Source organism: Flavobacterium anhuiense, from assembly GCF_900101855.1.
Classification (GTDB): Bacteria; Bacteroidota; Bacteroidia; order Flavobacteriales; family Flavobacteriaceae; genus Flavobacterium; species Flavobacterium anhuiense.
Genome location: NZ_FMVC01000003.1, coordinates 1 through 101,320 on the forward strand (window position 1 = coordinate 1; position 101,320 = coordinate 101,320).

A 101,320-nucleotide genomic window follows, 5' to 3' on the forward strand; every position below is an offset into this window, starting at 1 on the left:
CACGTTGATAGGCTGCAGATGTAAAGGCAGTAATGTCACAGTCGAGCAGTACTAATAATCCGTAAGCTTATGCACACCCTTTTCCTCCCGAGCAATCGGGAGGAGAGAACTTTCTAAAAAAACTCTTTGTTTCTTTATCCCAGTATGTTAAGATATTGTCTGATTGATAATTTACAATTGATAATTAACAGTCGGAAGCTGCTTGCAGCGAATAGCCTTAAGGTGGTTATTGCGGCGGGGCTCACCTCTTCCCATCCCGAACAGAGAAGTTAAGCCCGCCAGCGCAGATGGTACTGCAGTCATGTGGGAGAGTATGTCGTCGCCTTTCTTTTATAAAACCCTGTTTTACAACGGGGTTTTTTATTCTAATCTTCATTTATAGGAATATAAGTGAAAATGGTACCTTAGCTCAGATGGTAGAGCAATGGACTGAAAATCCATGTGTCCCTGGTTCGATCCCTGGAGGTACCACATATTATTGCTCGGATGGTGAAATTGGTAGACACGCTGGACTTAAAATCCAGTGAACAGCAATGTTCGTGCGGGTTCAAGTCCCGCTCTGAGTACTAAAACTTCAATTAGCTTTGCTAGTTGGAGTTTTTTTTTGCATTAAATTGAGTTAACAGGTTAATTTTTATATTTTTACTTTGCCAAATTAAATTTGCAAGCTATGCAAAATGTTTTTCTTAAGGATGATTGCGATCAATTTATAAGTAGAGTTAATCTGCTTACGCCTCATACACAGCCACTTTGGGGTAAGATGTCTGTTGATCAAATGTTAGCTCACTGTAATGTTACGTATGAAATGGTTTATGATGATATTCATCCTAAACCAAATGTTTTTATGAAACTTTTACTAAAACTGTTGGCTAAAAGTAAAGTAGTGAGTGAATCTCCTTATCCAAAAAACCTTAGTACAGCTCCGCAATTTATAATTAAAGGTGATCGCGATTTTGAATTGGAAAAAAGCAGGTTGGTTTCTTATATCCAAAAAACACAAGAATTAGGAGAAAAAGAATTTGAAGGTAAGGAATCTCTTTCTTTTGGAAAATTGTCTTCTAAAGAATGGAACAATATGTTTGCAAAACATTTAGATCATCATTTCTCTCAATTTGGCGTTTAAACTATATTATAGCGATGAAAAGTTACACTATTATCTTTTTTCTTCTTTTAGGACTATCATGTAATGCTCAGAAACAAGAAGTTCAAAAATGCATTGAATCTTTTTTTGAAGGGTTTCATCAGAGGGATTCATCAAAGATTAAATTAGTTTGTGCTGATAAAATGATATTGCAATCCATTAGCGAAAGCACAACTAAAGGGAATAAACTGTCTAATGAAAGCACAAAAGAATTTTATAAATCTATTGCATCGATTCCTCTAAACATGAAATTTCAAGAAAAAATATTAAGTTACAATATTCAGATTGATGGATCAATGGCTCACGTCTGGGCTCCTTATGAATTTTATTTAAATGAAAAATTCAGCCATTCTGGAGTAAATACTTTTACTTTATTTAAAGAAAAAGACGAATGGAAAATTATCTACTTGATTGATACAAGAAGAAGATAATTAGTTTTTGATTACCACAGTATTATAGTACAAGCAAATATCGGTTAAGACACATTCAGGACATTTAGGTTTTGGTCTGCAAATTTCTCGGCCATGAAACGAAATTGCCATTCCGATTTCTGACCAAATATTCTCTGGAAGGACTTGCATTAAGTCTTTTTCTACTTTATTTCCGTCTTTGCTTTCCTTTATAATTCCGATTCTGGGAGCAACGCGTATAACATGTAAGTCGGCAATAATGCCTTCCGCAGGTTTATTGGCTTCTCTTAAAATGACATTCGCAGATTTTCTCCCAATTCCTTTTAAAGCAGTAAGATCGGACATATTTAAAGGAATATCGGTATCATTTTTAATGATTTTAGCAATTTCTAAAATCCATTTTGCTTTTGTAGAATGATTACGGACTTTAGTTACATAAGATGTAAAAGTTTCTAGGTCGGTTTGAGATATACTTTTTAATGTTGGATATTTTTCGAATAATTTTGGCGCTATAGTATTTATATTGGCATCAGAATCTTGCGCAGAGAGAATAACCATGACAAGCAATTGATAAATGCTATGATATTCCAGAGGATGTTTCTTTCCTTTATATTTTTTTAAAATGGGCTTTAATTTAATTTCCCAATCTGCATTTTCTCCAAATAAATCCATTTTTGATTCTCTTTAATGTTGAAATTGATATAGTTAATTATAAAGTTAACTGATTTTAATGAATTCAAGAATTTTTTTAATAACATTTTGATTGCCGAGTATTTTTCGATGACCAAGGCCTTCAGTTAAAAATAAAGAACCATTTTCAAGGTTTTCATTGATATGTATTCCAGCTTTCACAGAAACTTCAGGATCATCTTTATCATGTATGACTAGAACAGGAGTTTTTATTTTTTTGGCAGCTTTATATGCTGAAAAATCATCCATTTTAACCTGATACATATTTTCAAAATAATCTCTTAAATGAATGCTGATTTCTTTCTTCAATCCTAATTTAAAGGTAAATTCATCTAAAATATCCTGAACAATATCGCCGCTTCCTATAATTATTGCTTTTTCAACTTTAAGCCCATCTTTAATAGAATTAAGAACTGACATACCCCCTAAAGAATGTCCGATCGCAATTTCAAAAGGGCCAAATTGTTTTTCTATTTCTAATATAGAAGCTATAAATTCAGACATTATTGTGGTCTTGCCTTTTGATTTTCCATGTGCTGGTGCGTCAAAACTAACTGTAGAATATCCATTTGCTAAAAGTTCATCAGCAATCTTAAATAGTTGAGTTCCTCTTCCAGACCAGCCGTGAACCAATAATACTTTGCTCGGACTTTGCCCATAGGTGTACGTAACTACGCTTTTATCGATTTCAGGAATGTAAATTAATTTTTGAATGCTTTTAGCATCCATTTCTAATTCCCGTTTGGGAACTTTATGTTTTATAGGTGTTGTAAAGATTTTTGCTGCAAATTTTGTAACTAAATTTGTCGAAATAAATGCGCAAATTTTCGCAGAAATTATAATAATCTTAGGAATTTTTAATGATTTAGTAGGATTAGTTGCCTTTTTTGCCATTTCAATAAAACTTATTTAAACTAAGGGTTTTTGCTTGTTTTTTGCTAAATTTAGAAAACATAAAAGTAGTATTTAAATGATTGCTTCTTATCTATAATCATAAATTAATTTCTTAAATGGAAATATTTCATATTAGTGCAGAATGCTATCCTGTGGCAAAAGTTGGAGGCTTGGGAGATGTAGTTGGTGCATTGCCAAAATATCAGCAGTCTGCTGGACATGAAGTTAGAGTTGTAATTCCTTGTTACGACACAAAGTTTAGGCACGAAAATGATTTTGAATGTGTCCATTGGGGTACAGTTCAATTAGGAGATTTTAATTTTCCGTTCAGCGTTTTAAAGGAAACAACAGATAAATTAGGTTATGAACTGTATTTGATAGAAATTAATGAATTATTCAATCGTCCGAATGTTTATGGCTATGAAGATGATATAGAAAGATTTTTGTCTTTTCAGATTGCTACACTCGATTGGATTATAGCACGAAATAAAATTCCAGATATTATTAATTGTCATGATCATCATACTGGAGTTATTCCGTTTTTGCTGCAATTTGCTTATAAATATAAGAATTTGAAGAATGTAAAAACTGCCATAACAATTCATAATGGTTTGTATCAAGGATGGTTTGGTTTTGATAAGTCATATTATTTGCCAGAATTTGATTTAAAACATGTTGGATTTTTAGAATGGAGTAATTCAATTAACTCTCTAGCTGTAGGAATTAAATGCGCAAATGCTGTGACTACAGTTTCTCCAAGTTATTTAGATGAAATTAATATTTCGGCAAATGGTTTAGAATCATTGTTTAATTCTGTTAGAAACAAATCCAAAGGAATTCTAAACGGAATCGATATTGAAGTTTGGAATCCGATAAAAGATAAAATGATTGCAGAAAATTATTCGATTGAAGATTTTGAAATAGGAAAACAGAAAAATAAAGAAAAACTGTGTGAAGAATTTGATTTAGATCCTTCAAAGCCACTCTTTAGCTTTATTGGAAGATTGTTTGAAGAAAAAGGAGGCGATTTGCTTCCGCATGCTTCCGCTTTGGCTTTGTCAGAACATTTCGAAGAAATTAATATTTTGATTCTGGGGTCAGGAAATGCTTCAATTGAATCCCAGCTGACTCAGTTGCGAAATGATTATAAAGGAAATTATAATGTTTTTATAGGTTATAATGAAGAATTGGCACATTTGATTTATGCAGGTTCAGATTATATTTTAATGCCTTCTAGAGTTGAACCATGCGGGTTAAATCAGATGTATGCGATGCGTTACGGGACAATTCCGATTGTTAGAAGAACTGGAGGATTGAGAGATACGGTTATTGATTTTGGTGATGAAGGAAATGGAGTTTGTCATGATCAAGCTTCTGTGGCTGATATATGCTATTCAATAAATCGTGCTGTTAGGTTGTATGAGGATAAAATAAATTTCAATAAGGTTTTAAAAAGAGGAATGTTAGCAGATCATTCCTGGGAAAGAGTTTGCCAAGAATATATCGAAATATACAACTTAATAATTCAGCAAGATGAAATTTAAAAAGAAAAATGTAGTCGCCATTATTTTAGGAGGTGGACAAGGTTCACGTTTATTTCCATTGACAGAAACAAGATCAAAACCGGCGGTTCCGATTGGAGGAAAATATCGTTTGGTTGATATTCCGATTTCTAATTGTATCAATTCTGATATTTTTAAAATATTCGTTTTAACACAATTCAACTCTGCGTCTTTAAATGCTCACATTAAAAACACTTTTAATTTTAGCATTTTTAGCCAGTCTTTTGTTGATATATTGGCTGCTGAACAAACTCCAGACAATCCAACTTGGTTTCAGGGAACGGCTGATGCTGTGAGACAATGTATGTCGCATTTTTTGAAACACGATTTTGATCACGCTTTAATTCTTTCTGGCGATCAATTATATCAAATGGATTTTAACGAAATGCTCGAAGCTCATATTGCAGCTGATGCTGAAATTTCAATTGCCACTTTACCCGTAAACGCTAAAGATGCTCCTGAATTTGGAATTCTTAAAACCGATCACGAAAACAATATTCATGCGTTTATAGAAAAACCTCATGCTTCTTTATTGCCAGAATGGGAATCTGAAGTGAGCGAGCAAATGCAGGAGAAAGGCAAAAAGTATCTGGCTTCGATGGGGATTTATATTTTCAATAAGTCATTGCTTGTAGAATTAATGGCTGACCAAGAAACAAAAGATTTTGGTAAAGAAATTATTCCGCAGTCGGTTGGTAAACACAAAATCTTAAGTTATCAATATGAAGGATATTGGACTGATATTGGAAATATTGAATCGTTTTTTGAAGCGAATATTGGTCTAACAGCAGATATTCCAGAGTTTAATTTGTTCGATAATGAGAATAAAATCTTTACGAGACCAAGATTACTGCCACCATCTAAATTTAGAAATTCAATTATCAATCAATCTTTAATTTCGGAAGGTTGTATTATTAATGCTAAAGAGATCAAAAGCTCTGTAATTGGAATTCGTTCCAGAATTGGAGAGGGGACCGTTTTGGAGAACTGTTACGTCATGGGAAATGATTTCTATCAAGATCTTGACGAAATGAACCATGAAAGCAGTATTAATAAAATTCACGTTGGAATTGGCGAAAACTGCTTTATTAAAAATGCTTTAATCGACAAAAATGTGCGTATTGGAAACAATGTTCACATTAGCGGAGGAAAACATTTAGACAATTTTACTAATGAATTGTATAGTATAAAAGATGGTATTGTCGTTGTCAAAAAAGGTGTAACGCTTTCAGATAACTTTAGAATTGAGTAAAACCTGAATACAATATAAAAATTCCAAATTCCAAATTCCAATCGCCATAAAAACCAAACATGACTAAAGTAATAGCACACTCTCTTTTTACCGATTTTGATATAGATTTATTCAAAGCTGGAAAACACTTCAGATTATATGAAAAATTAGGAGCTCATTTAACTGAGGTGAACGGAGTTAAAGGTGTTTACTTTGCAATTTGGGCCCCAACTGCGCAGTCGGTTTCTGTTGTTGGCGATTTTAATTATTGGATTCAAGGCGAACATAATCTAAATGTGCGTTGGGATTCTTCTGGAATATGGGAAGGATTTATTCCTGATATTTCAAAAGGAACGCTTTATAAATATAAAATCCAATCTAATATAAATGGTGTAATTACCGAAAAAGCAGATCCCTTTGCGCTTTACTGCGAAAAACCGCCTCATACTGCTTCTGTTGTCTGGGATTTGGATTATAAGTGGAAGGATGAAGATTGGATGCAGAAACGTCAGGATTGTAATGCATTGGATAAACCCTATTCGGTTTATGAAGTGCATTTGGGGTCGTGGAGAAGAGCAGAACATAATCGGTTTTTGACTTATCTCGAACTTGCAGATGATTTAGTAAAATATGTAAAAGAAACAGGCTTTACGCATGTTGAGTTTATGCCAATTATGGAATATCCTTATGACCCTTCTTGGGGCTATCAACTTACAGGATATTTTGCACCGACTTCGCGTTTTGGTAAACCGCAGGATTTTATGGTTTTGGTCGATAGATTGCATCAGGAAGGAATTGGAGTCATTTTAGACTGGGTTCCATCGCACTTTCCTGATGATGCTCATGGTTTAGGCTTTTTTGATGGTTCGCATTTATATGAACATCCAGATCGCAGAAAAGGGTATCATCCAGATTGGAAAAGTTTGGTTTTCAATTATGGAAGAAATGAGGTTCGGGCCTTTCTAATTAGTAACGCTGTTTTTTGGCTTCAAAATTATCACATCGACGGACTTAGAGTTGATGCTGTAGCGTCTATGCTTTATTTGGATTATTCTAGAAAAGATGGAGAATGGGAAGCTAATATTTTTGGAGGAAGAGAAAATCTTGATTGCATTAGCTTTCTTAAAGAATTCAATGAAGTAATCTATTCTAATTTTGATGGAATTCAAACTATTGCAGAAGAAAGCACTTCTTTTCCGATGGTTTCCAGACCCACTTCTATAGGAGGTTTAGGTTTTGGAATGAAATGGATGATGGGCTGGATGCACGATACTTTAAAATATTTTCAAAAAGAAACCATCTACAGAAAATATCATCAGAATGAATTGACTTTTTCGATGACGTATGCTTTTACTGAAAATTTTATGCTTCCATTTTCGCATGACGAAGTGGTATACGGCAAAAATTCCCTTATTTATAAAATGCCTGGTGAGGAATGGCAACGTTTTGCAAATTTAAGATTGCTGTATGGTTATATGTTTACGCATCCTGGCACAAAACTTCTGTTTATGGGAGCTGAACTTGGTCAAACTTCTGAATGGAATTTCGAACAAAGTTTAGACTGGCATTTGCTGCAATATGGTTTTCATTCTGGAATAAAAAAATTGATTACAGATTTGAATCAATTGTATAAATCGCAGCCTGCGTTGTACGAAAAGCAATTTAGTGGCGATGGTTTTGAATGGATTAATTATTCAGATCACCAAAATGCGATTTTATCTTACATACGAAAAGGGAATAATCCTAATGAGAATTTGATTGTGGTGTGCAATTTTACTGAAGTTGTTCGAGAAAATTATAGAATTGGTATTCCTAAAAAAGGCAAATTGAAAGAGATTTTTAATAGCGATGCCACAATTTACGGTGGAAGCGGTGTTGAAAATTCTAACGCATTAAAAATAGAAACAGTTGCTTATGATGGGAGAGATTTTTCTGTCGCATTAATTTTACCTCCTTTAAGTGTTACTGTGTATTCTTTGATTGAATAAAAAATCTGCAACTAAGATTTTGTCATTATATCGTTTCAAAATTATCAAATTGCTGTTTTTTTGTTTTGTAATTTGAAACTCATTCAGAAAAAACGTTTTCGTGAATAAACCTTTTATTCATAGGGCATTACGAACTTTTTTTGTATGTTTGAATAGAAGGAAAATGTTAAATTAATTCATTTGAGATATGATTACAAACACATCATTAGAATACAAAGGCGATTTATACCCATCAAAAATTGTCTCTTATGAACATGAAGGAGATTCTATTTTCTTTAATACCGACAACAAAGTAATTTTAAAAGTTACTGTTCTTCGTGATAGTTTAATCCGATTCCGTTTTACTACAAAAGGTTATTTCAGCAATGACTTCTCATATGCTATCGATAAAAGCCAGCTTCACGGTTATAATTTTTTAGAACTTACGGAAGAAGAAACCTATTTCCAGATTAGGACTAGCAAAGTAAAATGTAAAATCCAAAAAGCAGATCTTCGTCTTTCCATTTATGATTTAAACGATTTTCTTATTCTAGAGGATGAACTTGGTTTTCATTGGGAAGAAAGTTATGAATATGGCGGAAACATTGTAAAAATGAGTAAATATTCTAAAGATGGTGAATGTTATTACGGTCTTGGAGATAAAGCGACTCAAATGAATCTTAAAGGCAAAAGAGTAGAAAATTTTGCTACAGATCAATATGCTTACCAAAAAGATCAGGAACCTTTATATAAAGTTGTTCCGTTTTACATTGGCTTGCACAACAAACAATCGTACGGAATATTTTTTGATAATACCTTTAGAACTTTCTTCGATTTCTGTCAAGAAAGAAGAAATATTACCAGCTTTTGGGCAGAAGGTGGCGAAATGAACTATTATTTCATTTATGGCCCTCAAATGCAGGACGTTGTAACCACTTACACCGATTTAACGGGTAAACCAGAATTGCCGCCACTTTGGGTTTTAGGCTACCATCAATGCAAGTGGAGTTATTATCCTGAAAGTAAAGTAAAAGAAATCACATCAAAATTTAGGGAACTTCAAATTCCGTGTGATGCCATTTATTTGGACATTGATTATATGGATGGTTTTAGATGTTTTACTTGGAACAAAAACTATTTTCCAGATCCAAAGAAAATGGTCGCTGAATTAGCCGAAGATGGTTTTAAAACTGTTGTAATTATAGATCCCGGAATTAAAATTGACAAAGATTATTGGGTTTATAAAGAAGCTTTAGAAAAGGATTATTTCTGCAAAAGAGCCGACGGTCCTTATATGAAGGGAAAAGTCTGGCCAGGCGAATGTAATTTTCCTGATTATACAAATCCCGCAGTTAGAGAATGGTGGGCAGGTTTATTTAAAGAATTAGTTTCGGAAATAGGCGTAAAGGGAGTTTGGAACGACATGAATGAACCTGCAGTAATGGAAGTTCCAAATAAAACATTTCCGATGGATGTGCGTCATTTTTATGATGGAAATCCGTGCAGTCATAGAAAAGCACATAATATTTACGGAACACAAATGGCAAGAGCAACTTATCATGGAGTTAAACGATTTGCTTATCCGAAACGTCCGTTTGTAATTACAAGATCGGCTTATTCTGGAGCACAGCGATATACTTCTTCTTGGACAGGAGATAATGTGGCCACTTGGGAACATTTATGGATTGCAAATATACAAGTGCAGAGAATGTCCATTTCGGGAATGGGATTTACTGGTTCTGATATCGGAGGATTTGCAGAACAGCCTTCAGGCGAGTTGTATGCCCGTTGGATTCAATTAGGTGTTTTTCACCCTTTTTGTAGAACGCACTCTTCAGGAGATCACGGAAATCAAGAACCATGGTCATTTGACGAAGAAGTGATTAATATCACTAGAAAATTTGTTAGTCTTCGCTATCAATTGCTTCCTTATTTATATACCATGTTTTGGCAGTATATTGAAGAAGGAGTTCCGATGTTAAAACCACTCGTTTACTTTGATCAGGACGATACGCAGACGCATTATCGAAACGATGAATTTATTTTTGGAAATCAAATTTTAGTTTGTCCAATACTTGAACCTAACGCTGTAGGTAGACGTATGTATATTCCTAGAGGTGAATGGTATAACTACTGGACAAATGAGCTTTTTATTGGCGGAAGAGAGATTTGGATTGATAGTAAATTTGATGAAATTCCTGTTTTTGTAAAAGCAGGTGCCATTATTCCTAAATATCCAGTTCAGCAATATGTGGGCGAGTTAGAATTTGATGAATTGATACTTGACGTTTATTATAAAAATGGTAAAGAGCAGTCGGCAGTTTACGAAGATGCTCAAGATGGTTATGATTATAAAAAAGGACGTTATAGCTATTTGTCATTTAGAAATATAGGGAAAGAAAAGGAACTTATTATTCAGGTTCACAAAGAAGGGAAATACGAAACACCATACTCGAAATATAAAATCAATTTAATTGGACTTCCATTTAAAGTTACGGAAATTGAAATTGACAATGAAAAAATTGAGTTTGACGAAATTAGTTTCGAGCAGAATAATTTCTTATTGGTTGATAAAGAGTTTAATGAGCTTCACATTATTGGTGAATAGTCAAATTTTGATAATTTTTTGATTTATCGTATAAAACATTTTATATTTTTTAATCGTATTTTTGTTATAAAAATAGCTCGAATTATGAAAAAATATGTGTTTTTAGGGGTTTTTGGAGCACTTATTATGGGTTGCGCAACAAATCCAATTACGGGAAAACAAAATTTGAATTTTGTTTCGAATAGCGAATTATTTCCATCTTCTTTTCAGCAATACAGCCAGTTTTTAAATGAAAACAAAGTTATTACTGGAACTGCAGATGCAAAACTTGTTGAAACTGTAGGGTTTAAAATAAAGGCAGCTGCGGAGAGATACTTAAATTATTTAGGTCAGACACAATACTTAAAAGATTATCGTTGGGAATATAAATTGGTTGATAATAAAGAAGTAAATGCATGGTGCCTTCCAGGAGGCAAAATTGTGGTTTATTCTGGAATTCTGCCAATTACACAAAACGAATCAGGTTTGGCAACGGTAATGGGGCATGAAGTTTCTCACGCATTAGCAAATCACGGTGCGCAAAGAATGTCTGCGGCACAACTACAGCAAATAGGAGGTGCAGCTTTAGGAGCAGCAACTAGCGGAAAATCTGAAGCGACCCAGCAGATATTTGCACAAGCATACGGAATTGGTTCTGAGGTAGGAGTTATGCTTCCATTTAGCAGAAGCAACGAAAGTGAAGCTGATAAAATTGGTTTGACTTTGATGGCAATTGCAGGTTACAATCCAGATGATGCTGTAGCTTTTTGGAGCAGAATGGCGGCGAAATCAGGTGGTTCAGGAACTCCAGAATTCATGAGCACTCACCCTTCTGATGCTACAAGAATTGCAAATATTAAAGCTTTAATTCCCGAAGCAAAAGCAATTGCATTAAAAGTAGGGACTATTAAATAAAATATATTTTTAGGATAATTCAGAAAAGCTATTCATTACGAATGGCTTTTTTGTTTATAATTTATTAATGAACGAATTAGATAATTTGTATTTGATTATCATAAAAAATAGATAAATTCGTAGCCTATTTAACAAACCATTTCTATGAAAAACCTACCAAAAGGAGATAAGAAGCTTTTAAATGCTTGGGCATTTTATGATTGGGCAAATTCAGTTTACACACTTACAATCGCTTCGGCAGTGTTTCCAATTTTTTATGAAGCGTTATTCAGTGATCGTGATCATTACATTGATGTTTTTGGTCTTCACCTAAAAAATTCAGCATTAATTAGTTTTATCACAGCAGCGGCCTTTTTGGTTGTATCTTTTATTTCTCCTTTATTATCGGGTATTGCCGATTATGTTGGTAACAAAAAATCCTTCATGAAATTTTTCTGTTATGTGGGAGCTTTGTCATGCATGGGGTTGTATTGGTTTGATCTTGAAAATATTTATGTTGGACTAGCATTTTATTTCCTTGGATTATTAGGATACTGGGGAAGTTTGGTTTTTTATAATTCATATTTGCCAGATATCGCTTTTGAAGAACAGCAAGATAGAATTAGTGCAAAAGGATATTCTTTAGGTTACATTGGAAGTGTTCTTTTGTTGGCTATCAATTTATGGATGATAATGGGAGCTGAAAATGATGCTGCAAGAATGGAAGCTATGCGTTATTCTTTTGTAATGGTAGGAGTATGGTGGATTTTATTTAGCCAGTACACTTATTATTATTTGCCAAAAGGAAGTAAAGAAACAGGACAGAAACTAACAAAAGCTGTTGTGTTTAATGGTTTTAAAGAATTAAAAAAGGTTTGGGCATTATTACAGGAAAATATTCCTTTAAAGCGTTACTTAGGAGGTTTCTTTGTTTCCAGTATGGCGGTTCAAACTGTAATGCTTGTAGCGACCTATTTTGGAGCGCAGGAAATTCAGTGGTCTTCAAAAGAAGAAAGTACAATAGGTTTAATAATTTGCATTTTATTAATTCAGATTGTAGCTGTTTTTGGAGCACTTTTAACTTCTTATGCTTCTTCTAAACGGGGTAATATTCCAACTTTGATTTTTATTAATGCGATTTGGGCAGTTTTCTGTGCTTTAGCTTACTTTATAACATTGCCGACACACTTTTATGTTATGGCAACGGTTGTAGGATTTGTAATGGGTGGAATTCAAGCTTTATCACGATCTACATATTCTAAATTATTGCCAGAAACAGAAGATACAGCATCATTCTTTAGTTTTTATGACGTGGCTGAAAAGGTCGGAATTGTAATTGGAATGTGTGTTTACGGAATTATTGATCAGATTACAGGAAGTCCGCGCGCGGCTATTGTGATTTTGGCGATATTCTTTGTAACATCAATTTTCCTTTTAAGAAGAGTACATAAAAAAGACGTTTCAAATTAATTGAAACGTCTTTTGCAACAACCAATATCACGAATTGCAAGAATAGTTTGACTGATGATTTCTTTTGTATTCGTGATATTTATAATAATCAACCTTTTGTAATAGTTCCAGATCCAGAAACTTTTACATCTCTTTTTTCAGGATTTCCAATATATTTTATATTTCCAGAACCAGCAACTCTAGCTGTTATGCTTTCATCACAAGTTACTTTGCTGTTTCCTGAACCAGAAACGTTAGCTTCTACAATTTTAGATTTTAAGCTCGAAGCGTCAATATCACCAGAACCAGAAAGTTTGGTTGTAAGCTTAGTTGCAGTCCCTTTTAAATGAATATTTCCGGAGCCGCTTACATGCAATTCTAAGTTATTAGTATCAACTGGAAGAGTTAAATTTCCTGAACCTGCTAATTTTAGTGCTAGATTATCATTTTTAATGACATCTTTCGACTGAATATCTCCTGAGCCAGCTAAACTCAATTCTGAAATTTTCTCAAATGGAACGGTAACTTGAATTTTATTGCCTGAGCTTGTACGTATTTGAGTTCCTTTTTCAATATAAATTTTTAACGATTTATCTTCAACTTCTACTTTGATTGCAGATAATAAATTTTCTTCTCCTTTTATGGTGATTTTCCCTTCTTTGCCAGACACCAAGTCTACATCAAAGAAACCTGCTATTTTAACTCCATCATAATCTCCTGTGCTTCTAGTTTCAGAAACTACTTTTCCGTTTCCTTGAAGTTTGATTTTGTCTTGCGCATTTATATTGCTAATTGTGCAAAGTATAAATGCTAATAATAAAATTGATTTTTTCATTGTTTTGATTTTTAGATGATTATTTTTTTGTTAGCGAAATATTCCCGTAGTTGGAAGTAATATTGATTTTGTTCTGGCCTTTTTTCTTGTAGAAGCCTGCAATTCTCTTGCTGTTGCTTTTAATTTCAGTAACAGAAAGTTCTAAAGAATTATCATGTTTGATGTTTGTATATTTTCCTGATATGTCAAAGTCAAAAGCGTAGTTTGGAACATAGCCAATTGTAACGTCAGTATATCCGGAGTTTATCGTAATATTTCCAGCTTTTTCGGTCACAGTTCCTATGCTGATTTTACTGTAATTGGTATCATAACTAAAATTGCTTGAGATTTCCCCAATAATAAAAGTCAAATAATTTCCAGAACCATTTAAAGAATTGATTTTTTGAAATTTAAGTGTTCCGTAGTTGCAATCTGCTTTAATGTTTTGGCCGTCATTTAAATTGACATCAGTATAGCTTGCATTTAGATTCAGGTTTCCAGAATCATTAATTTTAAGATTTGAATATCTCGCATCGATATTTCCTGCTTTTATATAGTCTATACTCGAATTTTGGCAGTACTGAATCGATATTTGATTATTAGATCCGCTTAATTTTCCTAAAGTAACTTTCCCGTATTTACAGTCTATATCTGTAGAAGATTCTGCATTCGGAATAGAAATATTACCGTATTTATTTGCTAGTTTAATCGTTCCGTTTTTTGGAATTTTAATAACATAGTTAATTTCAAAACTGTTATTACTTCCTTTGCTTTTAATATTTGAACTTCCAAGCGTAGTTACTGCGGTTACCATACTTTTAAGAGCTGTGATATCCACATCTATGCTGTTTAAGCGCTCGTTTACCCAATTTTCGTTTGGGCCATTTACTTTTATGGTAATATCAAGATCAATTTTATCTTCATCCCAAGTAGTTACAGTAATATTACCATATTTATTGTCTACATCAATTCCTGCATTTGAGTTTACGATATACGTTTTTTTAATTGTTTTTTGTTTGGTGACAAAAGCGTCATCATTTGAAAATCCTAAAAGAGGAATCAAAAGAAATAAGATGAGTAAGTTATAATGTTTTTTCATTAGAGGTGTTTTTTAGTTTTTCGTTGTCTTCAATTCTTTTCAGAACGGTTTGCAAAAAAGAAATACGCGTTTGAAGATTACTAATCATCGCATAAATAATTTGTTTGTTCTCGCCATTTTTTTGCAATTCATTTATGATTTTTTGATAATCAGCGTCAAAAGTTTTCATCTGCTTCATAGCGTCATTAATAATCTGCTGATTTTCTGGCGAATTTTTCTCTTTCAGTTTAACCAGTTCGTTGTCAATTAGAATGTTGAAAATAGAATCGGTGCGTTTAGTCTCTTTAGAAGCAAATTTGAATTCTTTTGGTTTTTCATTTTTATAAAAAATAGATATTCCAAGCATCAATACGATCGAAGCGGCAATAGCAGTCACGAACCAATATCTTTTCTTAGGCTCTTTTTTGTTTAATTTTTGAAGAAAATCCATTTGGTGATCCGGATTTAATTTCTGAATATCCCATTGGTTTTCAAATCTGTTGAATAATTCGTCTAAGTTGTCTTTTTCATTTTTCATAATTCCAATTCATTTTATATCTCTTCCAATTTTTTTCTCAAACTATCTTTTGCTCTGCTCAAGGTTGTTCTGCAATTTGCGTATGTGATGTTTAAAATTTCGCAGATTTCTTCTTGATCATAACCTTCTATATAAAAAAGCGTCAGCACCATTCTGTAATTATCTTTCAGCTGCAGAATTGTATCTAAGACTTGTTTTACTTTCAGAGAGTTTAAGTCAATATTATCAGAAATAATTCCGTCGTTTTCTTCAATTTTATAAAGCTGTTTACTTAAATCTTCTACTTGAAAAGAGTTATTTTTCTTGTAAAAATCGATGCTATAATTGATGATTATTTTTTTTAACCATGCTCCAAAAGCCACTTCTTGTTTATAGTCATTGATTTTTGTAAAAGCTTTTAAGAAACCTTCTTGCATGACGTCTTGTGCAAAATGTTCGTCTTTTACAATACGAAAAGCCACATTATACATCGCCTTACAATAGCGATTGTATATTTCAAACTGCGCTTTTTGGTTATTGTTTTTACAAAGCGCAATTAGTTCTTCGATATTTTGGTTGTTTATATTCAAGTAGTGGCTTTTGGTTTTTAATATAGACTTGGCTTTTTTTTGTTTGTTACAGTTTTGATAAAAAAATAAAAAATATTTTTTGATTTTACGTAATGCCGTAAGGTATAATACATTCGTTGCTATAATTTCACATAAAATTTTAATACCAAAAACAAATTCAATTATGAGAAAACTAAAAAAATGCTTTGCAATCCTGTTTGTTATGACAGGACTTATGTTCAATTCATGTAGCAGTGATTCTGAAGAAACTGCCGGAGAATCAACAGGAGATTATTGGCCTTCAAAAGTGGGAAATCAATGGGTCTTTGACCAAGATGGATCAGAAAGCACGGTAAAAATTGAAAGTTCATCTAATAAAGACGGCAATACGTATTATAAATTTAATCAGCTATTCGGGGCTACCGAAGAAGTTTCTGGAACCGCTGGTGCTTCACTAAAAAAAGTAAGGGGAGATTACTATGTAAGTATAGACGAAGTTACTTACAATGCAGAGGGAATAACTGGTAAAATGACAGGTTACGAATTTATCATTTTTAAAGATTATTTAGAAGTGAATCAAACTTGGGAAGGTAGCTATTCACAAGAAACAACTTTTAATATACCTAATTTTCCATCTATTAAAATGAATGTAAAATATACAGGAACTATCTTAGAAAAAGGAAGCATAAAAGTGAAAGAGGTAACTTATAATAATGTTGTTAAATTTAAATTTCATTTAGAAGCTTCAACGCAAGGGCAAACTTCTTCATATGATACTTACTATTGGATTGCTAAAGATGTCGGAATTGTAAAATTAGAGTCATCAGGAACTACTTCAGAACTCGTTTCGTACTCTTTGAAATAATAGCAGAAATAATATGTTAAAAAACCCGAAAAAAGATTTTCGGGTTTTTTATTTTCTAAACTGTACAATCGATTGTATTTTGAAATTGCTTAATTGGAATTATTTGTACTTTAAGTTTGTTTTGGCATAATGATTGTCTATTTTTATGCCCTATCTTGTAATTGAAAAACGAAACCTGTTTTCAGTAAAAACTTCAATAAGCTATACTCTTTTTACGGATAGTATTAAAAATTTAATGACAAAACGACTTATATTTTATTATGTCAAACCATAAAATACTTACTATTGACAATCTGTCACTTCAAGAATTTGACTCAGAGGCAGAATTAATTCCATTGTTGACACCAGAAGACGAGGAGGAAATGAATAATGAAGAACTTCCTATTTCGCTTCCAATTTTACCTTTACGAAATACGGTATTGTTTCCTGGGGTTGTTATCCCAATTTCTGCCGGAAGAGATAAGTCTATCAAATTAATTAATGATGCTAACGCAGGCGGAAAAATTATTGGTGTTGTATCTCAAATTAATGAGGAAGATGAAGATCCATCAAAAGATGATATTCATAAAGTAGGAACTGTAGCGCGTATTTTACGTGTACTTAAAATGCCTGACGGGAACGTTACGGTTATTCTTCAAGGGAAAAAACGCTTCGAAATTGACGAAATTGTTTTAGAAGAGCCTTACATGACAGCAACAATCAAAGAAGTTGCAGAAGAACGTCCAGACGAAAATGATACTGAATTTACAGCGATTTTAGACTCTGTAAAAGAATTGGCAATCCAGATTATTAAGGAAAGTCCAAATATTCCTTCTGAAGCTACTTTTGCAATTAAAAATATTGAAAGCCAATCGTTTTTGATAAACTTTGTTTCTTCAAACATGAATTTGTCTGTAAAAGAAAAACAAGGGCTTTTATCGATAAACGGATTAAAAGAACGAGCTTTAGAAACTTTACGTTATATGAATGTTGAGCTTCAAAAATTAGAATTGAAGAATGATATTCAGTCAAAAGTTCGTTTTGATTTAGATCAGCAGCAAAGAGAATATTTCCTTCACCAGCAAATGAAAACCATTCAAGAAGAATTGGGAGGTGTTTCGCAGGAAGAAGAAATGGACGAAATGGGGCAGAAAGCGAAAACCAAAAAATGGGACGAAAAAACGCAGAAACATTTCGAAAAAGAATTGTCTAAAATGCGCCGTATGAATCCGCAGTCTCCAGATTTCGGAATTCAGCGTAATTATTTAGAGCTGTTTTTAGAATTGCCTTGGGGCGAATATTCTAAAGATAAATTTGATTTAAAACATGCACAGAAAGTTTTAGATAAAGATCATTTTGGTCTTGATGAAGTAAAGAAAAGAATGATTGAGCATTTGGCAGTTTTGAAATTGCGAAATGACATGAAATCGCCAATTATATGTTTAACAGGGCCTCCAGGAGTTGGTAAAACTTCTATCGGGCGTTCTGTGGCAGAAGCTTTGGGAAGAGAGTATGTGCGTATTTCTTTAGGCGGTTTACGTGACGAAGCGGAAATTCGCGGTCATAGAAAAACGTATATTGGAGCGATGCCAGGACGTATCATTCAGAGCTTAAAAAAGGCAGGTACATCAAACCCTGTATTTATTTTGGACGAGATTGACAAACTATCAAGCGGCAATAGCGGCGATCCATCTTCAGCTTTATTGGAGGTTTTGGATCCTGAGCAAAACAATGCATTCTATGACAATTTCCTTGAAATGGGATATGATTTGTCTAAAGTCATGTTTATTGCTACTTCAAATAATATGTCTGCTATTCAGCCTGCTTTGCGTGACAGAATGGAAGTAATCAAAATGTCAGGCTACACCATAGAGGAAAAGGTTGAAATTGCTAAGAGACATTTGTTTCCAAAACAATTAGAAGCTCACGGTTTAACTGCAAAAGATTTAACTATTGGCAAAAAACAATTAGAAAAAATCATTGAGGGCTATACTAGAGAATCTGGCGTTCGTAACTTAGAAACTAAAATTGCTCAAGTTATCAGAAATGCGGCAAAATCGGTTGCAATGGAAGAGGAGTACAACAAAAAAGTTACAGATGAAGATATTGTAGCAATTTTGGGAGTGCCAAGATTGGAACGTGATAAATACGAAAATAATGATGTAGCAGGTGTAGTAACAGGTTTAGCTTGGACAAGTGTTGGAGGAGATATTTTGTTTATCGAATCTTTAATTTCTGAGGGGAAAGGTTCATTGAGTATTACAGGAAACCTTGGAACTGTAATGAAAGAATCTGCTACAATTGCATTAGAATACATTAAAGCAAATGCCAAGAAATTAGGTATTAGTACAGAGCTTTTCCAGAAATACAATATTCACTTGCACGTTCCAGAAGGAGCAACTCCAAAAGACGGACCAAGTGCTGGTATTGCAATGCTTACTTCATTAGTTTCTCTTTTAACTCAGAAAAAAGTAAAGAAAAGCTTGGCCATGACAGGTGAAATCACTCTTCGTGGAAAAGTGCTTCCAGTTGGTGGAATTAAAGAGAAAATCTTGGCTGCCAAAAGAGCTGGAATTAAAGAAATCATTCTTTGCCACGAAAACAAAAGCGATATCGATGAAATAAAAGCTGAATACTTAGAGGGATTGACTTTTCATTATGTTAAAGAAATGAGCGAAGTTTTAGCAGTTGCTTTGACTGATCAAAAAGTTAAAAATGCTAAGGATTTGAAATAAAAAAGTTTATAAAGTGAAATATTTGAAATTCCAAATTCCATCTGAAAATTTTCAGCTTTGGAATTTGGAATTTTTATTAAATACAGAATTAGATGAAAGTAGTTCCTCAGCTTTTGTATCAACATAAAAATGTTAAAAAAATTATGGTTAATGGATTGTCGTGTATTGTTCATAAAACCATAGACACAATTGATACTAATACAGATCATTTTGTTGCCTCACATGTTTTATCGGTAGTGCTAAAAGGGAAGCTAAGCATAAAAACATATTATGATGAAGAACAATATTATGTGACTCAAAACCAAATGGTGTTTATTCCTAAAGGAAGGTATATGATTTCAGATGTTCTTGCTAAAGATGGGGAATTTGAAGGACTCTTTTATTTTTTTGAAGAAGAGATTATAAATGACTTTTTACGTGAAATAGATGTAATTACATTATCAAACAATAAACCTTCTTTGGTTTTGGAATATTCTGATCGTGTGAAAGATTTTACAGAATCAATTTTAAAAATTTACACAGAAAATGCAGGTAAAAATGTAGTTAAATTGAAACTTTTAGAATTATTGTATCTTATTTATAACTCATCTCAGCAAGAACATTTAATTCATGTTTTAACTTCTTTAAATAGTAGACAGAAAAGAAATCTAGAAGATTTGATGCTAGAAAATTTTTCAAAAGCACTGAATGTAAATGATTATGCTTTTTTAGCTGGAAGAAGTGTTTCATCATTCAATAGAGATTTTCAAAGGAGGTTTAAGATTCCGCCTAAAAAATGGATAACGAATAAACGTTTAGAGAAGGCTACTGGTCTATTAAATGATTCTAATATGAGTATAGAACAAATTGCTTTAGAAGTTGGGTATGAAAACGTCTCCTATTTTATTTATTTGTTTGGAAAACATTTTGGAGTTTCTCCGAAACAATTTCTTATTCAAAAAAGAACTAACAAAATTTTGAACTAAAATTGATACTTCTGAGAATTATCAAAATTTAGTTTTTTCTAATCATTTTAGTTTTGCTTAAATTATTAAAAATAATATGAAAATGGAAAAAACAAAAGTTAGGGTAAGTTCTAAAGGAATTGTTGCTCTTGAAAGAGAAATTGTTTGGCAGAAGCTGATAAACTTTGGCGGCACTGAAAAATTTGTGCCTAAAGTTATTGAAAAAGTTACTGTGCATGGAAGTGGAATTGGTGCAGTAAGAAATATACAGTTAATTGGAGGAGGTGAAATTATAGAAAAATTGACATCAGTTAATAATGACTTATTTGAAATGAAATTTATAATTATGTCAACACCGATGCAGGTTTTTGATTATGAAGGAATTTTAAAAATAGATTTTGTGGATAGTAAAAGCTGTGAAGTAAGTTTTGAATCAATTTATGAAGTAATCCCCAATAACGAAAAGGAAATATTTAAGATTATTAAAGATTTTCAAGAAGTTTTCATATCAAATTTGACGATATAGTTTTATATTATCTTATTAATTATAAAGATCCAGCTTGAATTAGGCTGGATTTTTTTATTTGACTTTATTTTAAGTGTTATATAATTTTATATTTGCAGTTGCGTTATGCCATATAGGTGCGCCAAAAACAAATGCTTAAAAAAGTTGTTTTATTTTTTGTATTCTTAATTTGTTCGCATTCTTTCGGACAAGTTGGGGGCCGTTACACCTATCAATTTTTAAATCTAACCACTTCGCCAAGACAAGCTGCATTAGGAGGAGATGTTATTACGATATATGACGAAGATGTTAATCAAGCCATGTCAAATCCTGCACTTATAAATGCAGACATGGACAATCATTTAGCATTGAATTACGGAAGTTACTACGGCGAAGCTTCATACGGAACAGCATCGTACGCATATACATATGACAGACATGTTCAGACTTTTTATGCTGGAGTTACTTATGTAAACTACGGTACATTTGAAGGTTATGACGAAAATGGCCAGGCTACTTCAAATTTTACAGGAAGTGAAGGTGCTTTATCGCTTGGATATGCATACAATGTCCCTTTTACAGACTTTTATATAGGAGCAAGTGCTAAACTGATAACTTCATCTCTTGAAAGCTATAATTCGATTGGTGGCGCTGTTGATTTGGGGTTTCTCTATGTAAATCAAATGAATGACCTGAATTTTGCTCTTGTGTTTAGAAATATGGGAACACAGTTTACTACTTACTCCGGAATTAAAGAAAATCTTCCATTTGAAATCGTAGCAGGAGTTTCGCAGGAATTAGAACATTTACCAATTCGTTGGCATCTTTCTTTAGAAAATTTGCAGCAATGGAATATCTCTTTTTCGAATCCTAATCGAGGAGAAACCAATATCGACGGATCTACAAGTGCTGAGAAAGTTTCTTTTGTGAATAATGCTTTGAGACACGTAGCTTTTGGTGTGGAACTTTTTCCTAAAAAAGCATTTAATTTTCGTATAGGATATAATTTTAGAAGAGGCGAAGAGTTACGAGTTGAAGAACAACGTAATTTTTCGGGTGTCTCATTAGGTTTTGGTTTAAGAATGAATAAGTTGAAATTTAATTATTCATATTCCAGATATACATTGGCGGCTAATACAAGTCTTTTTGGTTTGACCTTAAATTTTCAATAATTGCACGAACTGTATTGTCTGGTCTTTTTTATTGTTGTATAATAAAGTTTTTTATTTTATAATTGGTTTGATAAACAAATAATTTAGATGCTTTATATGAAAATAAAGATGGCTACATTTGCATTAGTTTTGGCTGTTTGTGACTTGAAGCAGTCTATAATAGAATAAAAATTTAAAAATATAAAATTGAAAAAAATTACCATTGCCATCGACGGATTTTCATCTACAGGCAAAAGTACTCTTGCCAAACAATTAGCAAAAGAGCTGGAATATGTCTATGTAGATACAGGAGCGATGTATCGTGCTGTTGCTTATTTTGCCATGCAGCATAATCTGATTGGAGCTGATTTTTTTAAGAAAGAAGCTTTGATTGAAGCATTAGCTGATATTAAACTTGAATTTAGATTTAATGCTGATTTAGGTTTTGCAGAAATGTATTTAAATGGTGAAAATGTAGAAAAGCAGATTAGAACTATTGAAGTTTCTAACTTTGTGAGTAAAGTAGCTGCCGTTTCGGAGGTTCGCGCCAAGTTAGTAGAACAGCAGCAGGAGATGGGTACAAATAAAGCTATTGTTATGGATGGTCGCGATATTGGAACTGTTGTTTTTCCTAATGCGGAACTTAAAATATTTATGACTGCAAGCGCTGAAACTCGTGCTCAGAGACGTTTTGATGAGTTACAGCAAAAAGGTGACAATGTCTCTTACGAAGAAGTTTTAAAAAATGTTGTAGAAAGAGATTATATGGATACGCATCGCGAAGATTCTCCTTTGGTAATTGCTGATGATGCGATAGAAATTGATAATTCTTACTTAAATAAAGAAGAGCAATTTGCAGCTGTTTTGGAATTAGTGAATGATGTTGTTAAAACGATTTAATTTTTTGTAGATATTATTTTTAATGGTAGTTTTACCGCTTCATTTTTTACTTTAAAGACAATTTCACTATATGGGAATTAAAAACAGGTTAATCTTTATGAGCTTTCTTCAATTTTTTGTTTGGGGAGCCTGGCTTATCACAATTGGAAATTATTGGTTTGGAACCAAAAATTGGGAAGGAACACAATTTGGTTTAGTATTTGGAACCATGGGAATTGCTTCTTTATTCATGCCTACTTTAACCGGAATTATTGCCGACAGATGGGTAAACGCTGAAAAGCTATATGGAATTCTCCATATTTTATACGCAGCTGTTTTATTTGGAATTGCACAAGTTACAACACCAGATACTTTTATTGTAGTAATGCTTTTGGCAATGTGCTGCTATATGCCTACGATTGCTTTGAGCAACTCTATTTCGTACACTTCACTTAAATTAAACAATAAAAACATCGTTAAAGATTTTCCGCCAATACGTGTTTGGGGAACAATTGGTTTTATTGTAGCGATGTGGATTACCAATTTAAGCGGGAGTAAAGCGACTGAATATCAGTTTTATATTGCTGGTGTAGGCGCTTTAATTTTAGGATTGTACGCTTTTACTCTGCCAAAATGTGAACCGCAGCGTTTAATTAAAGAAAATGCAACTTGGATTGAAACTTTTGGTTTAGAATCATTTAAACTTTTTGCTAACTACAAAATGGCATTGTTTTTCGTTTTTTCTATGTTTTTAGGAGGAGCGCTTCAATTAACAAATGCTTATGGAGATGTGTTTTTGGATGAATTCAAACATTTTCCAAAATATGCAGATTCTTTTGTAATTCAATATTCGACTATTATTATGTCAATTTCTCAAGTTTCTGAAACCTTATTTATTTTGGCAATTCCGTTTTTCTTAAGACGTTTCGGAATCAAACAGGTTATGCTGATCAGTATGTTGGCTTGGGTTTTACGTTTCGGATTATTTGCTTTTGGGGATCCTGTAAATGGCTTATGGATGATTATCCTTTCTTGTATCGTTTACGGAATGGCTTTTGATTTCTTTAATATTTCAGGCTCTTTGTTTGTAGAAAGCAATACTGATTCTAAAATCCGTTCTTCTGCGCAAGGATTGTTTATGATGATGACCAATGGAGTAGGAGCGGTTTTAGGAAGTTTGACTTCCGGTTGGGCAATTGATCGTTTCTTTACAAAATCGTTTGCTAATACTACAGAATTAGCAGGATTTTTACAAACAGATGCTTCTAATGAAAAGATGATAGAATTTGTAAAGAGTCAAGGAAATTCAATTTCTGCAGATGGTATTTTTTCAAATCCAGTTTTAATGAAAGATTGGCATACTATCTGGCTTTCGTTTGCACTTTATGCTTTGGTAATTGCAATTGCTTTTGCTGTTTTGTTTAAACACAAACATGATCCAAAAGAGATTGAGAATTTGAGTCATTAATATTAGAAATAATCTTTGTTGAATTTTAAAACTACAACAAAGATAGTTGCACATAGTAAGCCCGACAGGTTTTTAAAACCTGTCGGGTTTCGTTTTTAAGGTTCTTATGAAAACGAGACTTTCTAATCTAGCCCCGATAGAAGTGGAAATCCCTTTGTGTTTTGTTTCTTTAACGAGACACAAAAGATTGCAACGGATAGCGGGACTAAACGTCATAAAAACATCAAATCTTGTGCTTCTTTAAATAAATGGCTGATAATCATATCGGTTTTGTTTTGTTAATTCAGAAAAATGTATTAATTTTGCAGTCCTTTTGGCAGAGAAGAGTTTCCATTAGGAATCAACCATTTATGTAAAACAACTTCTGTATTTTCTATCGCATTGAGAAACTCGAGAAAAACAGAATACAAATTTTTTTATCAGCATGTCTGAACAAACAAAATCACAAGAAGAGTTTTTAGCAAATTTTAACTGGCACAACTTCCAAGAAGGAATCGATGCAGTAGATGAGAAAAACTTGCAAGAGTTTGAAGAACTAGTATCAAAAACTTTCATCGCTACAGATCAAGAAGAAGTAGTTGAAGGAGTTGTAGTTAGAATTACAGATAGAGACGTTATCGTTGATATCAATGCTAAGTCTGAAGGTGTTATTTCTTTAAACGAATTTCGTTACAACCCAAACTTAAAAGTAGGTGACAAAGTAGAAGTATTAATCGACATCCGTGAGGATAAAACAGGTCAATTAGTATTATCTCACAGAAAAGCACGTACTATCAAATCTTGGGATAGAGTTATTGCAGCTAATGAAACTGGAGAAATCGTTAACGGTTTTGTTAAATGTAGAACTAAAGGAGGTATGATTGTTGACGTATTCGGAATCGAAGCGTTCTTACCTGGATCTCAAATTGACGTTAAGCCAATTAGAGACTACGATGTATATGTAAACAAAATGATGGAATTCAAAGTGGTAAAAATCAACCACGAATTCAAAAACGTAGTTGTATCTCATAAAGCTCTTATCGAGGCTGATATTGAAGTGCAGAAAAAAGAGATCATCGGTCAATTACAAAAAGGACAAGTATTAGAAGGTGTTGTTAAAAACATTACTTCTTATGGTGTGTTCATTGACTTAGGTGGTGTTGACGGATTAATTCACATTACTGACCTTTCTTGGAGCAGAATCAACCACCCAAGTGAAGTTCTTGAATTAGACCAAAAATTAAACGTTGTAATCCTTGATTTCGATGATGAGAAAACAAGAATTCAATTAGGATTGAAACAATTAAACGCTCACCCATGGGATGCTTTAGATGCTAACTTAACTGTTGGTGACAAAGTTAAAGGTAAAGTAGTTGTAATCGCTGATTACGGTGCATTTATCGAAGTTGCTGAAGGTGTTGAAGGTTTAATCCACGTTTCTGAAATGTCATGGTCAACTCACTTACGTTCTGCTCAGGACTTCGTGAAAGTTGGAGATGTTGTTGAAGCAGTTATCTTAACTCTAGACAGAGAAGATCGTAAGATGTCATTAGGTATCAAACAATTGACTCAAGATCCATGGACTGACATTACTTCTAAATACCCAGTAGGTTCTAAACATACAGGTATCGTTAGAAACTTTACAAACTTTGGTATTTTCGTAGAATTAGAAGAAGGAATTGATGGATTAATCTACATCTCTGACTTATCTTGGACTAAGAAAATTAAACACCCATCTGAGTTTGTAAACGTTGGAGAAAAACTTGATGTTGTAGTATTAGAATTAGATGTTGAAGGACGTAAATTATCTTTAGGTCACAAACAAACTACTGCTAATCCTTGGGATCAATACGAAGATTCTTTCGCTGTAGGAACTATCCACACAGGTGAGATTTCTGAAATCGTTGACAAAGGAGCTACTGTAGAATTCGGAGATGATATCGTTGCTTTCATTCCTACTCGTCACCTTGAAAAAGAAGACGGAAAGAAATTGAAAAAAGGTGATACAGCTGATTTCAAAGTAATCGAGTTCAACAAAGAATTTAAAAGAGTAGTTGCTTCTCACACTGCTATCTTCAGAGAAGAAGAAGAGAAAAACGTGAAAGCTGCTGCTGAAACTACTGCATCTGCATCTACAAACGCACCAGCTGCGACTTTAGGTGACAACAATGATGTATTAGCTGCTTTAAAAGCTAAAATGGAAAAAACTGAGAAAAAATAATTCTTAGCTTTTTTATAAATAGAAAGTCCCACAGCAATGTGGGACTTTTTTTGTTTCAGTTGTTTGTCGATTGTCAGTTCGAGCGGAGTCGAGAACTTTTTTGAAAACAATACTTATTATTAATTTGAAGCTATTAATTTTGATTCTTCTGGGGTAAATTCTGGAACAATAAAATATGATGTTATTCCATTTATTTTCATTTCATCCAAAATATCTACCAAATTACCATAATTTGATTTTTTAGTAGGTTTAATAATGACTACTAGATCTCGTTTTAATTTATTAGAATCAAAAGTATAACTTTTTAAAGACTCGATTCTAGCGTTAAGTTCTTTTCGAATTCCATTTTTACCATATGCAACAGTTTTAGGCTTTTTAATTGGATTCGCTATAATTCCGATATAATAAATTAATTTGTTGTTTTCGCCTAGTATTACTGTAATCGATCTATCTTCACCATCATGACGAGACGGACAGTCGCAACAACCTCTATCTTGTCCTGTATCGTATTTCATTTCTTTAGGTTTTGACAATTCCCCTACAACCATAAAAAATATAATCAGTAAAAAAGAAACACTGACCATTGCTGTTAAATCAACTTTTGAATTTAACTTTCTGCTTCTGACTTTTTGAGGTAGATTTTTCATAGACTTTATGTTTGTTTAATTAGAGGCTAGTAATTTGGATTCTTCTGCTGTAAAATCATCAACTATTGAATAGGTTTCAATATTGGCAATTTTCATTTCATTCACTATATTTACTAAACTGCCATAGTTTGAATACTTGCTTGGTTTTATAATAACGACAACACCACTCATTGGCTTTCCTTCAGAAATCATATAATCTTTAATTTCTTTCTTTTTGCGAAAAACTTCTCGTCTTATATCATTTTTTTGAAATTTAAACTCTTTTGGTTTCTCCAATGGAAATTCCAATAGACCAGAATAAGTAATCATTTTACCATTTTTATCTAATAATATTGTAAACATTTGATCAGCTTTGACACATCCAATATTTTCTAGACAAGCATATTTCTCTGGTAAATAAAAATTCATTTTTGAAGGTTTTGATAATTCGTTAACAACCATAAAAAATGAAATAAGTAAAAAAGAAATGCTGACCATCGCTGTTAAATCAACTCCTGAATTTAATTTTCTATCTCTGAATTTTTGAGCCAAATTTTTCATAATTGATGATTTTTGTTTTTAAATTTAACAATAAAATAAATGTAAAAATCAAATATTTTTAATTTTTTTAAGGAAATATTAAATTAAGTTATTGCCTTATTTTGCTGGTAATTTAAAAGAGAAGCTACACTTTTTTGCATAAGATTAGTTTCATGTGAAAACCAAAATAAGTTTATAACCGTAAATGAGCTTATAACTTAAAATCATTTCAATATGAAAACTAGAAAATTTTTAGCCCTTGCAGTTTTAGCTTTAGGATTTGCATTTACATCAAATGCACAAAAATCAGTGATGGTTGGTGGTGCAGCTATGTATCCAAACAAAAATATTATTGAAAACGCTGTAAATTCACAAGACCACACAACATTGGTCGCTGCAGTAAAAGCCGCCGATTTAGTTGAGACTTTAAAAGGAAATGGTCCTTTTACTGTTTTTGCTCCTACAAACGAAGCTTTTGATAAATTGCCAAAAGGAACCGTAGAAACATTATTAAAACCAGAGAATAAAAAGCAACTTCAAAACATTTTGACTTATCATGTTGCTGCTGGAAAATGGAATGCTTCTGATATTGCAAAAGCAATAAAAGAAGGTAAAGGAAAAGCAACTATAAAAGCGGTAAATGGTGGAACGCTGACAGCTTGGATGAAAGGGAAAGACTTATACATTACGGATGAAAATGGTAATAAAGCAAAAGTTACTATCGCAGATGTAAATCAATCAAATGGAGTAATTCACGTTGTTGATGCAGTACTGCTTCCTAAAAAATAATAGGTTCAAATTCCAACTTAAAAATTTCAAATCCCAAGTATATTGGGATTTGGAATTTTTACTTTAAGATTTTTTAAAATTATTTTTTAGCAGTCAAAGTGCTTCCTGCCGAAGCGATTACAACACAAATTACAGCTAGAATTTCATAAAGATTCAAACTTTCATTAAGAAAAATAAAAGCACAGATAGAAGCGGCAGCTGGTTCTAAACTCATCAAAATGCTAAAAGTGCGTGGAGGAAGTTTTCCTAAAGCTTTCATTTCTAAGGTAAACGGAATTGCGCTTGATAATAGGGCTAGAGCAACACCCATTCCGAATAATTTTGGTGTTAGATTACTTAGCCCGCTGTCTAAAAATCCAAAGGGTAAAACTAAAAGCGCTGCAAACAGCATTCCTGTCGTTACTGCATAACCGTCGTTCATTATTCTTGAAATTCTGCCTCCTAAAACAATATATCCGCTCCAAAAAGCTCCTGCCAAGAGAGCACATATAATTCCGATAGGATCTAACCGATCATTTGTCCAAGGCGCAATTAACAAGATACCAATTGCCGCAAGTAAAACCCAACAATAATCTACTAGACGTTTTGAACCTGCAATTGCAAGTAATAATGGTCCAACAAATTCTAAAGTTACCGCTAGACCAATTGGAATTCTTTCTATTGCAATGTAAAAAATTAAATTCATAGCGCCTAGAGACAAGCCATATGGAATTACAATTTTCCACTGTTGTGAGGTTATTGCTTTTAGATTGGGTCTGTATGCCAATAATAAAATTAATGCCGAAACGCCAATACGTATAGATGCCGTACCAGCTGCGCCAATTGTTGGGAAAAGTGTTTTTGCAATTGCTGCGCCACATTGCACACTGATAATCGCTAATAATACTGCTGGAACAGGAGGAAGGCTGATTTCTCTGTTTTTCATAAAAAGTGTGACAGAAATTAAAAAAGCTATTTCTGTCTTATAAATAAAACGTATTCTAAATTAATTGCCTAATGCTCTTTTGGTAACATAGGCGCGATAACCAATAATTGCCATTTGCCATTTCTTTGCTTTCGAAATATCCAGACCTTGTTTGGTAAAGCTTGGCAAAAGTAGTTTATTTAGTTTGGCTAATAATTTATACATAGTAGATTTGTTTCGCCAAAGATATAAAAAAAGACTTTGTGTTTGAAGCAAAGTCTTTTGGCAGTAAAATGAAATGAGTATTTAAAATCTGAGAATCAGGTTCATCTCTATGAGTTCTGAAGTTTTTATTGGAATTTTAATAAAGAAAAACCAATGCTTTGAAACACTGGTTTTTTCTTATTTTAAAATGAGCGACTAGGCTTTTTTGTTTTGTTTTTCCATTTCTTTCATGTTCTTTTCATGCTGTTTCATCTCTTTTTCATGTTGCTTCATGTTTTTAGCATGCTGCTTCATATTTTCTTTATGCTGTTTCATATCAAGCTCATACTGTTTCATGTCTTGTTCATATTGCTTCATACTATTTTCGTAGTCTTTAGAATCGTCTCCAAAGCTAAATTTAAAATCATAGTTGAATTTTTCCATTTGAGCATTGAACTTTTCCATTGCAATCTCATATTTAGCCATTTCTTTCTCATAAATTGCTTCGCGTTTAGACATGATTTCGCTGACAGCATCTCCGTAAGCAGACATAGCATCAATGTTTGGTTGGAAATTCTCCATTTTCTTTTCAAATTCTTCCATTTCTTTTTCAAACTTCTGCATCGCTACTTTGTCTTTTGGATTTCTAGGAGCAACCGGAGGTTTTGGCATTTTTGACATGTCAACTGCAGGCGCAGGAGGCAGTGGTCCAGAAGGAAATGCTGGAGGTGTTGGAGGTGTTGGAGGTACTGGAGCAGCGATATCTGACTCTCCGTGATTTCTAACAATAATTCTTTCATTTCTTATTGTTATTGGCATTCTAAGGTTTCTATCTGTATTAATATTGATTGATTTTGCTCCATTTTCATCTGTTCCAATTGCTAATTCGCAATCTTTTATAGCTTCATCTCCGTCAATTTTGATGGTTTGTTTTTTACCAGAATCTGATTTTACTTTGATTTGAATCGCAGTTAGTTCTTCTTTGGTATTTCTTTTTACATCTGAAATTTCAACGTCAAGATTATGGTTTGCTTTTAACTTTCCAGGAAGCTCGTTTAATTCCTTGTCAGTTGTATTTTTTGTTATTTTGATAGTTTCATCAGAATCTTTAACAGTATCTCTTTTCACAACTGCAACTTCATCTTGTTTCTTTTCTTGGGCAATAGTTCTTATTTGAAATAAAAGAACAAATGCTCCAAGGGCGGGAATTACTGCTGAATATTTCCAATAATTCCTTTTTTTTGATTGATTTTTGTTTAACATGACAATTCGTTTTTTGATTAATGATTGATAAAAATGATTGGTGATTGCAACACAAGTATCGTGTGTTGTTATTTTTAAAAGCGTGTACTGATAAGCTTTTTTGTCTGCAATTTTTTTAGAAGCTTCGCTGTCTGCAATAAATTCAAGATTTTGTAAAATTGCTTTTTTATAAAGCCAAACAATTGGATTAAACCAAAATAGCATACAGAAAATTCTAGAGATCAAAACATCAACAGTATGTTTTTGATCGCTGTGCACTTTTTCATGTTCTAGAATATTCTCTAATTCTGCAGCTGTATATAGTGATGAGTTATATACAATGTAGTCAAAATAGGAGAAGGGAGCAATATTTTCATCCACATCAATGAATTTAAAATCATTTTGCTGTTCTATTTTTCTTCCTTTCAAAACAGAGTGTAAACTATAAAAATCAAGAGCAAATTTGATTAGAAATGCCAAGAAGCCAATCCCGTAAACTACAGCTAAGATTAAACTCCAGTTGATTTCAAAATCTTCCTCCTCAACAACTGTAACGGTTGTCGGTTTGTATTGAGGTGTGTAAACAATAGCATCTTGACTTGAAGTTGGAATATTTTTTACAGCATTTTCAGTAGTTGTAATAATTGGAGTGGGAGCAATCGCAGGCGGTGCTTCAACCCAAATCACTTTGGTGTATACTACAAAAGGCAGTACAACAGAGGTAATCAAACCAGCAATTAAAAACCAGCGGCTACTGTTGAAAAAAGTCTCTTTGCGAAGTAAAAAAATATAAGCAAAATAAAACATTGCTAATAAACCGCTTGACTTAAGGATAAAAATGAAAAGTGCTTCCATACTATTTTGATTATTTACCTTCTTTTGGATTTTCGATCATATCTAAGATTTCACGCAGTTCATCTGCTGAAATTTTTTCTTCTTTGGCAAAAAATGAAACCATGCTTTTATAAGAACTATTGAAATAATTGTCAATAGCAGTACTCATAAAACCTTTTCTATAATCTTCAATGCTTACAGCTGGATAATACTGATGTGTATTTCCAAAAGCATTGTGTGCGACATAGCCTTTTTCTTCCAAATTACGGACAATGGTAGATAAAGTGTTGTAATGCGGCTGATCTTCTAAAATCTCTGCTTGAATTTCTTTTACAAAAGCCTTTTTCAGCTTCCATAAAATATGCATGATTTCTTCTTCTTTATTGGTTAATTTTTGCATTTCTTTTCTATTTAAAACGTTTTATTTTTTAGTTTCGATTTCGATTACTCCATTTGAACCTTTATCACCATATTCGACAACTGCTTCTGTTCCTTTAAAAACATGTATAGACAAAATATCATTAGATTTAATGCTATTATAATCAAAGTCCGAAGGCATTTCTTCTCCGTCAACAATTATAAGCGGACTAGATGTTTTAGCATTCTTTTTTGTACCGTTTGAAACGGCAACTGCCGTACCTGTGTTAGTCGTAATAACTTTAGTGCCGTTGTCTTTGTTTATTATTACAGTAGTGCTAATATTTGTATTAGTATCACTGTTAGTTTTTGTACTAGTAATAGAATTAGTGTTAACATGGGTTTCTGTATTAGTAGTTATAGTTTTAATTTCCGGATTTTTACTGGCTTTGCCATTCATAGAAACTTTTTTGCTGACAGTAATTTTTTCATCAGTAGTCTGAATGCCTGCTTTTTTCTTTCCATTTTTGTCTGTTATGACAATTATCCCGAAATCTTTGATAGTTTTATCTCCTCCAGTTTGTATAGATTGAGATTTCTCACTTCCATTAATTATGTCAACTTTAATTGAGGTTAATTCGTTTTCTGAGTTTCTTTTGATTTGAGAAACTTCAAAATTAATGTTGTGTAATTTTTTTAATTTTTCTTTTATCTCTGTTAGTTGTGCATCTGTTGAGTTTTTTAAGATTTTGTACACATCTACAGACTCAATTTCTGTTGAAGCTACTTTTGCGTTCGGTTGCCTTTCTTTTGCAACTACCTCAATCTGAAATAATAATACAAATGCAACAAGAGCAGGAATTACAGCGTAATACTTCCAATAATTCCTTCTTTTTGATTGATTTTTGTTTAACATGACGATTCGTTTTTTGATTAATGATTGATAAAAATGATTGGTGATTGCAACACAATTTTCGTGTGTTGTTATTTTTAAAAGTGTGTACTGATATGCTTTTTTATCTTGAAGATTTTTTGCCGCTTCGCTATCGGCGATAAACTCCAGATTTTGCAGTATTGCTTTTTTATAAAGCCAGACAATCGGATTGAACCAGAAAATAATGCTGAATATTCTTGAAATTAGCACATCTAAAGTGTGATTTTGATCGCTGTGCACTTTTTCATGTTCAAGAATGCTCTCTAATTCTGAAGGTGTGTACAATGATGAGTTGTACACGATATATTCAAAATAGGAGAAAGGAGCAATGTTTTCGTTTATATCTATGAACTTGAAATCGGCCTGCTGTTGGATTTTTTTTCCTTTAATAATCGAATTTAAACTGTAAAAGTCAATTGCTAATTTTATTAAGAATATCAAAAGACCAATGGCATAAAGGCAAAGTATGAAATAATTCCAGTTAAAATTTGAAGATTCTTCTTGATATGCGTTTGATACAATATTCTGAAAATCGGTATTAAACTTGGGAACAGCATTTATCCATATCACCTTCGTATAAGTCAATAATGGTAGAATTGCCGATACAATTAAACCTGACAAAAGAAACCATCTGTTGCTGTTAAAGAACGTTTCTTTGCGCAATAAAAAAAAGTAAGCGCAATAAAACAAAAGCATTAAACCACTTGATTTGATAATGTAGATGAAAAGTGCTTCCATAATCTGAATTATTTATCTTCTTTTTTATTTTCGATCATCGATAAAATTTCACGCAATTCATCAGCTGAAATTTTCTCTTCTTTAGCAAAAAAGGATACCATGCTTTTATAAGAACTATTAAAGTAATTATCGATTGCGGTTTTCATAAATCCTTTTCTGTAATCTTCAATCGGCACTATTGGAAAGTACTGATGTGTATTTCCAAAAGCATTGTGGCCAACATATCCTTTTTCTTCTAGATTACGCACAATAGTAGATAATGTGTTGTAATGAGGCTGATCTTCTGTGATTTCAGCTTGAATTTCTTTTACAAAAGCTTTTTTCAGCTTCCATAAAATCATCATAATCTCTTCTTCTTTGTTTGTTAGCTTCTGCATCTTCTCTAATTTTAATTCAAACGTACAACTATTTTTTTAGTTACACAACTATAAAAATAGTTATTTAACTAAAAATTAAGTTTGATTTCGATTTGGGCGCAGAAAAGCTATTCAAATTTAATGGTAATAAATTGAATTCTAAGGTTTTAAAAAGTTAAAAATGTTTACGAAGCTTTTTCGTTGATCAGAGCATTTTTAATCCAAATGCAGCAGCCAGTTGCAACAACTCCAATGCAGGCCATAAAAAGCCAGTTGATTTGGTAGCCAAATCGGGTAATAATCTCAAAGCCAAGTTTAGAACTTACAATATGAGCAAGACTAAAACTCATGGTATAAAGCGCCATATAGCGTCCTTCTTGTCCTCGTGGCGCACGGCTTAACGCGAATGCATTGGAAAACGGAAAAGTAAGCACTTCACCAATAGAAATGCAAATCATGCTGACAACCAATATTCCTGCCCAGAAATTAATAAGAAGCAAAAAGAAACTGGATGCCATTACAAAAGATCCCACTATTATAATTCGGATTTTAGGAAAAGCTTTTCGTTCTAAAAATCCAACAGTTGGCATTTCAAGAGAGAAGATTAAAAGTCCATTTAAAGTCATTAAAAGACCTGTTTGGAATTCGCTTAAGCCAAATTTTTCATTATGATATAAAGGAAGAGTTGTAAAAAGCTGGAAGAAAATCATAGCCGTAATAAAACTTACGAATAAGAAAACCCAGAAAATTTTATCATGAAAAACCGATTTTACATCAGAAGCACTTTCTGTTTTATCGTCATGAGTGGCTTTTTTCTTTTCTTTTACCAATAAAGCAAAAATGGAGATTGAAATGATACATGAAGCTCCGTCAACCCAAAACAAACCGGAATATCCCATTCCCATGATAATTAAACCGCCAAGAGCTGGCCCTGCGGCAAAACCTAAATTAACGGCAAGACGCACCAATGTTAAGGCACGAGTTCTATTTTCTGGTTTGGCATAGGCTCCTAAAGACACAAACATGGCAGGACGAAACATATCTGCAATGGTCATAAGAACAAACATTGCAACACAAAGCGCCCAGAAAGTAGTAATATATTGTACAAAGAAAAGAGAAACTCCACTGGTAAATAAACTAAAAATCATGATTTTATAGAATCCTATTTTATCTGATAGTTTACCTCCCAACCAAGAACCAAGCATTGACCCAAAACCAAATGCGACCATAATCCATCCGACTTGATTGTATGTAAAATGAAGATCTTCTTTTAAATATTTTGATAAAAAAGGAAGAACCATTGTCCCAGCGCGATTGATAAAAGTAATGATGGCAAGAATCCAAACTTCTCTGGTAAAACCTCGAAAGTTGTTGATGTAGTGGGTTAGGGCGTTTTTAAGCATTTTGTGTGATAGATTATCGTCACAAAGTTAGCAAACTTTGTCTCGTTAAGTGGTTGTTGTTTTGTTACTTTTGAACTATTTTTGCAGAAAATTTCTAAGATGAAAACTATAAATGCCCTAGCTTTATTGTTGGTTTTTAATTTTGGCTTTGCACAAAAAAAGTTTAGTAAAGCTGATGTTGAAAAGTTTCAAAAGAAAATCAACTCCGAATATGCTGATCCTAAGACAAGTCCGTTGATGGCTGAAGATCTAAAAACTTTTAAAAGCTTAGATTTTTTTCCTATTTCTGAAACTTATTTTGTGAATGCAACTTTGGTAAAAGCCAAAGGAGGAAAAGTTTTTGAAATGAAAACTTCTGGAACTCGTACTCCTAAATATATAAAATATGGAACTTTAAACTTTAAAATCAATGGCAAACCGTTTCAGCTTGCTGTTTATCAAAGTTTAGATCTTATTGTACAGGAAAAATATAAAAATCATTTGTTTTTGCCTTTTTCAGATTTAACAACGGGCAAAGAAAGTTACATCGGCGGACGTTATATTGATTTAGAAATTCCGAAAGGAAATACTATAGCGGTCGATTTCAATCAAGCTTATAATCCGTATTGCGCTTATAACTACAAGTATTCTTGTCCGCTTGTGCCACAGGAGAATGATTTAAAAATTGCAATCAAAGCGGGGGTAAAGACTTTTCATTAATGAAATATTTTAATCTTCATACGCATCAATTTACCAATCAATCGGATGTTTTAGAATTGGTTAATCAATATCCAAAAGATTTTGATGCGTCAATTCCATTTTACTCAATAGGAATTCATCCGTGGTATATTGAGGAAGCTCGACTTCATGAAGATTTGAAGATTATTGAAGAAAAACTGCAAACCCAAAATTGTCTGGCAATTGGAGAATGCGGTTTAGATAAAAGAATTGCAGTACCGTTTGATTTGCAGATTTCTGTTTTTGAAAAGCAATTGGAATTAGCAGAAAAATTTAAAAAGCCTGTAGTAATTCATTGCGTGGCCGCTTTTCAGGAAGTAATGGAAATCAAGAAGAAAATGAAGATAAATGTTCCAATGATTATTCATGGTTTTTCAAAAAATAATCAATTGGCAAAACAATTAATCGGCGCTGGATTTTATCTTTCATTTGGAAAATATTTATTGAAAAATCCAGATTTGAAATCGGTTTTTCAAAATGTTTCAAATGATCGTTTTTTCTTAGAAACAGATACTATTGAAGAATCAATTAAGCAAGTTTACGAATTAGCATCCAATTATAAAGAATTAAAATTGAAAGAATTAGAAAGTGTTATTTCAAGTAATTATAGAAATGTATTTGAATAATGAAATGTGAAATGTCAGGCTGAGCGGAGTCGAAGCCTCATTCCAATTGGAACGCCCTTCGACTCCGCTCAGGGTGACAACAGTAAAAAACTTGAAACATTAAACTTGAAACAAAAAGAATAAAAACAACAAAAAAGAATATATGGCAGAATGGACAGAAAGAGCTGAGCTTTTGTTTACTAAAGAAGGATTAGAAAATTTACAAAAATCTAATGTTTTAGTCGTAGGACTAGGAGGAGTTGGATCTTTTGCAGCTGAATTTTTAGCAAGAGCAGGAGTAGGAAACATGACAATTGTAGACGGAGACGTTGTGGATATTACCAATATTAACCGTCAATTACCCGCTTTACATTCAACAGTTGGTCAGCCAAAAATTAAAATTGTAGGAGATCGTTTAATGGATATTAATCCAGAATTAAATCTAACACGTGTTCAGGAATTTCTTTCTCCAGAACGTGCTTTTGAAATTGTTTCTCCAGAATTTGATTATGTTTTAGACTGTATCGATAGTATTACTCCAAAATTAAATCTGATAATTGCTGCAAAACGCAAAAGAGTAAAAATCATTAGCAGTATGGGAGCTGGCGGAAAAATGTTAGCTTCAAAAGTGAAAGTGAGTGATATTTCAAAAACGATCAATTGCTACTTTTCAAAAACAATTCGTAAACGTTTGAAAGAAGCAAAAATCAATAAATTGAAAGTAGTTTTCTCTTCTGAAATCCAAGACGAAAAAAGTTTAAAATTAACAGACGGTAAAAACTTCAAAAAATCGTTTTACGGAACAAATAGCTATATGCCAGGATTATTTGGCTTGCACGCTGCAGAAACAGTGATTAGACATTTGCTTAAAAAGTAAGGTTCTAAGATACTGAGATTCTAGGGTGCTAAGTTTTTCTACTGAAACGCTGAATCTTAATTCTTTTGAACTTATGAATAAAACGTAAAGTGACTTTGTCAAAGTTTTAAACTTTGACAAAGTTAAACACACAACGAGAGAAACCTTAGAATCTTAGCGTCTCAGAATCTCAGAAACTTAAAAAAAGAATGATTAAAACAGTAATTTTTGATATGGACGGCGTAATCGTTGACACAGAACCCGTTCATCGTTATGCCTATTATTTGCAATTTTCAGAACTGAATATCGAAGTTCCTGAAGAAATGTATACCACATTTACAGGATTTTCAACTCGAAACACATTTCAAACTCTAAAAAGCTATTTCCCGACAGTAGAACAAGAAGTCGAAGATTTGATTCAGAGAAAAAGAACTATCTTTAATGATGCTTTTGATACTAAGGAAGATCTGCATCTTCTGGATGGTGTAGAAGATTTGATTAAAGATTTGTACAACAACGGAATACAGTTAATTTTAGCTTCTTCGGCTTCGAAAGTTACTATCGATCGCGTTTTTACTAGATTTAATCTTCATCAATATTTTACACATATTGTAAGCGGTGAAGATTTTCCACAATCAAAACCAGATCCAGCGATATTTATTCACGCAGCTTCATTGTCGATTGCTCCAAAAGAAGAATGCATTATTATTGAAGATAGTACAAACGGAGTAAAAGCGGCAAAAGGTGCAGGGATTTATTGTGTAGGCTACAAAAGCGAACATTCACATCTTCAGGATTTATCTGAAGCAGATTTGGTTATAGATCATTTTAACGAATTAAATGCTGAAAAAATATCACAGCTTAAAGCTTGAATTATATAAAATTTAACATTTCTTAGCTGATTGAATTTGTAAATTTGAATAAAATAAAAACTTAAAATAATGAAGAAACTACTTATTGCTTTAGCCCTGATTATCGCTCCATTAGCATCAGGAGCACAAGTAAAAACTCCGCAGGCAAGCCCAAAAGGATATATTAAACAAACTGTTGGTTTAACCGATGTTGAAGTTACGTATTCAAGACCGGGAGCAAGAGGGAGAGCCGTGTTCGGGAATTTAGTTCCGTTTGGGAAACTGTGGAGAACAGGAGCAAACGAAAATACAATCATAAACTTTAGCGATGATGTTGTAATTGACGGAAAAACGCTAAAGAAAGGAAAATATGCAATTTATACAGTTCCTAGAATCGAAAGCTGGGATATCATTTTTTATCTTTCAACAGATAACTGGGGATTGCCAGAAAATTGGAGTGATGCTTATGTAGCTTTGAAAACTACAGTAAAAGAAGAGGCGTTGCCAACTCCTGTTGAAACATTTACAATCGGAATTAACGGTTTAGATCCAAATTTTGGTTATTTAGATATTTCTTGGGAAAACTCTCATGTGGCTTTAAAATTTGAAGTTCCAACTGCAAAAATCGCTACAGCAAGTATAGACAAAGCTTTGGCTGGTCCAACTTGGAATGATTACTTTGCCGCTTCTCAATATTTATTCCAGTCAAACGGAAATATCGAAACAGCTAGAACTTATGTTGACAAAGCGCTTGATATGAGTTCGGATAAACCATATTATGTGTCAAGATTAAAATCATTGATTCAAGCAAAACAAGGTGATAAAAAAGGCGCAATCGAAACTGCAAAGGCTTCTTTGGCATCTGCTGAAGCTGCAAACAATGCAGATTACGTTAAATTGAACAAAGATAGTATCGCTGAGTGGAGCAGATAATAATTCTTCCGAATTATTAAATTCCAATTATAAAAATTACAAATTCCAAAGCTTTCGGGTTTTGGAATTTTTTTTAAAATAAATATAGACAGACTTGTCTGTTTATTTGAATTTTTATTACATTTGTAACTGTTTAGTATTAGTCTAGACTGATATATATAGAAATAATACATTTTAAGATGCAACCTAAAGAACGAATTTTAGAAAAAACTTTTACTTTATTTCATAAGCAAGGCTATAATGCTACAGGAATAAATCAAATAATTGAAGATGCAAAAGTGGCTAAAGCCAGTTTTTATCAGCACTTTAAATCTAAAGAAGATTTGTGCGTAGCTTTTCTGGAGCAGCGCCATTCTTTTTGGTTTAACGAATTGTTGAAATTTACTTCAAATGTTGAAGATTCTAACTTGAAGGTTATTGCATCATTTGATTTTTTGATCTACATGAATAAAAAGGAAAATTTTAGAGGATGCAGTTTTCTAAATATACTATCAGAGATTCCTTCTGATAATATTAAGATACTCAACGTTATTCAAAGCCATAAGAGTGATTTGCGAGTTTATTTTAAAGATATTTTAAAAGATGATTTGTTAGCAGATCACATCTATTTATTATTTGAAAGCTGTATAATCGAAAGTCAGTTGTTTAAATCAAATCAGTTAATCGAACAATCAAAAAAGATAATTCAAACTTTAATTTTAAAATAATGGAACAGAAATTACCATTGCCTCCTTTCTCTTTAGAAACGGCAATAGAAAAAATTCAATTAGCAGAAGATGCATGGAACAGCCAAGATCCTGAAAGAGTTTCAAAAGCGTACACGGTAGACAGCGAATGGAGAAACAGGGACAAATTTGTAAATGGTCGTGATGAAATCATTCTTTTTTTGACTGAAAAATGGAAAAAAGAAAGAAACTACAAATTGAAAAAGGAATATTGGGCTCATACCGAAAACAGAATTGCAGTGCGATTTGAGTACGAATACCAAGATATTGATGGAAATTGGTTTAGAGCTTACGGAAATGAAAACTGGGAGTTTGATGCAAACGGTTTAATGCAGAAAAGATTTGCTAGTATAAACGACCTTCAGATTTCTGAACAAGACAGAAAGTTTAAATAATACGAAACTAAATTAATTCATACTAGGCGGTTCAGGAATTTTAATTTTCTGCTTGATTTTCTTTACAATCAAAAGATAAAAAGTAATGCCGCCTAAAATGATCAATAAAGCAATTTGAAGTTGGCCTAAACTATTATTTCTGCTGTACATCGCATTCGCAGCTGCAAGTTTAGCTTTTCCTTCTTCGATCTGAATTTGAGAAAGGGATTCAAGCGTTTTTAGAGCTTCTGCGCTGGAAATGGCAATTTTATTCCAGTTTTTGCTTTCAACTTGCTTATTTATTTCTTTGCAGGAAAGCAAAAAGGCATCAAAATATTGTTTTTCTTTATTTGTTAAAACGGTTTTAGCATACAAATTGTCAATATCATGAATAATATCAAGTGTGTGAATAATTTCATCTTTCTTGATATTGTCACTCAAATTCAATTTTTCGGCTTCAGCTTTTATAAAATGAAGTTCTTTTGAATATTGAAAAATATAATGCGCTACAACCAAACGATCTTTGTAAATCGCATTGATATTGTCGTTTACATTTTTGGAGTTTCGCAGCGTATTAAAGTTACCAAGCAGAATGATAAGCATTACGACTAGTAAAATAAAAGCTGCTTTAGTTTTATTGCTGTATCTTCTGTGATCTTTCATAGCTTTTGGGAAACTAAAATTTTAATCAATCATTTTGTTTTCTACGAGTGCAATGTTTTTTATGGATGACAAAGGAGTTATTTTTATTTTTTTGTCTCCTTTAATGAGATAGAAATAATACAAGCTATTATTTCCGATTATAAAAACATTCTTAGATTCACCTTCATTAAAATCCAACTGATAGCTGTAATCCAGTCTATTTTCCTTTAGTTTTTTCTTAGTGAAATAGCCTCCAGCTAATCCGTAACCTAAAAAAAAGGACAATAAAAAAATGACAAGCGATTTTATGGCAATACCATTATAGTAGCTTTTAGCTTCTTGTGGTGATAATCCGTCAGTTGATTTCAGTTCAAAAGATTTTTTTACAAACGGCAAATCTTTATTCTTGGCCAAGAAGGAAGGAAGATAAAAATGAAGCAAAAAAAGTAAAATAATTGCTCCTAAAATCACTGGGTTTGAAGTAAATTCAGCAATCGGACTAATTAATATATCCATTATTGTAGAATACCGCAATATGTTAATTCCAAATTGGTAGTAAAATATACTATCCTTTAATATTCCCATTAAAATTAGAAATAGATATCCAAAAGGCAATAGCTTTTCTAAATCGTCTGAAATCTTCATGAAACTAATTTTTATCTAAAATAGTGTTTTAGTTTAAATTTTCAAGAAGTTTTATAAAGGAGTATAGAAATATTTTTTAGAGTAAAGAAAATGATCATTTCTTGTTTTACAAAGTTTTTTGAAATTTATCTCCAATATAAATAAAAAACAAACCAAAAAGCAATAAAAAGAGTGCTATTGTTTGAAATCTAGATCGTTTATCTTTATAATTATACTCATTTCTTCCGTCAATATCAATTTTAAAAATTTCAGGATTAACTTCTTTTTTGTCCAATGCTTTTATCCAAACAGTTATATTCTTTGAGCCTTCTAAATATGAAGAAATCTTATCATTTTCTGTATTGCCATTGTATAACGGACTAGAAGCCCCACTTTCTAAAATAAAAGTTTTGTTATATTCATTTAAAGTAAAAATTAAGGTTGAGTTTCTACTCAATCTTTTATTGCCAAATCTTTCTTTGTATGAAACTATTTTAGAAGAAGAACTAGTTGATTTAATAGTACCTTCAAGAGGTATTAGCATATCATCAAATGTAAAAGCTAATGGTAAAAATAAAAATAAAGCAACTAAAATCATTCCTGTTCCTAATGATGAAACTTTATTTTGGTATAATAATTTTAGTTTGGAAAAAAATACCATTTATTATTCCAAAATTAACTCATTATCATCCGATTTTCCTTTGAAAAACAAAAACTGCAATAAAAGTGCTAATACAATTGTCAAAATTGCTCCAATAAAATTCAGCCATAAATAGCCTAATTTTTCCTGACGGTAAATCATGAAATAATAAATGACAAAAATGGTAAGCTGACTAATAATGGCACTAATAAACATAGGCTTTGCCTGAACCTTTTTGGTGTAAAAGCCAACAAGAAAAATTCCTAAAACAGTTCCATAGAAAATTGAACCAATAATATTTACAAGCTGGATCAAGTTTTCGAACAGCGTTCCAACGCAGGCAAAAAGTATCGCTACAATTCCCCAGAAAAGAGTGAAAAACTTCGTAACATGCAAATAATGCTTCTCTGATTTTTCTTCTGTCTGATTCCTTTTGTAAATATCAATTGCTGTTGTAGAAGCCAAAGCGGTTAACCCAGAAGCGGTAGAAGACATAGCAGCCGAAAGAATTACGGCCAATAACAATCCGATTAAACCTTTTGGCAAATAATGCAGAATGAAATGGAAGAATACGTAATCCTTGTCATTTGTCTCCGAATTACTGTCAGCTCTCGAAATGATTTCTTTAGCTTTATCACGAAGATCTTTTTCTTTATTGGATAATGCTATCAATTCTTTACGCAAAATTGGATTATCATAATCTTGGTTGAGCTGGTCGATATACAATAAGTTAATCACCTTTTTGTCTTCTGAAAGTTTTACCAGTTTTTCTTCTAAAACATGATATTCTTGCTTAAAAGCTGATTTTTCGATAGCAATTTTATTATTCGGATTAAAATTTAACGGCACAGGATTGAATTGAAAAAAGACAAAAACCATAACTCCCGTAAGAAGTATAAAGAATTGCATTGGCACTTTCAACAATCCATTCATGATTAATCCCATCTGACTCTCGCGAACCGATTTCCCAGATAAATAGCGCCCAACCTGCGATTGGTCTGTCCCAAAATAAGCAAGAGCCAGGAAGAAACCTCCTGTAATACCGCTCCAAAAAGTATATTTTTCTTCGGGATCAAAAGAAAAATCAACAATGTTCATTTTGTCATTTGCGCCTGCAATATGTAGTGCGCTGTTAAAAGTCATATCGTTTGGAAGATAATGCAGAATTAGAAAAAATGTAATAAACATTCCAGACATTATGACAAACATCTGCTGTTTTTGTGTTACGTTTACTGCTTTTGTACCTCCAGAAAAAGTATAGATTATTACCATAACTCCAATAATGATGTTCATTACAGTCAAGTTCCATCCTAAAAGAGCTGATAAAATAATGGCTGGCGCATAGATGGTTAAACCAGTTCCTAAACCTCTTTGAACCAAAAACAAAATAGCAGCAAGTGAACGTGTTTTAACATCAAATCGGCGTTCTAAAAACTCATATGCGGTAAAAACTTTACTTTTATGATAGAGTGGAATAAAGGTCAAACAAATAACAATCATGGCAATTGGCAATCCAAAATAGAACTGAACGAATCCCATTCCGTCGTGATACGCTTGTCCTGGTGTGGATAAGAAGGTAATTGCGCTGGCTTGTGTAGCCATAACCGAAAGTCCGACAGTATACCAAGGCGTTTCGTTATTTCCTAAAATGAAATCCTCTACATTTTTACTGCCTCGAGTTTTCCAAGAGCCGTATCCAACAATAAATAATAATGTGACAATAAGTACGATCCAGTCAAATAGCTGCATAGGTTATGAGTATAATTGCATGATTAAAAGAAAAATAGCTATGTAGATCGCATTAACTACCAATACATAAGTGTAGCTTTTTTTCCATTTTTTTGTTTTTTTGGCTTCCATATTTTATTGCTTTAAATCTTGTTTTGGAGCTTCAATGGGCTGTTTCAGAGAAATGATATTCGATAATAATCGATATGCTCCAGAAACACCTTCTGGCAATTCTCTAAAGAAACTCAAACCGGTGTAAATATAGTATCCTTTTCCGTACGGTGCTACAAGTAAAGCTCCATCTTTTGCAGATTCTCCTTTGTCATGTGATGAAATAATAGGAGTGAAGGCAGGATCGTATTCGTTTGGATAATATAAACCTTGCTCTTGTGTCCAGCCTTGAAAATCTTTTTCAGAGATTTTATTTGGCGTATTTAAAACAGGATGATTTGGCGCTAAGAATGTAATTTTAGCATTTTCTTCTGTCACGCGATCGTTTGATAATTTTAACGGATATGGCGCTATTTTATCAGTAACCAATTTACCATTTGTATTGTACTGTACAATCATGTTTTTACCGCTTTTTACAAAATTGAAAAGTATATTTTGTTTGTTTGCCAAAGCATTTACGGTATTGTAAGCACGAACTCCTGTAATCACAGTATTAAAAGAATCTAGTTTTTGAGGCGTAATTTCTTCTGGTTTTAAAATAGAAACTTTGTATCCCATTTGGGTTAAACTTTCTGGAACTTCGTCACCCGCTCCCATAATATAGGCGATGGCATCTCCAGAAATTTTCAAATCAATTCTGATGCATTTTGATTCTGCTGGTTTCAGAACCATTTGTTTAGTAATGTGAGGGAAATCAATAATGGTTTGGTCTTTATCAAAACGTTTATTGTCAACAATAGCAACACTTTTTGCTACAACTTCTTCTGGATTTACTGGAGGGGTTACTTCAAAGTAAAAGATTTGTTCTGTGCCTTTTTTGTCTAAAGCAAATGGAATTTCTTTTGGAGAAACATTCCAACTTTTTGGCAATTCTAATTGCAGATTTCCTTTTACATCGTCTTTTCCAGCACGAACTTTTACTGGAACCATTTTGCTTTTGGTGCTTCCAAAAATCAAAACTCTTTCTAATATCGAAGTAGTAACTTCTGGCACAATATCAAGGAAATTATACATTTCGCCTTTTACGCCATCATTGTATTTGTAAACAACAGTTCGCTCAAAAGGAATTTCAACATCGTTGATTTTTACATTAAAAACTACTTTTGTGTCTCGTATAATATCAGGAATACCAATGTCTTCTTGATTCGAAACGGTATACATTCCAACTGTAGCTTTTTCTTTTAGCCAATAAGGCTGAGTGTACTCAATATTGTTTGGAAGATGTAACTGCAAATTGATTTTCTGATCGTTATTGTTTTTTAAAACGATATTTTGGGCTATTGTCTGATTATCTGGAAGAGTTGTTACGCTAACTAACTGCATTCCAACAGAACATCTGTTAATCGCTTCAAGAGTTAGTTTAATAGTGCTTCCTGGAGTGGCTTCTTGTTCATTAGCAACAGCTTCAAGATATAATCCTGAACAAGATGCAATAATGTTTTTAATGGCTGCCAATTTAATTTCTTTCCAATGTGTATCGTCTAAAGCTTGAATCATGGCATAAGCTTTAACTAAATTTGGAATGCTTGCAGAAGGATTGCTGAAATCGTATTTTGAAATGATTGAAGAAATTAAGTCGCCAATCGGTTTTCCGTTTTTAACACGGTTCCAACTTGTGTCAATTCCATCAAATAAATTATCACGCTCTTTTGGAGTTTCGCCATTTATAAGTTCTAAATATTCGGTTTCTTCACCGCGAACTCCTGTGCTACCAAAACCTTGCGATTGATGGCGGCTACGGCTCAAAGCAGCGATTTCCTGATTTGATTTACCTATTCCTGTGTAGTAAACGCCTGTTTCTAATTTTGTGAATTTAGATTTGTTAGCAGCATCAAATTTTTCTTGGCTTCCGTAAAACCACCAAGACGGATTAAAGAATTGGCGTTTTACCTGCCAAGGCGTAACGTATTTTAATTGTTCAGGATAAACTTTTGGGTCGTTTGTTAATTTGAAACTTTCAACGCTCAACATCGCAGAAGAAGTATGATGTCCGTGTGTTGTACCTGGCGAACGGTGGTCAAAGCGATTGATGATAATATCTGGCTGGAATTTTCTGATTGTCCACACTACATCGGCAAGGACCTTATTTTTGTCCCAAATATCTAAAGTTTCGTCAGGATTTTTAGAAAAACCGAAATCATTTGCTCTTGAGAAAAACTGTTCTCCACCGTCGATTTTTCTAGCTTCAATTAATTCCTGAGTTCTAATAACGCCAAGCAATTCACGTAATTGAGGTCCGATTAAGTTTTGCCCTCCATCACCGCGTGTTAATGATAAATAACCAGTTCTGGCGTTCATTTCATTGGCTAAATACGAAATCATTCTAGTATTTTCATCGTCAGGATGTGCGGCAACATACAATACAGAACCTAAAAAGTTTAGCTTTTTGATTTGATTGTAAATTTCAACTGAATTTGGTTTTTGCGGCTGCTGTGCAAATGAAACCTGAAAACCGATAAAAAATAAAAGAAAGATCTGAATCTGTATTTTTCGCATGGTGAATGTTAGATGTTTTTTGAAATCATTTCAAAAATAGTAATTATTTTATGTAAGATTATTTAAATGAATTGTTAACGCTCAATAATTATACCTTTCTTTAATTTGATAAAATAAAAAAAGCTGTTAGAAACTAATCTAACAACTTTGATATAAGTGTTTTGAAATTTATTTCAATTTGTTGTTACTATTCTTATTAGGCCTATTAATGTTCGTATTGATTTCTTTGGCATCTTTTTTTTATAGCATCCAGACTAAAATGCTATAAAAAAGAGAGTATCATTTTTTGATACTCTCTTGTATTAATTACTAATAATTTAGCAGTTATCTTCTTCCGTGTCCGTGGCCATGGTCGTGATCATCATCGTGATCGTGACGGTCATGTTTTCCATGGTGTTTATCGTAGTGTTTGTCATAACGTTTGTAATCTCTTCTGTCATCATAGCCATATACAGGTCTTGGTTTGTATGGTCTTTGTGGTGCTCCATGGTAACCTCTATAGTATTTTACTTTATGACGGTCAAAGTATACATAAGGAGTTCTGCCGTGATAATCTGTTAAAACAACTTTATAACCTCCATACAAGTCGTAGTTTCTATATTGTCTTGGCAAGTAGGTTGTTCTTACCCATCTTCCTCCTCCGAAATAGATAAATTGAGCAGCACGAACATCGTAGTAAGCTTCAATATCTGGAAGATAATAATATTCCATTTCTGAATATCCTACAGGTCCCCAAGCTGGTGGAGTACCTATATTTACATTTACTGATACTTGGGCTTGTGTGGCGTTTGCAACCATAAGAAATAATCCGGCGATTGCTAATTTTATCGTTTTCATCTTTTTTGTTTTTTTAAATGTTAATCTTGAATAGGGATATTCATATACTGTGCCAAAAAAAATAAACAGATGTATTTTATCGGATAAAAATGTATTTCGTCGAATGAGCTATAATTAAAAATAGCTTTAATGTATTGATTTATAAGAGTTTTGTCGTATTTGAAAAATTCAAAAAAAAATTTAAAAAAATTATCTATAATCGACGACTCTAGGCTTTGCAAGTTCAAAACTTTGAAGTCCAAAATCGGTTGTTTCAAAAGTATTTGTTTTGAAAACATTGTCTCCTTGTTGCGGAATACTTGGATAATAAGAGAGTGAAAGCTGGAATGAACTGAAAACTAAGTAGTCATTACTAATTAATAACCCCACAGTAAGTTTAGAATAAGGTTTGCTTTTAGTCATTGCCATTTCTGGACTTCCCAATACTGCAATTGAATAATTGAAAAATGGGTTTAAACGAAATCCTAATAAAGCATGAGGAGAATAGGTCTGAGTTTGAAGCGATAAAACGGCTTTGCTCGTTCCATACAAATAACTGTTAAATCCGGCAAGTCCATTTTGTTCATTTATATTTAGTTGATCTCCAATAATATCATCTCGATTTATACCAATTACCACTTTTGGATTTACGAATTGTCTAATTTTCCAATTTCCAATGCTATATAATTTTGTAAAATAATTGGACTCAAACAAAAATGAGGTCTGATAGGTTTTGGACTGATGAAAAAAGGTTCCTGCTTCAAAATTCATACTCAAAAAACCTAAGCGGTAATAATTTCCAAAAGAAAATTGAGCGCCAACATAAGGTCGCCAGAAAGTATTCTTATACTGATAGCCAAAAGTTACACCATATATTCGTCCAATCGGAACGTCTTCTGTTTGTCCATTTCTGAAAATATAACTGTCTTTGATAAATTTTCTTGTGTTCAGCCCAATTCCGCTGAGGATTAGTTTTTCGGAAGAATAAAAATGATTTGGATCATAAAGATCTGAAGGCGATTCGCTGTAGTTGACATTTAAAAAACGAGCAGTGGTCACAAGATTTGTTATCGCTTTGTTATTGTCCTCAAACATTTTAAAAGCATGCCCAACCCAAACATCTTGCGAAGTATATTTTTTTGGCTGATAAGCAAATGTAGAATCTGGAGCTTGAAGCGTATCTTTTCTAAAACTTTCGTCCATATAAAAACCGCCAGCCCATTTCGTCAGAGGGGAGTAAAAGTCTCGCTCGATATCGATGCTTTTAATATAGTTATTGTCTAAATCCATATTGTAATGGAGAACCGTTCCGATATAAGTGTTTTTAATATTTGGAACCGTGTACGTCACTTCATTACCATTTTGACCATCATCAAAACGGTTGGTGAAACGGTATTCTAACTGTTGTCCTGTCCCAAAAAAATCTTTTTCTTTAAATCCAATCGAAACTTGATTGCTGGAAATAGAAAACCTCGGAATTGTGCTCCAAGAATCTAAGACTCGAATTGTAACATCAACAGAATCTGATGCTTTTCCAACGCTTTGGTTAGAAATTCTAACTGCTGTTACGTAACGTTGAGCACGAATTAAACGCTCAGTCTCTAGAATTTTATAAGTATTGTAAGGTGTATTCCTCTTAAAAAGCAATAAATTTTGGATGGCAATTTTTTTGGTTTTTAAATGAAGTCGGTTACCCATTCTTTCTCCCCAGTTTTTAGGCACTTGATTGGTATCGGCAACTGAGTACCCGAAAGGATCTAAAGTAATAATATTAATTTTTCGAATAATTTTGCCTTCATAGTTTGTAGAATCAATAGGAACAAGCAGTTCTTCTTTTTTCTTTGATTTCTTAGATCTAAAAAACAATTTATGCATCGTTTGCGTAAACTTATTTTTCTTAGAGTAATTTCTAATCTTTGTATAGATTTCCGTGGTGTCTTTGTCCTTTTTTGGCTCTTTTTTATTCTTATCTACCTGAGCATATCCACTTTGTAAACAAAAGCAAAGCAAAATAAAAAACAGTATTTTGTTATTTAAAAACATTCGGTAGTTCTCTTCTAATAAGTTTAAGCTTTATGAATATAAGGAATAAATAAATGCTATGCTAGCATAACGCTTTTTTTAATTTTCTGTTGTAACTTTTCTTTTTCTCCAGACAAATTTTCTGGGAACATGATTTCCCATTAGATATCCCCAAGCGGAGAGTGATTCAATTCGGTCAAAAATAATTTTAAGAATAGCTAGAAGCGGAATGGCTAAAAACATTCCTGCAATTCCGGCAGCGGCGCCTCCAACAATAATTCCCATTATTGAGACAAAAGCGTTTATTTCTACTTTAGAATTGATAATTAAAGGAACAAGAAGATTATTATCAATAAACTGAACAATAATATTTACAATCAAAATTCCAAGAATTACAGATGTTTCTCCAGATCCTGTCAATGATGCCAAAACCGTAATAATTCCTGCAATTGTGATTCCGATGTACGGAATCAAATTTAAAATTCCTGTAATTAATCCGAGAAGGACGAAATATTTAATGCCAATAATCCACAAACCTAAACTGGTTAGAACAGAAACAACTATCATCTCGATAATTAGACTTACAATGTAATTGTTGATTGAAACTTTTATTTGAGATAAAATATCTTGCAAAACAGCGTGATTTTCCTGTTTGATTAATTTGGCAAAAAACAGTTTGAAATGTTCTTTGTAAATCAAAAATAGAAAGGTGTACACAACCATAATTGTGCTGTCTAAAAGGACATCGCTAATAGAAACAATAAAAGAACCTAGTTTTGCCTGACCATTTTTGACAGAATCTTTTGTAACCGAATCCAAATATTTTTTCTGGTCTCCTATGCTTACCTGAAAATTTTCTCTTATAAATTTATGAATTTCAAGAATAAAAGAGTTTGCATTTTTTTTTATGGTATGAAAATCATTTGCCATATAAGTTACTTGGTAAGAGATAAAAACCAAAATTCCGACAATGACAGAAATAAAAATAATTAAACAGACTATCGCCGCCAAATGTCTTGGAAACTTAAATTTTGTGTTTAAGAAAGTAAAAATCGGAAGCAATAAAACGGCAAATAGAAACGCCATTAAAATAGGAGTGAGAATATCTTTTCCGATGCAAAAAATAAATGCAAAACAAATTAAAGTAACAAGAATAAAGGAAAGTTTTGCATAAAAGGGTAATGTTATGGGCCGAGTCATTTTTATTTTTATTTAGCTGATTGTAGAAAACAAATATTACACTTTATTTGTCTTTTTCTGTTCCAGCTTTTTGAATGCCCGTTATAAAATTCCCATTATCTTTTAGTCAAAAAACTCACGCTCCTCGTACTTTGCAGGTATAATCGAAATTCCTTTTTGAAGTAATAAATTATTAGGAAAAACAATTTTTTCACCTTCTTTTGTTTTTAAGCTTACATGAAAGGTATTAATGTCTTCAATTTCAGCTTCAATAGGAAAATCTTTATCATGTATTTTAATAGTGTCTCCGATTCTAAAAGGAAAAGAAAAGAATAAAACCATTCCAGAAGTAATATTGCTCAAAATAGACCACTGAGCAAACATAGCCACGCCAATAACGGTTGCAATAGAAGAAATCGTAATAAAAATATCTTCTGTTTGAACTCCCCAAATTACAATTAAAGTGGTTACAACCAATATATTCATTAAAATATTAATATACTTAATAACTAAATTGGTGCGGTGTTCAAATAATTGACTTGTAGCGGCAAAACGTCTTATTAGTTTAGCGATTACCATTCGCAATACAATCAAAACCCCAATAAGAATAATTGTTGCTATTATTTCTCGGCTATACTCTTTAAAAGAAAACATAATTACATTATTTACACTAATTTAGTCAAAAATTCATAAACTTTGGCTGTTGGAAGTCCCATTACATTGGTATAAGAGCCTTCTACTTTTGCAACTGCCATAAAACCAAACCATTCCTGTATGCCATATGCACCAGCTTTATCGTAAGGTTTATAGTTTTCGATATAATACAAAATAGCTTCATCTGATAAGTCATTGAAAGTTACTTTAGTAATATCATGCAAAAGAGTAGAGGAGTCTACGGTTTTAAAGCAAACTGAAGTAATCACTTCATGCGTTGTGTTTGACATCGATTTGATCATAGCAAAAGCTTCTTCGGCATTTTTTGGTTTTCCTAAAGCTTTGTTCTGATGCCATACAATCGTATCGCTTGTAACTAGAATTTCATTTGCTGCCAATTCGCCTTCAAATGCATTAGCTTTTAATTTAGCCAGATAATCTGTGATTTCGACTGCTTTTAATTCTGGCGGATAGATTTCCTCAACGTCTTTTAAACGAATTTCAAAATCTAGATCTAAATCCTTAAAAAACTGCTGTCTGCGAGGTGAACCAGAAGCAAGAATAATTTTGTATTTTTTTAATTTTTCTTTAAGCATTGTATTTGATATTAAAAGCAATAACTAGAATTGACAAAATTCCGAAGAACAAAATGAGTTTTAAAATACTGCTTAAATGATGAAAATCCTTTTGAGATTTTGCACTAAATATTTTCACAATAAAATAAAGCAAAGGTGCTAAAACTGTCGCAAATGCATAAAATACGGCAATGTAAAGTTTGTTTTGCATAAAATAAGTATTGCAGTAAAGCCCTGATAGAATGAACGCAATAATAGCAAAACCTAAAGCTATTTTTGCCGCTCGGCTTACACCAATTGCAACTGGGAGCGTATTCATTCCCATATTGTAATCGCCATTTACATCTTCAATATCTTTTACAATTTCACGAATAAAATTAATCATGAAAGCAAATAAAGCATAATCAATTAATATTGAAAATAAACTTGCCATTTGTGCCTGATTTTCTGCTGTAGTCGCTGGAAAAAGATCAAAAACACCAATAATTAAAACGCTTACCGCTAAAAGCAATGCCACAACAAAGTTTCCTAAAATCATGATTTGCTTAAGTGTAGTTGCATAAAAATATAGAAGTGATGCGATCAGAATAAAAAGCGAAGCGAAAGTCGGTCTCATAATAATATTCGACAAAATAAAACCAATTGCAACACCAGAAATATTTAAACCTATATAAATGTTATACGCGGCTGTTTCTGTAATTCCTTTTCCAACCACAACATCATTTGGTTTATTGATGCTATCAGTTCCTACATCATAAATGTTATTGATAACATAACCCGCTGCAGCCAATAATATTGTGCTTAAAATAAGTAATCCGTATTGCCAGTCAGATAATGCCAGCGGAACTTCCTGCTGTTTTAAAAAGGCATAACGAAAAAGCAGCTGCATAAAAGCAAGCATTAATAGGTTTTTATAACGAATGAGTTTGAGGAATTTCATTTTTTCTAAGGTTCTGAGATACTAAGGGGCTAAGTTTTTTTACTGTAACTGCAAACTGTGACTGAGACTGAAAACTTTAATCGTGCTTACCGTTAAAATACTCCATCCATTTTCCTTGCACTTTCATTACTTGTTCGATAACATCTCTGGCAGCACCGCGTCCGCCTTTTACGTGAGAAATATATCGGCAGATTTTTTTTATTTCTGGACTTGCATCTTGAGGACATGTCGGTAATCCAACCAATTTCATGACATGAAAATCAGGAATATCATCTCCCATATATAACACATTTTCAGGTTTTATATTATGAGTTTCAGTATAGGCTGTAAAAGTTTTTACTTTATCTGGAGTTCCTAAATGAATGTCTGTAACGCCTAAATTGCGAAGACGAATTCGTACGCCTTCATTGCTTCCTCCAGAAATAATGCAAACATGATAACCGCTTTCGATTGCCGCTTTCATTGCAAATCCATCGCGAATATTCATTGTTCTTAGCATTTCACCTTCATTGGTTACAAAAACAGAACTGTCTGTAAGTACGCCGTCTACATCAAAAACAAACGTTGTGATGTCATTCATTAATTCTTTATAACTTTTTGCCATTATGCTGTATAGATTGTGTTAGGATTTTATAGATGTTTTTTTTGTTTTCGTCTTGTAAAAAAGCGAGATGCGCTTCGATTGTGTTAGAATCATGGCGTATTGCTGGCCCTGTTTGGGCATCAATAGGATCGAGTGTATTGATTTTATCAGCAGTTTCTTGAATTAATGGTCTTAAAACAGCAAAAGGTAGTTGATTTTCTTCACAGATTTCCTGTCCCATCTGGTACAAATGATTCGTAAAATTGCTCACAAATACAGCTGCTACGTGAAGCGCTTTTCGCTGTTCTGAACTGATTGAATAAACTGCTGTTGAAACGCTTTTGGCAACGGTTTCTAATAGTTTAAAATCGGCTGTGTTTTCCGCTTCTAAACAAAAAGGAATGATTGAATAATCAATTTGTTTGTTCTTAGAAAAGGTCTGTAGCGGGTAAAAAACACCGCGTCGGTTTTTAGGATTTAATAATTCGATTGAAGATGTTCCAGAGGTATGCACCACAAGTTGATTGTTAAATGGAAGCTGTTCTGATACTTCTGCAATAACGTTGTCTGAAACTGAAATAATGTGTAAATCAGCAGGTTCTAAAGCTTGAAAATCGGTTACAATCTTTTCAGAATCAATTAAATGAAGTAAGGCTTCTTTCTTTCTGGAAAATACTTGTTTAATTTCAACAATTTTGCTGGCAGAAAAAGCCTTTATCAAATGCTGCGCAACGTTGCCGGAACCTATTATTGTTATCTGAATCATGAAAGCAAAATTAGTATTATTTTATTTTAAAGAAAACTATTATTTTCTTCTACATAAGTATGGCGCTTAAAACAGTTTCTTCTAGGCTTAACTACAGATTTTTTTGTAAATAAATTGCTATTAATATATACTTTTTAAATTTACATTTGTTCAGAATAATTTAAAATTTTACTTCAATGAAAAAAAAGATAATAACGTTTATTTCTATGCTTATTATGTCAACGGGATTTTCTCAAATAATAGGGGATGGATATGCTCCAGTGGTAAATGATCTTTCTACACCATTAAAATCTGGTGTGTATAGTGCTCTGCTTGCTGGTGCAACTCCTGACTTAAGTAGAGACTGGAATCACTTATTTGTGATCAGGCACAGTAATTCGTTATATAATTATCAATTACAGTTAGCTTCTTCATATACTGAGAATGATAGATTATTCTTTAGAAAAATGGCTTATGAGGATCTGTCACCAAGAAATACGCAATGGTTTGAAGTTGCAACGAGGGGAAGCAATACCTTTACGGGAAATCAAATTGTAAATGGAAATATTGGGATTGGCACTACAACACCGTCCGCATTTTTGGAAATTTATTCTCCTAACATAGAAATTGGAAAAAATGATACTCAAAAATGGTCCTCTAGAAATGCCGAATATAATTTGAAGTTACAAACGATCTGGAATGAGAATGGTATAAATCAAGAACTGATACAACGTTATAACGGGGTAGATTATACATCTTTAGCTTTTTTTGCTGGAAATGTTGGGATTGGTATTTCAACACCAGATTCAAAATTAGCAGTAAACGGAACAATTCATGCTAAAGAAGTAAAAGTTGATATGAGTGGCTGGCCTGATTATGTATTTAAAAAAGAATACAATCTTCCAACATTAAAAGAAGTAGAAGATCACATTAAAGAAAAAGGACATTTAGAGAATATTCCAAGCCAAGAAGAAGTTTTAAAAAATGGTATCAATTTAGGAGAAATGAACGCTAAGCTTTTACAGAAAATTGAAGAGTTGACCTTGTATATGATTGAAATAAAAAAAGAGAATGCAACCATGAAAAAAGAAAACGTTGAAATGAAAAACAGATTAACAAAACTTGAAAAAAAATAAAATTATGAAAAAAATAACTACACTATCTGCTATCTTATTTATTAATTCACTTGTTTTTTCGCAACAAGTTGGTGATGGATATGCGCTAGGAATTATACCAGACTTTTCAGTAGCTCTTAAAACCGGTATTTATAATGGACATAGTGGTAGTACTGTTGGCATAACTCCGGATGTGAGTAATCCTTGGCAGCATTTATTTGTAATGAGACATATTGACCCTAATAATAATTATCAATTACAAATGGCTTCATCTTTTAATTCAAATGATAGATTATTCTTTAGAAAAATAGCGGATAATAATAATACAGCTTGGATTGAATTAGCAACTAGAGGAACAAATACTTTTACAGGAGACCAAATTATAAATGGTAAAGTTGGAATTGGTACAGCAGTACCATCTGCTTTTTTGGAAGTCTATTCTCCTAATATCGAAGTAGGAAAAAATGATACTCAAAAATGGTCCTCTAGAAATACCGAGTATAATCTAAAATTGCAAACTATTTGGAATGAACATGGAATAAATCAGGAATTTGTACAGCGATATGACGGTGTTGATTATGCATCGTTATCTTTTTTTGCTGGAAAAGTAGGTATTGGTACCTCTACACCTGACTCAAAACTTGCTGTAAACGGAACAATTCATTCCAAAGAAGTTAAAGTTGATATGAATGGCTGGCCTGATTATGTTTTTAAAAAAGAATACAATATTCCGACATTAACAGAAGTAGAAGATCACATTGTAAAAAAAGGTCATTTAGAAAATATTCCAAGTGAAGAAGAAGTGCTTAAAAACGGTATTAATTTAGGAGAAATGAATGCTAAACTTTTACAGAAAATTGAAGAGTTGACATTGTATTTAATTGAACAAAATAAAAGTATTGAGAATTTAGTAAAAGAAAATAAATTTCAAAATAACGAAATCTTGAATCTAAAAAGAAAACTTTTGTCAAATTAAGGGGAAAACTTTTTTGTAAGTTTAAACTTCTTCTATTGTCAATTCGTTTAAAAAATAGCTTTTATTTTTGGTTTTTATTAACAAAAGGCAAAGCCTGCTAATCAACATTTTTAAGTACTTTTGTCGCACTTTTATACAATGTAATCCCTAAAAAATGGATAAAAAAATATTCTCTTTTTTGTTTTCTACACGATTAATGGCCGTTCTTTTTTTAACATTTGCAATTGCAATGGGTGTTGGAACTTTTATCGAAAGTAAATACAATACCGATACGGCTAGAATACTAATTTACAATACTTGGTGGTTTGAAGCGATTATGGCCATCTTTATGATCAATTTCTTCGGAAACATCAAAAAATACCAACTGCATAAAAAAGAAAAATGGGCAACGCTATTATTGCACCTTGCTTTTGTTTTTATCATTTTAGGGGCTTTTATTACTCGTTATATAAGTTATGAAGGAATGATGCCAATTCGCGAAGGCGCGGCAGAAAACCAAGTTTATTCAGACAAGACCTTTTTAACCATTTTTGCAGATGGTGAATATAAAGGCGAAATGAAAAGAAGAGTTTTTGAAAAAAGCCTTTTATTATCTCCTGCGACCAATAACGATTTTAGCATTTCAGGTAAATTCGATGAAACTCCTTTTGAAGTTACCTATTCTAACTATATTATGGGAGCCAAAGAAGTGGTAAAGCCAGACGCCAACGGAACTTTATACCTTAAATTGGTTGAAGCTGGAGCGGGCGGGAGAGAAGAACATTACCTTAAAGAAGGAGAAGTTCAGAATATCCACAATGTTCTATTTGCTTTAAATAAGCAGACAGACGGTGCAATTAATATTAATACCACTGGAAAAGAATATACTATTCAAACTCCTTTTGAGGGTGAATTTATGCGAATGGCAGATCAGTTTAAAGGAAAGGTTACGAAAGATAATATACAGCCTTTAATGATGCGTTCATTATATAGCATTGGAGACATTAGAATTGTATTTCCAGAGCCTCCATTGAAAGGAAAAGTAGATTACGAATCTAATAATGACTTTAAAGCCAAATCTCATAGAGATGCTTTGGTTGTTAAAGTAAAAGCAGAAGGACAAGAAAAAGAAGTAATGCTTTTTGGTTCTAAAGGTCAGATTGGTGAAGCTAAGACGGTAAAAATTGGCAATATTGAATATTCTTTATTTTATGGAAGTAAAGCTTATATTTTACCTTTTAAAGTAAGATTAAACGATTTTATTGCGGACAAATATCCAGGAACAGAGAAAAGTTATTCTGCTTTTAAAAGTAAAGTAACTGTTTTGGATTCTACAGAAACTTTTGATGCTGATATTTTTATGAACCACGTTTTAGATCATAAAGGATATCGTTTCTTTCAGTCTTCATTTGATCCAGACGAAAAAGGAACTGTATTATCGGTAAATCATGATTTCTGGGGAACTAACATTACTTATTTAGGTTATTTTCTATTATACATTGGTTTAATGGCTATTATGTTTACTAAACATTCTCGTTTTGGCGATTTGAAACGCAAACTTGATGCTATTCAGAAGAAAAAAGAAAAACTAATTACCATTTTGATTTTATTGATTGGTTTGAATGGTTTTGCACAGCAAACACCTCATGTTCATTCACACGATCACACCCATAACCACGCACATTCTGCAGATCCAAATGATCATGCCAATCACGTTACGGCTCCGCCAAGTCAAAAACAATTAGATTCGTTATTGACTATATATAAAGCGCCAGAAGCTCACGCGGCAAAATTCGGTCGTTTGATTATTCAGGATGCTGGAGGTAGAATGAAGCCAATTAATACGTTTTCATCTGAATTGCTTAGAAAGGTAAGTCATAAAGATACCTACAACGGAATGAATTCTGATCAAGTATTCTTGTCTATGACACAATATGCGCAGGTTTGGATCCAGATTCCATTAATTTATATCAAATCAGGAAACGATAGTATTCGTAAAATTATCGGAATTGATTCAAAAGACCAGTATGCACCATTTGTAAAATTCTTTGATGAGCAAGGAAATTATAAGTTATCTCCATATTTAGATGAAGCTTATAAAGCGGCAAATCCGAACAATTTTGAGAAAGATTTTGTTGAGACAGACAAAAAAGTCAACTTAATGGAGTCTGCTTTGAGTGGGCGTATTTTAAAAATATTTCCTGTCCCAAATGATCCAGGAAACAAATGGGTTTCTTATTTAGAACGTGACAATGCAGGTTTTAAAGGAATGGATTCAACTTATGTACAACAAATTTTGCCATTATATTTTAGTGCTTTAAATAATGGTTCTATTCAGAAAAACTTTGATACAGCCGATAATTTAGTAGAAAGTATTAATGGTTTCCAAAAGAAATTTGGTTCTAAAGTTAGGCCAAGCGAAGATAAAATCGATGCTGAAATCGCTTACAACAAGTATGATGTTTTCAAAGTATTGCCTTATTGGTACATTACAGCGTCTATTCTTATGCTAATGTTTACTATCCTTAGTATTTTCTTTGAGAAAAAATGGCTTAGAATTACTGTAAATGGCTTCCATGTTATTGTCGGATTATTATTTGTAATTCATACCTTAGGATTAATTGCACGCTGGTATATTTCAGGCCATGCACCGTGGAGTAATGCTTACGAATCGATTGTTTATGTGGCTTGGTCAACAATGTTCTTCGGATTGGCTTTTGACAGAAAATCAAAACTTACTGTGGCTTCATCTGCGTTTGTTACAGCAATGATTTTGATGGCCGCATACATGAACTGGATTGATCCAGAAATTGCAAACCTGCAGCCAGTTCTTAACTCATATTGGTTAATGATTCACGTTGCAGTAATCGTTGCAAGTTACGGTCCGACTGCTTTAGGAATGATCCTAGGTTTTGTAGCTCTTTTATTAATTTTCTTTACGAATGATAAAAATAAAGCCAAAATGGATTTACACATTAAGGAAGTAAGTTACATTAACGAAATGGCTTTGACAATTGGTCTTATCATGCTGACTATTGGAAACTTCTTAGGCGGACAATGGGCCAATGAAAGCTGGGGACGCTACTGGGGATGGGATCCAAAAGAAACTTGGGCTTTAATCTCGATTATGGTTTATGCGTTTGTAATTCACGCTCGTTTTGTTCCAGCTTTAAGAGGAAAATGGTTCTTTAATTTAATGAGTATGTATGCTTTTGTTTCTATCTTGTTTACGTATTATGGAGTAAACTTCCACTTAGTTGGTTTACACTCTTACGCAAGCGGTGAAGCACATTCGTTAAACTGGATTTATTACTGCTTAATTACGATTTCTATAATTGGTGCTGTTACTTATCCAAAGTATAGAAAATACTATAAAACCAAAAAAGTAAAAAAATAATAATTTGTAATAATTATTAATTCAGACAAAAAAGGTTCAACGCGATGTTGAACCTTTTTTTATTACTTATTTATACAGGCAATTTTCCTAAAACAGCCATCACGATTGCTGCAATGATGAAGAAACAGATTAAAAACACAATGTGGCTTAAAATGCTTAAAAAGAAAGCCTTTATTCTTGATATTTTATTAAAAAACTGAATGTTTGTCCAGAAAATCAATATAAGACCAATGATATAAACCGCCGATGAAAATTTTTGAATATGAGGTGTGCCATTAAAATAAAATAGTACTGGGAAAGTTAGAATCTGAACAAAAAGGCGTTGAGAAGCCTTAAATGTATTTAATACAAAAAACTCAAAATAATTGTAGCCTTGTTTTCTAAAGACAACATAAGTTCCGATTGTGTAAATCGGAATTGTCGCGATGGTAATCCAAGAATAGTGGGTTGCGACCCATTCGTTAAACTTATTGAAATTTACAGATCCCTCATCTGTATTAGGAAACATATTAATATGGAAAAAATGATATAAAACGCCATACAGCGCAGCTAAAACTACAACCAAAGATAACGGTTTGAAATGCCGAACTCTTTTGCCTTCAATAAACTCACGGATAGAATGTCCAGGTCTTGTAAATAATTGTTTTAAAGAATATAAAATTCCTTTATCAAAATGCAATAAACCATGCTGAATATCGTGCCACAAAAAATGAGCATTTATTTTATGCGTTTCTGCAGGTTGCCCGCAATTGTTGCAATAATGACCTTTGAAAATCTGATGACAATTTTTACACATTATCTCCATATAATTCTCTAATTAATTGTTTTTGAATTTGTTAAATTAAAAATAACAAAAAACGCATATTAAATCTAATATGCGTTTTAGCTTTTTATGAAAGATTAAATTTTAAACTTTCCCTAAAGTATAAAGCTGTTCCATTGTTGGAGTCAAACTTCCACCGGCTGGTTCCAAAGTAATTCCGAAAGCTTCTGCTGAGTCGGTTTGGCTGACAGCAAAGATTTTCTGAGAATTTCCTTCAAAATTATCCAGCAAACCAATACTTGTTGGTGTAAGAACAGGACTTAATTTTAAAGACCAAACCTGATAAACCATTCCCTTTGGCGGAGTAGGTAATCCAGCCGCATCGATATACGTAGTTTTGGTTTCCTTATTCCAATATACTTTTGCATAAGATTTTGGCGATACTGCCTGACCGCCGAGTGTTACTCCAGTGTTTTTAATATCTCTTACAATGCTTAAGTTTTTCTCGGTCTGTTTATTCTGCTGATTTAAAAAAGCATATTCACGCTCAATTTTATTCTTTTCATTTCCAACAGTAGAGATAGCTTCTTTTGTTTTAGTCAATTCTAAAGTCTGATATCCTAAACCTAGCAATAATAATACTGCTGCAGCCCAGCCCACATATTGAGACCAGTTTGAAGCAGGTTTCATTTCGACTACTTTTCCGTGTTTAAGTTCAAGACGAGCTTTAATTTTTTCGAAATTTTCCACAGAATGAAATGGAGAAAAACTCGAAGAAAGCGCTATTACAGCTTTTTCTATAGAAATAATTTCCTGATCTACTTCAGGATTCTTTTTAGCCAGTTCAGCAATTTCAAGATTCTCTTTTTCACTTAATAAGCCATAAACATACAGCTCTAAAATTCCTGATTCTATATATTCTTGTGCTTCCATTATATCTTCAAATAATTACGTAAATCGTTAATACAGTTTCTGTTTTGCGTTTTTATAGTTCCCAGTGGCATTGCCAATTCTTCTGAAGCTTCTTGCTGGGTATATCCTTTAAAAAACAATAAATTGATTATTTCAATACATTTTGGTTTTAGTTTTTTTACAAATTCTTGAATTCCAATTGCATCTAGTTTATGACTCAATTTATTGCTCTCATCTAAAAGATTTACGAAATTATCTGATGAAAGGTTTTTTTGGCTGTTATTAAAATCTTTAGAACGAAGTTTATCGATCGAGGTATTTCGAGCGATATTAAGAATCCAGGTATAAAATCGTCCTTTACTTTCATTATAAGAATCTATGTTTTTCCAAATTTTGACAAAAACATCCTGAAGTACATCTTCTGCCTCTTCGCGATTCTTGATTAGCACATGAATGACTGAAAACAAGCTTTTTGAATACATATCATACAAATGTGTAAAAGCTTTTTCGTCTTTTTGGTAAATTAAAACTAACAGTTCTTCTTGACTCATAGATTTGGAATTTAAAGTTTAAACATTAAAAGTTAAAGTTTATTCGCTAACTGTTATAAAGGTAAATTATTTTTTTTTGATTTTTTTGATTTTTTTTTGTAGTCCAAAACCTAGGAAAATAAAGGGTTTAGAAAAAAAATGAATTTTTTCTCACTTTTTTTAAAACCAAAATAAATCCAATTACGTAAATGATTTTAATAATATGAGAAAGACCTTATTACAGTCATAAAATTTGAAATAAACTGTTGTTAGAACATTACTAAGGACTTATGGATAGCAAAATAATAGTTAAAATATTAATAGTGGGCTTAACAACAGTTTTATCACTGACCATATTTACTGAAAAAGACTTTGTAAAAGATGCCTTGTGCATTCGCGTAAATGTATGTGATTCCAAAATTTATGGCTGAGCCAAATTTGAGTATGAAAAATAACAAAACATAAATACTGTATAGTTGATGTGCTCGGACTTCCAACCGAAGATTTTTTAATATGTCTCGGCTATTTAGGATTTAATTTTACATCGATACAAGCCATTTTAAGATTTTTAAGAGACGTTTGACATATGGGGGATAAACGATTTTCGACATAACCGAGTCATCAACTATAATTTATAAAAGATTGCATAATAATTAATTCATGGTTTGATTTGTTTGTATGGGGGGAAGCCTAACGTCTGATTAACGTTAGGCTTCATTTTATTATTTAACTTTTGATTAGCAAAAATTAAAGGCCTAAAATAGTTTTTGTGAAATGGATTTTAGCTAATTTTATAAAAAATTAAAAGATGAAAAAAATACTTTTTATGCTATTTGGAGCAGCAGTTTTATCTGCAACAGGATTAAATGCTCAAACCAGTAATAACAAATTATCTAAAAAGGATAAAACCATGGCAAAAGAAACAATCTACCAATTTAAAGTAGAAGATTTATCAGGAGACACTTTTGACTTTGCGTCTTTAAAAGGCAAAAAAATCATGATTGTCAACACTGCTTCAAAATGCGGTTTAACGCCTCAGTATAAAGATTTAGAAGCAGTTTATAAACAATATAAAGATAAAGGATTTGTGATTGTTGGTTTCCCTGCAAATAACTTCGCATCTCAGGAGCCAGGAACAAATAAAGAAATCGAAACATTCTGCCAGCAAAATTATGGAGTTTCTTTCCCAATGATGAGCAAAGTTTCAGTAAAAGGAAGCGATATGTGTGATGTCTATAAATTCTTAACTGAAAAATCAAGAAACGGTCTGCAAGATTCTGAAGTAGAATGGAATTTTCAGAAATACTTAATCAACGAGAAAGGAGAATTGGTAAAAGTAATTAAACCAAAAACTCTAGTAACAGAACCAGAAGTTATCAATTGGATTAAAAGCTAAATTAAAAAAAAAACACAAATTTGAATTTTCAAATTTGTGTTTTTTTTTGAGCTTCAAAGTTGCAAAGATACAAAGAGACAGAGTTCTTAAAATAATCATTGCGAACTTTGCGCAATTCTTTGTGCCCTTTACGGTTAAGTGTTAAGGTTAAACCAAAATAAGCTGCATAAAAACCAAATCCAGCCAATGGTCAAATTTATAGCCAACTTCGCGAATTGTTCCTGTAGCAACAAATCCGAATTTTTCATGAAAAGCAATACTTCCTCCATTATCGGCATCAATAGCGCCAATCATAACATGATAACCTTGCTCCTTAGCCAAACGGATTAGTTCTGTCAAAAGTTTAGAGCCAATTCCTTTTCCTATTATATTATCGACCACATAAACAGAATGTTCAACAGTATATTGATAGCCAATCTTTTCTCTAAACTGTCCATAACTTCCAAAACCAACCACTTCACCATCTAAATCGGCTACAATTACAGGAAGATTTTTGGCCATTTTATCTTCAAACCATTTTGTTTGAATTTCCAAAGTCTGGATTTCATAACTATAATTGGCAGTAGTGTGTAAAATGGAATGATTTACAATTTCTAGAATTTTTTGCAAATCGTTTGTCGTTGCAGGTCTTAATATAATGCTCATTGGTATTATTACAGTTATTTGGTATTCAATTCAGCTAATAAAGTGTCTACTTCTTTAGAATTCCAGTCCATTTCTTTGGCTATGGCTTTGGCATTTTTGGCGTATTCTAAAGCTTTCTTTTTGTCTTTTATTTTATTGTAAAGTTTTGCTTCAAGCAAATTACCGTCATACGAATTATTTAATTCTAAAGAGCGATCTACCCAGAAAATGGCTTTTTTCAAACTTTCTTTATCATTAATATGTTTAAAATAAGTGTTTCCGATATCTTTTAAAAAGCTTGCATCATTCCAAACCAATTTTTGGGTATCTTCGAGCGTAACTTTTTTGTAAAAGTCCCATTTTTCAGTTCTTTCTGCCAACGTCAAATCATATTTAAAAACTAGAGAATCTGTTTTTTGCAATCGAATTGATTTGGCAACTTCTCTTTGTTTGTAATAGTTTACAGTATCTAAATTGTCAACTAAAGGACGAAGCAACTCATTTACAATACTTTCAATTTTACGGTCAACTCGATTTTGAGATGCAACAGCTGCAAACTCTTTCTGATGATTTAAAACATACTGAAATTCTCTAGATTTAATATCGGTTACACCATTTGCAATGACACGCCAGTTTACTTCGCTAACCAATTGCTTGTCTGTTTGAGTATTCAGATAAATATAAGTTGGTTTTGACAATTCCGTTCTGTCTTTTCCTTTTCTTAAAGTATTTAAATAATAAAAGAACTTATCTGAATTGCTTGGATCTGTAAGAAATTGTTTTTCTAAATATGGCAACTGCATTTTCGGATTCAAAGCATTGTTGAGTTCATTTAAGAATTCAGGTTTTTTCATTTCGCCTTTCAATGCATAAATTAAAGTTTCATTACTATCAAGAAATAAGAAAGTTGGAAGCGATTTGGTATTGAATTTATTTTTTAATGCAGTTCCTTCTTCTTTTTCAATGTTTTTATAAGTGCAAACAAAATTTTTGTTCAAAAAATCCATTACAGCAGGATCGCTCAAAACTTCCGCTTTCATTAAATTACAATGCGGACACCAATTTGCATAAAGCATAACAAAAAGTGGCTTTCCTTCTTTTTTTGCATTTTCTAAAGCCGTTTTATACGGAACATCAACAGGAACAAATTGATTCTGAGAAGTTATGGTTTGAAAAGTAACAGATAAAAAAAGTATAAATAAGAAACGCATATTAGGTCAGGCTTTTATTAATTATTCGATTTTACAAATATATTCCCTTTTTCGGGAAAGAGCCTTAATATATTCCTAATTATAATACAAATCAAGTGCGAAGTTTGTAACTTTGTAAGCAAGATGAAGAAAAATCAAATGAAAGATTTTCTTTAAAAAAAGTAATACACGACCGGAATGATTTACCCCAAAATAGCGCTTGCACAAAGCATTATCGAAATTTTATCTGCCAAAGGCATTGTCAATATTATAATTTCTCCTGGATCTAGAAATGCACCGTTAACTATCGGATTTGCTCAAAATCCAAACTTCAACTGTTACAGTATTGCAGACGAGCGTTGTGCTGCTTTTTTTGCTTTAGGAATTGCACAGCAAACCAAACAGCCAACTGCTATAGTTTGCACTTCAGGATCAGCTTTATTAAATTATTATCCTGCTTTGGCAGAAGCGTTTTACAGTCAGATTCCATTGATTGTAATTTCTGCTGACCGTCCACAGAGCAAAATTGATATTGGCGACGGACAAACCATTCGTCAGGAAAATGTTTTTGCTAATCATTCTGTTTTTAATGCTAATTTAACTGAAGAAGCATCAGAAGAGAACGATTTAAAAATCAATCTGGCAATTGAAACGGCAATTCTTAAAAAAGGTCCAGTTCATATTAATGCGCCTTTTGAAGAACCGCTTTACGAAACAACAGAAGAGCTTTCTGTACAGCCAAAAATTACAAATCCAAAGCCAGAAGCTTTTCCATTAATGATAGAAAATAATGAAGAAGTAATTTCTGTTTGGAATACTGCAAAACGAAAATTAATCTTAGTTGGAGTTAACGAAGCGAATACAATTGATAAAGAAATTATTGAAAATTTAGCTTCAGATCCATCTGTTGTCGTGCTTACAGAAACGACTTCAAATCTTCATCACGAAAGTTTTATCAATTCAATAGATACTTTAATTACGCCTTTTGATGATTTTGATTTTAAGAAATTTAACCCTGAAGTATTGGTTACTTTTGGTGGAATGGTGGTTTCAAAAAGAATAAAAGGATTTCTGCGAAAATACAAACCAAAACATCATTGGCACATAGATACTTTGCGGGCTTATGATACATTTGGTGCATTGACCAAGCATTTTGAGATGCAGCCAAATGATTTCTTTAAAGACTTGCTTTCAAAAACATCTTTTGTAAAAAGTAATTATTTTAATAATGTAAATACGGTTTACCAGACAAGATTAGAGAGAAGAAAAGACTATTTAAATAAAATCGAATTTTCAGATTTTAAAGTTTTTGAAAAAGTAATTGAATCATTGCCTAAAAACAGCATGCTACAGATTAGCAACAGTTCTGCTATTCGTTATGCACAGCTTATTGATATTGATAATTCTATAGAAGTTTTTTGCAATCGAGGAACAAGCGGAATTGATGGAAGTACTTCTACAGCAATCGGTGCAGCGGTTGGAAGCGAAAAACAAACCATTTTTGTTACTGGAGATATAAGTTTCTTATACGATAGCAATGCTCTCTGGAACTCTTATATTCCTAAAAACTTCAAAATTATTTTAGTTAATAATGGAGGAGGAGGAATCTTTAGAATTCTACCTGGTCATCAAGAAAAACCAGTTTTCAATACCTATTTTGAAACTTCACATAAATTGACTGCTGAGCATTTGGCAAAAATGTATGGTTTGAATTATTTTACATCTCATGATGTTCCATCATTAGAAAACGGAATCAATTCTCTATATGATTCTAACGAAACTCCGTGTATTCTAGAAATTTTTACGCCAACAACTGAAAATGACCTTATTTTAAAACAGTATTTTAAATACTTAATTTAAAATTGAAAGAAAATATTTGTTAAAATTATTGTTTTAAATCTTCCTTAATTATACATTTGGTCTATTATTCACCAATTATATAATTATGAGCAAGAGAGAAGAATTAATTAAAAAGTATGCTTCAGATTTGAAGGATAAATGTGGAGTAACTCCAAATATGGATTTATTGACTAAAGTTACCATTGGCTGTGGTCCTTCTATATATAATGATGATGCATCAGTTGTAGCAGGATCTCAAGAATCTGAATTAGAGACGGTAAAAAATAATTTTTTAGTTAAAAAGCTAGGTTTAAAAGATAGTCCAGAATTATTCGGGGCAATTCACGCTGTATTAGAAAAATACGGAAAATCTAACAAACACAAATACAGAGCTGTTGTGTATTATTTATTAACAGTTCACTTTAAAAAAGAAAGTGTATACAAATAATATGCAATTGGCATAATTTAAAATCCCTTTATAACAACTGTTGTAAAGGGATTTTCTATTTTTTTCCTGCAAATCAAGTTTTGTTAAAATTAATTTCTTTGTACCGCGCCAAACTTCGTACCTTTGCGTCTCAGAACTTAGCAGTTTAACTGCTTAGAAACTTATAAAAATGCTAGAAATAGGAAAATACAATACGCTAACTATATTACGTGATACCAAAGTTGGTTTATTTTTAGGAGATCCGGAAAATGATCCAGATGGAGTTCACGACGTTTTGCTTCCAAATAAATATGTGCCAAAAGTATTTGAAATTGGTGAAGAATTAATCGTTTTTGTTTACTTAGATCACGAACAGCGACCAGTCGCGACAACTTTGGTTCCGTACATTTTATTGAATGAATTTGCTCTTTTACGTGTAAACTACATCAATAATGTCGGCGCATTTATGGACTGGGGAATGGAGAAAGATATTTTGGTCCCGTTTAAAGAACAGGCGCGTCCAATGGAAAAAGGGAAACGCTATTTGGTTTATTTATATATGGACAAACAGACGAATCGTTTGGTGGCTTCGAGTAAAACCAATCAATTTTTGAGTAACGATACGTTGACGGTTGAAAAAGGGGAAGAAGTCGATTTGATAGTTTCTCATATTACCGATATGGGAATCAATGTTATTATAAATGAACGTCATAAAGGTCTTTTATACAAAGATGAAGTGTATGATGATTCGATAAGAACTGGAGACAGAATGCGTGGGTATATCAAAAATATTCGTCCTGACAATAAAATTGATGTAGCACTTCAGGCTCAAGGTTTTGAAAGCATAGAACCTAATGCCGAAAAAATATTAAGCGAACTGAGAGCTAGCAGAGGGTTTCTTAGATTGAATGACAATTCTCATCCTGAAGATATTAAAACCGTTTTGAAAATGAGTAAGAAATCATTTAAGAAAGCAATCGGAGCTTTGTATAAAGAAAAACTTATTGAAATTAAAGAAGACGGGATTTATCTTGTGAAAGAATAAAAATCTAGAAATTCCAATATTTAAAATTCCAAATTTCAAGACTGATTCAACACAATCCATCGGAATTTGGAGTTTAAAATTTGGAATTTATTTTGCGCTAGCAAAATTATTATAACACAAAAGGCTGCTCATTACAAGCAGCCTTTCGCTTTTTATTCAGTTTTAAAAAAAATTGTAATTAAAAAAAAACAGAAATAAAATAATTCGAGTCCATCTCAGAACAATAGCTTTACGAATTTTAGAAATTATTCCATTGATGGGTATGTCTTTTAAATAATAAATGTACCTATCTCAAAAGCAAAAAAATAAATTTCACGGCTCATCCATTGGTTTATAAAATAACTTTTAGAAAGTGCGAATTAGTACTTTTTTCCTCTTTTCGTTATCATTTCTATACTAATTATAGATACAATTCTAACATTTAACCTTAGGTGTTACTTTTTTCTTTTTGAAGTTTCGACAAACACATAAATCATTTGCTCTTTTAATTGAGGTTTGTTTGTGAAAACCCTAAAAAAATGAGCGACAAATTTTTTAAATTTTCTCAAAAAAATCATTTTTTAGGTTAATAAATCAGTGAAAGAAAATCAATCTGGAATCATTGAAATATTTTGTATCTCATTGATTTCTAGGCTGTAAAATTAAATATTATTTTTCTAAACTAATGTTAAAAAATGTTATTTTTTGTAAGTAAATACTAATTGTTAACATTGCACATCAATTTAGCAAAGACTTAAGGCAGATTGAGTAGGTAAAGTAGTAAAAATGCTTTATTTTTACCGTATAATTATTAAAACAAAAAATCAAAATGGAATGGATTACAGCCAGAGAATTTGAAGATATAACTTATAAAAAATGCAACGGAGTAGCAAGAATTGCCTTTAACAGACCAAATGTTAGAAATGCATTCCGTCCTAAAACTACTTCAGAATTATACCAAGCTTTTTACGACGCGCAAGAAGATACTTCAATCGGAGTTGTTTTGCTTTCTGCTGAAGGACCTTCAACAAAAGACGGAGTTTATTCTTTCTGCAGCGGTGGAGATCAAAATGCACGTGGACATCAAGGATATGTTGGAGATGATGGACAGCACCGCTTGAATATTCTAGAAGTGCAGCGTTTAATTCGTTTTATGCCGAAAGTGGTTATTGCTGTTGTTCCAGGTTGGGCTGTAGGTGGCGGACATAGTTTGCATGTGGTTTGTGATATGACGCTTGCCAGTAAAGAACACGCCATTTTTAAACAAACTGACGCAGACGTAACTAGTTTTGATGGCGGTTACGGATCGGCATATTTGGCTAAAATGGTAGGACAGAAAAAAGCACGTGAAATCTTTTTCTTAGGAAGAAACTATTCTGCTCAAGAAGCTTTTGAAATGGGAATGGTAAATGCTGTAATTCCTCATGACGAATTGGAAGCTACTGCTTACGAATGGGCTCAGGAAATTCTTCAAAAATCACCAACCTCTATAAAAATGCTAAAATTTGCAATGAACTTAACAGATGACGGAATGGTCGGACAACAAGTTTTTGCAGGAGAAGCAACTCGTTTGGCTTACATGACCGAAGAAGCTAAAGAAGGAAGAAATGCTTTCTTAGAAAAAAGAAAACCAAACTTCGGTGAAAATAAATGGATACCTTAATAATTTTAGATTTCTGATTTTAAATTTTCAATCTATAATTTTAAATCAGAACATAATAATCTAAAATCTATATTCTAAAATCTAAAATTAAAACATGAAACATTGGATTGAAGCCGCTAGATTGCGCACATTACCTTTATCAGTTTCCGGAATTATAGTTGGGAGCATTTATGCTTTGTCAAATCCAACCGAAACTATCAATACACCAACTGAAGTTTTTAGCTGGAAAGTTTTTGGTTTCGCCTTATTGACAACACTAGGACTACAGGTTTTATCCAATTTTGCAAACGATTATGGCGATGGAGTAAAGGGTACTGACAACGCAGACCGTGTAGGGCCTCAGCGTGCTATACAGAGTGGTGTCATTACGCCGCAGGCAATGAAAAAAGCCATTATTATTACTTCTTTTTTGACTTTACTATCCGCAATCATATTGATATATTTTGCTTTTGGAAAAGACAATTTCGGATATTCTATCTTTTTTCTATTGTTAGGAATAGCAGCTATCGCGTCGGCAATTAAATATACCGTAGGTAATTCTGCTTATGGTTACAGAGGATTTGGAGATTTATTCGTTTTCATTTTCTTCGGATTAGTGAGTACTTTAGGCGTTAACTTTTTGTATGCAAAAGAAGTTGATCCGCTTTTAATCCTTCCTGCGGTAGCAATCGGATTGTTAAGCGTTGGAGTTTTGAACCTAAACAATATGCGCGATCAGGAATCTGATAAAAAATCTGGAAAAAACACAATCGTAGTACAGATTGGAGCTCAAAATGCCAAAAAATATCACTTTTTCTTGATTATTACGGCAATGGTTTTGGTGGTTGTATTTGCTATTTTAAGCGATTATAACTTTGACCAATATTTATTTGTATTGGCATATATTCCGTTGACAAAACATTTAATTACGGTTTACAAAAATCAAGATCCAAAACTATTAGATCCAGAATTGAAAAAACTGGCATTGAGCACATTTTTACTTTCTATATTACTTACAGTTTGTATGATTTCGCTGATTTCAGATATTATTGTAAACCTCTTTTTAGGAGGAAGATAAAAACATGTTTAATTTAAAAAGGTAACAGAATGAAAATTACATACTACGGACACGCTTCATTAGGAATTGAAGTAGGAGGAAAATACATTATTGTGGATCCATTTATTACCGGAAACCCGCAAGCAGCATCAATCAACCTTAGCACAATAAAAGCCGATTATATTTTGCTGACTCACGCACACCCTGATCACGTTTTAGATGTTGATGCTATTGCTAAAAACACGAATGCGGTAATTGTTTCTAACGCTGAAATTGCAAGCTACTATGCCAAAAAAGGATTCAATTCGCATCCAATGAATCATGGCGGAAGCTGGAAATTTGATTTCGGAAAAGTAAAATATGTAAACGCAATACACTCAAGCAGTTTTCCAGACGGTTCTTACGGAGGAAATCCTGGAGGTTTTGTTATTGAAGGCGAACATAAAAATATCTACATTGCTGGAGATACGGCATTGACGTATGATATGAAATTGATTCCGCTTCGCACAAAACTAGATTTAGCGATTCTTCCAATCGGAGACAATTTTACAATGGATATTGAAGATGCTATTATTGCATCAGATTTTGTAGAATGCGACAAAGTTTTAGGATATCATTATGATACTTTTGGCTATATCGAAATCAATCATGAAGAAGCAATTCGCAAATTTTTCGATAAGGGAAAAGATTTAATGCTTTTACCAATTGGAGATTCGATTGAATTATAATTGTCATCCTGAGCGGAGTCGAAAGAAGGAGCTAATCCCGCTTTCGGCTAAATTCCCGATTAACAAAAACTACGGCTAAAAAAGCCTTGTTTTTCTAAATCGGGAGATACCGCTAGTATCGGGGCTAGGGCACTCAATTCCATAAGAAAGTGATTTGGCATAATCTATGTTAATTGAATTAAAGTTTTTTAAAGTAAAAATCATTTTAATCTGTGAAATCTGTGGCAATTAAAGCATCATCACAAAATACAACTTTCAAAAAAATCATTTTATTCCTATTTATCGCAATCTCCTGTAGCGCGCTTGCACAAAAAGACGGTTATTGGGATAAAGAGCGTGCTACAACAAAAGAAATTATGGTTCCGGCACGCGATAGAATTTCTATACCAACAGAAGATTTACCTGTTGGAACTACAGAAATTGTCTATAGAATTACCCTTTTAGATAAAAATCAAGAAATGGCCAATAGCTTGGTCTCTTTATTGAAAGCAATACCAGATCCAACAGGCGTAAGTCAAGGTTCTGCGGGCGCAGTGTTCTTGATGTCGAAAATTTCAGGAGATGATGAATGCACGTATTCGATTTTTACTTCTAATGAAAACGCGAAAAAATACGTTACAGACGGTAAAATAGATAAAGCTTGTTATTCTCAGGCAGAACCTGTAAGTAAAGACGCCAAGCGTTTATCTATTGGCAAATCTTCTTGTTTAAAAGAAAATATCAGTACAATCTGGTTTGGTTTTGAAAGCAAGAATTGGCTATTAAGCCAAAAAGTAGTTCTGGAAGTAGTGCCATGGGTAGACACAAAACTAAACCGTGGCTGGAATCAGGACAATAAAAATGAAATTATAAGTTTGTGCAAAACATCTACAATGGCACAAAAAATGGCCAATTCAGATGATTTTTGCGTTTGTATTCTCAATAAAATCATGAAACAATATCGTTACGATGAGTTTCAAAAATTATTAGCTGTCGAAAAAACAAAAGTCTACAAAGATTTTGGAAACAGCTGTTACAAAGATGCTGATATATCCAAAAATGTATTCAACGATTTAAGAAAACAAGTCGTGTCTTTAATTAAAGTGCAAAAATATAACGAAGCAATTCCGAAATTAAATACAATTGTAAACGAAGGCAAAGCAACTGCTGTAGATTACAGTTCGCTAGGTTATTGCTACATTTTGACTAAGCAATATGCAAAAGCATTAAAAGTGCTTCAAGAAGGAGAAAAGCTGGATGATACAGAATTATTGGTCAAATTAAATTTAGCACATACTTATTTGGTAAGCGATGATTATAGCGCTGCCAAAGCGATTTACAAAAAATATCAGTCTCAAAACGTAACTGATAGTTTAAGCTGGGTTGCAAAAACAAAACTCGATTTTCAAGCTTTTGAAAAAGCAGATCTGCCTTCAAAAGATTTCGAAAAAATCTTAAAATTATATAATTAAGTTTCTAAGTTACTGAGATACTAAGTAACTTAGATGTGAAATGCTTTGTAAAGTATCTTTTTTTAACTGAGCAACTCAGCATCTTAGCATCTTAGAATCTTAGCACCTTAAAAAATGAACGCATCTTATCATAAATATCTACTAGAATTTAAACGCCCGTCTGGAACTTCCCGAGGAATTATGACCGAGAAAGAAACTTGGTTTATAATACTAGAAGAAAATGGAAAAAAAGGAATAGGAGAGTGTGGTATTCTGCGTGGCTTAAGCGCAGATGACCGTCCAGATTACGAAGAGAAACTAAAGTGGGCTTGCGATAATATTCATTTAGGAGAAACAGCACTTTGGAATGCCTTATTAGAATTTCCTTCCATACAATTTGGAATAGAAATGGCTTTTTTATCGCTTAAAAGTGAAAATCCATATCTTTTATTTCCCTCTAATTTTACTGATGGTGCAAATTCAATTGCCATAAACGGATTAGTTTGGATGGGTGAATCTGCTTTTATGAAACAGCAGATTGAAGAAAAATTGGCCGATGGTTTTAGCTGTATAAAACTTAAAATTGGAGCTATTGATTTTGATAAGGAATTAGAATTGCTGCAATTTATCAGAAGCCATTTTTCTGCTGAAGAAATAGAAATCAGAGTAGATGCAAATGGTGCTTTTTCTTCAAAAGTAGCTTTAGATAAACTAAATCAATTAAAACAATTTCAGCTTCATAGCATCGAACAGCCTATCAAAAAAGGCCAAATCGTAGAAATGGCTCAATTGTGTAAACAAACGCCATTCCCAATCGCTTTAGACGAAGAATTAATCGGCGTATTTTCGTTTGAGGAAAAAGAAAAATTGCTTCAAGAAATTAAGCCTCAATACATCATTTTAAAACCAAGTTTCATTGGTGGTTTTCGTGGTACGCAAGAATGGATCACTTTAGCAGAAAAATACAATATCGGCTGGTGGATTACATCTGCATTAGAAAGCAATATCGGACTGAATGCGATTGCACAATGGACATTTACATTAAACTCAGACATGCCGCAAGGTTTAGGAACTGGAGCATTATATACTAATAATATAGATTGTCCACTAGAAGTAAAAAATGGCCAGCTTTGGTATAATGCTTCTAAGAATTGGGAAAAGTTATTAAGTCTCTAAAGTGCTAAGATTTTTTTTACGCTCTAAAAGTTGACTAAATCTCAACTATTGTTTTCTTGAGACTTAGAATCTTAACACCTTAGAAACTTAGTGTCTTTTACTCTTTTCCTCCCAACAAACTATCCTGCCAATCTTTCAATTCCTTCCATTTTCCTTGATAAGCCATTAATGCTTGTTTAGCCCAAGTACTAGGATTATGCATCGCATAGTTTTCTCCGCCGGCATCCAAAATAGCTTGTAACTTCTCTGTAGAAGCTTGCGAAAGGTTTTGCCATGTTTTTATTCCTGCCTCGATAAATAAAGATTCTATTTTTGGACCAATTCCTTCCACTATTTTCAAGTCATTTTCCTTTATTTTTTTTCCTAAAGCACTTAAGGCTAATGCAGGTTCAAACGGAATTATTTCAGGAATTACTGTTTTATTTTTCGCAGCAAGTTCTGCTTCTAATTTTAATATTCTTGAGTTTAAATTTTTTGTATGCGCTTTGCAAACATCTAAATCAGCTTGAAGAGATGCTGAAAGAGCATTATCATTCTTAAAAGTAATTTTTCCTAGTATGTAACCTAAAATCCCGCAGATTACACCTAGTGCTATTGGTATTACAACATAAGGCACATTCATGATCGTTTTATTTTAGAGTTTAAACTATAGTAAGTTTTTAGTTATGTAAAAGATTATTTTAGACTGATAACTAGTTGTTTGACGAGGAATGAATTCTATCAAAATTACTTAAAATAATAATTGCAAGATGTTAACAATCAGTTATTTTGATGCTTTTTTCAATATGACAAAAAGCATCAATTAACATATTTTTCATTTTTTATAAGTTCAAGGGCTTGATTAAAATGAGTAACTTGCATAAAAATAATCTAGAATTAAAATGGTTGAAATAGAAAGAAAGTTTCTTGTAAAATCTGACGCATACAAGAATAAAGCTTTTACTCAGAATAAAATTGCTCAAGGCTATTTGAGTTCTGCTCCCGAGCGAACGGTTAGGGTTAGAATTAAAGGACACAAAGGCTTTATAACCATAAAGGGAATAAGCCATAGCGGCGGTATGTCTCGTTTTGAATGGGAAAATGAAATTCCGCTTGATGAAGCTCAGGAATTATTAAAATTATGCGAAAAAGGCAAAATTGAAAAAACACGCTACGAATTACAATCTGGAGAACATGTAATTGAAGTAGATGAATTTTATGGAGAAAATGAAGGCTTAGTAATGGCTGAAATTGAACTAAATTCTGAGGATGAAGTTTTTGAAAAACCAGAATGGCTCGGAGAAGAAGTTACAAACGACGAAAGATATTACAACGCTTATTTAAGCAAAAATCCTTATAAAGACTGGCAAAAGTAAAATGACAGAATCAATATATGACCTTGTTATTGTAGGAGGCGGACCGATTGGGCTTGCCTGTGCAATAGAAGCAGAAAAGAAAAATTTAAAATATGTAATTATAGAAAAGGGCGCGATCGTTAATAGTATTTTTAACTATCCGCTTTACATGACCTTTTTCTCTACCGCAGAAAGATTAGAAATTGGCGGCATTCCGTTCAATTGTCTGGCACCAAAACCAGGGCGACAAGAAGCTTTGGAATATTATAGAAATATTCACCGCTATTTCAAATTCAATATTAATTTATTTGAAAAAGTTCTTGATATTCAGAAAAATAAAGAAATTTTCAAGATTGCAACGGATAAAAACAATTACGAATCAAAGAATGTTATAATCGCAACTGGCTTTTATGATATTCCGATTGAAATGAATGTTTCAGGAGAAAATCTTCCAAAAGTCCGCCATTATTATAAAGAAGCACACGAATATGCGTTCAGAAAAGTTTTGGTTGTCGGAGCCAATAATTCTTCTGTCGATGCTGCGTTGGAATGTTGGAGAAAAGGAGCAGAAGTGACAATGGTTATTCGTAAAAACGAAATTAATAAGCGCGTAAAGTATTGGGTAAAACCTGATATCGAAAATCGAATTTCCGAAGGAAGCATTAAAGCTTATTTTGAATCTAATATTACCGAAATCCGTGAAAATGAAGTAGAAATTCAAACACCAAACGGAAAAGTTACAATTGAAAATGATTTTGTTTTGGCGCTAACGGGCTACAAACCAGATTTGAATTTTCTTGAAAAAATCGGAATTCAGCTTTCTAATGACGAACTGAAAATCCCTGTTTATAATCCAGAAACGATGGAAACTAATGTAGAAGGTTTATTTCTTGCCGGAGTAGTTTGTGGCGGAATGCAAACGCATAAGTGGTTTATAGAAAACTCCAGAATTCATGCTAATATGATTGTAGATTTTATAAGCACAAAGTAAAAAGTTTGCCACGAATTACACGAATTTCCACAAATTTTATAAGTTTAGTTTTTACTTTATAAAAAAGAAATTAGCGTAAATTCTTGTAATTTGTGGCAAAAAAACTTTTAAGAACTACAAGACAACATAGAACAGCCAACCTTAGTTCTAGCCCAATCTGGACGTTTTGCAAACCATTTTTCAGATTCAGGTTGTTCGTCATACGGATTTTTCAAAAGCTGAAACAATTCATCAACCAAAGAATAATCCTCTTTATCTGCAGCATCAATTGCTAATTGTGCCATATAATTTCGCAGTACATATTTTGGATTAATCTGGTTCATTTTTTCTGAACGTTCATCATCCGAAAGTTCTTCTACATTTAATCTTTTCAGATAAACTGTAAACCATTTTTGCCAAGCATCTAGAATATTTTCTTTTATTTCTTCTGGAATATAAAAAGCATATTCTATTTTTTCGAATGCTTGTTCTACAGAATCATCTTTTTTAATCTTGCTCAGATTTCTAAAAAAGATAGTCATATCCGTTTCTGATAACTGTAAAATTTCTTCTAAACCTTTAATAATTTTATCGTCAGCTTCGCTTGAAGTAAATATTCCTAGTTTACTCAAAAACATTGTTTTGTAATCCTTTTCAAAGTCAGTTATAAATGTGTCTAGGATTTTTTCTAAAGGCGCAGCTTCATTAATTAATGGATAAAGAGCATTTGCCAATTGAAACAGATTCCATTGAGCAACATGAGGCTGATTTCCGAAACGATATCTTCTGTTTTGACTGTCTGTAGTATTTGGAGTCCAATCTGGATCATAGTTTTCTAGCCATCCATACGGCCCATAATCTATTGTAATGCCATGAATAGACATATTGTCTGTGTTCATTACTCCATGCACAAATCCGACACGTTGCCAGTGCAAGATCATTTCACGCGTTGTATCAGCCACTTTTTGGAAGAATTTCAAATATTGTTCTTTTGGTTCTCCTGTGATTTCAGGGAAATAATGTTTGATTGTAAATTCTACAAATTGCTTTAAGTTTTTCAACTCATTTCTGGCTGTTAACATTTCGTAACTTCCAAAACGAATAAAAGAAGGAGCTACTCGGCAAACTACAGCACCTTTTTCATAAGCTGGATTTCCGTTATACAAAATATCCCTTAAAACCTGATCTCCAGATAGAACAAGTGAAAGCGATCGGGTAGTGGGAACTCTCAAATAATGCATCGCTTCAGCACATAAATACTCTCTTATCGAAGAACGTAAAACAGCCAAACCATCTGCAGTTCTTGAATAAGGAGTTTTTCCAGCGCCTTTTAATTGCAGAGTATAAAACTTATTGTTATTTTCAACTTCTGTTAAATTGATAGCACGACCATCACCCAATTGTCCTGCCCAATTTCCAAATTGATGCCCTGCATAACACATTGCGTACGGCTTAGTTTCTGGAAGAATCTCTTTTCCAGAAAAAACATTTAAAAACTCTTCTGATTGAATTTCATCTTTAGAAATACCAACCAATTCAGCAACTTCTTCAGAAGCGTGAATCAATTTTGGATTTGAAGGCTGTGTCGGATTTACGTACGAAAACAGCGTATTTTTTACCTGACGAATTTCATTTGTCAAATCTGGATCTGCTGGTAATTCGGCAGTAAATCGATTATTTATTTTTAGATTTTTCATTTTGTTTTCTTTCTATATGCCACAGATTACAAAGATTAAAAAGATTTTCTGTGTTATCTATTTGCCACGAATTGCACAAATTTTCACGAATGTTTTTTCAACTAAATCCAAAAATTAGTGGGATTTTGTGCAATTCGTGGCAAACAAAAAAAATTTAATCTGTGACAAACTTAAAATTAGCCAATTAGCATATCAGCGTACATTTTTTTAAGTTTTTGAATTTTTGGATCAATTACCACTTGGCAATATCCAGCTTCTTGATTTTCATTATAATAGTTTTGATGATAATCTTCGGCTTCGTAAAAAACTTCAAAAGGTTTTAATTGCGTTACAATATGATCTGCATAAGCAGGTTGCACTTCTTCAAAAACTTTTTCTGCAATTTCTTTTTGCTTATCATCGTGATATAAAATTATGGAACGATATTGTGTTCCGCTATCGCCTCCTTGGCGATTTAAAGTTGTTGGATCATGACTTGTCATGAAAATGAAAATTAAGTCATGATATGAAATTATGTCAGGGTTGAAAGTCACTTGAATCACTTCGGCGTGTCCAGTTCTTCCTGTACACACTTCACGATAAGCAGGATTCTTTATAAATCCGTCTGAATAACCCGATTTTATTGATTCTACACCTTTTAATCGCTGGATTACAGCTTCTATACACCAAAAACATCCGCCACCAAAGGTAGCTACTGATAAATTTCCCATAAATAATACTTTCTTTAAAGTTTAATGCCTATTAATTCGATAGGATATTATGATAATTTATTAAAAAAAAGTTGTTTTAACTAAAAATACTAAACGGTAATATAGTGTTTGAAGTTTACTATTGATAAATTCGCAATTTTATAAAAAAACTATATATATTTGCAGTCAAACACAAGGCACAACTAATGAATAGCAAAAATAGTACCATGACACTGGAAACTTATTTTCAGGAATTTAGAAAGAATATTGTCGGTATAAATCAAGAATTTATTTCGCCTTATGGCAGAAAATCAATAATTTACACAGATTGGACTGCCAGCGGAAGACTATATCGTCCGATTGAAGAAAAACTATTAAATCAGTTTGGTCCTTTTGTCGCTAATACTCATACCGAAACTACTGTATCTGGTACTGCTATGACAAAAGCATATCATCATGCCAGACATATTATTAAGCGTCATGCCAATGCAAACAACGATGATGTTTTAATTACGGATGGAACTGGAATGACTGGAGTTATCAATAAATTTCAGCGTATTTTAGGTTTGAAAGTTCCTGAGAATTTAAAGAGTTTTACCAATGTTCCTGCAGAAAAAAAACCTATTGTTTTTATTTCTCATATGGAACACCATTCTAACCAAACTTCATGGTTGGAAACTATTGCAGATGTTGAGATTATTCCGTCTTGCGAAAAAGGTCTTTTTAATTTAGAGAATCTTGAAGCTTTACTAGAAAAATATAAAGATAGAACTATCAAAATTGCTTCTATTACTGCCTGTTCAAATGTTACTGGTTTAAGAACTCCTTTTCACGAAGCGGCAAAGTTAATGCATCAATATAATGGTGTCTGTTTTGTTGATTTTGCTTGTTCTGGTCCTTATGTGGAAATTGATATGCATCCAGCTGATCCAGAAGCTTATTTGGACGCCATTTTTATGTCACCTCATAAATTCCTTGGCGGTCCTGGAACTTCAGGCGTTTTAATTTTCAATAAAAAATTATACAACAACATGATTCCTGATTGTCCAGGCGGAGGAACAGTAAGCTGGACAAATCCGTGGGGAGAGCATAAATATATTGATAATATTGAAGATCGTGAAGATGGCGGAACCCCTGGTTTTCTTCAAGTTATCAAAACTGCACTCGCAATTGAACTAAAAGAAGAAATGGGAATTGAAAACATTATGGAGCGTGAACATGAAATTGTCGATTATGTTTTTTCTGAATTGGAACCAGTTTCGAATATCAAAATTTTAGCTGGACAACACAAAGAACGTCTTGGGGTAATTTCATTTTTTATTGATGATCTTCATTTTAATTTAGGGGTTAAAATCTTAAATGACCGTTTTGGAATCCAAACTAGAGGAGGATGCAGCTGTGCTGGGACTTATGGCCATTATTTATTGCATGTTGATCAGGAAACTTCAAATAAATTGGTCAACGAAATTACTATTGGTGATTTGATCAAAAAACCAGGATGGATTAGAATGTCAATTCACCCAACTACAACCGATGAAGAAATTGCTTTTGTTTGTAAAAGCATTAAAGAATTAGCAGCCAATCATAAAACTTGGGCTTTGGATTATTCTTATGATAAAAATCGCAATGAGTTTATTCATAAAGACGCTACTTCGTTTGAAGACGAATTGGTTGAAAGCTGGTTTAGATCTTAGATTTTTCTAAAAAAGCCAATAAAGATTTTTTAGCCACAGATTATACTGATTAGCGCAGATTTTTTTAAATCCTTTTAATCTTTATAATCTGTGGCTAGTTTTTTTAACGCAAAGAGCGCAAAGATTTTTTTTTAAGCTTTCTTGATTATCTGTCTGGTTATTGAGGTCGCAAAATTATAAACGCGAAAGGTTTAAAAACCTGTCGCGTTTGTTTTTTTAATTTTTTAAAAGGAAATTAAATCTTTTGAAATTGTTTCAGCGCAGAAAGAGCTTGCGATTGCACTTTTTTCTGAAAGAAACCAGTCCAGCCTAATAAATAACCGGTAAGTCCAAAGGCTTGTTTAGACCATTTCCAGACATCAAAATTATCGGTATGTTTGATAATTAAGCCGTCTTGAAAGATAAATTCCGCTGAAATTTTATTAATGACTTTTCTGTTTGTTTTGCTAAAATTGTAAGTAGCAATCCAATTTGCAGAACCTGTTGTGTCGTCTGCCTTAACATTTGAAAATTCAATTTTTAAGCTGCCTTTACTTTTTAACAACAGCATTTCCCACATTTTAGAAACCTGTTCTTCTTTTAACAAACCAAAAGCTGGATCTATAAAATGAACTTTCGGATGATAGTATTCGCTCATGGTTTTAGCGTCGGCATTCGCGAAAGCGGTATAAAATTTTGTAATCAAGGCTTCATTTGAGTTCATAAAAAAATATTTATGTTAAATATAAGATTTATTATATTAAAAAATCACTATAAAACACTAATTTCTTTAGCTGTATCAAATGTTTTTTTAGATTTATCAAACGCTGTAGAGAAATATTTCACTTTGCTATAAGCTGTAAAATGCCCAGTTAGATTTCCTGAGATATCTGGTCCGCCTGCAATGATGAATCTTATCGCATAAATATCGGTCTTTTTAAGCTTCAGCCATTCTGCTGGTGTAAAATAATAGTAAGCAGTTGTTTTGCCGTCTGCCGATTCTTTTACATTTTTATCTGTGCAAGCAATGACATCGGCATTTGTCAAATCAACGTAAACGCCTCCAGCAATTTTTGCTTTGTCGCTCGCCGTAGAAATGGTTAGTTTTAAAATACCGCCTTTTTCTGTTTTGGCTATCTGTACATTTATCTCACCAGAATAAGCATATTTTTCGCAGATAAATGTATATTCTTGTGTTGCAGGATATGGCGCAGAGCCTTTTACGCTCATAGTTTGCTGTGCAGAAGCAAATGTTGAAATAAATAATAAAAGAAGAAGCGGTAGTTTAAAATTCATAAGTATTATAATTTATTGATCGGCTAACTTGGCATCAAATTTTTCATCCCAATCCATAGATTTTATGGCAGAAATGAGATTGTCTTCATTTACAAAAATGCGCAATTCTTTATTGGCAACTTTTTTGGTGTACAAAGCATGATAGCGGTAAATGACTTCATGTTTGGTTTTGTAAACTCCATCTAATTTTAAATCTATAAAACTTCCGTAGTATTGTCTAAATCTTTGGCAGGTTTTGGTTAAACGCTCTTCTGTTGTGTTTTCCATAACCGATTTAGTTACTTCCGTTTCATTAAAAGGTTTAAATTTTGAAGTATTACAAGTTTCTAAAACTCTCTTCCCTAAATCATAGGCTTTTCGCTGCTGATTTGCATTTACTTCTTCTGTAGAAACTTTTTTAATTTTTAAATCTTCAGTATCTCTGCTAACGGTTTTAGATTTACATCCAATTAATAACAACAAACATATAATCAATCCTGCTTTCTTCATAACTATTTAAGTAATTTTTAATAATAAGTTAGGATCGGGACAATTTTCGATATAGAAGTTTAGGTCTTTTGTGTTGCAGACTCCAGGATAGTCTCCCCAATAATCTCCAATGTTGTGGATAATCTGAAAATGGACATGAGGTGCATAATCGCCATTTACAGAGGCTTTTCCTAAGGTTGCAATTTTTTCGCCTTTCTTAAAATTGTCTCCGACATTTAAATTCTCTATACTTTCTAACGACAAATGTCCGTATAAAGTATAAAATTTTTCATTTTCTACTTCATGTTCCAATATAATAGTAGGGCCATAGTCGCCCAAACCAATATTATTTTTAAAACTATGCACTGTACCGTCAAGGGCGGCAAGTACAGCAGTTCCAGCTTCTGCCCACAAATCTAATCCGATGTGAATATTGCGTTCGGGTTTTGAGGCATCTAAAAAAATGGGGCTTCTTTGATATAAAAATCTCCCTTCTATATAACCTCCAAATGCAACTTTGGCGTTGTTTTCTTTTAAGAAACTTGAAATATATTTTTCAAAATCTTCCGAAGTATCTAATTTCTGATTTACCAGTTCTTGATTCGAAACCGATAAATTTAAAGGTGTATATTCAGAAAGATTGATTGAGGTATCAATAACTTTAGTAGGTGGTAAGGCGTTTAAGATTGAGGCAAGGGGTTTCATAAAATTAAGCTACTTTATTTATAATTATTAATTCGTTATGTACTTCTATGCGAGGCAGCATTTTTGCTTTAAACATTTTCGGATTTACTTCAACAACATATTTTCTGTTTCTAACATTGTGAGCTTCTTCCAATATCATGGTGTTGAACAAAACAAAACCATTATCTTTTAAAATGGTACAAACTCTATCAACAAAAAACTTTTCAAACAAAAAATTAGGCATGTGAGTATCTTCAAAAATGTCTATAATAATGAGATCGTATTTGTCTTTTGTCTTGAGCACAAATTCAAATGCGTCATCAATAACAACTTCTAACTGTTTAATTTGATTCAGATTAAAATACTCATTGGCAATCTGAATCATATCAGGATCGATTTCAACTCCTGTAATTTTTTCTTTGTATGCAATCTCGTCTACTAAAGTTTTAACCACACTTCCACCGGCAACTCCCAATAGCAGAATATGTTCCATTTCTAAGATTTTATCGTAACCAATATTTCGAAGTCCATACCTTAATATACGTTGTAGACTTCCGTATGAATAATTTGTGTTTTCAGTGTCTAATACTAATTCGCCATTTGCCCATGTAACTTCGATCATTTTGCTTCTGGCTGATTTTTTCTTAAATATTTTTATTGGAATTATATAACTGAAAAATTTTCGAATCATTTTTTATGCTTTTACTCAAATTTACCATTAAATCTTTTATTTTGCACCAAATATTAAATCTTTCATGAAAAAACTATTATACAAATTCATCTTTTACAAGCTAATGGGCTGGAAGATAGTGGGAATGGAAAATGCTGAAGTAAAAAAATGTGTATTAGTAGTAATGCCTCATACCAGTAATCATGACTTTTATATAGGTCTATTAACTCGTGGCATATCTGGATTGCAGATGAATTTTGTAGCAAAGAAGGAGTTATTTAAATTCCCCTTTGGTTTTTATTTTAGAAATGTCGGCGGAGAGCCGCTAGATCGTACTGGAGGATTGAATAAAGTGGATGCGATTGCTTCTATTTTTGATAGAAAAGAAATCTTCCGTTTGGCTGTTGCTCCAGAAGGAACCAGAAAAAAAGTTAACGAAATAAAAACAGGATTTTATTTTATCGCGCTTAAAGCGAATGTACCAATTGTTCCCGTTGCTTTTGATTGGGTTAAAAAAGAAGTGAATATTGGCAAGCCATTTTATCCGACTAAAAATTACGAAGCCGATTATGAAATTTTGAAAAAGCATTATGAAGGAGTTGAAGGTAAAATTCCTGAAAATGGCATCAAACTGTAATTTCTGAGAATTTTTCCAAACGCGTGAGAATCGCGTATTTGAAAAATTTCTTGACAAAGATTCAAATACGCGCTAATTTTTGCATTATGGAGAATAGGCCTTAAATGTGCCGTTTTTATAGAACAAGACAATTTTTTCAATTTCACTATCTTCCAAATTGAAATTTTCGTTTTTTAGAACAGGAGATTTTTTGGTTTCTCTTTTTTCTTTTTCTTCCGAATTTATTTCCACAACCGAAAATAGATCATTTTCCACATTCTGATTCGATAGAATAGGAGAAGATGATTTTTGAGTTTCAACAGCTTCTTCACTATTACTTTTAGGGAAAGTTCCTCTCCCTATCAAAATCCAATATAAATCTACATCTGGAAAAACTTCTAGAATTTTCATTACAAAATCTAAACTTGGCTTATTTCTTCCTGACAAAAGATGAGACATGCTAGAACGTTGCACACCAATTTTATCGGCAAAAGCAGATGCGTTTAAGCCATAATATTCCAATACAGATTCAAGTCTTTTTACAAAATCATCTATGTTTACCATTGTAAATTCGTGCTCTAAATTCTTCCATTTACAAATGTAAACAAAAAGAAAGAGTATTTGGATATTATTGTTGTAATTTTAATTAGAGTTCATTTTTATGTTAAATTTAAAATTTAGATAGATAATTACAACTAACTGAAATTTATCTATTTAAGTGTTTGTTTATAATGTAAAAATCTCAATTGAAACAAGTTATAAAGATTAATGTTAAAACTCTTCAAAAACTGTTTACAATTCTAAATTATTATTTTTTTAATCAGTTTACAATTGTAATAATAAAGATGTTTACTTTTGTAAACTAATCGAAATACAATGAATTTAGAACAGCTTTTTACACAATACAAGGAACAGTCCATATCTGGCAGATATCTAACTTTAGATCATATTAAACCACTTTTAGATAAGTTAAATACAAATGGTCAAGTACAGATTATTGGCACATCTGTTTTAGGAGAACCTATATATAGCTATCAAATTGGAACGGGAAAAACGCGAGCATACCTATGGTCGCAAATGCACGGAAACGAAAGCACAACAACAAAAGCCTTATTTGATTTCATTAATTTGCTGAATGACGATACCGATTTTGCTAAACAAATGCTGAATACCTTCACATTTTACTGCATTCCGATACTTAATCCTGATGGAGCAAGGCTTTATACTAGAGCAAACGCAAATGAAATTGACTTAAATCGTGATTCACAAGATTTGACTCAACCTGAGAGTAAAGTGTTACGCCAGATTTTTGAAGAATTTAAACCTGACTTCTGCTTTAATCTTCATGATCAGCGTACTATATTTGGAGCAGGAACAACTGGAAAACCTGCAACTGTTTCTTTTTTAGCTCCTTCTTATAATGAAGAAAGAGATGTAAACAATAATAGATTAAAAGCCATTAATATCATAGCTGGAATCAATGAAGAACTCCAAAAGTATATTCCTGGACAAGTTGGACGCTTCGATGACTCTTTCAATATTAATTGTATAGGAGACACTTTCCAGTTTTTAGGCGTGCCAACCATATTATTTGAGGCAGGACATTTTCCAGAGGATTATGAGCGAGAAATTACGAGGAAGTTCATATTTTTCTCGTTAATTTTAAGCTTCAAACTGATATCCGAAAACGATTTAGTTGACAATAGATTTTCCGAATATTTGAATATTTCACAAAATAATGTGGTTTTTTATGATTTTATGTATAAAAATGTCAAAATAAATTATGATGGTATCGAAATTATTACGAATTTTGTCGCACAATACAAAGAAGAATTAATCGAAAATAAGATTCATTTTAACGCTTACATAGTTGAAGTAGGCGAATTGGAAAATTATTTTGGTCATTATGAATACGACGCAAAAGGAGCAGAATATTCGGACGATTTCCAAAACTTTCCAAAAACGGGTCAGAAAGCAAATTTTTATTTAAATAAAAATGTTAAATTTGTTAACGGATTAATAAAAAGTTAATTTTTATGTGAATTTGTTGTTTTTTATATATAATTTTATACTTTGTAATAGCAATTAGTAATATTAATTAAACAATTATGAGTAAATTTCGTTTAGATGAAGTAGATCACCAGATTTTAGATATGTTAATAGACAATACGAGAGTTCCGTTTACTGACATTGCAAAAAAACTTTTGATATCTGCTGGTACAGTACACGTTAGAGTTAAAAAGATGGAAGATGCCGGTATCATCATGGGATCTTCATTAGCCTTAGATTACGATAAATTAGGTTATTCATTTATTGCTTATGTAGGGGTTTTTCTTAATAATACATCTCAAACTAAATTTGTATTAGAAAGAATCAATCAAATTCCATTCGTAACTGTAGCTTCTGTAACTACAGGAAAATTCAACATCTTTTGCAAAATTAGAGCAAAAGACACTAAGCACGCGAAAGAAGTTATCTTTATGATTGACGATATTGATGGTGTTTACAGAACAGAAACAATGATTTCATTAGAGGAAAGTATAAACGATAAGAAGCGTTTGATGCATACTATTTTCAAAAATATGTAAGAACTTTTCTTGAATGCTATATTAAAATATACCTCAAGTTTATTCTTGGGGTTTTTTTATGACTAATTAACCAACCAACTATAACACGATTATGTATACGTTGCCAAAAATTGAGCGTTTTAATCAAGACGTTCTCTCAAAATACCACATTTATAATAGTGTTTTTATAACATTGCCATTTGATTCTATAGATAATACTGGAGTCTTACTTCCTTTATTTACAGAAACTTGCGAAACGGGCTTTAAAAAACAAGAAACACCAAAAGAAATTGTTGATTTCTTCTCAAATAAATATTTGAATAACGCTTCTGAAGAGGAAAAAATCGATCTTATGTTTCGATTTATTCAATATATTGAGCGCCAGATTGTATTGTTTGATGCTATTGAAGACGCAGCTTTTCCAGAAGTTAACAACATGGAGGGACGCGGGTCTCTTCGCGACATCAAAGAAAAATCGGACGCTAAAGAAAAGGATGAAGAATTAAGCGAATTTCTAGAAAGTTTTAATGTTCGTACCGTTTTAACAGCGCATCCAACTCAGTTTTATCCTGGTCCAGTTTTGGGAATTATAAATGATTTGACAGAAGCAATTCGTCAAAATGATTTGCTGAAAATTAAACAATTACTAGCTCAGCTTGGAAAAACGCCTTTCATTCAAAAAGAAAAACCAAATCCTTACGATGAGGCGGTAAGTTTAATTTGGTACCTTGAAAATGTATTTTATGCAACTGCAGGAGAAATTGTGCATTACCTGCAAAAAAATATTTTAGAAGGTAACCCAATTCATAACCAATTGATCAAACTTGGTTTCTGGCCAGGAGGTGACCGTGATGGAAATCCTTTCGTTACTACAGATATTACACTTAAAGTGGCAGATCGTTTACGTACCTCAATTTTAAAGTGTTATTATGTAGAAATGAGAAATCTAAAGCGCAAGCTAACTTTCTCAGGAGTAGATGATTTAGTAGCAGAACTTGAACATAAACTTTACCGTTCTGTATTTTATTCTAAAGGAGATATTTTTATCACTTTAGACGAATTACTAACACAACTGAATAAAATAAGAGCTATAATTATTGAGAAACATCAATCTTTATATTTGGACGAGTTAGATGCGCTTTTGGTAAAAATAAATTTGTTCGGATTCCATTTTGCGACTTTAGATATTCGTCAAAACAGTAAAATTCATAATGCAGTTTTCAAAGATGTTGTGAATTATTATTTGAATTCTGGCTCAGATATTTTTCCTAACAATTATTTCGAATTGACGGAAGATCAAAAAATCAATGTTTTATCGAAAGTTAAAGGAAAACTTAATCCAGCGGATTTTGAAAATGAAATTACTAGATATACTTTAGAATCTGTTCAGGCTATTAAAACAATTCAGCAAAATAATGGAGAAGAAGGAGCAAACCGTTATATCATTAGTAATAACGAAAGTGCCCTGAATGTTATGGAGACTTTTGCCATGATTCGTTTGAATGATTGGGAAAAACCAACTGTAGATATTATTCCGCTTTTTGAGTCTGTAGATGATTTACAAAATGCGCATACTATTATGGAGCAATTGTACACGAATCCAGAATATGCGAAACATCTGAAATCGAGAGGGAATAAACAAACTATTATGCTTGGATTCTCTGACGGAACAAAAGATGGCGGGTATTTAATGGCTAACTGGAGTATTTATCAAGCCAAAATTTCATTGACTAAAATTTCTAGAGAATACGGAATTAAAGCTATTTTCTTTGATGGACGTGGCGGACCTCCAGCGCGTGGCGGTGGAAAAACACATAAATTTTACGCTTCTCTTGGTCCAAAAATTGAAAACAACGAAATTCAAATTACAGTTCAAGGTCAAACGATCAGCTCTAATTTTGGAACTTTAGATTCTTGCCGTTATAATATTGAAAACTTATTGAGTGCTGGTGTTACAAACCAAGTATTTAGTAAAGAGAAAAATGAATTGACAGCAGAAGAAACTCAAATCTTAACTGATTTGGCTAATCTGGGTTATGATAAATATTTAAGCTTCAAAAATCATCCGAAGTTTATTCCATACTTAGAAAAAATGAGTACTCTGAAATATTACTCAAAAACTAATATTGGAAGCCGTCCTTCAAAAAGAAGCAAATCTGAGTCATTGGATTTTGCTGATTTAAGAGCAATTCCATTTGTGGGTTCATGGAGCCAGTTAAAGCAAAACGTTCCAGGATTCTTTGGAGTGGGTTCTGCTTTAAAACATTTTGAGGAAACTGGACAATGGAATAAAGTAAGTGATTTGTATCATAATTCTTTATTTTTCAAAACATTGCTTGAAAATAGTATGATGTCATTAGCAAAATCATTTTTACCATTGACAGCTTATATGAAAAATGATCCTGAGTTTGGTGAATTCTGGCAGATTATCTATGATGAATTCTCAGAAACAAAACGCCTTTTATTGAAAATTGCTGGGCATAAAACATTGATGGAAAATTATCCTGATGGTATTGCTTCAATTCAGATTAGAGAGCGCATTGTTTTACCGTTATTGACTATTCAGCAATATGCTTTATTGAGAATCAACGAATTAAACAAAGCAGAAACTCCAAATGAAGAATTGGTGAAAGTTTATGAGAAAATCGTAACAAGATCATTATTTGGTAATACGAACGCAAGTAGGAACTCAGCTTAAAATATACAAATGAAAGCAGCAGAATTATTAGACAATGAATATTCAGGTCATTTTGGTACTTATATCAAAGCGGCTGGAGATGGAATTTTGATTGAAGATTTAGAAATTTCACTTCATGAGTTTATTCGATTTGTGCAAAATATTCCGATGGATAAATTTGATTATCGTTATGCAGAAGGAAAATGGACGATAAAAGACATTATTCAGCATGTTATTGATACAGAACGAATTTTTGCTTATCGCGCTTTACGTTTTTCAAGAAATGACAAAACGCCTTTGCCAAGTTTTGAAGAAAGTGATTACGCAGACAATACAGATTCAAATAGCAGAAGCATCCAAGATTTGCTTACTGAATTTTCAGCTGTAAGACATTCAACTTTATTGTTTTACAAAAGTTTATCTGAAGAACAGCTAAAGCGAATTGGAACTGCTTCAGGAAATCAGATTTCTGTTCGTGCTTTAGGTTTTGTCATGATTGGACATCAAAAGCATCATCAGAAAGTTTTTGAAGAGAGATATTTGTAATACATAATTATCAGAATAAAAAATCCTGTGATATATCACAGGATTTTTTTATTTACCTCAATCTTGTCATTTCGACGAAGGAGAAATCTTCGCGAGAAGCTCGACAAAGATTATATTTTCGTATGGAGCCACTTACGAAGATTTCTGCTTCGTCGAAATGACAAACAAACGAATGTGTTTGTTATATCTTTTGATTCTTTTTCTCCAAAAAAGCCAAACCAAATCGAATTTTATCATAAGACATTTTTTCTTCAAAATAATCGAAGTAAGGCCTTAATGCATTTGGATTATCTAATTCTGTTTGGGCTTTTTCTATTTGAAGAATTTCATCTTCAGAGACAAACTGACTTAGATCTAAATCATGGCCATCAACGTATAATTTTGCTAAATGCGAAATAATTGTTGTTGGATTCAAATCTCGCTGTTCTGCTATTTCTTCTACTGAAACTCCATTTTTAAATAATTCCAGCGTTTTTTTATAAGTATTGTCTTTTTTCTCTTTTTTAACAATAGATTTATTTCTTTCAAATCCAATAATGGCTTTGATAAAATCTGCTCCGTATTTTTCTAGTTTTGCTTTCCCAACACCTTCAACAGCAAGAAATTCTTCGTCACTCATTGGTCGCAAGATTTCCATTTGGCGTAGAGTAGCATCACTAAAAATGACATAAGCAGGAACTTCTTCTTCCTGCGCAATTTCATAACGTAATTTGCGAAGTGTCTCAAACAGAGAATTTTTAGACGCTTTTGGTTTTGCCTCTTTAGCTTCGCTTTTATCAATTGTTTTCTTAACAACTGTTGTCAGTTTTACTTTTTCGCCTTCAAATAAAACTTTTTTTGCAAAAGGAGTAAGAAGAATTTTATTATGCTGATGAAAGGCAATTTCGCAATAGCCTAAATTAATCAATTGAATAAGATATTGATTCCAATCGTACCAAGAAACATCAGCGCCAATTCCGTACGTTTTTAGCTCTTGATAATTTTTTTCGTAGATATACGCGTTTCTCGAGCCTCTCAAAAAATCCACTATTACAGCCAAAGGCTCAGATTCTTTTAAACGTACAATAGCAGACAAAGCTTTTTGCGCGAGAATCGTCCCATCGAAAAAAGTTGGCGGATTTTTACAAATATCGCAGTTTCCGCAATTCTCAGTAACCAATTCGCCAAAATAAGACAGTAGAATTTTTCTACGGCAGCTTACAGCATCTGCGTATTGTTTCATACGGTCTAATTTTGCAAGCTGAATATCAGAATTCAATCCTTCTGATGCAAATTTTTGCAATTGAATCACATCGGCATAACTTTCAAATAAAATTGTTTCGGCAGGAAGACCGTCACGTCCGGCACGCCCAATTTCCTGATAATATCCTTCTATATTTTTTGGAAGATTGTAATGAATTACCCAGCGAACATTTGATTTGTCAATTCCCATTCCAAAAGCAATCGTTGCACAAACCACCTGACAATCATCATTTATAAATTGATCCTGAGTTTTTGCTCGCGTTTCATTATCTAAACCAGCATGATATGCTTTCGCTTCAATTCCATTTTTCAGTAATTTTTCAGCAAGCTCTTCTGTTGCTTTACGGCTCAAACAATAAATAATTCCCGATTCGTTGGGCTTGTTTTCAATAAAATCAATTATTTGTTTCACGCGATCCAAAGCTGGACGAACTTCAAGACTTAGATTTTTACGATCAAAAGAAGCTATGAATGTTTTCGGATTCTTAAGATTCAATTGTTTGGATATATCTGTTCGAGTCGCTTTATCAGCTGTAGCTGTCAATGCCAAGATTGGAGTAGAAGGGAAGCGACTTTTTAGGTATCCTAAATTAGTATAAGCCGGTCTGAAATCATGTCCCCAAGACGAGATACAGTGCGCTTCATCAATTGCTATTAGACTAATATTCAATTCGCTAAAAGCCATATCTAAATAAGAAAGACTTTCTGGTGCGACATAAACTAACTTAAAGTTATTTGATTTTAAGTTATCGATATAATATTGCTGTTCTTGCGATGATTGTGTACTATTAATATAACAAGCAGAAATTCCGTTTGTTTTCAAACTATCAACCTGATCCTTCATTAAAGCAATCAGTGGCGATATCACAATAGTGATTCCTGGTAAAATTAAAGCAGGAAGCTGAAAACAAATTGATTTTCCTCCGCCTGTTGGCATAATTGCCAATGCATCTTGTCCAGATAAGACGGTATTAATTATAGTTTCTTGATTGGGTCTGAATTTTTCGAAACCAAAGTTTTCTTTTAATGTAGCGTGTAGAATTTCTGAAGTCATAGGCATGTACTTTTTTTTGTTTAAGATTTAAATGTAAAAATAATCCTATAAAAACAAAAATATAAGTTTAGTAATTTGCAATTCTCTTGTTATAAAAAAAGGAACTCCAAACAGAGTTCCTTTTTTTTATTAGAAAGAAAATGAATTAATCTTCATCATCTTCGTCTTCTTCATCATAGTCAGTATCAGCTTTGTCGTCATCATCATCGTCATCATCGTCGCCACCATCAGTATCTGGTTTGTCAAGATTATCATCGTCATCATCATCGTCACTAATATCATCATCAAGATCTATACCTTTAACTGGCGCAATTGCATCTACATCAACATCTAAATCGTCATCTTCATCGTAGTTTTCAATTCTGTCAGCAAGTTTAGTACTTATTTTTACTAAGTAAATTGTATCTTCAGTACGAACTTCAACAGCTTCAACCAATTCGTTTTTAGCATTTCTAAAACGGATTACATCCGAATCATCATAACCATCAGGAAACTTTTCAACCAAAAGATTTAAAATTTCGTTGGTAAGTTTGGCGTAGTCTACTATAACTCTTTTCATAAATTATCTTATAAATCTAATAAGTATGCAAAAATTAACGGAGCAACAATTGTAGCATCCGATTCAATAATAAATTTTGGGGTTTTGATGTCTAATTTACCCCAAGTGATTTTTTCATTTGGAACTGCTCCAGAGTAAGAACCATAACTAGTTGTTGAATCTGAGATTTGGCAGAAATAGCTCCAAAATGGCACATCATGCATTTCCATATCTTGGTATAGCATTGGCACTACACAGATAGGGAAATCACCCGCGATACCACCACCGATTTGGAAGAATCCAATTCCGTTTGAACTGTTTTTTGAATACCAATCCGCAAGGAAAGTCATGTATTCAATACCAGATTTCATAGTAGACGCTTTTAAATCTCCTTTAATTACGTATGAAGCAAAGATATTTCCCATTGTACTATCTTCCCATCCTGGAACGATAATTGGTAAATTTTTCTCTGCAGCTGCATACATCCAGCTATCTTTTAGATCAATTTCGTAATATTCTTCTAAAACGCCAGACAACAACATTTTATACATAAATTCATGTGGGAAGTAGCGCTCACCTTTATCGTCTGCCTCTTTCCAAATTTTGTAAATGTGTTTTTGTAAACGACGGAAAGCTTCATGCTCAGGAATACAAGTGTCTGTAACACGGTTTAATCCTCTTTCTAATAAAGCCCATTCGTCTTCTGGTGTCAAATCACGATAATTAGGAACTCTCTCGTAGTGAGAATGAGCCACTAAATTCATGATATCTTCTTCTAAGTTTGCTCCAGTACATGAAATAATATGCACTTTGTCTTGTCTGATTACTTCGGCAAAAATTTTACCAATTTCTGCTGTACTCATTGCGCCAGCCATACTTACCAGCATCTTTGCACCATCAGCTAATTGCTGTTCGTATGCTTTTGCAGCATCTACTAACGAAGCAGAGTTAAAATGCAAATAATGTTTTTCAATAAACTGACTGATTGGTCCTTTCATTTTTTTGTTTTTTTTTGAATTAAAAAGTTTAACCTTTTTGGATGTTAATGCAAATTAAGAATTTTTTAAGAAAAATTATAACTTAATCTGCCGTTTTTTTACACCTTTTTTTTGTAGCCTAAAATCTTTAAAACATCGTCTGAAGTCTGTTGTTCTGAGAACACTTCGGTTGCCAGAATTCCATTTTCATCACGATCAATTAAAATATGTTTTGGCTGCGGAATCAAACAGTGGTGTAGACCGCCGTATCCTCCAATTGTTTCTTGATAAGCGCCAGTATTAAAGAAACCAATATATAAAGGCTTTTCTTTGTTGTATTTAGGCAAATAAATGGCGTTCATGTTTTGTTCAGAATTGTAATAGTCGTCACTATCACAAGTAAGACCTCCTAGCAGAACCCGCTCGTAAGTATCATTCCAACGGTTAATAGCCAGCATGATAAAACGTTTATTTATAGCCCAAGTATCTGGTAAAGTGGTAATGAAAGATGAGTCGATCATATTCCATTTTTCTCTATCATTTTGTTGTTTTTGATACAAAATCTGATAGATTGCACCACCGCTTTCACCTACAGTAAACGATCCAAATTCCGTAAAAATATTTGGAACATCAACTTCGGCTTCATCACAAGCAATTTTAATCTGATTGATAATTTCATCAATCATATATTGATAATCATACTCAAAAGCAAGTGAGTTTTTGATAGGGAAACCACCGCCAATGTTTAGTCCGTCTAGTGTCGGACATTCTTTTTTAAGAGCAATGTAAACTTTGATACATTTTACAAGCTCATTCCAATAATATGATGTATCGTTAATTCCGGTATTGATAAAGAAGTGAAGCATTTTCAGCTCTAATTTATCATTCTCCTGAATTTGTTTTTTATAGAACGAAACTATGTTTTTGTAACCAATACCTAATCTTGAAGTATAAAACTCAAATTTAGGCTCTTCCTCAGCAGCAATACGAATTCCGATTTTGAATTTCCCTTTAATTTCTGCCTGAAGCAAATCTAACTCTTCATAATTATCAATAATAGGAATAGTATTTTTATGTCCGTTATTGATTAATCTTGCAATGTTAGTAATGTATTCGTCTCTTTTAAAACCATTACAGATAACATACGTGCTTTTGTTGATTTTTCCATTTTCCAATAAATTCTCCACAATATTGACATCAAAAGCAGATGAAGTTTCGATGTGAATGTTATTCTTAAAAGCTTCATTCATAATATATTCAAAATGAGAGCTTTTTGTACAATAACAATAGTAGTATTTTGCGTCGTATTTATTCTTTTCCATCGATTTTCTGAACCACGCTTTCGCTTTATTGATGTTTTCAGAAATCTGAGGAAGGTAAGTAAACTTTAATGGCGTGCCATATTGCTCAACCAATTTCATCAAATCGATATTATGAAACAATAGGTTGTCTTTGTTTAGTTTAAATTCCTCTTGTGGAAAGTAGTATGTTTGGTTTATTAGATCAGAATATTTTGTATTCATTTATTTGTCAATGTTTAGAGATTGTAATTATAATTTAATTTTAGGTTTTTGGGGACTTAATCTTAAATTCAAACTCTAATATTGGCAAATATAATAGGCAGTTTTTCATGCTCCGCTTTTGTACATTGGAATACATCAAAACAGAAAGGACTTTTACTATTATAGAAACGATCCAACATCCTTAATAAAGAACTGTTGAGTCTGTTTCTGTAAGAGCTGAAGTGCCTCTGCTGGTTGTTTGTTTTCATGGCGCAAATGTAAAAAATAATATATACCAAATGCAATGCTTTTGATTAAAAAAAGTTTAAGATTTATAATCCTCAAACGCTTCTAGAATCAATTTATTTTCAACGGATTGGTTAATTTTTATTTTTCCGATTCCTTCAATTAATGCAAATTGAATTAAACCGTATTCATTTTTTTTGTCGTGAATTAACAATTCTAAGATAGGATCAATGTCATTTTCCTCAAAAATTACATCATCATAAATATCTTTTATTACAGTTTTAATTTCACGGTATTCTTCTGCAGAAATCAATCCTTTTTGAAGCGAAATGTAGCTTTCTAAGATCATTCCAACCGCAATTGCCTCTCCGTGCAATAAAGTTGTTTTATCTTCACTTTCCAAGAAATACCCTTCGATTGCATGCCCTAAAGTATGCCCAAAATTCAAGGCCTTGCGAATATTTTTCTCCGTTGGATCTTGAATAACAATTTCATTCTTAATTTCGACAGAACGATAAATCAGTTGATCTAATTCATCAAAAACAATTGATTTCAAATCTGAAAACTGTCTCCAGTACGGAGCATCATATATTAAACCGTGTTTTAGCATTTCTGCCAAACCAGAACGCATTTCGCTTTGCGGTAAAGTTTCTAAATATTGTGTATCAATTAACACCATTTGAGGCACATTGATAACTCCAATTTGATTCTTAAGATTTCCTAAGTCAACTCCTGTTTTTCCTCCAACAGAAGCATCAACCATAGATAATAGAGTAGTAGGAATATTGATAAAATCTACGCCTCTTTTGAACGTAGAAGCAACAAAACCTCCTAAATCGGTTACAACTCCGCCACCTAAATTAATAATAAGTGATTTTCTGTCTGCTCCAAGCTCTGTCAAAATATTCCAGATCTCAATACAAGTTTCTATATTTTTATTTGCCTCTCCAGCTTCAAACTCAATTATTTCAATCGCTAAATCGGTTTCTAAAAGCGGTATAAATTTAGATAAACAATACTCATTGGTCTGATCATCAACAATTATAAATATGTTAGAATATTTACTTTCTCTTAAGTGTTTATTTAAAGCTACGTAAGCATTCTCATTAAAATGTACGAAATAATTATTGGCTTGAATAGATTGCATAATTCTTTAGTTAATTGAAAGCGCAAAATAAGGCATTTTAAACGTAATAATATTCAAACTTTCGGGCTAATTTGTTTAAAATACGGGTTTGCATCTTTAAAATTAAGATAAAATTTTACAACAAATAAATATTTACTTCATAAATTAATATTTGCGGTGTCCTCGTTAACAATATTAAAAAATATGATATCGTTTAGTGAAAAATATTCAAAACACTCTCTATATTTGCATAAAAAATAAATTTTAATGGAAAAGATATTCGATAATACACAGGTTGCATTTTCACTTAAGAGTGACACTGAACTTGATAGAGCTTATTTTCTTTTCAAAATGATTGACAGCGAACCTTTAGTAAGAATAGGTACTGCTGTAACTAATTTTGCAATTAAAGCTCATTTACCAGTAGAAGGATTAATTAGAGCAACTGTTTTTGACCATTTTTGTGGTGGTGTAAACGAAAATGACTGTCTTACTGTAGTAGACAAAATGTTTACAAAAGGAGTTTCTTCTGTTTTGGATTATTCGGTTGAAGGAAAAGAAGAAGAGGAGCAGTTTGATGCTGCATTGGAAATGACTTTAAGAACAGTAGATTTTGCTAAAGAACGTTTAGCAATTCCATTTGCTGTTTTCAAACCAACAGGTTTAGGGCGTTTTGAATTGTATGAAAAATTGGGCGAGAAAAAAACTCTAACTCCAGCAGAGCAGGCAGAATGGGATAGAGTAGTAGCTCGTTTTGACAAAATATGCAGTGAAGCGCACAAAAAAGATGTTGCATTATTGATTGATGGTGAAGAAAGCTGGATGCAGGACGCTGCCGATGATTTGGTAACTGATATGATGCGTAAATACAATAAAGAAAAAGCAATTGTATTTAACACTTTGCAGATGTACCGCTGGGATCGTTTAGATTATTTGAAAAAACTTCATGAAATTGCCAAAGCTGAAGGTTTCTATATCGGAATGAAATTGGTTCGTGGCGCTTATATGGAAAAAGAGAACAAAAGAGCGGAAGAAAAAGGTTATGTTTCTCCAATTTGCGTATCTAAAGAAGCTACAGACGTAAACTACGATAGTGCTGTACAATATATGTTAGAGCATATCGATAAAATGGCCATTTTTGCAGGAACTCATAACGAATTAAGCTCATACAAATTAATGGAAATGATGGCTCAGAAAGGAATCGCTAAAAATGATCCTAGAATCTGGTTCGGACAATTATACGGTATGAGTGACAATATCAGCTACAACTTGGCTGAAAACGGTTATAATGTTGCTAAATATTTGCCATTCGGACCTGTAAAAGATGTTATGCCATACTTAATTCGTCGTGCTGAAGAAAATACTTCTGTAGCAGGTCAAACAAGCCGCGAATTATCTATGATTAAAGCTGAACGTAAACGCAGAAAAGGGAAATAATTTTAGTTTTCCGTTTTCTGTCTCAGTTTACAGATATAAAAAAACTCCAATCTTTTTAGATTGGAGTTTTTTTGTTGCTGAAAATTAAACCCGACAGGTTTTTAAAACCAGTGGGTTTGAACTATCATTTTAACTTGGAATTTGAAATTTTAAAAATTGAAATTTTCCTTTAAGAGTTACTAAACTGTAAATTGCTTAAATTCTTATAAATTCCGTTTTCTAAGTTTATTAATTCTTGGTGTGTGCCTTCTTCAGAGATTTTTCCGTTATCTAAAACTAAGATTTTATCAGCATTTCTGATTGTTGAAAGCCTGTGAGCAATAATAATGCTTGTTCTTCCTTCCATCAATACTTCTAAAGCTTCCTGAACCAGTTTTTCACTTTCGCTGTCTAAAGATGATGTAGCTTCGTCTAAAATCAAAATGCTCGGATTTTTAAGCAATGCTCTTGCAATCGCAATACGCTGGCGCTGTCCTCCAGAAAGTTTAACACCACGTTCTCCAACCAAAGTTTCGAATTTCTCGGGAAAACTATCCACAAAATTGAAAGCATTCGCTTGTTTTGCCGCTTGAATAATTTCTTCATCAGTCGCATCTGGTTTTCCATACGCAATGTTTTCTCTAATTGTTCCTCCAAACAAAATTACATCCTGAGGCACAATACTCATATTGCCGCGAAGATTTTCTAAGTCATAATCGTAGATGTTTTTTCCATCAACACTAATTTCCCCAGAAGTAATATCGTAGAAGCGAAGCAAAAGAGAAGAAATAGTCGATTTTCCGGCGCCACTAGGCCCGACAATTGCTATTTTCTGACCAAATTCTGCCGAAAAATTTACATCTTTCAGAACTTGGATTTCCTGACGTGTAGGATAGCTAAATGCCACATTTTTGAATGTAACATTTCCTTTAATTTTCTCCTGATTTTTATTTAAATCTGAATTGATTTTCTCAGGACTTTCGTCTAATAACTCAAAAACGCGTTCTGTCGCACCAATTGCTTTTTGAATCTGCGCATATAATTCGGCAATTCCACCAAAAGAAGCGCCAACAAAAGTTGAATATAATACGAATGAAATCAATTGTCCAACACTCATTTCTCCGGCAATACTCAAACGAACTCCGTACCAAACTACAGCTACGATAGCACCAAATAGACAGAAAATGATAAAAGAAGCAAAATAACCACGGTATTTGCCGCCTTTAATAGCCAATTTCACTACTTCGCTAATTTTTCCTTTGTAACGAGCAATTTCATACCATTCGTTGGCAAAAGCTTTCACAATACTAATTCCTTGCATCGTTTCTTCAACAATTACCTGGCTTTCGGCAACCTGATCCTGAACTTTTTTTGAATACTTTCTAATAAATCTCCCAAAAACAACCGCTGCAATAGCCACTAATGGAACTACCGAAAGCATTAATAAAGTTAATTTGAAACTTTCTGTTGCTAAAAGAATAATTCCGCCTATGATTAGAATAAACTGACGTAAGAATTCCGCAATTGTTGTCGTTAATGTGTCTTGAATTTGTGTAATATCTGCACTAATACGGCTGTTTAACTCTCCAACTCTCTTTTGCGAAAAGAAAGTCATGGGCAACTTCACCAAATTAGTGTATAAAGCCAAACGTAAGTTGGCCAATGTATTTTCGGTAAAGTTTACAAACAATGAAAGTCTGAAAAAAGAAAAGAAAGATTGCAGAAACAGAATAACGATTAAACCTAATGCAATTTGATTGGCTTCGTCGCCGTTTTTGTTTTTAACGCAATCTACCAGCATTCCCATTAGTTTAGGAAAGGCAAGGGCAGTGGCACCAGTTAGTAAAAGAAAAATCAAACCAATGAAGAATTTCCATTTGTGATGTCCTGCGTATGTAAAAATTGTTTTTGCTTTATTAAGTGAAGTAGCCGTTATTTTTGATTTAGGCAAATCATTTTCTTTAAATCGTGCCATTAGAATTTACTATTTTTAGGTATACAAATGTATGACTAACTCGAATCACTACAAAGCAATATTAAGAATTAGAGTTCTCAATTTAACTTTTTAACGAAATTATAAGAAAAGAGTAAAAAAACTTTACTTTTTAAAGGTTTGAAAAATAGCTTTCTAAATAAAAAACACGAAAAAATATTTCATTTATTTTCTAAAAAGGCTTGCAAATACAAAATCTAGATTTACATCTGCACTCGCAATCACAAACGATAGCAACCTAGTAGAATAGGGCGATTAGCTCAGCTGGTTCAGAGCATTCCGATTTTTAATCGGAAGCGGTCGAAGGTTCTAACTTCCCGATTGCACTTACAGAAGTTTGATAAACAATGAAGTAAAAAATATTTTACTTTTTTTTCTAAAAAAGGCTTGTAAAAACAAAATCTAGCTTTATATTTGCACTCGCAATCACAAAATGATAGCAACCTAGTAAAATAGGGCGATTAGCTCAGCTGGTTCAGAGCATTCCGATTTTTAATCGGAAGCGGTCGAAGGTTCTAACTTCCCGATTGCACTTACAGAAGTTTGATAAACAATGAAGTAAAAAATATTTTACTTTTTTTTCTAAAAAAGGCTTGTAAAAACAAAATCTAGCTTTATATTTGCACTCGCAATCACAAAATGATAGCAACCTAGTAAAATAGGGCGATTAGCTCAGCTGGTTCAGAGCACCTCGTTTACACCGAGGGGGTCGGGGGTTCGAACCCCTCATCGCCCACAAAATTCCAAAAACTCCAAAGTCATTTGATTTTGGAGTTTTTTGCTTTATATGTTTTTATGGATT

At 32.7% G+C, this 101,320-nt stretch carries 93 protein-coding genes, 3 tRNA genes and 1 rRNA gene; 49 read left to right on the top strand and 48 right to left on the bottom strand.

The window, feature by feature from the left end; genetic code table 11:
• The first annotated feature begins 218 nt into the window (after window positions 1–218).
• The 5 genes from rrf (at window position 219) to BLP44_RS07945 (ending at window position 1,572) form a co-directional block, all read left to right on the top strand.
• A 5S ribosomal RNA gene (gene rrf, locus BLP44_RS07925) occupies window positions 219–328 on the top strand.
• Window positions 329–398: 70 nt separating this feature from the next.
• Window positions 399–471 (top strand) — tRNA-Phe (locus tag BLP44_RS07930).
• A 9-nt stretch (window positions 472–480) separates the two neighbouring features.
• Window positions 481–566 (top strand) — tRNA-Leu (locus tag BLP44_RS07935).
• A 104-nt stretch (window positions 567–670) separates the two neighbouring features.
• The gene (locus BLP44_RS07940) at window positions 671–1,123 is read left to right on the top strand and encodes a DUF1569 domain-containing protein (RefSeq protein ID WP_008468880.1); all 453 of its coding nucleotides are present in this window, start codon (window positions 671–673) and stop codon (window positions 1,121–1,123) included.
• A gap of 14 nt (window positions 1,124–1,137) precedes the next feature.
• Window positions 1,138–1,572 (top strand): nuclear transport factor 2 family protein, encoded by a 435-nt coding sequence (locus tag BLP44_RS07945; protein ID WP_008468881.1) that lies wholly within the window; start codon window positions 1,138–1,140, stop codon window positions 1,570–1,572.
• Here the strand turns inward: BLP44_RS07945 and BLP44_RS07950 are convergent, their stop codons facing one another.
• A complete protein-coding gene (locus BLP44_RS07950) occupies window positions 1,573–2,223 on the bottom strand; it encodes an endonuclease III domain-containing protein (RefSeq protein WP_091131427.1) in 651 nt (216 codons plus the stop codon).
• 45 nt (window positions 2,224–2,268) lie between these two features.
• Complete coding sequence (locus BLP44_RS07955) at window positions 2,269–3,135, bottom strand: alpha/beta hydrolase (RefSeq protein ID WP_091131430.1); 867 nt, start codon at window positions 3,133–3,135, stop codon at window positions 2,269–2,271.
• A 116-nt stretch (window positions 3,136–3,251) separates the two neighbouring features.
• Between BLP44_RS07955 and BLP44_RS07960 the strand changes: the two genes are divergently transcribed.
• The 6 genes from BLP44_RS07960 to BLP44_RS07985 all read left to right on the top strand — a co-directional run bounded on the left by BLP44_RS07960 (window position 3,252) and on the right by BLP44_RS07985 (window position 12,846).
• Window positions 3,252–4,679: a glycogen synthase gene (locus BLP44_RS07960; RefSeq protein ID WP_091131434.1), complete on the top strand. Its 1,428-nt coding sequence runs from the start codon at window positions 3,252–3,254 to the stop codon at window positions 4,677–4,679.
• Window positions 4,669–5,949 carry a glucose-1-phosphate adenylyltransferase gene (locus tag BLP44_RS07965; RefSeq protein WP_008468885.1) on the top strand — a complete coding sequence of 427 codons (1,281 nt, stop codon included), beginning with the start codon at window positions 4,669–4,671 and terminating at the stop codon, window positions 5,947–5,949. The genes BLP44_RS07960 and BLP44_RS07965 overlap by 11 nt, the downstream gene beginning before the upstream one ends.
• A gap of 59 nt (window positions 5,950–6,008) precedes the next feature.
• A complete protein-coding gene (gene glgB / locus BLP44_RS07970; RefSeq protein ID WP_091131438.1) occupies window positions 6,009–7,916 on the top strand; it encodes a 1,4-alpha-glucan branching protein GlgB in 1,908 nt (635 codons plus the stop codon).
• Between the two features lie 187 nt (window positions 7,917–8,103).
• Window positions 8,104–10,503 carry a glycoside hydrolase family 31 protein gene (locus BLP44_RS07975; protein ID WP_091131441.1) on the top strand — a complete coding sequence of 800 codons (2,400 nt, stop codon included), beginning with the start codon at window positions 8,104–8,106 and terminating at the stop codon, window positions 10,501–10,503.
• An 84-nt stretch (window positions 10,504–10,587) separates the two neighbouring features.
• Window positions 10,588–11,397: a M48 family metallopeptidase gene (locus BLP44_RS07980; RefSeq protein WP_008468888.1), complete on the top strand. Its 810-nt coding sequence runs from the start codon at window positions 10,588–10,590 to the stop codon at window positions 11,395–11,397.
• Between the two features lie 144 nt (window positions 11,398–11,541).
• Window positions 11,542–12,846 (top strand): MFS transporter, encoded by a 1,305-nt coding sequence (locus tag BLP44_RS07985; protein ID WP_091131444.1) that lies wholly within the window; start codon window positions 11,542–11,544, stop codon window positions 12,844–12,846.
• An 88-nt stretch (window positions 12,847–12,934) separates the two neighbouring features.
• Here the strand turns inward: BLP44_RS07985 and BLP44_RS07990 are convergent, their stop codons facing one another.
• Genes BLP44_RS07990 through BLP44_RS08005 form a run of 4 tightly spaced genes read right to left on the bottom strand, consistent with a single transcriptional unit; the run spans window position 12,935 to window position 15,824 of the window.
• Window positions 12,935–13,660 (bottom strand): head GIN domain-containing protein, encoded by a 726-nt coding sequence (locus BLP44_RS07990; protein ID WP_091131448.1) that lies wholly within the window; start codon window positions 13,658–13,660, stop codon window positions 12,935–12,937.
• A gap of 19 nt (window positions 13,661–13,679) precedes the next feature.
• A complete protein-coding gene (locus tag BLP44_RS07995; protein WP_091131451.1) occupies window positions 13,680–14,738 on the bottom strand; it encodes a hypothetical protein in 1,059 nt (352 codons plus the stop codon).
• The gene (locus BLP44_RS08000; RefSeq protein ID WP_091131455.1) at window positions 14,722–15,255 is read right to left on the bottom strand and encodes an anti-sigma factor; all 534 of its coding nucleotides are present in this window, start codon (window positions 15,253–15,255) and stop codon (window positions 14,722–14,724) included. The genes BLP44_RS07995 and BLP44_RS08000 overlap by 17 nt, the downstream gene beginning before the upstream one ends.
• 14 nt (window positions 15,256–15,269) lie before the next feature.
• Window positions 15,270–15,824, bottom strand: coding sequence for an RNA polymerase sigma factor (locus tag BLP44_RS08005; protein ID WP_035692164.1), 555 nt, complete (start codon window positions 15,822–15,824; stop codon window positions 15,270–15,272).
• Between the two features lie 163 nt (window positions 15,825–15,987).
• On the opposite strand from BLP44_RS08005, the gene BLP44_RS08010 reads away from it, so the two are divergent.
• The 8 genes from BLP44_RS08010 to rpsA all read left to right on the top strand — a co-directional run bounded on the left by BLP44_RS08010 (window position 15,988) and on the right by rpsA (window position 26,529).
• Complete coding sequence (locus BLP44_RS08010) at window positions 15,988–16,668, top strand: TapB family protein (RefSeq protein ID WP_091131456.1); 681 nt, start codon at window positions 15,988–15,990, stop codon at window positions 16,666–16,668.
• 260 nt (window positions 16,669–16,928) lie between these two features.
• Complete coding sequence (gene lon / locus BLP44_RS08015) at window positions 16,929–19,382, top strand: endopeptidase La (RefSeq protein ID WP_091131460.1); 2,454 nt, start codon at window positions 16,929–16,931, stop codon at window positions 19,380–19,382.
• Between the two features lie 92 nt (window positions 19,383–19,474).
• Window positions 19,475–20,347: a helix-turn-helix domain-containing protein gene (locus BLP44_RS08020; RefSeq protein ID WP_091131464.1), complete on the top strand. Its 873-nt coding sequence runs from the start codon at window positions 19,475–19,477 to the stop codon at window positions 20,345–20,347.
• An 82-nt stretch (window positions 20,348–20,429) separates the two neighbouring features.
• The gene (locus BLP44_RS08025) at window positions 20,430–20,852 is read left to right on the top strand and encodes an SRPBCC family protein (protein ID WP_139159187.1); all 423 of its coding nucleotides are present in this window, start codon (window positions 20,430–20,432) and stop codon (window positions 20,850–20,852) included.
• 131 nt (window positions 20,853–20,983) lie between these two features.
• Window positions 20,984–22,003 (top strand): type IX secretion system protein PorQ, encoded by a 1,020-nt coding sequence (porQ, locus tag BLP44_RS08030; protein WP_091131471.1) that lies wholly within the window; start codon window positions 20,984–20,986, stop codon window positions 22,001–22,003.
• Between the two features lie 186 nt (window positions 22,004–22,189).
• On the top strand, window positions 22,190–22,882 hold the full coding sequence (gene cmk / locus BLP44_RS08035) for a (d)CMP kinase (RefSeq protein WP_091131475.1): 693 nt from the start codon (window positions 22,190–22,192) through the stop codon (window positions 22,880–22,882).
• Window positions 22,883–22,952: 70 nt separating this feature from the next.
• Window positions 22,953–24,329, top strand: a complete 1,377-nt coding sequence (locus BLP44_RS08040) for a nucleoside permease (protein ID WP_091131478.1) — start codon at window positions 22,953–22,955, stop codon at window positions 24,327–24,329.
• Window positions 24,330–24,753: 424 nt separating this feature from the next.
• Entirely contained in the window at window positions 24,754–26,529 is a 1,776-nt protein-coding gene (rpsA, locus tag BLP44_RS08045) for a 30S ribosomal protein S1 (RefSeq protein WP_008468903.1), read from the top strand.
• A gap of 119 nt (window positions 26,530–26,648) precedes the next feature.
• On the opposite strand, the gene BLP44_RS08050 is transcribed toward rpsA, so the two are convergent.
• Together BLP44_RS08050 and BLP44_RS08055 are read right to left on the bottom strand one after the other, a co-directional pair.
• Entirely contained in the window at window positions 26,649–27,176 is a 528-nt protein-coding gene (locus BLP44_RS08050; RefSeq protein WP_091131482.1) for an ExbD/TolR family protein, read from the bottom strand.
• A gap of 15 nt (window positions 27,177–27,191) precedes the next feature.
• Window positions 27,192–27,716: an ExbD/TolR family protein gene (locus tag BLP44_RS08055; RefSeq protein WP_091131485.1), complete on the bottom strand. Its 525-nt coding sequence runs from the start codon at window positions 27,714–27,716 to the stop codon at window positions 27,192–27,194.
• 213 nt (window positions 27,717–27,929) lie between these two features.
• On the opposite strand from BLP44_RS08055, the gene BLP44_RS08060 reads away from it, so the two are divergent.
• Window positions 27,930–28,484, top strand: coding sequence for a fasciclin domain-containing protein (locus tag BLP44_RS08060; RefSeq protein WP_091131489.1), 555 nt, complete (start codon window positions 27,930–27,932; stop codon window positions 28,482–28,484).
• A 79-nt stretch (window positions 28,485–28,563) separates the two neighbouring features.
• Here the strand turns inward: BLP44_RS08060 and BLP44_RS08065 are convergent, their stop codons facing one another.
• The 7 genes from BLP44_RS08065 to BLP44_RS08095 all read right to left on the bottom strand — a co-directional run bounded on the left by BLP44_RS08065 (window position 28,564) and on the right by BLP44_RS08095 (window position 35,456).
• Window positions 28,564–29,409, bottom strand: coding sequence for an EamA family transporter (locus BLP44_RS08065; protein WP_091131492.1), 846 nt, complete (start codon window positions 29,407–29,409; stop codon window positions 28,564–28,566).
• Between the two features lie 60 nt (window positions 29,410–29,469).
• Window positions 29,470–29,613: a hypothetical protein gene (locus tag BLP44_RS08070; RefSeq protein ID WP_008468909.1), complete on the bottom strand. Its 144-nt coding sequence runs from the start codon at window positions 29,611–29,613 to the stop codon at window positions 29,470–29,472.
• 195 nt (window positions 29,614–29,808) lie between these two features.
• Window positions 29,809–31,689 (bottom strand): M56 family metallopeptidase, encoded by a 1,881-nt coding sequence (locus BLP44_RS08075; protein WP_008468910.1) that lies wholly within the window; start codon window positions 31,687–31,689, stop codon window positions 29,809–29,811.
• A 10-nt stretch (window positions 31,690–31,699) separates the two neighbouring features.
• Window positions 31,700–32,068 (bottom strand): BlaI/MecI/CopY family transcriptional regulator, encoded by a 369-nt coding sequence (locus tag BLP44_RS08080; protein WP_008468912.1) that lies wholly within the window; start codon window positions 32,066–32,068, stop codon window positions 31,700–31,702.
• A 21-nt stretch (window positions 32,069–32,089) separates the two neighbouring features.
• Window positions 32,090–33,697 (bottom strand): M56 family metallopeptidase, encoded by a 1,608-nt coding sequence (locus tag BLP44_RS08085; RefSeq protein WP_091131496.1) that lies wholly within the window; start codon window positions 33,695–33,697, stop codon window positions 32,090–32,092.
• 8 nt (window positions 33,698–33,705) lie between these two features.
• Complete coding sequence (locus BLP44_RS08090; protein ID WP_066034576.1) at window positions 33,706–34,074, bottom strand: BlaI/MecI/CopY family transcriptional regulator; 369 nt, start codon at window positions 34,072–34,074, stop codon at window positions 33,706–33,708.
• A 164-nt stretch (window positions 34,075–34,238) separates the two neighbouring features.
• Window positions 34,239–35,456 (bottom strand): MDR family MFS transporter, encoded by a 1,218-nt coding sequence (locus BLP44_RS08095; RefSeq protein WP_091131500.1) that lies wholly within the window; start codon window positions 35,454–35,456, stop codon window positions 34,239–34,241.
• Window positions 35,457–35,555: 99 nt separating this feature from the next.
• Here BLP44_RS08095 and BLP44_RS08100 point away from each other — a divergent pair, with 99 nt between their 5' ends.
• The 7 genes from BLP44_RS08100 to BLP44_RS08130 all read left to right on the top strand — a co-directional run bounded on the left by BLP44_RS08100 (window position 35,556) and on the right by BLP44_RS08130 (window position 40,538).
• A complete protein-coding gene (locus BLP44_RS08100; RefSeq protein WP_066034578.1) occupies window positions 35,556–36,155 on the top strand; it encodes a DUF1684 domain-containing protein in 600 nt (199 codons plus the stop codon).
• The gene (locus tag BLP44_RS08105; RefSeq protein ID WP_091131503.1) at window positions 36,155–36,799 is read left to right on the top strand and encodes a TatD family hydrolase; all 645 of its coding nucleotides are present in this window, start codon (window positions 36,155–36,157) and stop codon (window positions 36,797–36,799) included. Before BLP44_RS08100 ends, BLP44_RS08105 begins: the two co-directional genes overlap by 1 nt.
• A 142-nt stretch (window positions 36,800–36,941) precedes the next feature.
• Complete coding sequence (locus BLP44_RS08110; RefSeq protein WP_008468918.1) at window positions 36,942–37,655, top strand: tRNA threonylcarbamoyladenosine dehydratase; 714 nt, start codon at window positions 36,942–36,944, stop codon at window positions 37,653–37,655.
• A gap of 188 nt (window positions 37,656–37,843) precedes the next feature.
• The gene (locus tag BLP44_RS08115; RefSeq protein WP_091131506.1) at window positions 37,844–38,506 is read left to right on the top strand and encodes an HAD family hydrolase; all 663 of its coding nucleotides are present in this window, start codon (window positions 37,844–37,846) and stop codon (window positions 38,504–38,506) included.
• 69 nt (window positions 38,507–38,575) lie between these two features.
• Window positions 38,576–39,418, top strand: a complete 843-nt coding sequence (locus tag BLP44_RS08120) for a DUF2911 domain-containing protein (RefSeq protein ID WP_091131510.1) — start codon at window positions 38,576–38,578, stop codon at window positions 39,416–39,418.
• Between the two features lie 179 nt (window positions 39,419–39,597).
• Complete coding sequence (locus tag BLP44_RS08125) at window positions 39,598–40,125, top strand: TetR/AcrR family transcriptional regulator (protein ID WP_091131513.1); 528 nt, start codon at window positions 39,598–39,600, stop codon at window positions 40,123–40,125.
• On the top strand, window positions 40,125–40,538 hold the full coding sequence (locus tag BLP44_RS08130; RefSeq protein WP_066034582.1) for a nuclear transport factor 2 family protein: 414 nt from the start codon (window positions 40,125–40,127) through the stop codon (window positions 40,536–40,538). Before BLP44_RS08125 ends, BLP44_RS08130 begins: the two co-directional genes overlap by 1 nt.
• Window positions 40,539–40,550: 12 nt before the next feature.
• Here BLP44_RS08130 and BLP44_RS08135 read toward each other — a convergent pair whose 3' ends face one another.
• The 13 genes from BLP44_RS08135 to BLP44_RS08195 all read right to left on the bottom strand — a co-directional run bounded on the left by BLP44_RS08135 (window position 40,551) and on the right by BLP44_RS08195 (window position 54,353).
• The gene (locus tag BLP44_RS08135) at window positions 40,551–41,180 is read right to left on the bottom strand and encodes an MCP four helix bundle domain-containing protein (RefSeq protein ID WP_091131517.1); all 630 of its coding nucleotides are present in this window, start codon (window positions 41,178–41,180) and stop codon (window positions 40,551–40,553) included.
• A 21-nt stretch (window positions 41,181–41,201) separates the two neighbouring features.
• Window positions 41,202–41,804: a hypothetical protein gene (locus BLP44_RS08140; protein ID WP_139159188.1), complete on the bottom strand. Its 603-nt coding sequence runs from the start codon at window positions 41,802–41,804 to the stop codon at window positions 41,202–41,204.
• Window positions 41,805–41,910: 106 nt separating this feature from the next.
• A complete protein-coding gene (locus BLP44_RS08145; RefSeq protein WP_139159189.1) occupies window positions 41,911–42,381 on the bottom strand; it encodes a hypothetical protein in 471 nt (156 codons plus the stop codon).
• A 66-nt stretch (window positions 42,382–42,447) separates the two neighbouring features.
• Entirely contained in the window at window positions 42,448–44,172 is a 1,725-nt protein-coding gene (locus tag BLP44_RS08150; protein WP_091131524.1) for a sodium:solute symporter family protein, read from the bottom strand.
• Window positions 44,173–44,286: 114 nt separating this feature from the next.
• Window positions 44,287–46,818: a PIG-L family deacetylase gene (locus tag BLP44_RS08155; protein WP_091131527.1), complete on the bottom strand. Its 2,532-nt coding sequence runs from the start codon at window positions 46,816–46,818 to the stop codon at window positions 44,287–44,289.
• Between the two features lie 324 nt (window positions 46,819–47,142).
• Window positions 47,143–47,655 (bottom strand): hypothetical protein, encoded by a 513-nt coding sequence (locus BLP44_RS08160; RefSeq protein ID WP_008468934.1) that lies wholly within the window; start codon window positions 47,653–47,655, stop codon window positions 47,143–47,145.
• Between the two features lie 189 nt (window positions 47,656–47,844).
• Complete coding sequence (locus BLP44_RS08165) at window positions 47,845–49,509, bottom strand: hypothetical protein (protein WP_317040777.1); 1,665 nt, start codon at window positions 49,507–49,509, stop codon at window positions 47,845–47,847.
• A gap of 246 nt (window positions 49,510–49,755) precedes the next feature.
• On the bottom strand, window positions 49,756–50,856 hold the full coding sequence (locus tag BLP44_RS08170) for an AI-2E family transporter (RefSeq protein WP_035692153.1): 1,101 nt from the start codon (window positions 50,854–50,856) through the stop codon (window positions 49,756–49,758).
• Window positions 50,857–50,958: 102 nt separating this feature from the next.
• The gene (locus BLP44_RS08175) at window positions 50,959–51,489 is read right to left on the bottom strand and encodes a mechanosensitive ion channel domain-containing protein (RefSeq protein ID WP_008468941.1); all 531 of its coding nucleotides are present in this window, start codon (window positions 51,487–51,489) and stop codon (window positions 50,959–50,961) included.
• An 11-nt stretch (window positions 51,490–51,500) separates the two neighbouring features.
• A complete protein-coding gene (locus BLP44_RS08180) occupies window positions 51,501–52,085 on the bottom strand; it encodes a Maf-like protein (RefSeq protein ID WP_066034589.1) in 585 nt (194 codons plus the stop codon).
• On the bottom strand, window positions 52,078–53,004 hold the full coding sequence (locus BLP44_RS08185) for a geranylgeranylglycerol-phosphate geranylgeranyltransferase (RefSeq protein ID WP_091131535.1): 927 nt from the start codon (window positions 53,002–53,004) through the stop codon (window positions 52,078–52,080). Before BLP44_RS08185 ends, BLP44_RS08180 begins: the two co-directional genes overlap by 8 nt.
• Before the next feature lie 76 nt (window positions 53,005–53,080).
• Window positions 53,081–53,608: a KdsC family phosphatase gene (locus BLP44_RS08190; RefSeq protein ID WP_008468944.1), complete on the bottom strand. Its 528-nt coding sequence runs from the start codon at window positions 53,606–53,608 to the stop codon at window positions 53,081–53,083.
• The gene (locus tag BLP44_RS08195; protein WP_091131539.1) at window positions 53,592–54,353 is read right to left on the bottom strand and encodes a Rossmann-like and DUF2520 domain-containing protein; all 762 of its coding nucleotides are present in this window, start codon (window positions 54,351–54,353) and stop codon (window positions 53,592–53,594) included. Before BLP44_RS08195 ends, BLP44_RS08190 begins: the two co-directional genes overlap by 17 nt.
• A 176-nt stretch (window positions 54,354–54,529) precedes the next feature.
• Here BLP44_RS08195 and BLP44_RS08200 point away from each other — a divergent pair, with 176 nt between their 5' ends.
• The 3 genes from BLP44_RS08200 to ccsA all read left to right on the top strand — a co-directional run bounded on the left by BLP44_RS08200 (window position 54,530) and on the right by ccsA (window position 59,799).
• Window positions 54,530–55,468 carry a tail fiber protein gene (locus tag BLP44_RS08200; protein WP_091131543.1) on the top strand — a complete coding sequence of 313 codons (939 nt, stop codon included), beginning with the start codon at window positions 54,530–54,532 and terminating at the stop codon, window positions 55,466–55,468.
• A 4-nt stretch (window positions 55,469–55,472) separates the two neighbouring features.
• Window positions 55,473–56,423: a tail fiber protein gene (locus BLP44_RS08205; protein ID WP_139159190.1), complete on the top strand. Its 951-nt coding sequence runs from the start codon at window positions 55,473–55,475 to the stop codon at window positions 56,421–56,423.
• 154 nt (window positions 56,424–56,577) lie between these two features.
• A complete protein-coding gene (gene ccsA / locus BLP44_RS08210) occupies window positions 56,578–59,799 on the top strand; it encodes a cytochrome c biogenesis protein CcsA (RefSeq protein WP_091131551.1) in 3,222 nt (1,073 codons plus the stop codon).
• Between the two features lie 70 nt (window positions 59,800–59,869).
• Here ccsA and BLP44_RS08215 read toward each other — a convergent pair whose 3' ends face one another.
• The 3 genes from BLP44_RS08215 to BLP44_RS08225 all read right to left on the bottom strand — a co-directional run bounded on the left by BLP44_RS08215 (window position 59,870) and on the right by BLP44_RS08225 (window position 62,025).
• Entirely contained in the window at window positions 59,870–60,604 is a 735-nt protein-coding gene (locus BLP44_RS08215) for a DUF3667 domain-containing protein (RefSeq protein ID WP_091131554.1), read from the bottom strand.
• Window positions 60,605–60,706: 102 nt separating this feature from the next.
• The gene (locus BLP44_RS08220; protein WP_066034594.1) at window positions 60,707–61,495 is read right to left on the bottom strand and encodes an anti-sigma factor; all 789 of its coding nucleotides are present in this window, start codon (window positions 61,493–61,495) and stop codon (window positions 60,707–60,709) included.
• On the bottom strand, window positions 61,495–62,025 hold the full coding sequence (locus BLP44_RS08225) for an RNA polymerase sigma factor (RefSeq protein ID WP_008468949.1): 531 nt from the start codon (window positions 62,023–62,025) through the stop codon (window positions 61,495–61,497). The genes BLP44_RS08220 and BLP44_RS08225 overlap by 1 nt, the downstream gene beginning before the upstream one ends.
• A gap of 787 nt (window positions 62,026–62,812) precedes the next feature.
• Here BLP44_RS08225 and BLP44_RS08230 point away from each other — a divergent pair.
• Window positions 62,813–63,400 (top strand): glutathione peroxidase, encoded by a 588-nt coding sequence (locus BLP44_RS08230; RefSeq protein WP_066034595.1) that lies wholly within the window; start codon window positions 62,813–62,815, stop codon window positions 63,398–63,400.
• 147 nt (window positions 63,401–63,547) lie between these two features.
• Here BLP44_RS08230 and BLP44_RS08235 read toward each other — a convergent pair whose 3' ends face one another.
• Together BLP44_RS08235 and BLP44_RS08240 are read right to left on the bottom strand one after the other, a co-directional pair.
• Window positions 63,548–64,045 (bottom strand): GNAT family N-acetyltransferase, encoded by a 498-nt coding sequence (locus BLP44_RS08235; RefSeq protein ID WP_091131558.1) that lies wholly within the window; start codon window positions 64,043–64,045, stop codon window positions 63,548–63,550.
• A 14-nt stretch (window positions 64,046–64,059) separates the two neighbouring features.
• Window positions 64,060–65,235 (bottom strand): thioredoxin family protein, encoded by a 1,176-nt coding sequence (locus BLP44_RS08240; RefSeq protein WP_091131562.1) that lies wholly within the window; start codon window positions 65,233–65,235, stop codon window positions 64,060–64,062.
• A gap of 177 nt (window positions 65,236–65,412) precedes the next feature.
• Between BLP44_RS08240 and menD the strand changes: the two genes are divergently transcribed.
• The 8 genes from menD (at window position 65,413) to BLP44_RS08280 (ending at window position 74,537) form a co-directional block, all read left to right on the top strand.
• The gene (gene menD, locus BLP44_RS08245) at window positions 65,413–67,074 is read left to right on the top strand and encodes a 2-succinyl-5-enolpyruvyl-6-hydroxy-3-cyclohexene-1-carboxylic-acid synthase (protein ID WP_091131567.1); all 1,662 of its coding nucleotides are present in this window, start codon (window positions 65,413–65,415) and stop codon (window positions 67,072–67,074) included.
• An 85-nt stretch (window positions 67,075–67,159) separates the two neighbouring features.
• Window positions 67,160–67,501, top strand: coding sequence for a DUF2853 family protein (locus tag BLP44_RS08250; protein WP_091131571.1), 342 nt, complete (start codon window positions 67,160–67,162; stop codon window positions 67,499–67,501).
• 169 nt (window positions 67,502–67,670) lie between these two features.
• On the top strand, window positions 67,671–68,525 hold the full coding sequence (locus BLP44_RS08255; protein WP_008468957.1) for a CvfB family protein: 855 nt from the start codon (window positions 67,671–67,673) through the stop codon (window positions 68,523–68,525).
• An 808-nt stretch (window positions 68,526–69,333) separates the two neighbouring features.
• Window positions 69,334–70,167, top strand: coding sequence for a 1,4-dihydroxy-2-naphthoyl-CoA synthase (locus BLP44_RS08260; protein ID WP_008468959.1), 834 nt, complete (start codon window positions 69,334–69,336; stop codon window positions 70,165–70,167).
• 94 nt (window positions 70,168–70,261) lie between these two features.
• On the top strand, window positions 70,262–71,224 hold the full coding sequence (gene menA / locus BLP44_RS08265) for a 1,4-dihydroxy-2-naphthoate octaprenyltransferase (protein WP_091131575.1): 963 nt from the start codon (window positions 70,262–70,264) through the stop codon (window positions 71,222–71,224).
• A gap of 29 nt (window positions 71,225–71,253) precedes the next feature.
• On the top strand, window positions 71,254–71,931 hold the full coding sequence (locus tag BLP44_RS08270) for a metal-dependent hydrolase (RefSeq protein ID WP_091131578.1): 678 nt from the start codon (window positions 71,254–71,256) through the stop codon (window positions 71,929–71,931).
• A 212-nt stretch (window positions 71,932–72,143) separates the two neighbouring features.
• A complete protein-coding gene (locus tag BLP44_RS08275; RefSeq protein ID WP_091131581.1) occupies window positions 72,144–73,382 on the top strand; it encodes a tetratricopeptide repeat protein in 1,239 nt (412 codons plus the stop codon).
• 114 nt (window positions 73,383–73,496) lie between these two features.
• On the top strand, window positions 73,497–74,537 hold the full coding sequence (locus tag BLP44_RS08280; RefSeq protein ID WP_091131585.1) for an o-succinylbenzoate synthase: 1,041 nt from the start codon (window positions 73,497–73,499) through the stop codon (window positions 74,535–74,537).
• Window positions 74,538–74,634: 97 nt separating this feature from the next.
• On the opposite strand, the gene BLP44_RS08285 is transcribed toward BLP44_RS08280, so the two are convergent.
• A complete protein-coding gene (locus BLP44_RS08285; protein WP_091131588.1) occupies window positions 74,635–75,159 on the bottom strand; it encodes a hypothetical protein in 525 nt (174 codons plus the stop codon).
• A 259-nt stretch (window positions 75,160–75,418) separates the two neighbouring features.
• Between BLP44_RS08285 and BLP44_RS08290 the strand changes: the two genes are divergently transcribed.
• Window positions 75,419–75,892, top strand: a complete 474-nt coding sequence (locus tag BLP44_RS08290) for a CYTH domain-containing protein (RefSeq protein WP_091131591.1) — start codon at window positions 75,419–75,421, stop codon at window positions 75,890–75,892.
• A gap of 1 nt (window position 75,893) precedes the next feature.
• Window positions 75,894–76,862 carry a YpdA family putative bacillithiol disulfide reductase gene (locus tag BLP44_RS08295; protein ID WP_091131595.1) on the top strand — a complete coding sequence of 323 codons (969 nt, stop codon included), beginning with the start codon at window positions 75,894–75,896 and terminating at the stop codon, window positions 76,860–76,862.
• Between the two features lie 107 nt (window positions 76,863–76,969).
• Here the strand turns inward: BLP44_RS08295 and BLP44_RS08300 are convergent, their stop codons facing one another.
• Together BLP44_RS08300 and msrA are read right to left on the bottom strand one after the other, a co-directional pair.
• Window positions 76,970–78,538 carry a protein adenylyltransferase SelO gene (locus BLP44_RS08300; RefSeq protein ID WP_091131598.1) on the bottom strand — a complete coding sequence of 523 codons (1,569 nt, stop codon included), beginning with the start codon at window positions 78,536–78,538 and terminating at the stop codon, window positions 76,970–76,972.
• A 176-nt stretch (window positions 78,539–78,714) separates the two neighbouring features.
• Window positions 78,715–79,248, bottom strand: a complete 534-nt coding sequence (gene msrA / locus BLP44_RS08305; RefSeq protein ID WP_091131601.1) for a peptide-methionine (S)-S-oxide reductase MsrA — start codon at window positions 79,246–79,248, stop codon at window positions 78,715–78,717.
• A gap of 185 nt (window positions 79,249–79,433) precedes the next feature.
• Here msrA and BLP44_RS08310 point away from each other — a divergent pair, with 185 nt between their 5' ends.
• Window positions 79,434–80,921, top strand: coding sequence for an aminotransferase class V-fold PLP-dependent enzyme (locus tag BLP44_RS08310; RefSeq protein ID WP_091131605.1), 1,488 nt, complete (start codon window positions 79,434–79,436; stop codon window positions 80,919–80,921).
• 235 nt (window positions 80,922–81,156) lie between these two features.
• Here BLP44_RS08310 and BLP44_RS08315 read toward each other — a convergent pair whose 3' ends face one another.
• The 5 genes from BLP44_RS08315 to BLP44_RS08335 are packed head-to-tail and all read right to left on the bottom strand — an operon-like array spanning window position 81,157 to window position 84,039.
• On the bottom strand, window positions 81,157–81,624 hold the full coding sequence (locus tag BLP44_RS08315) for a nuclear transport factor 2 family protein (protein WP_091131608.1): 468 nt from the start codon (window positions 81,622–81,624) through the stop codon (window positions 81,157–81,159).
• A gap of 47 nt (window positions 81,625–81,671) precedes the next feature.
• Entirely contained in the window at window positions 81,672–82,196 is a 525-nt protein-coding gene (locus BLP44_RS08320) for a hypothetical protein (RefSeq protein WP_091131612.1), read from the bottom strand.
• A gap of 12 nt (window positions 82,197–82,208) precedes the next feature.
• On the bottom strand, window positions 82,209–82,685 hold the full coding sequence (locus tag BLP44_RS08325; protein ID WP_091131616.1) for a hypothetical protein: 477 nt from the start codon (window positions 82,683–82,685) through the stop codon (window positions 82,209–82,211).
• A gap of 6 nt (window positions 82,686–82,691) precedes the next feature.
• Complete coding sequence (locus BLP44_RS08330) at window positions 82,692–83,369, bottom strand: peptidoglycan DD-metalloendopeptidase family protein (RefSeq protein ID WP_091131619.1); 678 nt, start codon at window positions 83,367–83,369, stop codon at window positions 82,692–82,694.
• 4 nt (window positions 83,370–83,373) lie between these two features.
• Window positions 83,374–84,039 (bottom strand): spermidine synthase, encoded by a 666-nt coding sequence (locus tag BLP44_RS08335; protein ID WP_091131622.1) that lies wholly within the window; start codon window positions 84,037–84,039, stop codon window positions 83,374–83,376.
• Window positions 84,040–84,103: 64 nt separating this feature from the next.
• Here BLP44_RS08335 and BLP44_RS08340 point away from each other — a divergent pair, with 64 nt between their 5' ends.
• Window positions 84,104–84,655 carry a 1-acyl-sn-glycerol-3-phosphate acyltransferase gene (locus BLP44_RS08340; RefSeq protein ID WP_091131625.1) on the top strand — a complete coding sequence of 184 codons (552 nt, stop codon included), beginning with the start codon at window positions 84,104–84,106 and terminating at the stop codon, window positions 84,653–84,655.
• An 84-nt stretch (window positions 84,656–84,739) separates the two neighbouring features.
• Here BLP44_RS08340 and BLP44_RS08345 read toward each other — a convergent pair whose 3' ends face one another.
• Window positions 84,740–85,198, bottom strand: a complete 459-nt coding sequence (locus BLP44_RS08345) for a helix-turn-helix domain-containing protein (protein WP_091131628.1) — start codon at window positions 85,196–85,198, stop codon at window positions 84,740–84,742.
• Window positions 85,199–85,510: 312 nt separating this feature from the next.
• Here BLP44_RS08345 and BLP44_RS08350 point away from each other — a divergent pair, with 312 nt between their 5' ends.
• From BLP44_RS08350 to BLP44_RS08365, 4 genes are all read left to right on the top strand, one after another.
• Window positions 85,511–86,665, top strand: coding sequence for a M14 family metallopeptidase (locus tag BLP44_RS08350; RefSeq protein ID WP_091131632.1), 1,155 nt, complete (start codon window positions 85,511–85,513; stop codon window positions 86,663–86,665).
• Between the two features lie 77 nt (window positions 86,666–86,742).
• Window positions 86,743–87,222, top strand: coding sequence for an Lrp/AsnC family transcriptional regulator (locus tag BLP44_RS08355; RefSeq protein ID WP_008468989.1), 480 nt, complete (start codon window positions 86,743–86,745; stop codon window positions 87,220–87,222).
• Window positions 87,223–87,313: 91 nt separating this feature from the next.
• Window positions 87,314–89,899 (top strand): phosphoenolpyruvate carboxylase, encoded by a 2,586-nt coding sequence (locus BLP44_RS08360; RefSeq protein WP_091131636.1) that lies wholly within the window; start codon window positions 87,314–87,316, stop codon window positions 89,897–89,899.
• A 9-nt stretch (window positions 89,900–89,908) separates the two neighbouring features.
• Window positions 89,909–90,424 (top strand): DinB family protein, encoded by a 516-nt coding sequence (locus BLP44_RS08365; protein ID WP_091131640.1) that lies wholly within the window; start codon window positions 89,909–89,911, stop codon window positions 90,422–90,424.
• Between the two features lie 181 nt (window positions 90,425–90,605).
• Here the strand turns inward: BLP44_RS08365 and recQ are convergent, their stop codons facing one another.
• The 5 genes from recQ to aroB form a co-directional block, all read right to left on the bottom strand.
• A complete protein-coding gene (gene recQ / locus BLP44_RS08370; RefSeq protein ID WP_091131644.1) occupies window positions 90,606–92,720 on the bottom strand; it encodes a DNA helicase RecQ in 2,115 nt (704 codons plus the stop codon).
• 145 nt (window positions 92,721–92,865) lie between these two features.
• On the bottom strand, window positions 92,866–93,279 hold the full coding sequence (locus tag BLP44_RS08375) for a hypothetical protein (protein WP_008468993.1): 414 nt from the start codon (window positions 93,277–93,279) through the stop codon (window positions 92,866–92,868).
• Window positions 93,280–93,287: 8 nt separating this feature from the next.
• Complete coding sequence (locus BLP44_RS08380; protein WP_008468994.1) at window positions 93,288–94,256, bottom strand: deoxyhypusine synthase family protein; 969 nt, start codon at window positions 94,254–94,256, stop codon at window positions 93,288–93,290.
• 98 nt (window positions 94,257–94,354) lie between these two features.
• Window positions 94,355–95,758: a type III PLP-dependent enzyme domain-containing protein gene (locus BLP44_RS08385; RefSeq protein WP_008468995.1), complete on the bottom strand. Its 1,404-nt coding sequence runs from the start codon at window positions 95,756–95,758 to the stop codon at window positions 94,355–94,357.
• 304 nt (window positions 95,759–96,062) lie between these two features.
• Complete coding sequence (aroB, locus tag BLP44_RS08390; RefSeq protein WP_066034615.1) at window positions 96,063–97,130, bottom strand: 3-dehydroquinate synthase; 1,068 nt, start codon at window positions 97,128–97,130, stop codon at window positions 96,063–96,065.
• A gap of 246 nt (window positions 97,131–97,376) precedes the next feature.
• Between aroB and BLP44_RS08395 the strand changes: the two genes are divergently transcribed.
• The gene (locus BLP44_RS08395; protein ID WP_066034616.1) at window positions 97,377–98,546 is read left to right on the top strand and encodes a proline dehydrogenase family protein; all 1,170 of its coding nucleotides are present in this window, start codon (window positions 97,377–97,379) and stop codon (window positions 98,544–98,546) included.
• A gap of 169 nt (window positions 98,547–98,715) precedes the next feature.
• On the opposite strand, the gene BLP44_RS08400 is transcribed toward BLP44_RS08395, so the two are convergent.
• Complete coding sequence (locus tag BLP44_RS08400; RefSeq protein ID WP_066034617.1) at window positions 98,716–100,500, bottom strand: ABC transporter ATP-binding protein; 1,785 nt, start codon at window positions 100,498–100,500, stop codon at window positions 98,716–98,718.
• 679 nt (window positions 100,501–101,179) lie between these two features.
• On the opposite strand from BLP44_RS08400, the gene BLP44_RS08405 reads away from it, so the two are divergent.
• Window positions 101,180–101,254, top strand: a tRNA-Val gene (locus tag BLP44_RS08405).
• The last annotated feature ends 66 nt before the right edge of the window (window positions 101,255–101,320 follow it).

Coding starts and splice junctions, on each gene's coding strand:
- BLP44_RS08000 (WP_091131455.1), bottom strand. CDS start 15,255: ATGAAAAATGAAAAAGACAACTTAGACGAATTATTCAACAGATTTGAA.
- BLP44_RS08345 (WP_091131628.1), bottom strand. CDS start 85,198: ATGGTAAACATAGATGATTTTGTAAAAAGACTTGAATCTGTATTGGAA.
- BLP44_RS07980 (WP_008468888.1), top strand. CDS start 10,588: ATGAAAAAATATGTGTTTTTAGGGGTTTTTGGAGCACTTATTATGGGT.
- BLP44_RS07950 (WP_091131427.1), bottom strand. CDS start 2,223: ATGGATTTATTTGGAGAAAATGCAGATTGGGAAATTAAATTAAAGCCC.
- BLP44_RS08340 (WP_091131625.1), top strand. CDS start 84,104: ATGAAAAAACTATTATACAAATTCATCTTTTACAAGCTAATGGGCTGG.
- porQ (WP_091131471.1), top strand. CDS start 20,984: ATGCTTAAAAAAGTTGTTTTATTTTTTGTATTCTTAATTTGTTCGCAT.
- aroB (WP_066034615.1), bottom strand. CDS start 97,130: ATGCAATCTATTCAAGCCAATAATTATTTCGTACATTTTAATGAGAAT.
- BLP44_RS08130 (WP_066034582.1), top strand. CDS start 40,125: ATGGAACAGAAATTACCATTGCCTCCTTTCTCTTTAGAAACGGCAATA.
- BLP44_RS08285 (WP_091131588.1), bottom strand. CDS start 75,159: ATGAATGTGCCTTATGTTGTAATACCAATAGCACTAGGTGTAATCTGC.
- BLP44_RS08190 (WP_008468944.1), bottom strand. CDS start 53,608: ATGGCAAAAAGTTATAAAGAATTAATGAATGACATCACAACGTTTGTT.
- BLP44_RS08225 (WP_008468949.1), bottom strand. CDS start 62,025: ATGAGTCAAGAAGAACTGTTAGTTTTAATTTACCAAAAAGACGAAAAA.
- BLP44_RS08020 (WP_091131464.1), top strand. CDS start 19,475: ATGAAAGTAGTTCCTCAGCTTTTGTATCAACATAAAAATGTTAAAAAA.
- BLP44_RS08325 (WP_091131616.1), bottom strand. CDS start 82,685: ATGAAGAAAGCAGGATTGATTATATGTTTGTTGTTATTAATTGGATGT.
- BLP44_RS08330 (WP_091131619.1), bottom strand. CDS start 83,369: ATGAAACCCCTTGCCTCAATCTTAAACGCCTTACCACCTACTAAAGTT.
- BLP44_RS08315 (WP_091131608.1), bottom strand. CDS start 81,624: ATGAACTCAAATGAAGCCTTGATTACAAAATTTTATACCGCTTTCGCG.
- BLP44_RS08260 (WP_008468959.1), top strand. CDS start 69,334: ATGGAATGGATTACAGCCAGAGAATTTGAAGATATAACTTATAAAAAA.
- BLP44_RS08175 (WP_008468941.1), bottom strand. CDS start 51,489: ATGTTTTCTTTTAAAGAGTATAGCCGAGAAATAATAGCAACAATTATT.
- BLP44_RS08075 (WP_008468910.1), bottom strand. CDS start 31,689: ATGGAAGCACTTTTCATTTTTATCCTTAAGTCAAGCGGTTTATTAGCA.
- BLP44_RS08400 (WP_066034617.1), bottom strand. CDS start 100,500: ATGGCACGATTTAAAGAAAATGATTTGCCTAAATCAAAAATAACGGCT.
- BLP44_RS08230 (WP_066034595.1), top strand. CDS start 62,813: ATGAAAAAAATACTTTTTATGCTATTTGGAGCAGCAGTTTTATCTGCA.
- BLP44_RS08135 (WP_091131517.1), bottom strand. CDS start 41,180: ATGAAAGATCACAGAAGATACAGCAATAAAACTAAAGCAGCTTTTATT.
- BLP44_RS08145 (WP_139159189.1), bottom strand. CDS start 42,381: ATGATTTTAGTTGCTTTATTTTTATTTTTACCATTAGCTTTTACATTT.
- lon (WP_091131460.1), top strand. CDS start 16,929: ATGTCAAACCATAAAATACTTACTATTGACAATCTGTCACTTCAAGAA.
- BLP44_RS08250 (WP_091131571.1), top strand. CDS start 67,160: ATGAGCAAGAGAGAAGAATTAATTAAAAAGTATGCTTCAGATTTGAAG.
- BLP44_RS08010 (WP_091131456.1), top strand. CDS start 15,988: ATGAGAAAACTAAAAAAATGCTTTGCAATCCTGTTTGTTATGACAGGA.
- BLP44_RS08295 (WP_091131595.1), top strand. CDS start 75,894: ATGACAGAATCAATATATGACCTTGTTATTGTAGGAGGCGGACCGATT.
- BLP44_RS08200 (WP_091131543.1), top strand. CDS start 54,530: ATGAAAAAAAAGATAATAACGTTTATTTCTATGCTTATTATGTCAACG.
- BLP44_RS08385 (WP_008468995.1), bottom strand. CDS start 95,758: ATGAATACAAAATATTCTGATCTAATAAACCAAACATACTACTTTCCA.
- BLP44_RS08310 (WP_091131605.1), top strand. CDS start 79,434: ATGAATAGCAAAAATAGTACCATGACACTGGAAACTTATTTTCAGGAA.
- BLP44_RS08105 (WP_091131503.1), top strand. CDS start 36,155: ATGAAATATTTTAATCTTCATACGCATCAATTTACCAATCAATCGGAT.
- BLP44_RS08280 (WP_091131585.1), top strand. CDS start 73,497: ATGAACGCATCTTATCATAAATATCTACTAGAATTTAAACGCCCGTCT.
- BLP44_RS08220 (WP_066034594.1), bottom strand. CDS start 61,495: ATGGAAGCACAAGAATATATAGAATCAGGAATTTTAGAGCTGTATGTT.
- BLP44_RS07985 (WP_091131444.1), top strand. CDS start 11,542: ATGAAAAACCTACCAAAAGGAGATAAGAAGCTTTTAAATGCTTGGGCA.
- BLP44_RS08380 (WP_008468994.1), bottom strand. CDS start 94,256: ATGAAAGGACCAATCAGTCAGTTTATTGAAAAACATTATTTGCATTTT.
- BLP44_RS08360 (WP_091131636.1), top strand. CDS start 87,314: ATGTATACGTTGCCAAAAATTGAGCGTTTTAATCAAGACGTTCTCTCA.
- BLP44_RS08240 (WP_091131562.1), bottom strand. CDS start 65,235: ATGCGTTTCTTATTTATACTTTTTTTATCTGTTACTTTTCAAACCATA.
- BLP44_RS08335 (WP_091131622.1), bottom strand. CDS start 84,039: ATGATTCGAAAATTTTTCAGTTATATAATTCCAATAAAAATATTTAAG.
- BLP44_RS08050 (WP_091131482.1), bottom strand. CDS start 27,176: ATGAAAAATCTACCTCAAAAAGTCAGAAGCAGAAAGTTAAATTCAAAA.
- BLP44_RS08115 (WP_091131506.1), top strand. CDS start 37,844: ATGATTAAAACAGTAATTTTTGATATGGACGGCGTAATCGTTGACACA.
- BLP44_RS08160 (WP_008468934.1), bottom strand. CDS start 47,655: ATGAAAACGATAAAATTAGCAATCGCCGGATTATTTCTTATGGTTGCA.
- BLP44_RS08060 (WP_091131489.1), top strand. CDS start 27,930: ATGAAAACTAGAAAATTTTTAGCCCTTGCAGTTTTAGCTTTAGGATTT.
- menD (WP_091131567.1), top strand. CDS start 65,413: ATGATTTACCCCAAAATAGCGCTTGCACAAAGCATTATCGAAATTTTA.
- BLP44_RS08025 (WP_139159187.1), top strand. CDS start 20,430: ATGGAAAAAACAAAAGTTAGGGTAAGTTCTAAAGGAATTGTTGCTCTT.
- BLP44_RS08355 (WP_008468989.1), top strand. CDS start 86,743: ATGAGTAAATTTCGTTTAGATGAAGTAGATCACCAGATTTTAGATATG.
- ccsA (WP_091131551.1), top strand. CDS start 56,578: ATGGATAAAAAAATATTCTCTTTTTTGTTTTCTACACGATTAATGGCC.
- BLP44_RS08320 (WP_091131612.1), bottom strand. CDS start 82,196: ATGAATTTTAAACTACCGCTTCTTCTTTTATTATTTATTTCAACATTT.
- BLP44_RS08110 (WP_008468918.1), top strand. CDS start 36,942: ATGGCAGAATGGACAGAAAGAGCTGAGCTTTTGTTTACTAAAGAAGGA.
- BLP44_RS08205 (WP_139159190.1), top strand. CDS start 55,473: ATGAAAAAAATAACTACACTATCTGCTATCTTATTTATTAATTCACTT.
- BLP44_RS08180 (WP_066034589.1), bottom strand. CDS start 52,085: ATGCTTAAAGAAAAATTAAAAAAATACAAAATTATTCTTGCTTCTGGT.
- menA (WP_091131575.1), top strand. CDS start 70,262: ATGAAACATTGGATTGAAGCCGCTAGATTGCGCACATTACCTTTATCA.
- rpsA (WP_008468903.1), top strand. CDS start 24,754: ATGTCTGAACAAACAAAATCACAAGAAGAGTTTTTAGCAAATTTTAAC.
- BLP44_RS08125 (WP_091131513.1), top strand. CDS start 39,598: ATGCAACCTAAAGAACGAATTTTAGAAAAAACTTTTACTTTATTTCAT.
- BLP44_RS08395 (WP_066034616.1), top strand. CDS start 97,377: ATGGAAAAGATATTCGATAATACACAGGTTGCATTTTCACTTAAGAGT.
- BLP44_RS08065 (WP_091131492.1), bottom strand. CDS start 29,409: ATGAAAAACAGAGAAATCAGCCTTCCTCCTGTTCCAGCAGTATTATTA.
- msrA (WP_091131601.1), bottom strand. CDS start 79,248: ATGGGAAATTTATCAGTAGCTACCTTTGGTGGCGGATGTTTTTGGTGT.
- BLP44_RS07975 (WP_091131441.1), top strand. CDS start 8,104: ATGATTACAAACACATCATTAGAATACAAAGGCGATTTATACCCATCA.
- BLP44_RS07940 (WP_008468880.1), top strand. CDS start 671: ATGCAAAATGTTTTTCTTAAGGATGATTGCGATCAATTTATAAGTAGA.
- BLP44_RS07995 (WP_091131451.1), bottom strand. CDS start 14,738: ATGAAAAAACATTATAACTTACTCATCTTATTTCTTTTGATTCCTCTT.
- BLP44_RS08040 (WP_091131478.1), top strand. CDS start 22,953: ATGGGAATTAAAAACAGGTTAATCTTTATGAGCTTTCTTCAATTTTTT.
- BLP44_RS08365 (WP_091131640.1), top strand. CDS start 89,909: ATGAAAGCAGCAGAATTATTAGACAATGAATATTCAGGTCATTTTGGT.
- BLP44_RS08090 (WP_066034576.1), bottom strand. CDS start 34,074: ATGCAGAAGCTAACAAACAAAGAAGAAGAGATTATGATGATTTTATGG.
- BLP44_RS08375 (WP_008468993.1), bottom strand. CDS start 93,279: ATGAAAAGAGTTATAGTAGACTACGCCAAACTTACCAACGAAATTTTA.
- recQ (WP_091131644.1), bottom strand. CDS start 92,720: ATGACTTCAGAAATTCTACACGCTACATTAAAAGAAAACTTTGGTTTC.
- BLP44_RS08300 (WP_091131598.1), bottom strand. CDS start 78,538: ATGAAAAATCTAAAAATAAATAATCGATTTACTGCCGAATTACCAGCA.
- BLP44_RS08095 (WP_091131500.1), bottom strand. CDS start 35,456: ATGCTTAAAAACGCCCTAACCCACTACATCAACAACTTTCGAGGTTTT.
- glgB (WP_091131438.1), top strand. CDS start 6,009: ATGACTAAAGTAATAGCACACTCTCTTTTTACCGATTTTGATATAGAT.
- BLP44_RS07955 (WP_091131430.1), bottom strand. CDS start 3,135: ATGGCAAAAAAGGCAACTAATCCTACTAAATCATTAAAAATTCCTAAG.
- BLP44_RS08055 (WP_091131485.1), bottom strand. CDS start 27,716: ATGAAAAATTTGGCTCAAAAATTCAGAGATAGAAAATTAAATTCAGGA.
- BLP44_RS08165 (WP_317040777.1), bottom strand. CDS start 49,509: ATGCATAAATTGTTTTTTAGATCTAAGAAATCAAAGAAAAAAGAAGAA.
- BLP44_RS07965 (WP_008468885.1), top strand. CDS start 4,669: ATGAAATTTAAAAAGAAAAATGTAGTCGCCATTATTTTAGGAGGTGGA.
- BLP44_RS08070 (WP_008468909.1), bottom strand. CDS start 29,613: ATGTATAAATTATTAGCCAAACTAAATAAACTACTTTTGCCAAGCTTT.
- BLP44_RS07945 (WP_008468881.1), top strand. CDS start 1,138: ATGAAAAGTTACACTATTATCTTTTTTCTTCTTTTAGGACTATCATGT.
- BLP44_RS08195 (WP_091131539.1), bottom strand. CDS start 54,353: ATGATTCAGATAACAATAATAGGTTCCGGCAACGTTGCGCAGCATTTG.
- BLP44_RS07960 (WP_091131434.1), top strand. CDS start 3,252: ATGGAAATATTTCATATTAGTGCAGAATGCTATCCTGTGGCAAAAGTT.
- BLP44_RS08270 (WP_091131578.1), top strand. CDS start 71,254: ATGAAAATTACATACTACGGACACGCTTCATTAGGAATTGAAGTAGGA.
- BLP44_RS08255 (WP_008468957.1), top strand. CDS start 67,671: ATGCTAGAAATAGGAAAATACAATACGCTAACTATATTACGTGATACC.
- BLP44_RS08100 (WP_066034578.1), top strand. CDS start 35,556: ATGAAAACTATAAATGCCCTAGCTTTATTGTTGGTTTTTAATTTTGGC.
- BLP44_RS08140 (WP_139159188.1), bottom strand. CDS start 41,804: ATGAAGATTTCAGACGATTTAGAAAAGCTATTGCCTTTTGGATATCTA.
- BLP44_RS07990 (WP_091131448.1), bottom strand. CDS start 13,660: ATGAAAAAATCAATTTTATTATTAGCATTTATACTTTGCACAATTAGC.
- BLP44_RS08350 (WP_091131632.1), top strand. CDS start 85,511: ATGAATTTAGAACAGCTTTTTACACAATACAAGGAACAGTCCATATCT.
- BLP44_RS08150 (WP_091131524.1), bottom strand. CDS start 44,172: ATGCAGCTATTTGACTGGATCGTACTTATTGTCACATTATTATTTATT.
- BLP44_RS08170 (WP_035692153.1), bottom strand. CDS start 50,856: ATGACTCGGCCCATAACATTACCCTTTTATGCAAAACTTTCCTTTATT.
- BLP44_RS08185 (WP_091131535.1), bottom strand. CDS start 53,004: ATGAAATTCCTCAAACTCATTCGTTATAAAAACCTATTAATGCTTGCT.
- BLP44_RS08215 (WP_091131554.1), bottom strand. CDS start 60,604: ATGGAGATAATGTGTAAAAATTGTCATCAGATTTTCAAAGGTCATTAT.
- BLP44_RS08080 (WP_008468912.1), bottom strand. CDS start 32,068: ATGCAAAAATTAACCAATAAAGAAGAAGAAATCATGCATATTTTATGG.
- BLP44_RS08085 (WP_091131496.1), bottom strand. CDS start 33,697: ATGGAAGCACTTTTCATCTACATTATCAAATCAAGTGGTTTAATGCTT.
- BLP44_RS08235 (WP_091131558.1), bottom strand. CDS start 64,045: ATGAGCATTATATTAAGACCTGCAACGACAAACGATTTGCAAAAAATT.
- BLP44_RS08155 (WP_091131527.1), bottom strand. CDS start 46,818: ATGCGAAAAATACAGATTCAGATCTTTCTTTTATTTTTTATCGGTTTT.
- BLP44_RS08290 (WP_091131591.1), top strand. CDS start 75,419: ATGGTTGAAATAGAAAGAAAGTTTCTTGTAAAATCTGACGCATACAAG.
- BLP44_RS08120 (WP_091131510.1), top strand. CDS start 38,576: ATGAAGAAACTACTTATTGCTTTAGCCCTGATTATCGCTCCATTAGCA.